The sequence below is a fragment of the Collimonas sp. NPDC087041 genome (genome assembly GCF_044745265.1).
In the GTDB taxonomy this organism is placed as follows: domain Bacteria; phylum Pseudomonadota; class Gammaproteobacteria; order Burkholderiales; family Burkholderiaceae_D; genus Collimonas.
In genome coordinates, this window is sequence record NZ_JBIUZX010000016.1 from 1 (window position 1) to 86346 (window position 86346).

At 57.0% G+C, this 86346-nt stretch carries 73 protein-coding genes and 1 pseudogene; 44 read left to right on the forward strand and 30 right to left on the reverse strand.

Translation table 11 applies throughout. The features are described 5' to 3' along the window. The 7 genes from ACIPF8_RS22285 to gcvT form a co-directional block, all read left to right on the forward strand. The coding region (locus tag ACIPF8_RS22285; protein ID WP_400425537.1) for a thiamine pyrophosphate-dependent enzyme at positions 1–825 on the forward strand (825 nt) is incomplete at its 5' end. Positions 826–867: 42 nt separating this feature from the next. Beyond that, the gene (gene frc / locus ACIPF8_RS22290) at positions 868–2136 is read left to right on the forward strand and encodes a formyl-CoA transferase (protein ID WP_400425540.1); all 1269 of its coding nucleotides are present in this window, start codon (positions 868–870) and stop codon (positions 2134–2136) included. Between the two features lie 91 nt (positions 2137–2227). Then, positions 2228–2674, forward strand: a complete 447-nt coding sequence (locus ACIPF8_RS22295; RefSeq protein WP_400425543.1) for a PAS domain-containing protein — start codon at positions 2228–2230, stop codon at positions 2672–2674. Positions 2675–2763: 89 nt separating this feature from the next. Then, positions 2764–4011, forward strand: coding sequence for a formyl-CoA transferase (gene frc / locus ACIPF8_RS22300; protein ID WP_400425546.1), 1248 nt, complete (start codon positions 2764–2766; stop codon positions 4009–4011). 374 nt (positions 4012–4385) lie between these two features. Continuing rightward, positions 4386–4766, forward strand: coding sequence for a glycine cleavage system protein GcvH (gcvH, locus tag ACIPF8_RS22305; protein ID WP_400425549.1), 381 nt, complete (start codon positions 4386–4388; stop codon positions 4764–4766). Positions 4767–4846: 80 nt separating this feature from the next. Further along, the gene (gene gcvP, locus ACIPF8_RS22310; RefSeq protein WP_400425551.1) at positions 4847–7711 is read left to right on the forward strand and encodes an aminomethyl-transferring glycine dehydrogenase; all 2865 of its coding nucleotides are present in this window, start codon (positions 4847–4849) and stop codon (positions 7709–7711) included. 184 nt (positions 7712–7895) lie between these two features. Further along, complete coding sequence (gene gcvT, locus ACIPF8_RS22315; RefSeq protein ID WP_400425554.1) at positions 7896–9026, forward strand: glycine cleavage system aminomethyltransferase GcvT; 1131 nt, start codon at positions 7896–7898, stop codon at positions 9024–9026. 114 nt (positions 9027–9140) lie between these two features. Here the strand turns inward: gcvT and ACIPF8_RS22320 are convergent, their stop codons facing one another. Continuing rightward, positions 9141–9995 carry a LysR substrate-binding domain-containing protein gene (locus ACIPF8_RS22320; protein WP_400425557.1) on the reverse strand — a complete coding sequence of 285 codons (855 nt, stop codon included), beginning with the start codon at positions 9993–9995 and terminating at the stop codon, positions 9141–9143. 119 nt (positions 9996–10114) lie between these two features. Between ACIPF8_RS22320 and ACIPF8_RS22325 the strand changes: the two genes are divergently transcribed. Both ACIPF8_RS22325 and ACIPF8_RS22330 read left to right on the forward strand, forming a co-directional pair. Next, the gene (locus tag ACIPF8_RS22325) at positions 10115–10528 is read left to right on the forward strand and encodes a VOC family protein (protein WP_400425560.1); all 414 of its coding nucleotides are present in this window, start codon (positions 10115–10117) and stop codon (positions 10526–10528) included. After that, positions 10525–11472, forward strand: coding sequence for a 2-hydroxyacid dehydrogenase (locus ACIPF8_RS22330; RefSeq protein WP_400425563.1), 948 nt, complete (start codon positions 10525–10527; stop codon positions 11470–11472). The genes ACIPF8_RS22325 and ACIPF8_RS22330 overlap by 4 nt, the downstream gene beginning before the upstream one ends. A 147-nt stretch (positions 11473–11619) precedes the next feature. Here ACIPF8_RS22330 and ACIPF8_RS22335 read toward each other — a convergent pair whose 3' ends face one another. Next, the gene (locus ACIPF8_RS22335) at positions 11620–13053 is read right to left on the reverse strand and encodes a PLP-dependent aminotransferase family protein (RefSeq protein WP_400425565.1); all 1434 of its coding nucleotides are present in this window, start codon (positions 13051–13053) and stop codon (positions 11620–11622) included. A gap of 319 nt (positions 13054–13372) precedes the next feature. Here ACIPF8_RS22335 and ACIPF8_RS22340 point away from each other — a divergent pair, with 319 nt between their 5' ends. The 9 genes and pseudogenes from ACIPF8_RS22340 to ACIPF8_RS22380 all read left to right on the forward strand — a co-directional run bounded on the left by ACIPF8_RS22340 (position 13373) and on the right by ACIPF8_RS22380 (position 22209). Continuing rightward, positions 13373–14596, forward strand: coding sequence for a trans-sulfuration enzyme family protein (locus ACIPF8_RS22340; protein WP_400425568.1), 1224 nt, complete (start codon positions 13373–13375; stop codon positions 14594–14596). 47 nt (positions 14597–14643) lie between these two features. Further along, positions 14644–15519, forward strand: coding sequence for a PhzF family phenazine biosynthesis protein (locus ACIPF8_RS22345; RefSeq protein ID WP_400425571.1), 876 nt, complete (start codon positions 14644–14646; stop codon positions 15517–15519). A 24-nt stretch (positions 15520–15543) separates the two neighbouring features. Next, positions 15544–16806: a pyridoxal phosphate-dependent aminotransferase gene (locus ACIPF8_RS22350; RefSeq protein WP_400425573.1), complete on the forward strand. Its 1263-nt coding sequence runs from the start codon at positions 15544–15546 to the stop codon at positions 16804–16806. A gap of 115 nt (positions 16807–16921) precedes the next feature. Next, complete coding sequence (locus tag ACIPF8_RS22355) at positions 16922–17644, forward strand: transporter substrate-binding domain-containing protein (protein WP_400425576.1); 723 nt, start codon at positions 16922–16924, stop codon at positions 17642–17644. 75 nt (positions 17645–17719) lie between these two features. Next, positions 17720–18106 carry a RidA family protein gene (locus ACIPF8_RS22360; protein ID WP_400425579.1) on the forward strand — a complete coding sequence of 129 codons (387 nt, stop codon included), beginning with the start codon at positions 17720–17722 and terminating at the stop codon, positions 18104–18106. Positions 18107–18142: 36 nt separating this feature from the next. Beyond that, positions 18143–18532 (forward strand): annotated as a pseudogene (locus ACIPF8_RS22365) (aminoacyl-tRNA deacylase); the annotation flags it as partial. A 109-nt stretch (positions 18533–18641) separates the two neighbouring features. Further along, positions 18642–19901: a 3-methyl-2-oxobutanoate dehydrogenase (2-methylpropanoyl-transferring) subunit alpha gene (locus ACIPF8_RS22370; protein ID WP_400425581.1), complete on the forward strand. Its 1260-nt coding sequence runs from the start codon at positions 18642–18644 to the stop codon at positions 19899–19901. A 2-nt stretch (positions 19902–19903) separates the two neighbouring features. Beyond that, entirely contained in the window at positions 19904–20950 is a 1047-nt protein-coding gene (locus ACIPF8_RS22375) for an alpha-ketoacid dehydrogenase subunit beta (protein WP_400425584.1), read from the forward strand. Then, complete coding sequence (locus tag ACIPF8_RS22380; protein ID WP_400425587.1) at positions 20947–22209, forward strand: dihydrolipoamide acetyltransferase family protein; 1263 nt, start codon at positions 20947–20949, stop codon at positions 22207–22209. The genes ACIPF8_RS22375 and ACIPF8_RS22380 overlap by 4 nt, the downstream gene beginning before the upstream one ends. A gap of 9 nt (positions 22210–22218) precedes the next feature. Here the strand turns inward: ACIPF8_RS22380 and ACIPF8_RS22385 are convergent, their stop codons facing one another. Both ACIPF8_RS22385 and ACIPF8_RS22390 read right to left on the reverse strand, forming a co-directional pair. Next, complete coding sequence (locus ACIPF8_RS22385; protein ID WP_400425590.1) at positions 22219–23640, reverse strand: cytochrome-c peroxidase; 1422 nt, start codon at positions 23638–23640, stop codon at positions 22219–22221. A gap of 118 nt (positions 23641–23758) precedes the next feature. After that, positions 23759–25414: a phospholipase C gene (locus ACIPF8_RS22390; RefSeq protein ID WP_400425593.1), complete on the reverse strand. Its 1656-nt coding sequence runs from the start codon at positions 25412–25414 to the stop codon at positions 23759–23761. 595 nt (positions 25415–26009) lie between these two features. Here ACIPF8_RS22390 and ACIPF8_RS22395 point away from each other — a divergent pair. Together ACIPF8_RS22395 and ACIPF8_RS22400 are read left to right on the forward strand one after the other, a co-directional pair. Next, positions 26010–26477 (forward strand): (2Fe-2S)-binding protein, encoded by a 468-nt coding sequence (locus tag ACIPF8_RS22395; RefSeq protein ID WP_400425596.1) that lies wholly within the window; start codon positions 26010–26012, stop codon positions 26475–26477. Between the two features lie 10 nt (positions 26478–26487). Further along, positions 26488–28617 (forward strand): molybdopterin cofactor-binding domain-containing protein, encoded by a 2130-nt coding sequence (locus ACIPF8_RS22400; RefSeq protein WP_400425599.1) that lies wholly within the window; start codon positions 26488–26490, stop codon positions 28615–28617. Between the two features lie 104 nt (positions 28618–28721). Here the strand turns inward: ACIPF8_RS22400 and ACIPF8_RS22405 are convergent, their stop codons facing one another. Beyond that, entirely contained in the window at positions 28722–29225 is a 504-nt protein-coding gene (locus ACIPF8_RS22405; RefSeq protein ID WP_400425602.1) for a PTS sugar transporter subunit IIA, read from the reverse strand. Between the two features lie 227 nt (positions 29226–29452). Here ACIPF8_RS22405 and mgtA point away from each other — a divergent pair, with 227 nt between their 5' ends. Continuing rightward, on the forward strand, positions 29453–32215 hold the full coding sequence (gene mgtA / locus ACIPF8_RS22410; RefSeq protein ID WP_400425605.1) for a magnesium-translocating P-type ATPase: 2763 nt from the start codon (positions 29453–29455) through the stop codon (positions 32213–32215). 8 nt (positions 32216–32223) lie between these two features. Here mgtA and ACIPF8_RS22415 read toward each other — a convergent pair whose 3' ends face one another. From ACIPF8_RS22415 to ACIPF8_RS22430, 4 genes are all read right to left on the reverse strand, one after another. After that, a complete protein-coding gene (locus ACIPF8_RS22415) occupies positions 32224–33171 on the reverse strand; it encodes an urea transporter (protein WP_400425608.1) in 948 nt (315 codons plus the stop codon). A gap of 7 nt (positions 33172–33178) precedes the next feature. Then, on the reverse strand, positions 33179–33817 hold the full coding sequence (locus tag ACIPF8_RS22420) for a hypothetical protein (RefSeq protein WP_400425611.1): 639 nt from the start codon (positions 33815–33817) through the stop codon (positions 33179–33181). Continuing rightward, complete coding sequence (locus ACIPF8_RS22425; protein WP_400425613.1) at positions 33807–36077, reverse strand: hypothetical protein; 2271 nt, start codon at positions 36075–36077, stop codon at positions 33807–33809. Before ACIPF8_RS22425 ends, ACIPF8_RS22420 begins: the two co-directional genes overlap by 11 nt. A 153-nt stretch (positions 36078–36230) precedes the next feature. Next, entirely contained in the window at positions 36231–36428 is a 198-nt protein-coding gene (locus ACIPF8_RS22430; protein ID WP_400425616.1) for a hypothetical protein, read from the reverse strand. 404 nt (positions 36429–36832) lie between these two features. On the opposite strand from ACIPF8_RS22430, the gene ACIPF8_RS22435 reads away from it, so the two are divergent. Further along, complete coding sequence (locus ACIPF8_RS22435) at positions 36833–37936, forward strand: ABC transporter substrate-binding protein (protein WP_400425618.1); 1104 nt, start codon at positions 36833–36835, stop codon at positions 37934–37936. A gap of 175 nt (positions 37937–38111) precedes the next feature. Here the strand turns inward: ACIPF8_RS22435 and ACIPF8_RS22440 are convergent, their stop codons facing one another. The 4 genes from ACIPF8_RS22440 to ACIPF8_RS22455 all read right to left on the reverse strand — a co-directional run bounded on the left by ACIPF8_RS22440 (position 38112) and on the right by ACIPF8_RS22455 (position 41544). Next, positions 38112–38672, reverse strand: coding sequence for a lipocalin family protein (locus ACIPF8_RS22440; RefSeq protein ID WP_400425621.1), 561 nt, complete (start codon positions 38670–38672; stop codon positions 38112–38114). Between the two features lie 48 nt (positions 38673–38720). Further along, positions 38721–39434, reverse strand: a complete 714-nt coding sequence (locus ACIPF8_RS22445) for an SDR family NAD(P)-dependent oxidoreductase (RefSeq protein ID WP_400425623.1) — start codon at positions 39432–39434, stop codon at positions 38721–38723. Further along, positions 39431–40423: a TIGR01777 family oxidoreductase gene (locus ACIPF8_RS22450; RefSeq protein WP_400425626.1), complete on the reverse strand. Its 993-nt coding sequence runs from the start codon at positions 40421–40423 to the stop codon at positions 39431–39433. The genes ACIPF8_RS22445 and ACIPF8_RS22450 overlap by 4 nt, the downstream gene beginning before the upstream one ends. Positions 40424–41115: 692 nt before the next feature. Beyond that, complete coding sequence (locus tag ACIPF8_RS22455) at positions 41116–41544, reverse strand: chaperone NapD (RefSeq protein ID WP_400425628.1); 429 nt, start codon at positions 41542–41544, stop codon at positions 41116–41118. 176 nt (positions 41545–41720) lie between these two features. On the opposite strand from ACIPF8_RS22455, the gene ACIPF8_RS22460 reads away from it, so the two are divergent. Beyond that, positions 41721–42821: a MerR family transcriptional regulator gene (locus tag ACIPF8_RS22460; RefSeq protein ID WP_400425630.1), complete on the forward strand. Its 1101-nt coding sequence runs from the start codon at positions 41721–41723 to the stop codon at positions 42819–42821. Between the two features lie 89 nt (positions 42822–42910). Here the strand turns inward: ACIPF8_RS22460 and ACIPF8_RS22465 are convergent, their stop codons facing one another. The 3 genes from ACIPF8_RS22465 to ACIPF8_RS22475 form a co-directional block, all read right to left on the reverse strand. Next, positions 42911–51667, reverse strand: coding sequence for a GH36-type glycosyl hydrolase domain-containing protein (locus ACIPF8_RS22465; protein WP_400425632.1), 8757 nt, complete (start codon positions 51665–51667; stop codon positions 42911–42913). Positions 51668–52058: 391 nt separating this feature from the next. Further along, positions 52059–52391: a hypothetical protein gene (locus tag ACIPF8_RS22470; protein ID WP_400425634.1), complete on the reverse strand. Its 333-nt coding sequence runs from the start codon at positions 52389–52391 to the stop codon at positions 52059–52061. 285 nt (positions 52392–52676) lie between these two features. After that, on the reverse strand, positions 52677–53969 hold the full coding sequence (locus ACIPF8_RS22475; RefSeq protein WP_400425636.1) for an NRAMP family divalent metal transporter: 1293 nt from the start codon (positions 53967–53969) through the stop codon (positions 52677–52679). A 403-nt stretch (positions 53970–54372) separates the two neighbouring features. On the opposite strand from ACIPF8_RS22475, the gene ACIPF8_RS22480 reads away from it, so the two are divergent. Next, positions 54373–54909 carry a ferritin-like domain-containing protein gene (locus ACIPF8_RS22480; protein WP_400425639.1) on the forward strand — a complete coding sequence of 179 codons (537 nt, stop codon included), beginning with the start codon at positions 54373–54375 and terminating at the stop codon, positions 54907–54909. A gap of 98 nt (positions 54910–55007) precedes the next feature. After that, positions 55008–55295, forward strand: a complete 288-nt coding sequence (locus tag ACIPF8_RS22485; RefSeq protein WP_400425640.1) for a YqjD family protein — start codon at positions 55008–55010, stop codon at positions 55293–55295. A gap of 91 nt (positions 55296–55386) precedes the next feature. On the opposite strand, the gene ACIPF8_RS22490 is transcribed toward ACIPF8_RS22485, so the two are convergent. Then, a complete protein-coding gene (locus tag ACIPF8_RS22490) occupies positions 55387–55539 on the reverse strand; it encodes a DUF3309 domain-containing protein (protein ID WP_400425643.1) in 153 nt (50 codons plus the stop codon). A 244-nt stretch (positions 55540–55783) separates the two neighbouring features. Between ACIPF8_RS22490 and ACIPF8_RS22495 the strand changes: the two genes are divergently transcribed. Then, on the forward strand, positions 55784–57091 hold the full coding sequence (locus ACIPF8_RS22495) for a glucoamylase family protein (RefSeq protein WP_400425646.1): 1308 nt from the start codon (positions 55784–55786) through the stop codon (positions 57089–57091). Here ACIPF8_RS22495 and tkt read toward each other — a convergent pair. From tkt to ACIPF8_RS22510, 3 genes are all read right to left on the reverse strand, one after another. Next, entirely contained in the window at positions 57077–59152 is a 2076-nt protein-coding gene (tkt, locus tag ACIPF8_RS22500) for a transketolase (protein ID WP_400425648.1), read from the reverse strand. The two genes, ACIPF8_RS22495 and tkt, sit on opposite strands and share 15 nt — an antisense overlap. Positions 59153–59733: 581 nt before the next feature. Further along, complete coding sequence (locus ACIPF8_RS22505) at positions 59734–59907, reverse strand: hypothetical protein (protein ID WP_400425651.1); 174 nt, start codon at positions 59905–59907, stop codon at positions 59734–59736. Next, the gene (locus ACIPF8_RS22510; protein WP_400425654.1) at positions 59892–60068 is read right to left on the reverse strand and encodes a hypothetical protein; all 177 of its coding nucleotides are present in this window, start codon (positions 60066–60068) and stop codon (positions 59892–59894) included. Before ACIPF8_RS22510 ends, ACIPF8_RS22505 begins: the two co-directional genes overlap by 16 nt. A 413-nt stretch (positions 60069–60481) precedes the next feature. Here ACIPF8_RS22510 and ACIPF8_RS22515 point away from each other — a divergent pair, with 413 nt between their 5' ends. Next, positions 60482–60667 carry a CsbD family protein gene (locus tag ACIPF8_RS22515; RefSeq protein WP_400425657.1) on the forward strand — a complete coding sequence of 62 codons (186 nt, stop codon included), beginning with the start codon at positions 60482–60484 and terminating at the stop codon, positions 60665–60667. A gap of 122 nt (positions 60668–60789) precedes the next feature. Here the strand turns inward: ACIPF8_RS22515 and ACIPF8_RS22520 are convergent, their stop codons facing one another. Further along, on the reverse strand, positions 60790–61509 hold the full coding sequence (locus tag ACIPF8_RS22520) for a Crp/Fnr family transcriptional regulator (RefSeq protein WP_400425660.1): 720 nt from the start codon (positions 61507–61509) through the stop codon (positions 60790–60792). 302 nt (positions 61510–61811) lie between these two features. Here ACIPF8_RS22520 and ACIPF8_RS22525 point away from each other — a divergent pair, with 302 nt between their 5' ends. Next, complete coding sequence (locus ACIPF8_RS22525; RefSeq protein ID WP_400425663.1) at positions 61812–61991, forward strand: hypothetical protein; 180 nt, start codon at positions 61812–61814, stop codon at positions 61989–61991. A gap of 114 nt (positions 61992–62105) precedes the next feature. Here the strand turns inward: ACIPF8_RS22525 and ACIPF8_RS22530 are convergent, their stop codons facing one another. The 6 genes from ACIPF8_RS22530 to ACIPF8_RS22555 form a co-directional block, all read right to left on the reverse strand. Then, positions 62106–62501 (reverse strand): hypothetical protein, encoded by a 396-nt coding sequence (locus ACIPF8_RS22530; protein WP_400425666.1) that lies wholly within the window; start codon positions 62499–62501, stop codon positions 62106–62108. A gap of 158 nt (positions 62502–62659) precedes the next feature. Beyond that, on the reverse strand, positions 62660–63349 hold the full coding sequence (locus tag ACIPF8_RS22535) for a Crp/Fnr family transcriptional regulator (protein WP_400425669.1): 690 nt from the start codon (positions 63347–63349) through the stop codon (positions 62660–62662). 187 nt (positions 63350–63536) lie between these two features. Then, the gene (locus tag ACIPF8_RS22540) at positions 63537–64757 is read right to left on the reverse strand and encodes an AI-2E family transporter (RefSeq protein WP_400425671.1); all 1221 of its coding nucleotides are present in this window, start codon (positions 64755–64757) and stop codon (positions 63537–63539) included. Beyond that, positions 64754–64906, reverse strand: coding sequence for a DUF3096 domain-containing protein (locus ACIPF8_RS22545; RefSeq protein WP_082797871.1), 153 nt, complete (start codon positions 64904–64906; stop codon positions 64754–64756). The genes ACIPF8_RS22540 and ACIPF8_RS22545 overlap by 4 nt, the downstream gene beginning before the upstream one ends. 630 nt (positions 64907–65536) lie before the next feature. Continuing rightward, the gene (locus ACIPF8_RS22550) at positions 65537–65725 is read right to left on the reverse strand and encodes a hypothetical protein (protein ID WP_400425674.1); all 189 of its coding nucleotides are present in this window, start codon (positions 65723–65725) and stop codon (positions 65537–65539) included. Positions 65726–65887: 162 nt separating this feature from the next. Beyond that, positions 65888–67099, reverse strand: coding sequence for an IscS subfamily cysteine desulfurase (locus ACIPF8_RS22555; protein WP_400425677.1), 1212 nt, complete (start codon positions 67097–67099; stop codon positions 65888–65890). Between the two features lie 261 nt (positions 67100–67360). On the opposite strand from ACIPF8_RS22555, the gene ACIPF8_RS22560 reads away from it, so the two are divergent. From ACIPF8_RS22560 to ACIPF8_RS22620, 13 genes are all read left to right on the forward strand, one after another. Then, on the forward strand, positions 67361–68290 hold the full coding sequence (locus ACIPF8_RS22560; protein ID WP_400425679.1) for a LysR family transcriptional regulator: 930 nt from the start codon (positions 67361–67363) through the stop codon (positions 68288–68290). A 79-nt stretch (positions 68291–68369) separates the two neighbouring features. Next, positions 68370–69830, forward strand: a complete 1461-nt coding sequence (locus tag ACIPF8_RS22565; protein ID WP_400425682.1) for an NAD(P)-binding domain-containing protein — start codon at positions 68370–68372, stop codon at positions 69828–69830. Then, complete coding sequence (locus ACIPF8_RS22570; protein WP_061533470.1) at positions 69827–70801, forward strand: ABC transporter permease; 975 nt, start codon at positions 69827–69829, stop codon at positions 70799–70801. The genes ACIPF8_RS22565 and ACIPF8_RS22570 overlap by 4 nt, the downstream gene beginning before the upstream one ends. Beyond that, on the forward strand, positions 70798–71745 hold the full coding sequence (locus ACIPF8_RS22575) for an ABC transporter permease (protein ID WP_400425686.1): 948 nt from the start codon (positions 70798–70800) through the stop codon (positions 71743–71745). Before ACIPF8_RS22570 ends, ACIPF8_RS22575 begins: the two co-directional genes overlap by 4 nt. Then, positions 71742–72761: an ABC transporter ATP-binding protein gene (locus ACIPF8_RS22580; protein ID WP_400425689.1), complete on the forward strand. Its 1020-nt coding sequence runs from the start codon at positions 71742–71744 to the stop codon at positions 72759–72761. Before ACIPF8_RS22575 ends, ACIPF8_RS22580 begins: the two co-directional genes overlap by 4 nt. Beyond that, a complete protein-coding gene (locus ACIPF8_RS22585) occupies positions 72754–73767 on the forward strand; it encodes an ABC transporter ATP-binding protein (RefSeq protein ID WP_400425692.1) in 1014 nt (337 codons plus the stop codon). Before ACIPF8_RS22580 ends, ACIPF8_RS22585 begins: the two co-directional genes overlap by 8 nt. A gap of 49 nt (positions 73768–73816) precedes the next feature. Beyond that, positions 73817–75397, forward strand: coding sequence for an ABC transporter substrate-binding protein (locus tag ACIPF8_RS22590; RefSeq protein WP_400425695.1), 1581 nt, complete (start codon positions 73817–73819; stop codon positions 75395–75397). Between the two features lie 41 nt (positions 75398–75438). Further along, positions 75439–76749 (forward strand): acyl-CoA thioester hydrolase/BAAT C-terminal domain-containing protein, encoded by a 1311-nt coding sequence (locus ACIPF8_RS22595; RefSeq protein WP_400425698.1) that lies wholly within the window; start codon positions 75439–75441, stop codon positions 76747–76749. Further along, the gene (locus ACIPF8_RS22600) at positions 76746–77339 is read left to right on the forward strand and encodes a CMD domain protein (RefSeq protein ID WP_400425701.1); all 594 of its coding nucleotides are present in this window, start codon (positions 76746–76748) and stop codon (positions 77337–77339) included. Before ACIPF8_RS22595 ends, ACIPF8_RS22600 begins: the two co-directional genes overlap by 4 nt. Further along, positions 77336–77938 (forward strand): peroxidase-related enzyme, encoded by a 603-nt coding sequence (locus tag ACIPF8_RS22605; protein WP_400425704.1) that lies wholly within the window; start codon positions 77336–77338, stop codon positions 77936–77938. Before ACIPF8_RS22600 ends, ACIPF8_RS22605 begins: the two co-directional genes overlap by 4 nt. A 99-nt stretch (positions 77939–78037) precedes the next feature. Further along, positions 78038–78928 (forward strand): LysR substrate-binding domain-containing protein, encoded by an 891-nt coding sequence (locus ACIPF8_RS22610; RefSeq protein ID WP_400425707.1) that lies wholly within the window; start codon positions 78038–78040, stop codon positions 78926–78928. Between the two features lie 137 nt (positions 78929–79065). Continuing rightward, positions 79066–79737, forward strand: a complete 672-nt coding sequence (locus tag ACIPF8_RS22615) for an epoxyqueuosine reductase QueH (RefSeq protein WP_400425709.1) — start codon at positions 79066–79068, stop codon at positions 79735–79737. Between the two features lie 23 nt (positions 79738–79760). Next, the gene (locus ACIPF8_RS22620) at positions 79761–81215 is read left to right on the forward strand and encodes a methylenetetrahydrofolate reductase C-terminal domain-containing protein (protein ID WP_400425712.1); all 1455 of its coding nucleotides are present in this window, start codon (positions 79761–79763) and stop codon (positions 81213–81215) included. A gap of 135 nt (positions 81216–81350) precedes the next feature. Here ACIPF8_RS22620 and ACIPF8_RS22625 read toward each other — a convergent pair whose 3' ends face one another. The 3 genes from ACIPF8_RS22625 to ACIPF8_RS22635 all read right to left on the reverse strand — a co-directional run bounded on the left by ACIPF8_RS22625 (position 81351) and on the right by ACIPF8_RS22635 (position 84091). Then, positions 81351–81860, reverse strand: coding sequence for a flavin reductase family protein (locus ACIPF8_RS22625; RefSeq protein WP_400425715.1), 510 nt, complete (start codon positions 81858–81860; stop codon positions 81351–81353). Positions 81861–82051: 191 nt separating this feature from the next. Then, complete coding sequence (locus ACIPF8_RS22630) at positions 82052–83080, reverse strand: methionine synthase (protein ID WP_400425718.1); 1029 nt, start codon at positions 83078–83080, stop codon at positions 82052–82054. Positions 83081–83107: 27 nt separating this feature from the next. After that, positions 83108–84091, reverse strand: a complete 984-nt coding sequence (locus tag ACIPF8_RS22635) for a DUF1852 domain-containing protein (RefSeq protein WP_400425721.1) — start codon at positions 84089–84091, stop codon at positions 83108–83110. A gap of 405 nt (positions 84092–84496) precedes the next feature. Between ACIPF8_RS22635 and arr the strand changes: the two genes are divergently transcribed. From arr to ACIPF8_RS22650, 3 genes are all read left to right on the forward strand, one after another. Beyond that, a complete protein-coding gene (gene arr / locus ACIPF8_RS22640; RefSeq protein WP_400425723.1) occupies positions 84497–84952 on the forward strand; it encodes an NAD(+)--rifampin ADP-ribosyltransferase in 456 nt (151 codons plus the stop codon). Positions 84953–85206: 254 nt separating this feature from the next. Then, positions 85207–85770 carry an RNA 2'-phosphotransferase gene (locus ACIPF8_RS22645; protein WP_400425725.1) on the forward strand — a complete coding sequence of 188 codons (564 nt, stop codon included), beginning with the start codon at positions 85207–85209 and terminating at the stop codon, positions 85768–85770. After that, entirely contained in the window at positions 85760–86167 is a 408-nt protein-coding gene (locus ACIPF8_RS22650; protein WP_400425727.1) for a hypothetical protein, read from the forward strand. The genes ACIPF8_RS22645 and ACIPF8_RS22650 overlap by 11 nt, the downstream gene beginning before the upstream one ends. The last annotated feature ends 179 nt before the right edge of the window (positions 86168–86346 follow it).

The window sequence follows — 86346 nt, forward strand, 5'->3', positions numbered from 1 at the left end:
CTGAATGCCAAAGTAATCCAGATCGACCAGGACTATCGCACTGTCGGCAAGAACCGCGACATCACGCTGGGTCTGGTCGGCGATCCCGGCACCATCCTCGGTGCGGTATTGCAAGCCGCTAGTGGCCGCATCAACAAGGGTGCGCATGCCAAACGGCGTGAATGGATGCAGCAACTGCAAAAATTGGAAGCGATTGCGACCGAGAAGTTGATGCCCTTGTTCAAATCGAACAGTTCACCGATCCATCCTTATCGGGTGGCGTACGAGATCAATGAATTCCTCAACGACGACACGATCTATATCGGCGACGGTGGCGATGTGGTGACGATTTCGGCGCAAGCAGTGCGTCCGCGCAATCCGGGTCAATGGATGGATCCGGGCGCCTTGGGCAGCCTGGGTGTCGGTACCGGCTTTGCGATTGCGGCAGGGCTGGCCAATCCGGAGAAAGAGGTGATGTGCTACTACGGTGATGGCGCCTTCAGCATGACCTCGTTCGACATGGAGACGGCGAATCGTTTTGGTGTGCCGTATATCGCGGTGATCGGCAACAATTCGGCGATGAACCAGATCCGTTACGGCCAGTTGGCCAAGTACGGCGAAGAGCGCGGCAATGTCGGCAACCTGTTGAGCGATATCCCGTACGGCAAGTTCGCTGAAATGTTGGGCGGGCACGGTGAGGAAGTGCGCGATCCGGCGCAGATTGCGGGCGCCTTGCAACGGGCACGGGAAGCGGTGCGCAAGACCCGTCGCTGTGCGGTGGTCAACATCTGGGTTGATCCGGCCGTGTATGCGCCTGGAACCATGGCGCAGACCATGTACAAATAATCCGGCAAAACAAATTCGATCAAACGAAACAGGAGATTTGAAATGACTACAGATACAAGCAAGGCAAAACCACTGGACGGCATCCGCATCATTGACTTCACCCATGTGCAGGCCGGCCCTGCATGTACGCAACTGCTGGCCTGGTTTGGTGCTGATGTGATCAAGGTCGAACGGCCAGGTTCCGGCGATGTCACGCGTTCGCAACTGCGCGACATCCCGGATGTCGACGCCCTGTATTTCACCATGTTGAACAGCAACAAGCGTTCGCTCACGCTGGATACCAAAAAACCGGAAGGCAAGCTGGTGCTGGAAAAACTGATCAGGGAATCCGATGTGCTGGTCGAGAATTTCGGCCCAGGCGCGCTGGATCGCATGGGCTTCTCCTGGGAACGCATCAACGAGCTGAACCCGAAGATGATCGTCGCTTCTGTCAAAGGCTTCAGCGATGGCCATCATTACGATGATCTGAAGGTCTACGAAAACGTCGCCCAATGCGCCGGCGGTGCGGCCTCCACGACCGGCTTTTGGGACGGCCCGCCAACAGTCAGCGCTGCCGCGCTGGGCGATAGCAACACCGGCATGCACCTGGCTATCGGCATCCTGACCGCATTGATCGGCCGCGACAGGAGCGGCAAGGGGCAACGGGTTGCGGTGTCGATGCAGGACAGCGTCTTGAATCTGTGCCGCGTCAAACTGCGCGACCAGCAACGCCTGGACCGCCTCGGCTACCTGGAGGAATATCCGCAATATCCGCATGGCACTTTCAGCGATGTCGTGCCACGCGGCGGCAATGCCGGCGGTGGCGGTCAGCCGGGCTGGGTGCTGAAATGCAAAGGCTGGGAAAACGATCCGAACGCGTATATCTATTTCACCATCCAGGGCCATGCCTGGGCGCCAATCTGCAAGGCCATCGGCAAGGATGAATGGATCGAAGATCCGGCCTACAACACACCTAAGGCACGGCAACCGCACATCACCGAGATTTTCGACACGATCGAAGTCTGGCTCAAGGACAAGACCAAGTTCGAAGCGGTCGATATCCTGCGCAAGTTCGACATTCCGTGCGCACCGGTGCTGACCATGAAGGAACTGGCCAACGATCCGTCGTTGCGCGCCAGCGGCACCATCACCGAAGTCGATCACAAGGAGCGCGGCAAATATCTCACAGTCGGCAGCCCAATCAAGTTCTCCGACCTGACGCCGGAAATCACCGGGTCGCCATTGCTCGGCGAGCATACCGACGAAGTTCTGGCCAGCCTGGGCTATAGCGCAGGCCAGATTGCCGAATTGCATAGTGCGCAAGCGGTCTGAGGACGATTGCTTGAGAGCCGGATGATTTCCGGCTTGCGATTGACGGCGTCCCCTGAGGGCGCCGTCTTTGTTTAAACAGAGGAGCGCCAGCATGTCTTCCGCAATCGATTTCGATCAACTGGTACAGGCGGTCGGCGACGCCATCGTGATTTCCGACGCCCAGGGCGCCATCACATTATGGAACCCGGCTGCCGAGCGCATGTTCGGCTTTACTCGCGCAGAAGCGCTCGGCAACTCGCTCGACCTGATCATCCCCGAACGCCAGCGGCAACGCCATTGGGACGGCTACCAGAAGACCATGGATACCGGCATCACCCGCTACGGCAACGATGTGCTGCGGGTGCCGGCGGTGCACAAGGATGGCCGCACCTTGTCGATTGCGTTCACGGTCGCCTTGCTGCATACGGCGGACAATAAAGTGGCGGCCATCGTGGCGGTTATCCGCGACGAAACCAGCCGCTTTGTCGAAGAGCGCAGCTTGCGCAAGCGCCTGGCGGAATTGGAGGCGAAGCTGGCATCCAGCAACCAGCCGGCATAACGTGAAATCCGGGTAAGATGATTGTTAAGCCGGAGACACGGCGCTGACGATGATCAGGTAACAGATAAAACTAAAAGAAGGAGACTGTCATGAGCAAAGCACTGGATGGAGTGCGTATTCTTGATTTCACCCATGTCCAGTCCGGGCCAACCTGCACGCAATTGCTGGCATGGTTCGGCGCCGACGTCATCAAGGTCGAGCGGGCCGGCGAGGGCGACGCCACGCGCGGGCAGTTGCGCGACATTCCCGGCGTCGACAGCCTGTATTTCACGATGTTGAACCATAACAAACGCTCGATCACGCTCGACACCAAGAATCCCAAAGGGAAAGAGGTGCTGGAAACGATGATCAAGGAGTGCGACGTGCTGGTCGAGAACTTCGCCCCTGGCGCGCTGGATCGGATGGGCTTCAGCTGGGCCCGCATCCAGGAATTGAATCCGCGCATGATCGTCGCTTCAGTCAAGGGTTTCGGTCCTGGCAAATACGAAGACTGCAAGGTCTACGAAAACGTCGCCCAGTGCGCCGGCGGCGCTGCTTCCACCACGGGCTTCGATGACGGTCCGCCGATGGTCACCGGCGCGCAGATCGGCGATAGCGGCACCGGCCTGCACCTGGCGCTCGGCATCGTCAGCGCACTCTACCAACGCAACAACACCGGCCGCGGACAAAAAGTTCTGGCGCCGATGCAGGATGCCGTGCTCAACCTGTGCCGGGTCAAACTGCGCGACCAGCAACGGCTGGAGCGCACCGGCACCATGCACGAATATCCGCAGTACCCGGACAGCAAATTCGGCGAGGCGGTGCCGCGTGCCGGCAATGCATCGGGTGGTGGCCAGCCAGGCTCTATCCTGAAATGCAAGGGCTGGGAAACTGACCCCAACGCCTATATCTATTTCATCACCCAGGGCGCGGTCTGGCCGGCAGTCTGCAAGGTGATCGGCGAGGAAAGCTGGATCGATGATGAAGCCTACGCAACGCCGGCGGCGCGTTTGCTGCACCTGAAACCGATCTTTGCCCGCATCGAGCAGTGGACCATGACCAAGACCAAGTTCGAGGCGATGGATATCCTCAACAAGTACGATATTCCGTGCGGGCCTATCCTGTCGATGAAGGAAATCGCCGAAGACGAATCGCTGCGCCAGAGCGGCACCATCGTCGAAGTCGATCATCCGAAGCGCGGCAAGTACCTGACGGTGGGCAATCCGATCAAGATGTCGGACAGCGCAACCGAAGTGACCCGTTCGCCTTTGCTGGGCGAGCATACCGAGGAAGTGCTGGGGCAATTCGGTTATAGCAAAGATGTCATCGCCGCGTTGCGCGAGCAGAAGGTCATTTAATCCGGCCCCGGCCAGCTCCTGTGAACAGCTTGTTTTCCTGTCCGCGGGAGTTTTTCATTGCCACAAACGCCGTTCCAGCACTCGCCGTAAAAAATAAATTATCCGGACTGCTTGGCTCAGGCGAAACATTCGGCAACGGCAGTTACGCCTATCGCCAAAAAAATCCTGATTAGAATCATGGGCTTGTGAAAGCCTGGCAATTTACTTCACGGCATTTGGCTGCGATTGGCGCATAAAATCGGCGTCTCAAATGCATTCGAACAGTCGGTCCAATGGTAGACAGCATAGGGGCTGTCCCCTTAACCTATCGGAATTCGCGGTTGGCACTTCGGGCCGACACGATCTTACCAACGGAACGTTAAGGAGATACAAGCATGAGTCAGGTGAAATATACGGTTGAGCATGAGTGGTTGCGGGTTGAGGCAGATGGCGTGGTAACAGTCGGCATCACCGACTTTGCCCAAGGACATCTGGGTGACTTGGTATTCGTGCAACTGCCTGAAGTCGGCGCCGAACTCGCCAAGGGCGACGAAGCTGCAGTGATCGAATCGGTCAAGGCCGCGAGTGAAATCAATATGCCGGTTGCCGGCACAGTCACTGAAATTAATGAGGCTTTGGCCGATGAACCAGGCAAGATCAACGAAGATCCGCTGGGCGCCGGCTGGTTCTTCAAGATGAAAGTCAGCGATGCAGCCGAGTTGAACGGTTTGATGGATGAAGCGGCTTATGCAGCCATGATCAAGGGCCAGGCTTAAGTAGCGGCAGCAGCACGCAAAGCCGCACGCAATCTACTGTCTTACTGTTTACACACGATACACACGAAGGAAAAGCATCCATGACACAATCACGGCCTGCTCTAGAAGATCTGGCGCAACACGCCGATTTCATTGAACGCCACATCGGCCCGGATACCACCCAACAAAAGGCCATGCTGACTGCACTCGGTTTCGATTCCATCGAAGCCTTGATCAAGAAGGTCGTACCTAGCGCTATCCTGGAAAAACAAGCGCTTGCTCTTGGCTCCCCGCGTAGCGAAGCCGAAACGCTGGCGGCGCTGCGCCAGATCGCCGGCAAGAACCAGATGTTCAAGTCGCATATCGGCATGGGTTATTACAACTGCCATACGCCGACCGTCATCCTGCGCAACCTGTTGGAGAATCCAGCCTGGTACACCGCCTACACGCCGTATCAACCTGAAATTTCACAAGGCCGGCTGGAAGCGTTGCTGAATTTCCAGACCATGGTGACTGACCTGACCGGCATGGAAATCGCCAATGCGTCGCTGTTGGATGAGGCGACTGCCGCGGCTGAAGCGATGGTGTTCTGCCAGCGCCTGTCGAAAAGCAAGAGCACCACATTCTTTGTATCGCAAGACTGCTATCCGCAAACCATCGACGTGTTGCGCACCCGCGCCGCGCCGACCGGGATCGAGGTCGTGGTCGGCGATCACCGCAAGGACCTGGAGCGGCTCGACTGCTTCGGCGTATTGCTGCAATACCCAACCTTGAACGGCGAAATCCACGATTACGCCGATACCGTGCGCCAGGCGCATGGCAAGCAGGCTCTGGTCGTCGTCGCGGCTGATTTGTTAGCGTTAACCCTGCTGACGCCGCCGGGCGAGTTCGGCGCCGACGTGGTGATCGGCAGCGCGCAGCGCTTCGGTGTGCCGCTCGGTTACGGCGGACCGCACGCCGCATACTTTGCCACCCGCGATGCGCACAAGCGCGTGATGCCGGGACGGCTGGTCGGCGTCTCCATCGACAGCCGCGGCGAACCCGCCTATCGCCTGGCGATGCAGACCCGCGAACAACATATCCGTCGCGAAAAAGCCACCAGTAACGTTTGTACAGCGCAGGTGCTGCTGGCCAATATCGCCAGCATGTATGCCGTCTACCACGGCCCGCAAGGCCTGAAGACCATCGCCCAGCGCGTGCACCGCCTGACAGCGATCCTGGCGGAAGGTATTCGCCGTCTGCATCACACTGTGCCGACAGCAGCATTCTTCGACACCATCACCGTGCATACCGGTGGCCATACCCAGGACATCCACGCCGCGGCACGCGGCCAGCAAGTCAACCTGCGCCTGATCGACGATGGCAGCATTGGCATTTCGCTGGACGAAACCACGACGCGCGCAGATGTTGAAGCGCTGTGGCAGATTTTTGCGGTCGGCAAGCCGCTGCCTTCGTTTGACCAGCTGGAAGCCGAGGCGGAAGAAAAGATTCCATCCGGACTGCAGCGCGGCAGCGCCTACCTGACCCATCCGGTGTTCAACAGCCACCACTCGGAAACCCAGATGCTGCGTTATCTGCGCGCGCTGGCCGACAAGGACCTGGCGCTGGATCGCAGCATGATTCCGCTCGGTTCCTGCACCATGAAGCTGAACGCCACCACCGAGATGATCCCGGTCACCTGGCCTGAGTTCGGTTCCATGCATCCGTTTGCACCGTTGAACCAGGCGCAGGGTTATCAGCAACTGGTGGCGGACCTGGAGCACATGCTGTGCGTGTGCACCGGCTACGATGCGGTGTCGCTGCAGCCGAACGCCGGTTCGCAGGGCGAGTATGCCGGCCTGCTGGCGATTCGCGCCTATCACCAGAGCCGCGGCGAAGGCAAACGCAACATCTGCCTGATCCCGAGCTCGGCGCACGGCACCAATCCTGCGACCGCCCACATGGCGGGCATGCAGGTCGTGGTAGTGCAATGCGATGCGCAGGGTAACGTCGATGTCGGCGACTTGCGGGCCAAGGCCGATCAGCATGCCGGCGACCTGGCGGCGCTGATGATCACTTATCCGTCGACCCACGGCGTGTTTGAAGAAGCGATCGGCGAAATCTGCGACATCGTGCATGCGCACGGCGGCCAGGTATATATCGACGGCGCCAACATGAACGCGATGGTCGGTCTGTGCGCACCGGGCAAGTTCGGTGGCGACGTCTCGCACCTGAACCTGCACAAGACATTCTGCATTCCACACGGCGGCGGCGGTCCTGGTGTCGGTCCGATCGGCGTCAAGAGCCATCTGGCGCCATTCCTGCCTGGGCACCGGATGATGGAAAGCGGCATCGCGCCGGTGTCTGCGGCTCCTTGGGGCAGCGCCAGCATCCTGCCGATCACCTGGGCTTACATCACGTTGATGGGCGCGCAAGGACTGAAGCAGGCCAGCGAAATCGCGATCCTGAACGCCAACTACATCGTGCACCGGCTGGCGCCGCATTATCCGATCCTGTACACCGGCAGCAATGGCCTGGTGGCGCATGAAGGCATCATCGACCTGCGGCCGCTGAAGGACAAGACTGGCGTTACGGTAGAGGACGTCGCCAAGCGTTTGATCGACTACGGTTTCCATGCGCCGACCATGTCGTTCCCGGTGGCCGGCACTTTGATGATCGAGCCGACCGAAAGCGAATCGAAGGAAGAGCTGGATCGTTTCTGCGACGCCATGATTGCCATCCGCGAAGAAATCCGCGCGGTAGAGAACGGCGATATCACGGCCGAGCAGACTGCATTGCGCCATGCGCCGCATACGACACAGGACCTGACCGACGAATGGCAGCGCAGCTACTCGCGCGAGCAAGCGGTGTTCCCGTTGAAGTCGCTGCGCCAGGACAAGTACTGGCCACCAGTCGGACGCATCGACAACGTCTACGGCGACCGCAACCTGGTCTGTTCCTGCCCGCCGATGTCGGATTACGAATAGGGCGGTAAGTCAGGTGGGCACGGGCGCCCACCCTACGGTTTTTTCGACGCTGGATTGCGAATGAAACACCAAGTAGGGTGGGCGCTTCGTGCTCACGTTTTGCCAAGACAACCGGTATACGTGAACCCGGAGCGCACCTGGCGACAGGCGCCGCCCGATCAAGCAATCAAAAGGATTTTCCGCCATGAGCGATACCAATACAGCCGCACCTACGGCCCGCACTGCGCTCCACCAACTGCACCTGGAACTCGGCGCCAAGATGGTGCCGTTTGCCGGCTACGACATGCCGCTGCAATACCCTAGCGGCATCCTCAAGGAACATAACCACACGCGCAGCCAGGCCGGCCTGTTCGATGTCTCCCACATGGGTCAGTTGCGCCTGAGCGGTCCGGACGCCGCAGCGGCGCTGGAATCGCTGGTGCCGGTCGATATCGTCGACCTGCCGCTGAATACCCAGCGCTACGCATTGTTTACCAATCCTGAAGGCGGCATCCTCGATGATCTGATGGTGGCCAACGGCGGCGATCATCTGTTCCTGGTGGTGAATGCAGCTTGCAAGCAGCAGGACACCGCGCACTTGCGCCAGCATCTGGCCGGCAAATGCCAGATCGAGGAATTGACTGACCGTTCCTTGCTCGCCTTGCAAGGCCCGGCAGCAGCGGCAGTCATGGCGCGCCTGGCGCCGTCGACTGCAAAAATGATCTTCATGCAGACTGCCAAGGTAACGCTGGCAGGCGCTGAATGCTTCATCAGCCGTTCCGGCTACACCGGTGAAGACGGTTTTGAAATATCGGTGCCGAATGAGCAGGCCGAAGCGCTGGCGCGCCTGCTGCTGGCGCAACCGGAAGTGGCTCCTATCGGTCTCGGTGCGCGCGATTCGTTGCGCCTGGAAGCCGGCTTGTGCCTGTATGGGCACGATATGGATACCACGACCACGCCGATTGAAGCCAGCCTCGGTTGGGCCTTGTCGAAAGCGCGTCGTAGCGGCGGCGCCCGTGCCGGCGGCTATCCCGGCGCGCAGGTGATTCAAGGGCAGCTGGATCAGGGCGTCGGCCGCAAACGCGTTGGTCTGTCGCTGAAGGACCGCATGCCCGCCCGCGAAGGTGCGGAACTGGTCGATGCCGACGGCAAGGTAATTGGACGCATCACCAGCGGCGGTTTCGGACCGACCGTCGGCGCACCGGTGGCGATGGGTTATGTCGAGAGCGCGCATGCTCAGATCGGCACATCGCTGCATGCCATCGTGCGCGGCAAGCCGGTACCGGTGGAAGTGGTCAAGATGCCGTTCACGCCAGCGCGCTACTTCCGCGGTTAAAGCATTGTTGATAACCAAGCCATGGCTTGGTTGTCAACAATATAGTCCGTCGGGATTCAATGCAAAAATGCATGCCAGAATTCGGCGCAAACCAACAATGACCTCGAACAGAGGTCAGGTTCTCAACGCTTGCAGCAAAGCAGCCATCATGTGAGGGCGTTCATTTTCCCTCGTCAATAGCACAATCTCACGCGTGAATTCATTACCGACTACAGGTGTGACGACGCAGTTTTCTGCAATGCGCTCAAGCCCTGACCAACGTGGTACGAGACTCACGCCGACTCCTTCGGCAACCAACATCGCTATGGCTTCCAACGCATCAAGATCGAATAGCGGATCAATCAATATTCCTTGATCGGCCAAATATTTTTCCGCGAAACGACCACCCCATGACTGTGGATCGTAACGAATATACGGATATTTTTGCAAAATTGTCGCGATATTTTCACGCGATTTCTTTTTTGACAGTAGTACAAGCGGCTCTTTTTTGAGGCTAACAACAGATAGCGATTTTGGTAATTCAAAAGCAGGAGCAACCAAAATTGCGGCATCGATCTCATTATGTAATAAAGATTTATATAAAGAATTCGATGTCCCAGGAATGACGCGCGGCTTGATTTTTGGTGCTTGCTCCATTAGCGCACGCAATGCCGACGGCAGCAACCCAGTCAATGCCGTAGAAATCGCACCCAATTTAATCGTACCTGTCAAACCGCTTGGGTCTGCATCGTCCGGCATCAAATCCACTTCACGAACGATACGCCGCGCTCGCGGCAAGATGCCGAGGCACGCTTCAGTCGCTTTGGCCGCATGGCCAATACGGGATAGTAGCTCGAACCCAAGTTCGCGTTCCAGTGCCTGTATCCGTTGGCTGATCGCAGCAGAGGTCAGATTCTCCGCGCGTGCAGCATCGGCAATAGAACCACGATCGACCACCGCAATCAGACTTTTCAAATAGCGGCTATCCATCACTTATTCTTTCGAAGGTATTAAAAATTATATACTATGTCTTTTGAATAGGAAAAGCTACGATTCCATTACTTCGACCAGGTCGCGCTATGCACCTGGCAGACAATTTGGAGAAAATCATGCAGGCCCTATTTCATCTGGCTTACCACGTACGCGATCTGGAACAGGCGCGCCAATTCTACGGCGCGATCCTGGGATGCAAGGAGGGACGCAGTACCGATACATGGGTAGATTTCGATTTCTACGGCCATCAAATCTCACTGCATTTGGGTGAGCCATTTGCCACCAGCAATACCGGAAAAGTCGGTGACCATATGGTGCCGATGCCGCATCTAGGCGTTATTTTGACGATGTCGGACTGGCGGCTATTGGCAGCACGCTTGATGGAGGAGAAAATTCAATTTGTGCTTGCGCCAAGTATTCGTTTTCCCGGGGAGCCGGGGGAGCAAGCCACGATGTTTTTCCTTGACCCATCTGGCAACCCAATCGAAATCAAGGGTTTCGCTACGTTGGATGGAGTCTATGCAAAATGAAAGACGTAGCCATTCCGTTCATCGCCGCCAACGGCTACGCTCAGACATCTGCCTGGGTCCATGCCTTGCAGCAGGCAATGCCTGACAAAAGAATCATTTCTTTCAATGAAATGGACAACGAAAGCAAGGCGAATTGTTCCGTTGCCATCGTCGCCAATCCCAATCCCGCAGATCTACAGGATTTACCGCGTCTGCAATGGGTACACAGCGTTTGGGCAGGCGTCGAACGCTTGGTCGCAGATATCGGTAACAAACATGTAAAAATCGTGCGGCTTGTCGATCCGCAACTTGCAGTAACAATGGCCGAAGCAGTGCTCGCGTGGACCATGTACCTGCATCGCGACATGCCTGCGTATGCGAGGCAACAGGCACTGCGACAATGGAAATCGCTTGATTACGTTCGTCCCGGGAATAAAACCGTCGGCTTGCTCGGGCTGGGCGCTTTGGGTGAGGCGGCGGCAACACGCCTTTTGGATGCTGGTTTCAACGTATGTGGTTGGAGCCGGGCTACCAAAAATATACCAGGCGTTGAGCACTTTTCCGGTGAGACTTCGCTAAAAGCCATGCTGGAGAAGGCTGATATTTTGATTTGTCTTTTACCACTTACCCCCGAAACAAATGGTCTGCTCAATGCCGAAAATTTGGCCTGTTTGCCGGACGGCGCATCGCTAATCAATTTTTCTCGCGGACCAATTATCAATGACAGCGATTTGCGTTCGGCTTTGGACAGCGGGCGCCTTAAGCATGCGGTACTGGACGTATTTGAGATTGAACCTTTGCCAATCAACCAATGGCATTGGACGCACCCGGGCATCACCGTACTGCCCCATTGTTCGGCCCCGACAGATAGGGAAACAGCTTCGGCGATCGTTGCCAGAAATATCCAACGATATACAGACGAAGGAGTGATACCTGTTTGTGTAGACATGTCGCGCGGGTATTAAGTGATTCGACAGCAACTGCGAGCAACGGACCATTTTTCTCCATGAACCGTATTCGAGAAAATCAATTGTATTCGACTTGATAAGGTAACCGGCCAGGCGCAGCTGTCTACAAGCTCGCGGCGCCCAGGTGGAGCATGTATCGCGCGTTCAGCGAGCGAGCAATTTCTGCGCAAGTTGACCCAGGCGTTGGATGCCGTCTTCGATGCGGTCGTTCCATGCAGATCCTACGCTCAAGCGTAGACAATTGCGGAAGCGCCGGCTCGCAGAGAAGACGTCGCCGGGGGCAAAGCAAATGCCTTGCTCGAGCGCGTCGTCGAAGAGTGAGCGCGAATCGAATCCCTTCGGTAGTTCGAGCCAGAGCACGAAGCCGCCTGCAGGCTGGCTCACTTTCGTCCCGGCCGGGAAGCTTGCTTCAATTGCACGCCTCATGCGCGCGAGGTTCTCTTCAAAGATACGACGGACGCGGCGCAAGTGCGCATCATATGCGCCGCTCGCCAGGAATTCCGCCAGCGCCACTTGTGGCAAGACAGGGCTACTGAGGCTGAACGCGAGCTTGCGCTCCATCACACGTTGCGCGTAGGCGCCCGCTACAATCCAGCCGACCCGGTATCCGGGCGCAAGGCTTTTCGAGAAGGAACTGCAGTAGATTGTATTGGAGCCACCTTCGAGCGCGATGAATGGCTTCGGCCGCTCGCGGCCAAAGTGGATATCGCCATATACATCGTCTTCGATCAGCGGAACGGCGTGCTGGGCGAGTAGCGCGAGGAGGGTCTTTTTGTCGGCTTCAGCCATCGTCGAGCCGAGCGGGTTACTGAAATTCGACGATAGCACGCAGGCCGCCACCGATTCCGTATCGAGCAGGCTTGCGAATGCACTGACGTCGACGCCCCGCGCCGGGTCGGTCGGCAGCTCCAAAGCCTTCAAACCGAGCACTTCGAGAGTGTGCAAGAGTCCGAAGTAGGTGGGCGATTCGATGGCGATCGTATCGCCTGGCTTGGCGACGGCGGTAAGCGCGAGCGTTAGCGCCTCGGTGCAGCCGCTCGTGATGAGCACATCGTCGGGCGATAGCACGTGGCCGACGCGCATCGCCCGCTTCGCGATTTCACGGCGCAAAAGCAGTTCGCCGCGCGGCGCGCAATAGACGTTGTAGTGTGCACCGTGCTGACGTGCGGCACGCGCAAGTGCGAGGTCGAGACGCTTCGATTGCAGCAGCATTGCGTTGGGCACGGCGCAGCCGAGTGGTACGAGTTTCGAATTCGATGCATGCTCAAGCAATGCCGCGACGGCTCCGCTAATCGATACGGTCGATGCGCGTGGGCGCGGACGCGAGGTCGACGGCAACGCGAGTCCACCGCGGTGTGTGACCGCGACATAATAGCCCGACTGCGGCCGCGCAACGAGGATGCCGCGATCCTCAAGCATACGGTATGCCTGTAGCGCCGTAGAGATACTAATGCGGTGTTGCACGCTGGCAGCGCGCACGGATGGCAGACGCGTGCCTGGCGCCAGCGCGCCGTTGTCGATCATGCCGACGATGAGTTCGGCCAACTGCTCATAGCGGAACGGAATATGCGTGTCCATGCGAATGTTCCTCTGGGCGAGGTCACGATTATCATTTTTGCGCGCGCGTCTTGTCAAGCACAACTGTTATGGTCAAATTGGCGCAAAATTGTGACTGTTATGATAGGTCTCAGGCTGCTACGATATGTTCATTCCACATCCCTGGGGATGTCCTGATGGCCGACTTCAGCAACACCCGTCGCAAGATTTTGACTGCGATGGACTCATCGAGCAGCTTCATCTCGGTAAGCAATCCGATCGATGGCGCCGAAGAGGGCGCTGTCATGAACAACGATTACCTGGGGTGCCAGGTCCCGTTTCCCATTGCGCGAGGTAGCATATGGCAACCAAAAATATTCAGCAACGACCCGACAAGGAAAGACCGGCGACTCTCTCATTCGACAGCCAGGCAGTACATGGCGGAAATCACATTGACGCTACGACGGGTGCAGTGCGCACGCCGATCGTCATGGCAAATTCTTACGAATTGCCTTTTGACCCATCGGCACTCGACTGGTCGGATTCCCAGACGCTGTTCTATACGCGTAACTCGGGTCACAACCAGCTTTGTCTTGAGCGCAAGTTGGCAGCGCTGGAGCGCGCTGAGGATGCTGCGGTTTTCAGCACCGGTGTTGCTGCGTTGCATTCGATATTCTTCACGCTTCTGAAAAGTGGCGATCACGTTGTTGTCAGCGATGTGACGTATGAGGCCGTTTGGCGACTTTTCAGTGAACTGTTTCCGGAACGGTACGGTATCGAGGCAACGTTCGTAGACATCAGCAATCTTTCCGCAGTACGGGAAGCTGTGCGCCCGAACACAAAGTTGATTCATGCAGAGACGATTGCCAATCCAACTACGAAGGTGGCAGATATTGAAACGCTTGCAAAGATCGCACACGATGCCGGCGCCATGTTGTCAATTGATGCAACGTTCACGCCTCCACCGATGTTTCGAGGACTCGAACATGGCGCGGATCTGGTTGTTCATTCGCTGACGAAGTACATCAACGGACATGGCGATGCGATGGGCGGAGCTGTTATCAGTCGCGCGGAGCTGATCCGTCGGCTGAAAGGCGATGCGCTCGTTGGTGTGGGTGGCTCGATTTCACCTTTCAATGCGTGGCTTATCATGCGAGGCTCAGTGACCCTTGCATTGCGTTTGCCTAGGCACATGTCAACAGCACAGAAGATCGCAGAATTCCTCGACAAGGATGCGCGAGTAGCCTTTGTGGCATACCCGGGATTGCCGTCTCACCCACAACATGAGCTGGCGTCACGCCAATTTGATGGCATGGGATATGGCGCCGTTATGGCTTTCGCGGTCAAAGGTGAGCCAGAAGTACAGAATCGCTTTGTAGCCAACCTTGGTCTCATTACTTCGGCGGTATCGCTCGGCCACGACGAGTCTCTGATCGTGCATGTAGGAAAGGCGGGAAGAGGTGGGGCGGAGCGCTATCCGGACACATTCCGCGAATATGGTCATCTGCGCCTGTCAGTCGGTCTGGAAGATCCGGCTGACCTGATTGCGGATATCGCGGCGGCACTAGACGAGACGTTCGCGTGACAGGAAATTCGCAGAGAGACTCTCTATCCAAGGCAACAGGCGCTAACATGAAACGATCCTATAAAGTGGTTGATGTTTTCACCCGCCGACCGCTTCTGGGCAATCCGGTGGCCGTAGTGCTGGACGCCGAGGGGTTGACGGCTGACACGATGCAAGCTATCGCGGGCTGGACCAACCTTTCTGAAACCACATTTGTCCTTCCGCCCACGACAGCCGAGGCCGACTATCGTTTGCGTATTTTTACTCCACGTAGTGAACTTCCCTTTGCTGGACATCCAACGCTTGGCAGCGCTCACGCCGTCCTGGAAGCTGGGCGCGTGACGCCTCGTCGGAACGGTCGATTGATTCAGGAATGCAGCATCGGCCTTGTTGAAGTGGCAGTCGATGAACAAGGTGGACAGCGCCAACTGACCTTCGGTCTGCCTCTTGCGAAATTGGCGCCGCTACACGCGCCAGACATGGCAGAACTGGAGCTCATCCTCCGGCGCAAAGTGGACATCAAGACTGCGCCAGCTATCGTGAACGTCGGACCCATTTGGGTGGTCGTGCAAATGAGCGACGCCACGGCCGTGCTCGATCTGCGGCCGGATTTTGCGAAGTTGGCGGAATTCGAACGTCGCCTTGGCGTTACAGGCCTGATCGTATTCGGTCATCACGAGCACGGAGATGCCGCAATCGAAGTGCGCGCCTTCGCGCCGTCCTGCGGCGTGGAGGAGGATCCTGTTTGCGGAAGCGGCAACGGCAGTGTGGCCGCCTTTCAGTGGGAGCGTGGCTTGTTGCCTACCGGTGGGGGAGATTACGTGGCAAGCCAAGGTCGCTGCGTCGGTCGGGATGGGCGAGTAAAGGTGAGTGTAGATGCAAACGGAAAGATACTTATCGGCGGTTCTTGCGTCACATGTGTGGAAGGAACGCTGACGCTCTAGCGGACAGCCCGAATTGGATGTTTGATGGATATTTGGCATAAAAATTATCAACAAATACAAGGAAAATACGTGATGGCTTTACAAGAGAATTGCGACGAGAAGCAGCGTTCTGGCGTCGATGAATCGAATTCCATTGAGTGGCGCGGGAGGTTTCCTTACAACGAGATAATTACACTCCTCGACGTGAATCGACCGTTCAACCTGGCGGAGAGCACGTCGCAAGACTTGACGGTCGGCGAACTTCTGGACTTGCCCGGCCTTGAAGATATCCGCGACCTGAAGCTTGGCTACGGAAAATCTGCTGGTGCGGACATGCTTCGTGAGGCCATTGCGGATGCTTGCAAAGTCCCGGTAGAGCAGATCATGACGACGCAAGGTACCGCGCTCGGACTCTTTCTTCTCGCTTTCGAAGTTTGCCGTCCCGGCGATGAGGCTGTGCTACTGACGCCATGTTTTCCAATGAGCCATGACAGTCTTCTTGGAGCCGGCGTCAATATTCGCGAGATCAAGTTGTCGTTCGAGAACGGATTTCGGCTGAATCTGGATCAAATTGACGCGAACCTGTCGCCAAAAACCAAGTTGGTAAGTATTGCCTCGCCACAGAATCCCAGCGGTATCCGGACGTCTCGCGTTGAAATCGAGAAGCTCCTTGCCTTGATGGATAAAAAATCTCCGGAAGCTTTGCTTTTCATCGATGAGACTTATCGAGAGGCCACCTACGGTGACGATGTGATGGTCGACAGTTTTGCAGGATTAGACTCACGTATCGTTACCGGTGCATCAGTATCAAAGGCGCTTGGCGCACCGGGCTTGCGGACAGGTTGGCTGACGGTGGCGGACCCCGACCTTCGGGCGCGCCTGGTTATCGCCAAGATGAACACCGTTATCTCGGGTTCGGTGCTGAATGAGACGCTTGCCGCAGCTTTGCTGCGCAACAAGGAAAGTGTGCTCGCACCTCGAAGGCGATTGCTGGCGGATGCCCTTGAGGAACTGGCGGCATGGTGCGAGGGCGAGCACAAACGTGTTGAGTGGATACGGCCGGATGCCGGTGCGTTGAGCTGTTTGCGCCTACGCTCTGATGTGTTCGACGACGCTGCAGTCTCGCGCTTCTGGGATCTGTTGCCCGGTCATGACTTGCAGTTGGCGTCTGGAACATGGTTTGGTGAAAGCAGTCGGGTATTCCGGCTGGGATTTGGTTATCTCCCGCCTTCACGTCTTGGACCTGCGTTGTCTGCTCTTTCGTTGGCTATGGACGCGGCACTACAACCATGTGATGGACGTGTTTGAGCTTGCTCATACATCATCGTTCATGATCTAAATTGCAAAAGCGATGTGTAGAGGAAATGCCGGGCTGTTGGGGCGGGGACCGGAACGTTAACTATTAAATATACTGAGTAAAATTATGAGAGTAAAAATTGCATATATAGAGGAACCGCCATTCTACTGGACTGGCGAGGATCATTCTGTGAAGGGTGCCGATATAGAACTGGCCGAAGTAGTGCTTCGCGCGATCGGCGTCTCGACTATCGAGTATCAATTGACCTCATTCGAAGAGCTTTTGCCCGGTGTGCAGAATGGCCGTTGGGACATGAATGTGCCAATTTTCGCGACAGAAGAACGCGCAAAGCACGTCGCATTCAGTGTACCGGTCTGGTCGTTAGGCGATGGCTTTGTGGTACATCGGACCAATCCGAAAGCGCTTACGAGTTACGAGGCAGTAGCGGCGCAGAGCGAAGTACGGCTGGGGATCATTCCGGGACAGATTCAGTTTGACTCCGCAAAATCTGCCGGTGTGAGCGATAGCCAGATCGTTATGTTCAAACACCAGCCCGATGCTGTTGCCGCGCTTCTCTCAGGGAAGATCGACGCGTTCGCAGCCACGGCGGTCGGTAATCGTGTCATTGCTGGCGCCAATAAGGAACTGGAAGCGGTTGCACACGATATAGGCAAGGACGGGAAAGCCCCCATTGGCGCTTTCTCGTTCAATAAAAGCAATCATGACCTTTTGCACGCCGTGAATGCGCAACTGCGTGAGTACCTTGGTTCAGCCGACCACCGTACTCGCATGGCAAAGTACGGGATTACGCAAACAGAGATCGACAGTGTAATTGTAGGAAAAAAATAGGCGATAGTGCAGGACGCCATTTGTGCTGGCACTGATTATCCTCCCGCCAAAAAAATGCAATTGAAGGAGTTCACTATGAGTATCAAGTTACACAATCCTGTGGGCATCGCACCGCCGTTTTCGTGCTACAGCCATGGTGCCTCGGCGTCGGGTGATGCGCGCTGGCTATATATTTCAGGTCAAGTGGGTGTTACAACCGATGGCATCGTTCCAGATGATCCAGAGAAGCAAATCGAACTTGCCTGGGACAACTTGTTAGCGGTGCTGGCCGACGCCGAAATGACTGTGAACGATCTGGTCAAGGTCGATGGCTTTATCACGCGGCCGGAGCTCGTGCCTTTTTACCGCAAGGAGCGCGAACGGCGATTTTCCGGCCACGCTGCCGCAACCACGATGGTCATCGTCGCAGGCTTGGCGGAACCCAATCTGCTGGTAGAGATCCAGGCGGTCGCAGCCCGTTAGGCGCAATGCACTCTCTATCTGTGCAACGCGTAGCGTACCAGCATGGACACGGCGGAAGTGGCGCATATTCCCGGCGACCGCCTGGCCAAGACCGTGGTCCTGGAAGATGCGCATGGCTACGTGGCTGCGGTATTGCCGTCTACCTATCATTTGCATCTGTCCGAATTGTGGGACAAGACCGGACGTCACCTGCTGCTGGCCAGCGAGAGCGAGTTGCGTGAGCTGTTCAAGGATTGCGATGTCGCTGCGCTCCATCCCGTATGCAGCGCCTATGGCTTGCGCACCTACCTTGACGAAAGCCTGACGCTGCAACCGGAAATCTATTTCGAGGCGGGCGATCATGAAGCGGTGATCCAGATGCAGATCGAACAATTTCTGGCATTGATGGATCAGGCCGAACGCGGTCGTTTCGCCCATCGCATGTAAGCGGACGTTGTTGCATTGTCGGCCGTCGGCACGGTGCGGAGAGCTTGAAGCACGCCAACCCGAAGTTTGCTAAACTCAACTCGACATGATCGAGCGCGAGGAAGCGGGTATGAGCCAAGGCAAACCTCTTACGTTGCACGTTCCGGAGCCGACTGGCCGCCCCGGTCACGAAACCGACTTTTCCTATTTGCATCTGGCCGCTGCCGGCGCAGTGCGGCGCCCGCCGCTGGATATCCTTCCGTCTGAGACCGCCGATCTGGCATACACCCTGGTGCGTGTGCTGGATGATGACGGCAACGCAGTCGGCCCATGGGCGCCTGGCATCGACCGTGAATTGTTGCGGCGCGGTATGCGGATCATGATGAAGACCCGAATTTTCGATGCGCGCATGGTGATCGCCCAGCGCCAGAAGAAAATGTCGTTCTACATGCAATGCCTGGGCGAAGAAGCCATCGGCAGTGCCCATGCGCTGGCGCTGCAGCAGGGCGACATGTGCTTTCCCACTTATCGCCAGCAAAGCCTGTTGATGGCGCGTGATGTGCCCTTGGTCGACCTGATCTGCCAGTTGTTTTCGAATCGGCGCGATCCATTGAAGGGGCGTCAGCTGCCGGTGCTGTATTCGGTGCGCTCGGCAGGATTCTTTACCATCTCCGGCAACCTGGCGACGCAGTTCATCCAGGCAGTAGGGTGGGCCATGGCCTCAGCGATCAAGGGCGACACCAAGATCGCTTCGGCCTGGATTGGCGACGGCTCCACTGCCGAATCCGATTTCCACACCGCGCTGACCTTCGCCCACGTGTACCGGGCGCCGGTGATTCTCAACGTGGTCAACAACCAGTGGGCCATCTCCAGCTTCCAGAGCCTGGCAGGCGGAGAAAGCACGACTTTTGCCGCGCGCGGCGTTGGTTGCGGCATCGCCTCGCTGCGGGTTGATGGCAACGATTTCCTGGCCGTGTATGCGGCATCCAGTTGGGCCGCCGAACGGGCCCGCAACAATCTGGGGCCGACCCTGATCGAATGGGTTACCTATCGCGCCGGCCCGCACTCGACCTCCGACGATCCATCCAAATACCGGCCAGCGGATGACTGGTCGCATTTTCCGCTGGGCGATCCGATTGCGCGCTTGAAGCAGCATCTGATCGGCATTGGCGCATGGTCTGAGCAGGAACATCTGGATACGGAAAAGGAACTGGAAGCGCAGGTCATCGCCGCCCAGAAAGAAGCGGAGCGCTACGGCACCTTGGCCAACGGCCAGAGCGCCGGCGCCGAAACCATGTTCGAGGACGTCTACAAGGAAATGCCGGCGCATTTACGTGAACAGTTGCGGCAATTGCAGCAACTGCAACAATCCCATCAATCGGGGGAATGACGATGTCCGCACAGCGAGAACCCGGGCCGGCCAGCACGCCGATGACGATGATCCAGGCGCTGCGTTCGGCGATGGATGTGATGCTGGAGCGGGATGACAACGTGGTGGTGTTCGGCGAAGATGTCGGCTTTTTCGGCGGCGTGTTTCGTTGCACCGAAGGTTTGCAGGCAAAGTTTGGCACATCGCGCGTGTTCGATGCGCCGATCTCCGAAGGCGGCATCGTCGGCGCTGCGGTCGGCATGGCGGCCTATGGCTTGCGGCCGGTGATCGAGATTCAGTTTGCCGATTACTTCTATCCTGCCTCGGACCAGATCGTCTCGGAAGCAGCACGCCTGCGCTACCGGTCGGCTGGTGAATTCACTGCCGCAATGACCATCCGCATGCCATGCGGCGGCGGTATCTACGGCGGCCAGACCCACAGCCAGAGTCCGGAGGCATTGTTCACCCACGTATGCGGCCTGCGCACGGTGATGCCATCCAATCCGTATGACGCCAAAGGCTTGTTGATCGCCGCTATTGAAAATGATGATCCGGTAATTTTCCTGGAGCCGAAGCGGCTCTACAACGGCCCGTTCGATGGCCATCATGACCGGCCGTTGGTGCCATGGTCGCAGCATCCGCTGGGGCTGGTGCCTGACGGATATTACACGGTGCCGCTGGAGTCGGCAGCGGTGTTTCGTCCAGGGTCGGAGTTGACCGTGATTACCTACGGCACCATGGTGTTTGTCTCGGCTGCGGCGGCGCAAGAGACTGGCATCGATGCCGAGATCATCGATCTGCGTAGCCTGTGGCCGCTCGACCTCGACACGATTGTCGCCTCGGTCAAGAAAACCGGGCGCTGCGTGGTGGTGCACGAGGCGACCCGTACCAGCGGTTTCGGCGCCGAATTGACGGCGCTGGCGCAGGAGCATTGTTTCTACCATCTGGAAGCGCCGATCGAGCGCGTCACCGGCTGGGATACACCTTACCCGCACGCCCAGGAGTGGGCCTATTTCCCCGGGCCGGCGCGGGTCGGTGCAGCTTTTAAACGTGTTCTGGAGGCACGATGAGCGTCCATGTCATCAAGATGCCGGATATCGGCGAAGGGATAGCTGAGGTTGAACTGGTGGCCTGGCGTGTCGCACTGGGCGAACGAGTGACCGAGGATCAGGTGTTGGCCGATGTGATGACCGACAAGGCGACCGTGGAAATTCCGTCGCCGGTGCATGGCACGGTGCTGGCGCTGGGTGGCGTGCCGGGGCAGGTGATGGCGGTTGGCGGTGAGCTGATACGGATTGATATGGATGACAGCGCCGCGGAAAGCAATTCAGCGCAAGCGCCGGTCATCTCGACAGAGGAAGCTGCGCCTCCGTCGCCGCCGACTTCGCCCAGCGGCCAAATCAAGGCGATGTCGGACGCAGCGGCCTTGCATGTGGTGAAGCACACCAACGTCGCTGTTACCGCTTCGCCGGCGGTCAGGCGGCGTGCACGGCAGCTTGGGATCGGCTTGCAGGATGTGCCGGCCAGCGGTATCGAAGGCCACGTTACGCATGAAGATCTGGATGCTTATGTTACGCGCAGCGGCAGTCCAACAACAGTGAGTTCCGGTGGTGGCCGCTACATCGAAAGGGAAGATGAAGAATCGCTGCCGTTGATCGGCCTGCGACGCAAGATTGCCGAGAAGATGCAGGAATCGAAGCGTCGCATTCCGCATTTCACTTACGTCGAGGAGTGTGACGTTACCGAATTCGAAACGCTGCGGGCGCAACTGAACACCAAGTGGGGCGCGACGCGCGGTCATCTGACCATGTTGCCGCTACTGGTGCGCGCGATAGTGCTGGCGTTGCGCGATTATCCCCAATGCAATGCGCGGTTCGATGATGAGAAGGGCGTGGTGACGCGTTACGGTGCAGCCCACGTTGGGATTGCCACCCAGACCGAGGCCGGCCTGATGGTGCCGGTGCTGCGCCATGCGGAGGCGCGAGATCCGTGGTCCTGTGCCGCCGAAATCGTGCGTTTGGCAGCCGCGGCGCGGGCCGGCCAAGCTGTGCGCGCCGAACTGTCCGGTTCGACCATCACAGTCACCAGCCTGGGCGCTTTGGGTGGATTGGTGTCGACACCGGTGATCAACTACCCTGAGGTGGCGATCGTTGGCGTCAACCGTATCATTGAGCGGCCGGTAATCCGTGATGGCGCGGTGGTGGCGCGCAAGATGATGAACCTGTCTTCGTCGTTCGATCACCGCATCATCGACGGTCAATATGCCGCCGGCTTCATCCAGGCGCTGCGCGGTTACCTGGAAGCGCCGGCCTTGCTGTTCGTCGAGTAGCGCTGGTGGTCAGTGTGCTGGCGCGTCTGGCGCCGGCTTGGCAGCAACCTGATAACCGTCGTTCAAGGTTTTAAGGAACTCCACCATATCCTTGATCTCGTCGGCGTTAAGCGCAGGCTGGTCACCTAGCTTGCGGTCGAACGGCGCATCGACTACATCGACGTTCTTCTTGTAGCGTGGCGGCAGGTCGTCGTATTTGTCGATGCTGCCGTCGGCGCGTTTTGGATACCATTTGCCGGGATCAGTCTCGCGCTCCACATAGAAATGCAGCAGATCTTCCAGGTTCTTGAACACGCCGTTGTGGAATAGTGCGCCGCGATTGGCGCTGTTGCGCAACGTCGGCGTCTTGAACAGGCCGCAATAAGCCGGCTGGCGGCGATCGGTGCGCATCGGTCCGCACAGGCCGAGATCGTAGTGGTTCGGATCGCGATTGGCGACCAGTTCCTTGTTACGCGGTCCCGCCAGCGCCTCAAATTGATAATCGGTAAAGGCAGGTGGAAACATGCCGTCGCGCGAGGGCTTGTCGATGTGGCAGGAAGAGCAGTTACCTTTTTTCGCGTCTTCAAACAGTTTCAGTCCGCGCGTTTCGGCCGGGCTCAAGGTAGCCTGACCGGCCAGATAGTAATCGTACTTGCTGTCATACGGATGGAAGCTTGGATCTTCGATCTGGAAGCGCGTCAGCGCGAACAAGGCTTCGCTCAACGCCAGGCCGGAGTTGTCGAAGACATTGGCGCCGAACAGCTTGCGCAAATCCTCCGCGTACGGTGCGCGCCGTAACTTTTCCAGTAGAGCAGCGGTGCTCTTGTTGTCCATCTCATTCGGATCGAGGAACGGTCCCTGGGCCTGGCTCTGCAAGGTATCGGCGCGGCCATCCCAATCCAGCCCACCCATCGGCACATTGGCTTCCGCGGCCAATAGCGCGGCGGATGGCTGCGTGCTCTTGGCGACTGTGGCGACCTTGGTGTCGGCAGTGACTACCGGCGCTGGCGCGGCCGTATCGCTATCGGGGATCGAACTGTTGGGGCCGATGGTAAAGATTGGCGTGTGTTCCAGGTAGCGCAGCGATGGCACCGCGCGCAGGCCCTGGCGATCCAGTTTGGGGCCGCCAAGCTGTACCGCCAGGTTGTTGGGCGGTCCGTAAGCGTGATCCGGGCTGTGGCACGAAGCGCAGGCAAGTTTGCCGGAGCCGGACAGCGTCGGATCGAAGAAAATCTTTTTGCCGAGTTGGGCCACGGCGCTCAATTCAACCGGATGGTCGGCGCCGGGCGCGGCATGATAGGTTGGGGCAGCTGCCGCCGATACAGGCGATGGAGCGGCAACAGTAGTGGGGGCCGAGGCAGGAGCGGGCGCTGCAGCCGGCTTGCGGTCGCAGGCGGACAATGTCATCAGCAGTGCGGGCAAGGTAAATAACAGGATCGAGGAGCGTTTCATCGAGACAATGGTGAACGGCGGCTTGTCGCCGCCGTCGTGAAAACGTATCGGCGGCCCGCGCAATATGCGCAGGCCGCCGGCTGAGATGACTGCGGATGGATTGCAGTCTATGAGTAGCTTACGACGACTGGCCGGTAGTCGGATCGAGGTTCAGCTTAGGCGTGGTGCCGCCACCAGTGAAATTGAACATACCCTGGATCGAACCGGCAACGGCATCGAATGAACCTTGGCCGATGCGCTGGCCGCTCAACCAGTTGTCTTCGACGAAACGCAGGATCGAGGATTGGTCGGTCAGGGTGTGGTCGACGAAGTTCGGCTTGGCGTAAGGAGATACCACGACCAATGGCAGGCGTGGACCGTAGCCGCAACGGCCTTGTACCGGTGTGCCGTTCAAGCCATTCAGCGGAGTGCCGCTGCCGCAAGTGGCGGCGCCATTCAGGGTGTCGGCAGTGGTGCTCGACGAGTTGATCACCTTGGTGACATGGTCGTACCAACCGTCGGAATCGTCATACGCCATGATCACGACAGTGTTCTGCCAATCCGGCTGTTGTTGCAGGAAGTTGATGACCTTGGTGATGAATGCCTGTTCGTCGAGCGGGTTCGAGTAACCGGCGTGGCCGTCCTGGACGCCAGGCGCTTTCAGGAAACTGACCGATGGGAAGTTGCCGGCGCTGACTGCTGTGAAGAAGTCATTGGTGTCGTACTGGTGGTTGGCGCCGCCGTCGTTGCTGGTGCCGATAGCAGCAACCGAGCTAGGACGCGTGTGCTTTGGATTGGCGGTCGAAGCGTAGTACTGGAATGGTTGATGATGCGGGATGTAGTCCGCAGTATAGCCGTTGAGTACCGACGAGAAGGTGGTGCGGGCGCAGCCGGTAGTGCCGTTGGGATTGGTCGCGGTCAGGTCGAAACCGCCTTCGAACCAGCCCCAGGTGACGTTCTGCGCGTTGAGCAGGTCGCCGATGTTCTTGCCGCTCATGGTGGCGGTGCTGGTGGTCGACGAGCAGGTGTCGCCGCTCGGATCGATATCGCTGATCAATGTTTTGCCACCTTGGCCGTCGGCTATCATTGCCGAGCTGCCGGTGCCGACGATCTGGGTCACGCCGTTGGTCTGGCCGGAGATCAGGTTAAGTGCGCCGGGAGTCGATGGGCCGAACACGGTGTCGAACGAATTGTCGCTCATGGCGAAATGCTGGGCGTAGTTCCACAATGCGGTCACGGTATTGCCGTCGTAGTAACCCATGACCAGACCCTTGGTGTAGAACGGGCCGGTACCGGTGCCACTGGAAGCATTGCCGGTGTTTTTCGGGAACAGGTCCATCGCACCGCCGTCGAAGGCGCTTTGCTCTGCTGTGTAGCCGTGGTTCTGGTCGGCGGTCAAGGCTTGCGAACGATCCAGGCGGAACGGATTGGCAGCGCCGGTGCCGTTGGCGGTGTTGGTGGAGTTCGGGTTGGCAGTCAGCAGGGCCGGTGTCAGGCCGGCAACAGCAGGTGTGCCGGCTGCTGCTGTAAATGCAGGCTCACCGCTTGGATTGGTAGCGTTCGGGTAGGTGCCGAAGTAATGGTCGAAAGAGTTGTTTTCACCAAAAATCACGACAACGTGTTTGATCGGTGTTGCGGTGGCCAGTGCATCCTGTGCGCTAACGGCGGCGGCTGGCGGGGTGCTTGGAGCACTCGGCGCGGTGGACGACAGGTCGCCGCTGCTGGAGCCGCTGCAAGCTGCCAAACCGGCTACAAGCAACGCCGCCGGAATGGCTTTCATCATGTTCTTCTTCATTTTTTCCTCTGTTGGACGATGAGTATTGGTACGAAACCGCGAGCGAAGATAGCGCAGATATATTTCACGTCCGTGACACGGAAAAGCGTGGTGCGGTGATTGCAACAGGTGTCGCGCATGCCATTTTGTGTGTCTCTTGCACAGACAAAAAACGCTTGCGGTCGGGCGGCCGCACAGGGCAACGCGCAGCGCCGCCAAGGTGCATAATTAATTGACTTTGGAGTAGCGCTTACGGGCTTGTTTACAGTAACAAATTGTTACACTAATGCGACCTGGATTTGCCGAAATCACAAGCCTGGCGAGGAGCGACGACTGACCAATTAATCGTATTCTTCCCATCTCGATCAATAAGCCGTGTTTATGACCTGCGCTGAGATGTGTCTATTAAAAGACTTGCAAAAGACAAAAAAAAAGATGCAGTATCAATAAAAATAAGCTATCAATATATCTGGTTCCGGCGCACATTATCGGAACGCATTCAACTGCGATTTTTGCTGCGGTGCAGCTAATGATTGTCTTCATTGGCGACGGTGTGTGTTCCGGAACGGATGAAGCAAGCAGATTCAGCCAGCCAGTCCAAACAGAGGGGATAAACATGTCAACAGTCTTTAACCTGAATGGCAAGAAGGTTTCTGTGGAAGCGGAACCCGATACGCCGCTGCTGTGGGTGATTCGCGATGAAATCGGCCTGACCGGGACCAAGTTCGGTTGCGGAGTGGCCTTGTGCGGCGCCTGTACCGTGCATCTGGACGGGCAGCCTATCCGCTCATGCCAGACGCCGGTGTCCGCTGTGGCGTCGAAGAAAGTCTCTACCATCGAATCGCTGTCCAACGACAATTCCCATCCGCTGCAAAAAGCCTGGATCGCGCATGACGTGCCGCAATGCGGTTACTGCCAATCCGGGCAGCTGATGAGCGCGGCGGCGCTGCTGGCCACCAACAAGAACCCGAGCGATACCGACATCGAAAATGCGATGAGCGGCAACATCTGCCGTTGCGGCACCTACAACCGCATCCGCGCTGCGATCAAGAGCGCCGCTGCGGAAATGCGCAACAAGGCTTGAGGAGACTCAGATGACCACCACACGACGCGATTTCCTGAAGACCTCCGCGCTGGCAGGCGGCGGACTGACGCTGGGCATCATGCTGCCCGGATTCATGGATGAAGCACTGGCAGCCGGGACTATCTACACGCCGAATGCCTGGGTGCATATTGCCGACAACAACACTATCACCTTGATCTCGGCGCGTTCCGAAATGGGGCAGGGCGTGTATACCGCGTTGCCGATGCTGATTGCCGAAGAACTTGGGGTTGATGTGCACAAAGTAAAAGTGGCGATTGCCCCGCCTAATGCGGTCTATACCAATGCGCTGCTAGGCGCGCAAATCACCGGCGGCTCGACTTCCGTGCGCGATGGCTGGGAAAAACTGCGCATCGGCGGCGCCCAGGTCAGGACCATGCTGATCAGTGCCGCCGCCAGCAAATGGCATGTCGATGCGGCCACACTGCGAGTCGAAAACGGCATGGTGCTCGGCCCCAATGGCAAGAAGGCCAGTTTTGGCGCATTGGCCGAAGCGGCCTCCAAGCTGCCTGTGCCGAAAGACGTGCAACTAAAAGATCCTAAGGATTTCAAGATCGTCGGCAAGGCCACAAAGCGTCTCGATACGCCGTCCAAAGTCAACGGCAGCGCAGTCTACGGTATCGATGTCAAGCTGCCTGGCATGGTCTACGCGTCGCTTGAGCAATGTCCGGTAATCGGCGGCAAGGTGCTCAGTTTCGATGCCACCAAAGCGCGCGCGATGCCTGGCGTGATTGATGTGGTGCAGATCGACGATGGCGTGGCGGTGGTCGCCAACAGCTATTGGCGCGCCAAGAAAGCGCGTGAGCAATTGAGCGTGCAATGGGACGAAGGGCCGGTGGCCAAGATCGACAATGCGACGATGATGGACGGCATCCGCGCTGCGGAAAAGAACGCCAAGATCATCAGCATCAAGAAAACCGGCGATGCGGACAAGGCCATGCAAGGTGCAGCCAAGGTTCTCAAGGTCGAATACCAGTCGCAATTACTGGCGCATGCGACGCTGGAGCCGCAAAATTTCACCGCGGACTTCAAGGACGGCAAGTGCCTGGTCATCGGTTCGACCCAATTCCAGCAAGGTGCTCAGGGCAATGTAGCGAAGGCGCTTGGGATCAAGCCGGAAGATGTCGATGTGCGGACTACCTTCCTTGGCGGCGGTTTCGGACGCCGGCTGGAAGTCGATTTCATTGTCCAGGCGGCGCAAATTTCAAAAGCGGTCGGCAAGCCGGTCAAGCTGGTGTGGACGCGCGAAGACGACACCACCCACGATTTCTACCGGCCGATGGCATTGCATCGGATGGCCGGCGGTCTCGATGCCGACGGCAAGCCGGTAGCGTTGACTTTCCAACTGACCTCGCAGTCGGTGACCCAGCGCGCTTTCGGGCTGCCGAAGGATACGCTCGATCCGTTCATGGCCGAAGCGTCGGTGGTCGGCTATGGCATTCCCAACATGACCCAGGACCTGGTGATTCACGACACCGGCTTGCGCGCCGGCTACTGGCGTTCGGTCAGCCATGCGCTGAACGCGTTCGCTAACGAGAGCTTCATCGACGAGATGGCCGCCGCTGCCGGCAAGGATCCATATGCATTTCGGCTGTCGCTGCTGGACCAGCAACCGCGCTTTGCCAATGTGCTGAAACAGGCGGCGCAAAATGCCGGCTGGGGCACACCGCTGCCAAGCGGCCATTTTCGCGGCATCGCGCTGATGGAAGGGTACGACACCTACATGGCGCAAGTGGCCGAGATTTCGATGCATGACGATAACGAGATCAAGGTACATCGCGTGGTCGTGGTGGCTGACCTGGGCCATATGGTCAATCCGGATACGGTCGAGGCGCAGCTGCAATCGAGCATCGCCTTCGGCATGTCGGCGGCGCTTGCCGGTCAGATCACACTGGAGAAAGGGCGTGTCCAGCAATCGAACTTCGGCGACTATCCAGTAGTGCGAATGAATGAGATGCCGAAAATCGACGTGACCCTGGTCGCCAGCACGGAAAAGCCAGGCGGCATCGGCGAGCCGGCCACCGCGTTGATCGGCCCGGCGTTGGCAAATGCGGTGTTTGCTGCAACCGGCAAGCGTGTCCGCAAGATGCCGCTGACGCCGGAAAACATCAAGATGGCCTGACTGCCGGCGGCGTCATTGTAGAGTCCCTGAGTGGGAACTGTGTACAGGAATAACAGGAGAGGCCCGCAGCGATGCGGGCTTTTTTTGGATTATTTGTAGGGATTTCAATGCGCGTACGCCGGCCGCCAACGCACAAAAAGCTCCCAGGCAGCGTACTGGTCGCTGGCAGCATGCAAATCGTCGCGAAATCTTTCGTCGCACAAGGCGTCGGCAATCTCGGCGAGGATCTGCAGATATTCCTGCGATCCCTTTGCCGGCACCAAAAGCACCAGCATGGCGGAAACCGGTTGTCCATCTGGCGCATCAAAATCGATCGGCGACCTGACGCGTACGAATCCCATCATGGGCGCACTCAGACCGGCGATTTGCGCATGAGGGAGTGCGACGCCGCAGCCAAGAGCTGTGGATTCCAACTTTTCGCGCGCCATTAGACCCTGGCAGATCTGCGCTGAATTCAACTGATGCTCGCGTTCGAACGTGGCGGCGATCAGTGAAAATACTTCCGCCTTGTTGGAGACGTGCACATCCAGCCGGATGTTTTCCGGGAACAGAAATTTGGCAAACGAACTCTTCAGGAAATCTTGCTGAACTAATTTTTCGGCACCCATTGCAACTACCTTCCTGCTTGAAAATCGACCAATAGCTGGCCCGTCTTTCAGCAAACAATATCTGTTTTCGTATAAAGATTTCGTAAATTTTCGTGAGTCGCTCTCGTCAAATCGACATTCTTTACGATTTTTTTATACGCGAATGTGTAATCTGGCATCTGATTTTTTCAACATCCATTTACCTTGGCGGCTGGCCATGCTGGTCGTCGATGCACAAGATTCGCCAGATGACTATTTCAATGCTTCAGGAAGCCTTCAGCACCTTCATCCGAACCCATGGCCTGGAGCGTCATTTCCAGCGGCTGGCCTTTTTCGATATCGGAAAACGTCCCGGAGCGGACAATGCACTGGCGTCGACCTTGGCCAAGCAACTCGTGTCGGCATCCAGTGCGCCAGCTGAGGCGCTGATAGACTCGCTCGGTACGCATGCCGGCGGCCTGACGGAAGCACAAGCTGACAAGATCCGCCAGGATGTCGGACTTAACGAGATTGGCCAGGGCAAGGCGCAGCGCTGGTGGACCCATCTGTGGCATTGCTACCGGAATCCGTTCAGCCTGCTGCTGAGCTTCCTGGCGACCGTCAGTTATTTCACCGACGATCCGATGGGCGCCGTTGTCATCGGCTCCATGGTCGCGCTCGGCACATTGATCCGATTCCTGCAGGAGACCCGCTCCAACAAGGCGGCGGAAAAACTCAAGTCGATGGTCAGCAACACCGCCACGGTACTTCGGCGCAGCATCACTGAAGCCGTACTGGGAAAGACCCGTGAATATTTCAATTTGCCGGAACAGCAGCATCAGGTCCATAAAGTCGAGATTCCAATCAGCCGATTGGTGCCCGGAGATATCATCGCGCTGTCCGCCGGCGACATGATTCCGGCCGACGTTCGGCTGCTGTCGGCCAAGCATTTGTTCGTCAGCCAGGCTGCGATGACCGGCGAATCGCTGCCGGTCGAGAAATTTGCGCAACAGATGAATCCGGCGACCTCGAATCCGCTGGACCTGGACAATCTGTGCTTCATGGGCACCAACGTCATCAGCGGCGCGGCGACCGCGGTGATCGTCAATACCGGCAAGAACACCTATTTCGGCATGCTGGCCGAACGGGTTCTGAAGACCGATCGTTCGCCCACCGCTTTCCAGCGCGGCGTCAATGAAGTCAGTTGGCTGCTGATCCGCTTCATGCTGGTGATGGTGCCGATTGTGCTGTTGATCAATGGCTTCACCAAGCATGACTGGTGGAGCGCGTCGCTGTTCGCGCTGTCGATTGCAGTCGGGCTGACGCCGGAAATGCTGTTGATGATCGTCACCGCAACGCTGGCAAAAGGCGCGATCTACCTGTCGCAGAAAAAAGTGATCGTCAAGCGGCTCGATGCGATCCAGAATTTCGGCGCCATGAACGTACTGTGCACCGACAAGACCGGCACGCTGACGCAGGACCGAATTTTCCTGGAGCGCCATACGGACATTTACGGTGCGCCATCGGACAAGGTGCTGGAGTATGCCTACCTCAACAGCTATCACCAGACTGGATTGAAGAATCTGCTGGACGTTGCCGTGCTGGAGCACGCCGAACTGCAGAGCAAATTGAACGTCGCCAGTCATTATCGGAAAATCGATGAAATTCCGTTTGATTTTCAACGGCGCCGGATGTCGGTGATCGTCGCCGAAAACGAAAATCGTCATCTTCTTATCTGCAAAGGGGCGGTCGACGAGATCCTGTCGGTGTGTAGTCACGTCCACACGCACGACGCCATTTCGCAACTGACGCCGGAATTGCTGGAGCGCATCCGCACGGTCACAACAGCACTCAATGAAGAAGGATTGCGTGTGGTAGCGGTTGCCGCCCGCGAGTGCATGCCAGACAAGGAGAGCTACGACGTTGTTGACGAGACAGGGTTGACCCTGTTCGGTTACATCGCCTTCCTGGATCCGCCGAAAGAATCGACGGCGCCGGCGATCGAAGCCTTGCAGAAGCATGGCGTCCGGGTCAAGGTGCTGACCGGCGATAATGACAAGGTTACGGCGAAGGTCTGCCGCGAAGTCGGCCTGGTATGCGACGCGATCCTGCTTGGTGCCCAGGTGGAGGCCATGTCGGACGCCGAACTAGCGGTCGCCGTCGAACACTATGACGTGTTTGCCAAACTCACACCCTTGCACAAGGAACGGATCGTCAGGGCGTTACGCAAGGGCGATCATATCGTCGGCTTTCTCGGCGACGGCATCAACGATGCACCCGCCTTGCGCGCTGCGGATATCGGCATCTCGGTCGATTCCGCCGTCGATATCGCCAAGGAGGCAGCCGATATCATCCTGTTGGAGAAAAGCCTGCTGGTGCTGGAACAAGGTGTCATGGAAGGGCGCAAGACCTTTGCCAACATGCTCAAGTACACGAAAATGTCGGCCAGCTCGAACTTCGGCAATGTGTTTTCAGTATTGCTGGCCAGCGTTTTCCTGCCGTTCTTGCCGATGCTGCCGCTGCAATTGCTGGTGCAGAACCTGCTTTACGATTTTTCCCAGGTGGCGATCCCGCTGGACAATGTCGACGCCGAATTGTTGGCCAAACCGCAACGCTGGAATTCCGGCGCAATTGGTCGCTTCATGATTTTTTTCGGGCCGATGAGTTCGGTGTTCGATATCGCGACATTCGCGCTGATGTGGTACGTGTTCCGCGCCAATACGCCAGAAACGCAGACGCTGTTCCAATCCGGCTGGTTTGTCGAAGGCTTGCTGACGCAAACGCTGATCGTGCACATGATACGTACCCGCAAAATCCCGTTCCTGCAAAGCCGGGCCTCCTGGCCGCTGCTGATCACTACCGCGACGATCATGGCTGTCGGTGTGTTCCTGCCAATGGGGCCGTTCGCCGAATATTTCAAGCTGCAGGCGTTGCCGCTCAGTTATTTCGGCTGGCTGCTGTTGATATTGTTCGGTTACATGCTGCTGACGCAGGCAATGAAAGGCTTTTACGCGCGGCGCTACGGTTGGTAGCGGCCAGATTAACCGGCCTGGCTGGCGCGCCGCTTCTGCAATGCCAACAGGAACATCCAGGCGGCCACACAGAACGGGGCGCTCAAGGCGGGTAGACCCGCTGATTGCGACAAGGGAATCATGACGCTGGTGGCGATCGCCGCGAAAGCCGCGCATAACAGTGCTATCCCGATGGCTTGCCAGCCTGGCTTCTGGCTCAGCGTTATCACGGCGAGGGCGCTGAGCACCGAGTTGAAGCCGTAGATTCCGTGCAAGATTGCCAGGTCGGGCGCACCGATGAGCAGGGCAGTCAATGCGCCTGTGAACGAAGCTATTGCCGCAACCGCCGCAGCGCGCATCGAACTCACCGACAGCCCCAGCAGGAAAATCAGGCCGGCCAGGACGTCGTCCTGATAGAAAATCTGGCTGACGCCACGCAGGGTTCCGTTCAGGAGCAGGCCGGCGATATCCTGCCGGTTCGTGAAACGGGCAGTCCAGGCCAACGCTGCATCCGACAGCAAATGACCGCTGACTCCTGAAACCGCGCCTTGTGCGTAAGCAAGGCGGCCCACATGCACGACGGCAAGCAGGACCAGCCACAGCACACAGACGAAAGGGGCGCTGAGCGCCGGCAGATGGAAGCGTCCCAACAGCCGGTGCAAGGCATGCATCAGGAGCGCCGACAAGGCGCCGGCGACGACGACAACCATCCACAGTTCCGCAGTCGGACTGAAGATGGACCCCAGCGCGACGCCGGCGAAAAAACCGTTGAAGCCGTAGACGCCGCCCAGGACAAGACTGCGCTCGGCGCCAATCGCCCAGCCGGTCGCGGTGCTGGCGAGTACGCCCAACAAGGCCGTCAGGCCAACCCACGGTGAACTGAGGAAGACTCCGAGCAGGAAAATCAGCCCGGTGTAGCCGTTCTGCTGGAACATGCTTTGACTGATCCCGAGGAACATCGCCCGCACAGCGTCCATGGCGATCTCATTCTGTGCAGATGTCGACCCAGGTTCCCGGCGCCAGCATTCGGTTGCCCCAGAACAGGATATCCTGCGGATCGGGGTGAAGCGGGCTCACTTTCACCTTGAGGACCGCGCCATAGCCGTCGGTTTGCATCGGTTGTATCCACCAGCCGTTGGTGGCGTCCCATATCTGGATCCGGACGCCGTCCAGGCTGACGGCCACGGCCTCGTGATAAATCTTGTCGTCGGCCAGCCAGTTGAGATAGCCGGGGCCGTCCCGCCATATTTTGCGCAACTGGCCGATGGCGTGGGTCGATAACCTCTGGATAAGCTGCACCGGTGCGCTCTTCACGCCGCGCGACAGGTAGACTTCGCGCGAAAATGCCGCCAGCGCTCCGCAATCGAGGCGGTACATCGCCACCGCGTCGCACCAGAACAATGGCCATGAGGTCGGACCCCATTCGTAGCGTTCGGGAATCCATCTTGGGGCTGACAGCAGTTGTCCGTCGCCGCTGACGGAATCGAGATTGTAGTCCTGGTTGATCAGCCAGTTTCGCGCGATATGGCAGCAATCTTGCCCATGATGCGAAAGGTAGGAGGCCGGGTAGGTGTGCCAGAAGTCGATCGTGACTTCGTCGGCAAGCGGTAGTTTAGAGTCCATTGCTTCTCCCTCGTCCAAAAGTGTAGGCCATGCTGCTTTCATAGGCGCCGGCATCGCAGATCGCCAGCAACTGGCCTTCCTCGATGTCGGACCGCAATTGGACGTTGGGGGCGACAATATCGTCTTCCATGCACAGCCGTCCCAGGATCCTGGCCGGACCGCGCGCCATTGGCTGCCATTCGCCGCTCTTGCGGTCTCTTTGCAGTATCCGGTGGGGGAATTGCCAGGCTAGCGGCAACTCGGCGATCGAGCCGTCGACAACGATGTCCTGCGGAACGCCCTGGAATTTCCGCACTTCGAGTACCCGCATGGCGACCGCCATCGAGTGCTGCACCATGGCGCGGCCAGGCTCCAGCACGAAGGTCCGCAGGCTCGGCAGTGCTTCGCGCGCTTGGCGGATGGCATCGCCCAGTTTCGGCATCAGGTCATTCTCGAAATCGTCGGGGAACCAGCCGCCGCCGATATCCACACATTCCACCGCGCGATCGGTGCAGGATTCGATCGCCTTGGCACAGCGTAATGAGGAATCGTAGAGTCGCCACCATTGGCCGATGCCGAAATTGCTGCTGGCGATGTGGAAATGGCAGCCAATCCGAAAATGCCGGGGGAGCGCCCGCAGGAGCCCGATCATGTCGTAGAAAATCTCGCGCGAAACCACCGGGATGCCGAAGCGCGAGATCAGTTGCGGGCCGCGCAGCCTGACGCCGATGATTTCCGCCAGCTCCTCGCCGCCCAACGCCCGCTGTACAACCTGGCGCAGTTCGTCGAGCGAATCGCAGAAAATCGCATGCACCGGCTGTGACCGGTCCTGGCTCGGCCATGCCTTTGCCGGGCCGTTCAGGATGACTTGTTCAGGAAGGAAGCCCACTTCCAGCGCCTTGCCGACTTCGAGTTCACTGATCGCTTCGGCCAGGAAGCCGGCATCGTAGGCCATCTTGATCAGGCGCTCATCGGGGTTGGTCTTGATGCTGTAGGCCGCCCTGACTTCGCAGGCCGGCGAAGACGCCGCGCGCGCAGCCTCGGCAAGCTGGGCGAAACTATGCGCTGCGGTGCTGGGGAGAAGAATGCGGGACGGTGTTTCGACGCGATCCAGGTCGGCGCCCAGGATGTCCTTGATGAAACTGGCAGGGACGGTGGCGGCCGTTGGGGTGGGAGGAATCGGCTCTGGTACGGAACGGCTACGCAAGGCTTGCAACCGGTGCGCCAGCATCGGCATTCCCGATGGGTATTTCCCCGAATGATGCTGGCTGCCGTTCATCGGTTCCTGCAGGGGCGGGATCGGGTAACCGGCGCGCACCGGCATTTCCAGTACGATCCGGGCGAATTCATTGGATTGCGGAACCGCCTCGGACATGGCAATCCCACTCGCTGCCTCAACCAGGCGGCCGGCCAGGTTCCGGCCGGCGATCGTCGCCCCGTGGATCCAGGCAGGAAACCGTGGGTTGATTTCCATCAGCCAGAGTTCGCCTGCCGGGTTGCGGATCATCTCCAGCTCGGCGCCGCCGCTCCAGTTCAGTTCCTTGACGATAGCGCGCAGCGGATTGAGGAATTCCGGAACCGGGTCGTCGATGCGCCCGCCCCAGGTTTTCCCCTCCGGCGTGATATCGCGCTTGACCATATGCACCGCGTCCAGCAGGCGCCCCTGGTAGGCGCTGAAACTCACCGACTCTTCGAGTCCGCGCACGTGCGCTTGCAGAAACAGTTTTTCGGTTCCCCAGGTAGTCTGAAATGCGGTCCGCAATGACAGGAAGGACGGCCACCAGTTGACCTGGACGGCGTCGTAATACGGCCCCTTGAGCCAGATCTTCCATCCGTGCCGGCGACAGAAAGAGTTAAGCGTCCAGTCTTCTTCGGTGGTGGAAATGAAAGGCGGAATGCCCACAGGAAGGCCGCGATGGGCCGGCACCGCCGGTTTGGCGATCTGGTCGAGCGCCTCGACGGATGGGATCAGCAGGCGAGGATGCGGCCCCAGGACTTGTGCCATCCACAATATTTCCAGGTCCAGACACGAAATCCAGTACGCATCTTCCTGCTCCAGGCGATCGCGGATGCTGGTTGCGTACGCGTCCAGGTTCAGCCTGGCCCACGGTTGCTGAATCCAGACATCGTCGAACACGGGTGCGTGGATGCCGCTGCTGCGGCTCGAATAATCTACGCCAATGAGCGTGGCGTCGGGATAGGCAAGTCGCAGGGAACTGGCCACGCCGACTCCGGAAGAGGGGTTCGGGCCGGAGTACAAGCCACTGATATAGATTTTCACGACTGGAGCCCCTTTAGCGTTGACAAGCTGTGGGAAAGGCGTGAATGCCTTGGGCTCTATCGATGACTTGGCTGTGCAATCAATCCGCTGCAGCCTGGCAGGCAAGCCGGTAGCGGCTTCCTGCCATGCGTAGTCCTGCAACCGTCTTTTTCTTCATGTACGAATCTCGTCGATCAACCTGCGGTTTTTCAGTCCCCTGGCATTCGGCGTGCGGTGCAGTCCGCAGTTTGCGTTCATTCTTGCCGAAGCCGTCAACGTCTCATGTCTTGTCGGTGCCGAACCGGTGTCGTCATAGTGCGTCAGATCAACATCGCCTCGGCTGCAAAAAAGCGAGCCGAGGCGATTTTCCATCAGGGTCTGGTTTATCGCTACATCGATCTGTAGAAATTTTTTACCGTTGAAATAAAGAATTTTCCGGTTGAAGGAACATCCATATTTCCCTCCCTACGAATGCAGATTAGGCGATGCCAAAATGTAAAACTAGGGTTGATAAAAAATATATGAATTCCATGTGGAAACTTCAATCTCTAAACCTCGCAGCAGGGTGATTTTGCGCATTGCGCCGGATACGTTGTTAATGATTTATACGAATAATTCGTGGTCCTTCGCACATGTCGTCAATTTTCCACAACGCTACATTTGTTTCGCCTGTGTTGCTCCAGGCACGATGAAATAGTCAAAAAAATGAAAGCTATTTGCAAGGTTCGACAGAGTATTGTCGAAAGAAAATAATCATAAACAGGGAGACATCAAACATGAGAATGCTTATCGCATTTCTTTTTCTGGCCTGCATGACAACAGTCCATGCGCAGGAAAAGATCGTTATCGGACAATCCGTGGAGTTATCCGGCGAGGCCACCGGCAAGGAAAACATGGAGGGTGCACAGGCTTACTTTGGCTGGGTCAATGCACAAGGCGGCGTCTATGGCCGCAAGATCGAACTGAAAACCTATGATGACAAGCGCAAGCCGGAAACCACCAGGCTCAACACCGAGAAATTGTTGAAGGAAGACAACGCGCTGGCGTTGTTCGGCTATCGCAGCACGCCGACGGTGGAAGCGGCGTTGCCATTGTTGTTGAGTGATAAGGTGCCGATGATCGCGCCGTTCTCTGGTGGCCAAAGCCTGCATAGCCCATTCAACCCATATCTGTTCAATTTGCGCGCCAGTTACCAGGACGAGACGGCGAAAATGATCGAACTGTTCGGTTCGCTGGGGATTCGCAAGGTGGCGATCCTGTTCCAGGACGACAGCTTTGGCAGGGACGGCCTGGCCGGTTTCGAGCGCAATCTGGCCGCGCATAAACTGAAAGCTGTGGTGACCGCCAGCTACGACCGCAAGGATCTGCAGATCACCAAGGCCGTTGGCGACATTGTCGCCGCCAATCCACAGGCAGTATTGATGGCTTGCACGCCGTCGGTCTGCGCCGACTTTGTCAAGCAGGTCCACCTGAAGGGATTCCACCCGGCGTTCATGATGCTATCGAATGTCAGTTCCGAGACCTTCTTCGAGTCGCTCGGCGATGATGGCCGTGGCGTCAGCGTAATGCAGGTGGTGCCGTATCCCAAAGACTTCAGCGCCGGCGCGGCGCGGGAATTTCAGGGCCTCCTGAAAGGCATGGCAAACCCACCGCCGCCTTCCTATGCGGCATTTGAAGGCTTTCTGGCGGCCAAACTGCTGACCGAAGGACTGCGCCGCGCCGGTCCGAATCCAACCCGGCAAAAACTGATGGCGGCAATGGAAACCATGCGAGATTTCGACCTGGGCGGAGTCAGGGTGTCATACACACCGACCAATCATGACGGATCGAAATTTGTCGAAATGATCATGATTGGCAAGCGTGGCGCAATTCTGCACTGAAATTGGCGATGTCTGCTGTCGGCAACATGGTCATGTTGAGCGTACCTGCGTGAGGATGGAGTGTCTTGCCAACCGTTTTACCCCTTCCGACAAGTGCGCCGGTTTCAAAGCAGGTAGGCAGACATTTTCAACGCTGCCAGCGCATTTGTTTGTGCAACCAGATCAGAAAATGACGTCATTTTTCGCACAAATCCTTGCTGTCATTATTGTCTCCGCAGAATCCTGTTTGCCTTGTGTAGTGCAATTTTGAAATGTCATATCCCTGCGCACTGGCTGACGACAATGCCGCTTTTAGCTGATCGGCGGGTATTTGGGGAGTGCGGGACAGTAGCCATAGGTATTTGCGATTTGGATTGCCGACGACCGCCCAACGATAATCCGGATCCAATCCTATGATCCAGTAGTCAGCCTTGAACGGCCAAAAGAACCATACCTTGAGCCGACTATTTCCCGAGCCGTCAACCACGCTGGCTTCGCCTTTGGCCTCGTCAAATCCGGATGTGGTTCGACAGCGATTATGTACGCGAATATTGCCGTCGGGGGCCGCACTGTATTCTGCCGTCGTATCAGCAATGCAATTACGTTGAAAGAACATCGGAAAGCTGGCTATCTCAAACCACTTGCCACTATATTTGGCAATATCTACTGATGACACGCTTGCCACGGGAGTGTCGGCTAGCGCCAAATGCGGCGATACTGCCAACAGCAAAATAGAAAGTAAGCCAGAAATTCGCACGATATCTCCTTCTTGATGTGACGCTCTACAATTTTCCAAGATTCCGAGTTACCACGGAAGTATTTTCCCGTTTTGATCGATAAAGTTTCCCGTATCGACCGTACTGACGCCATCGATCACCGTTAAAAGGCGGGTTGCTGCCTGCTGAGGCGATTGCAATTCCAGTCCGATTTTGCGAAAAGGTGAGGAGAGTCGTGTATCGACAGTTCCAGGATGAAGAGCGATACAGATCGCATTGGGCTGACGCCTGCGAAGCTCAATAGCGGCGGTACGCACGAGCTGGTTTAGTGCAGCCTTGGAGGCGCGGTAGCTATACCAGCCTCCCAAGTGGTTATCGCCGATGCTACCCACCTTTGCCGATAGTGTTGCAAACACGGCCTTGCCTTCTCGAGGCAGTAAAGGAAGAAAATGCTTCATCAGCAATGCCGGGCCAATGGAGTTGACGGCAAAAGCTTCCCCCATCTTTTTAGCGTCAAGCTCGCGCCAACTCTTCTCCGGCATTAACGTCGTGCTGTGCAGTAGACCAGTGGCGTCCAAGATCAAGCGCGGAACGCCTATCTTTTCGACATGGCGACAGCACGCAATTATTGAGTCCTCATCACCTAGGTCTATCCCTGGCGTGCTCCCGCGACTAAAACGAATTGTGTTTGAAAACCAGCCACCTGCTTGCAATGCATGAGCGACTGCCGCTCCAATACCGCCGCTTGCTCCGATCACAACAGCCAGGCCATCGTGTTGAAACGACTTCATATCGATAGTCATGACTTGGGCTTACTCAAGAGATTTTGCAGGGCGCTCCTGATATCCGGATAGAGAAAGTCAAATCCGATAGCCAGGAGGCGCCGCGGCACCACACGTTGCCCTTCCAGGAGCAAATCTGCTTGCTCCCCAAGCAGCAGGCGCAATGGTAAACCTGGCGTTGCCATAAAACAGGGGCGATGCAAAATGTCTGCCGCAATCCTACTGAACTGCAGTTGAGAAGTCGCCTCCGGCGCCACGAAATTGTAAGTGTCAACTGCTCTTAAATTGGCACCGTGTTGCTGCAGCTGACTCGCCAGATAGGCTATGCCGCGCAGCAGATCGTCTATGTGAATCCAGGAGAACCACTGCGCCCCGGATCCAAGCCTGCCTCCTAGTCCAAGTTTGATTGGCAAGGTCATCATCGGTAATGCACCCAGCCGCCCGAGAACCACGCCAAAGCGCATGCATCGCACGGCAACACCATGTTCGCTGGCTTTGTGTGCCGCAGCTTCCCAAGCTTGACATAGCTGCGACATAAATATTGGCTGGCTCTTGCCGTCTTCCCCAATTGATGCAACATCCCCTTGTCCTTGAATGCCATAGTAGCCGATGGCCGAGGCGGACAAAAACAAACGCGGCTTGGTTTGCGCGTGGGCGATCCATCCGACGATCGTTTCGGTAAGATTGACGCGACTTTGACGGAGGATTTCTTGTCGCTTTACTGTCCAGCGCCAACCAAGAATTCGCGCTCCCGCCAGATTGATAATCATATCAAGGCGGCAGGTCCTGGATAACTCCTGCATATTGCTGATACATTCGACCTTGCCATCGAAGATACGCCTCGCACTGCCAGGATTGCGGCTGAGGACCAGAACTTGGTGACCGTTTGAAATTAATGTGCGTACCAGGCGTTGACCGATGAAGCCCGTCGCTCCGGTAACAAGCACTCGCTGAACATTTTCACTGAAATGAATACGCGCGAAACTAGCTTCAACATCCAGGACGCTCATAATGCGTACCTTTTTTGCTGCCTTGCTGGCGCATTATTTAAGCAAGGATCGCTGGGCAGCGCTTTTGAGCGGGGTGTGCCGGCAACGAATATTTTGCAGGTTCGCGGTCCGGTAGAGTTGGACTCATCCGCATAAAAAAGATAGGTGTTCGCCATTACCAGCGGGGGCAGTCCAATATTCGTGGTGGATATTACGGACTGCTGCGCTCTTTCAAATTCACTTAATGCAATCATTGAATAAGAGCACAAAGCGTACAAAACGGTTTCTATGATTTTAGTGATGATTATCCGCTTCTGACTATACGCTGGCCGGCAATAGAGACATTCAAATATACGGACATATTGTGAATATCTAAATTTTACATAGAGTGCTGAAAAGGGCGAAAACAAAGCAGTTCCTGCGAACAGGACCGCTAACCCTGACGAAATGTTATACAACATGGACACTTACCTTTTGCAAAGAATAAATTCGCCGGATCGCATCTCTGCCATCGTCAAATACGCACAACGGCCAGCGATTCGTGTTTGGATATTCTGAGCATTAACAGTCCGTAGACTTGCCAAAATTTCAATGTGCGAAATTGTCTATGTTGTGTCGGGGAGACCAAAGGCTTACCTCAGGAGGGAAATGGCGAAACTACCCACAATGGAGTAATTGACTTTGTTGTTTGAATAATGATTTTGTGGTGCATTTTAGTGATACCGCCGTGTCTGCTTGACGGCAGAGGCGCCTCGGCTACAAAGAGATTCAAACTTCAAGGCCGGGATACAGGCATCTCTTTGCCTAATGAATTTCTTATATTCAGGTTCCTGCGATATCCACGTGTTGCGGAGCAATGCGCCATGTTCCGGGCATTGCCTAACGACTGCCGCATAAAACACTCCCTGCATTGCATAGAGCATCTTTACCTGTCTAATAACTTCGTATTCACTACGCCCTTTTAGAATCACGGCCAGTTTTCCCAGGTCGCTGGATGAGTGAATTTCTGCGTTTGGGATTAGGCTAAGCATGCGGCTGACGTCGATGAGACGATCATGTTGCGCATGTATGACCGCGCCTACGACATACCAACTGGAAACCGAATCAGTCTCGCCCTCGATTTTTCTATTGATGGCTCCCATGGCATTGGTACCTCGAGATATGCTAATCACTCAATTTCAAACAGTGGGCATGAGCAAAAGATCAGTTTGAACGACTGATAGTGGTTACGTCGACGCGCCAGGCCTTGGTAACCAAACCTTTAAAACGACAAATCAAAAGCTGCTCATCACACGCTACTAAGATATGCAAAGCGTGCTTGACTGTCCAGCTTATGTCCTGCAATCTATTGAAATTATCGGTTCACTATCGGTTCAACATGAAAAATCCTGGCTCAAACATGCAAAACGACGTACCGGTAGATGGTGATGACGCGTTATCCAACGCTACTTTTCGGAGTGGCGTTGCCGCGCGGTTGGCGGGCTTACCTGTAGAAACCTTACGCGTCTGGGAACGTCGTTACAGCATTTCAGATCCGCAACGCTCGCTACATGGCCAGCGCCTGTATACGACAGCGCAGATAAGACGCCTTGGAGTGATCAAGCGATTGGTCGATCAGGGGCATCCTGTTGGAACCCTGGCACAACTTCCGACAGAGCAGTTGCTGGATTTGCTGATGTCTGCATCTTCGGGTGATGTGATGGCACGAGCTCCTCGGGTAGCTTTGATTGGCGAGGCGCTTGTCAGGCGTTTTATTGGGTACGGGCAAATTTGCCCGGGACTTGAGGTACTTTTCGCTCACGGTGATCTAAATGACGCTACGCGCGCGTTGAGCGAGAGCGCAATAGATTTGTCGTTAATAGATGTGTTGGTCGTTGAGATTTGGGAGCTAGTCGAAAATATTGTGCCGGCCATTACCAAATTGCGCCATGCAACAGGTGCGCAAGCTGTGCTTGTAATGTACCGCTTCTGCTCAAGCTCAACGATTCGTCGTTTGCGCGAGGCAGGTTGCCTCGTCGCTCGGGTACCCTCCGACCCGAGTGAAATTTTAATACTGTGTAATGCGGCAATTGCGACGGAGTCCCTGGCTGCGCCATCTAATGTGAATACCGTCCAGTTATTAAATGGCGATGCTGTTGTCCAACCGCGTCGCCTGGATGAACAGGCTCTTGAAACACTAATTGCCGCAAGCAACCGAGTTGCTTGCGACTGTCCCCGACATTTGGCGGAGATTTTGCTTTCGATTGGAAGTTTTGAGCGCTATAGCGCTGATTGCGGGGTAAGCAATGAGGCAGACGCGGCATTGCACCAGGAGTTATATAGTGCTGCCTCCAGGGCTCGAACTATTCTGGAGGCAGCTATGGAAAAATTAGCACTTGCTGAAGGTTTGCCGCTGCCGACGATGCCCGTGAGTGCATGACGTTCGTCGGCATAGAAAAAACCTCATAGGCCCCAAGACGTGGAAAGCGGCTTCCAGGATATTTCTCCTGGGTCGCTATCGTTCCATATTCAAGCAGTTGACTGCACGCGCAGCAACATCTCAACTGCATGCTCGCGCTGGTCATCCACCAGTGGGATGAAGCCATCCGGCTGTTCCACCCCATCCACCGTCAAGTGATAGACCGCGCCGTCTTCGCGGCTCTGCCGGACGACGATCTTGTATGTCGTGTCGCGATAGCGGTAGTCCATCCGATAGCTATCCCAATCCTCGGGCAGGCAGGGCTTGATATACAGTTTGTCGCCGGCCAGTTGCAAGCCCAGCAGCGATTCGGTAATCAAACGGTACATCCAGCCGGCCGAGCCGGTGTACCAGGTCCAGCCGCCACGTCCGACATGCGGCGCAACGGCATAGACATCTGCCGCGACCACATACGGTTCGACTTTGTAGATGGCCATATTGTCGGATGTGATGCTATGGTTGACCGGGTTGATCAGTTGCAGCAGTTCCCAGGCGCGCCGGTTGTCGCCCAGCTGGGCGAACGCCATCACGGTCCAGATCGCGGCATGGGTGTACTGGCCGCCGTTTTCGCGGACGCCGGGCACATAACCCCGTATATAACCGGGATTCTGGTCGGATTTATCGAATGGCGGATCGAGCAGCTGGATGATGGCGTCCTGGCGTCGCACCAGCCGGCGGTCGACTGCAAGCATGGCGCTGCGCGCGCGCTGTGGATAGCCGCCACCCGACAGCACCGACCAGCTCTGTGAAATCGAATCGATCTGGCATTCGGCATTTTGGGCGGACCCCAGCGGCGTGCCGTCATCAAAGTAGGCGCGCCGATACCATTCGCCATCCCAACCGTTCTTGTCGATGTTTTTCTGGAGCTGAGCGGCTTCGGTCTGGCAGCGCACGGCAAAGGGCTGGTCGTCATGGATAGTGGCGACCTCGGCGAAGCGCATCAGCACATCGTAGAGGAAGAAGGCGAGCCAGATGCTTTCCCCTTTGCCATGCTCACCGACCTTGTCCATGCCGTCGTTCCAATCGCATGAACCCATCAGCGGCAAGCCGTGCACGCCGAATTGCAAACCTCTGTCGATGGCGCGCACGCAATGCTGGTAAAGCGTGGCGGACTGTGTGGAACGGCTTGGCAGGTCGTAGTAGGAGTCCTCGTCCGGATTGACTGCACGGCCTTCCAGGAACGGCGCGCTTTCCTCCAGCACGGTGTGGTCGCCGGTACAACTGACATAGCGATGCACCGCCAGCGGCAGCCAAAGGTAATCGTCTGAGCAATGGGTGCGCACTCCGCGGTCGGTCGGCGGATGCCACCAGTGTTGAACGTCTCCCTCAATGAATTGATGCGCGGCGCACAACAACAGATGCGCACGCACCAGTTGCGGCTGGCTATGCACCAGCGCCATGGCGTCCTGCAACTGGTCGCGGAAGCCGAATGCGCCGCCGGACTGGTAATAGCCGCTGCGTGCCCACATGCGGCAGGCGATGGTTTGATACATCAGCCAGCCGTTGGCGAGGACATTGAGGGCTGGATCCGGTGTATCGACTTGCACCGTGCCCAAAGTCTTCTCCCAAAATGCGTGCACGGCTTGCAGCGCTTCGCGTGCTGCAGATGCTCCGCGATAGCGTTGCACCAGGTTGCTGACATTGGTTTGGCGCGTATCGGCCATGCCGAGGATGAACACGATTTCACGCTGCTGACCCGGATTCAGTTCAAACTGGACCTGCATGGCCGCACATGGGTCCAGGCTCGCACCGACCTTGCCGGACAAGCGCACGCGCGCCATCGCGGCTGGCTGCTGCAACGATCCGTTGCGGCCGATGAATTCATTGCGGTCGCCGGTAATGCTACGCGTCGCGGTGTCGACATCGAAGAAGGCCGTGCGATCGGTGAATTCGGTGTTGTATGGGTTACGTGCAAATAGCGCACCGGTTGCCGGATCGCTTTCGGTGATGATATGCATGGTCGATTTAGGCCGCAGGTCGCCCAGCACCCATTCGACATAACCGGTCGCCGACAATTTGCGCAGCGTGTCCGATTCGTTGCTGACTTTCAGTATTGAATACTTGACCGATGCGTCCATTGCAACATACACGGTCAGTTCGGAAACAATGCCATCCTCGACGTGCTCGAAAACGCTGTAGCCGAATCCGTGCCGCGTCACATAGTCGCCGGCGCCGCGGCTGGGCAGCGGAGTAGGGGACCAGTAGTGCCCGCTCTCCTCATCGCGCAAGTAGAAGACCTCTCCGCCTTCGTCAGTGACCGGATCGTTGGCCCACGGCGTGAGCCGGAATTCATGGGCGTTTTCGCCCCAGGTGTAGGCTTGCCCGCTTTCGGAAATGACGGTGCCGAACTCTGCATTGGCAATCACATTGCCCCACGGCGCCGGCGTCAGCTGATTGGCTGAGGTGGTGATCACATATTCGCGCCCGTCCGGCGTGAAGCCGCCGACGCCGTTGGCAAGGATCAAGTCGCGCTGTGGCGTTTCCAAGGTCTGCGGCATCTCGGGCAACGCCGCGATGCGCGCCGGCGCCAGGCGTGGCACACGGATCTCCAACAGGTCGCGGCGGTTAAGCTGCTCGGCCAGCGTGCCACGGCTGTCGCTGAGCACCACGCGCGCTACCGATTGCAGCAGGACCCGGTCTTCGTCGGAAATCTGGTCGACCAAGCGCACGAAAATTCCTCCCGGCCGATCGATTTCGTGACTACCGGTGACGGATGAAATCAATCCCATGATCTGTTCTTGCAGCAGTTGCCGATAGCCGGCGTGGTCTTCGTTCCAGATCACCAGATCGACCGCCAATCCTTTCGAACGCCAATATGCGTGCGCCTGCACCAATTGACGCACCAGCTCGATGTTTTCCTGGCTCTTCAGCCGCACCAGCACGATCGGCAAGTCGCCGGAAATCGCGTAGCCCCACAAGCCGGACTGGCCGCGATGATTGCGAATCAGGACGCTGGCATCGGCGCGTAGCAGCGAGTTGACGTAAATGACTGAACTGGCCAGGCGTCCATACAGCTGGGCATCGGCTTCGCTGGCGTTGAGCTGGCGCAGCACCACCTGGCTGTGCGGCCAGGATAATTCGACCACGCGATCTGCCAGATGGCGGTCCTGGTATTTATCGATCAAGCCGAGGCAGACCTCGCGCGAATCGCCAATGCCGGTCACCATGTCGATGGTGGCGGTCTGTTCTGCCTCCAGCGTGATTTGATAGCGGATCGCGACGATCGGATCGAGTACCGACCCGGCATTGCAGGCCAGCGGTCCAGGCGAACGCATCGCCTGCGCGGTGGCGACCGTATTGCCGCGGCCGATGAACTGCATGCGATCGGTTTCATATGAGACCGTGCCGATATCGGCGCCGTGCACGGCCAGCAAATGGAACATCCACGGCATTTTTTCATTCATCGAACGGGGCCGGCGGGTGCACAGGATGGCGCGCTGCGAATGGACGATTTCGGTTTGCACAAACAGATTGCTGAATGCCGGATGGGTATCGTCGGCCGCCGCTGGCGCCAGCACCACTTCGGCATAGCTGGTGACGTCAATGGTGCGGCGCATGCGCGAGCGGTTGATGATGCGGGTGCGGCGCAACTCGATATCGTCCTCCTGCGACACCACGATTTCGGTGTGCATGTCGAAATTATTGTCGCGCCGGCGGAATTCGGCGCGGCCTTCGGAAAAGATGACTTCGTAATTATCAGGCTGCGCTCGTGTCGGCTGGTAGGCGGTCGACCAGAAAATGCCATCGTCGACGCCATCCAGTTCACGCACGTAGCAGAAGGTGCCCCAATTGTCGCGCGTGCTGTCTTCCCGCCAACGCGTGATCGAGAGGTCGTTCCAGCGGCTGCGGCTGCCACCGGCGCTGGTGATCATCACATGATAGTGACCGTTCGATAGTAATTGCACTTCGGGTGTACGTGGATCTGGCCGTTGTAGTACGCGCATTTGCATCCCCTGTTCGACCGATGTGGTGCGGATATCGGCCAGTTCGGTGGTGTTCGAGTAGGTGGCGCTGGCTTTCGGCACGCGTTCGTGCAACAGCGACATCGTGGCCTGGAACAACGGATCCGATTCAAAACGCTTTTGCATCGGACGATTAAGCAGCAGATAAGACAGCGCCAGGAATCCCATGCCCTGGTGATGCGCCATGAACGAACGAATCACTGCATTGGTTTGCCCGCGTGGCAGGCGCGACGGCGTGTAATCGATCGCCTCGAAGAAACCGTACTCACCCTCGAAACCTTCGGCAGACATTTGTTGCAGATTGCGGCATGCTTCCTCTGGCGCTACCATCAAGGCCATCATCGAGGCATAGGGAGCGATCACCAGGTCGTCGCCAAGGCCGCGCTTGAAGCCGAGACCTGGTACGCCGAAAGCGCGGTACTGGTAGTTGAGGCTGGCATCGAACGTGTTGTAGCCGGATTCTGAAATACCCCATGGCACGCCGCGTTGCATGCCGTACTCGATCTGGCGCTTGACGGCGGAAGTGTAGGTTTGGTCAAGCAAGGTGTTTTCGAAGGTCGGCATGATCAGCAGCGGCATCAGATATTCAAACATCGATCCGCTCCACGACAACAGGATCGGCTCGCTGCCGGCAATCGTTAGCTGGCGGCCCAGCGCGAACCAGCTTTCCTGCGGCAATTGCCCTTGGGCGATGGCGATGAAAGTGGTCAACCTGGCTTCGGAAGCCAGCAGGTCGTAATAACTGACGTCACGGCGACGTTCGCTGACGTTATAGCCGATTGCCAACAGATGCGTGGCAGGATCGTACAAGAACCCGTATTCCATGCGCGCAAAGTCGACTGCCTGGGTCATCAATTGCTCAATGATCAACATGCGTTCAACGGCCTGACGGCTGCCGTCGGCAATCGCGGTGTCCAGCGCCGACAGGTAATTCGCACTTTGAGGCTCTTTGTGAGCGGCCAGTCTTTGCGACAACGCAGGCATCATGTTGGTGTGCAGTTGCGCCAACTGGCGCAAGGTCGGAATCTGATCGAGCTGAGGAAAATCATCGATCCATTCGGCCGACGTCAGTGCACGAATCCATGGCGTCAGAACATCCAGTTCGTTCAACGCTTCGCGACACTGGCTGGCTAATGCCCGCGCCCATACATTGATCTGCGTATCGGGCACCGGTTCCAGCCCGCCAACAAAGCCGGTGGCGCAGCGGCTCAGGCGCGCCAGGCAGTCATGGGCGACTGTCAGCGTAGCAGGTGCGGACTGGCAGGCGGATTCCAGGTCCTTTTCAAATTGGACAAGCTTGGCCAGCGGACCGCCACCGGCCGTATCGCGCAGGATTTCATACGTGTCGCGGATGCCGCTGAATACCCTTGGATTGAATATCGGCGTGTCGAGCAGTTCGTTCAGGCCTGGGCGTAAGGTGAGCAGATGGCCGGCCAGGTTGCCGCTATCCACCGTAGAGACATAGATCGGATGCAGCGGCTTCAGGTATTGGGTGTCGTACCAGTTATAGAAATGTCCCTGGTATCGTTCCAGCGAACCCATGGTCTGGAAGGTATTTTGAGTGCGCTCGATCAGTTGCCCGGGAGGTATGTAGCCGAAATCGTAAGCAGTGAGGTTGGCCAGCAGCGACAGGCCGATGTTGGTCGGCGAGGTGCGCCGCGCAACCACGGTAACCGGGTGCTCCTGGACATTATCCAGCGGTAGCCAGTTGTCCTCGGGCCCGACATAGGTTTCGAAGAAATGCCAGGTCTTGCGCGACAGCGATTTGAGGAACAGTGTCTGTTCGCCCGATAATTGGGCCTGACGGCGCGCAATCGGCTGGCTGATCCAGTAGGCAACGACCGGCGAGAGCCACCAAAGCAGCAGGATTGGCGCCGCAGCGCTCAGGGCAAGCGGATTCTTGATGACGAGATAGGCGGCAGTCGCGAAGGCAATCGTCGGTGCTATCCACATCAATCGGTAGTAAGACGCCAAACTATTGCTGGACTGCCGGCTTGCCTCGCTAGACGGATTCCATGCGAGCAATTTCTTGTGTGAGACCAGGATGCGCCACTGGGTGCGAATGATGGCATCCAGGTTGACCGCCGCTTCATACGGCAGAAAGATCAAGGTCAATACCGCATGAACGAAGTGCTGGGTAGTGGCGCGCAGCGATGCGGACAGGTGCTGGCGCAGCAAGACATCGTCTGGTTTGCGCAGCAGGCTCAACAGGCTGGTGCAGATGGACGGGAGTAGCAGTATGCCCAGCGTGACGCAGGTCCAGAACCAGGCTGCCGGCAGTGCGGTCCAGCCGATTAGCAGTAACGCCGTCAGCCCGAATGGGACGACGCTGCGGCGCAGGTTGTCGAACAATTTCCAACGCGATAATGCTGAGAGCGGATTGCGATAAGTAATGATTTTGCCGGTAGCTGCATCGCGCGGGCCTGGCACTCTTGGCAGCAACCAGGAGGCGATCTGCCAGTCGCCGCGTATCCAGCGATGGCGGCGCGTGATGTCTGCGCTGTAGCGCGACGGGTATTGTTCGTACAGCTGGACATCGCTCAACAGGCCGGCACGGGCGTAGCATCCTTCCAGCAAATCATGGCTGAGCACGCGGTTTTCCGGCATGCGGTTCTTCAACGCCTGTTCGAAGGCATCGACATCGTAGATGCCCTTGCCGACGAACGAGCCTTCGCCGAATACATCCTGGTAGACATCGGACACGGTGCGGGTATATGGATCAATACCGGTTTCGCCGCCGCACAGCAATTCATAGCGCGACGCCTCGGCGCTAGCCAGGCTGACCGCCACGCGTGGTTGCAGGATGCCGTAGCCTTGGACCACGCGCTGGCGTTGGGCATCGAATACGGCGCAGTTCAGCGGATGCGCCAGGGTGGCCACGAATTGGCGCGCTGTATCGCGCGGCAGTTCGGTATCGGTGTCGAGCGTGATGACATATTTGATATTGTTCAGGCCGAGTATATTGCCGACGATGAGGGAGAAACTGTCGGTCACGCCGCCGCGCAACAGGGCGTTCAGGTCAGCCAGTTTGCCGCGCTTGCGCTCGTAACCCATCCAGGTTTTCTCTTGTGGATTCCAGCGGCGCGGGCGATGCAATAGCAGGAAATTATTATGGCTTGAGCGGTTGTATTTTTTGTTCAGATCGTCGATGTGCTGCTTGGCGTGTTCCAGCAAGGCGTCGTCGTCTGGTATCGTTTCGGTGCTGGCATCGGCAAAATCCGTCAGCAGGCAGAAGCGCAGATTGTCGTCGCGATTGGCGAGATAGCGCACTTCCAGCGATTCGCTCAGGCTATCGATGTTTTGTTTGGTAAATAACATCGTTGGGACTACCACCAAGGTACAGGATTCAACCGGAATGCCATCGGAAAAATCCATGCGCGGCAGCGGATGCGGCGTAGCAACCAAGGTAATCAGCCAATTGACCATGGAGTGGGCAAGCTGGCTGGCGCCAATCAGCGCCATCAGCGCGATCAGCGCCACCATCCAATGAGCTGCACCGTCGGCATAAGCCTTGGCAGCGATGCCGACCGCAACCAGCAAAGTGATGACAAGCATGCTGGCAAGATAGGCCGATAGCGGCGCGATTTTACCGGCGCGCTGCAGTGCTTGCAGGGGCGGTGAGCGGTAACCTGCTGTTTGTTCCAGTTCCGGCAGACCTTCTCCAACCAGGTAATACCCGACATGCGCCTGGCGTGTCGCAAGGTTGTCTTGCGCTGCATGGTCGCCGGCCAGGCGCACGGCGCTATCGGCCACTTCAAATTCCGACAGGCGGCCGTGCTTGGCGATTTTCTCAATCACATGCCGGTAACGATCGCGGGTGGCGAAATCCATCCGTGCATAGACATCGACCGGGTCCTTGCGCAATGTATGGTCGACCACGCTCATGGTTTCGACGAATTCGCGCCAGTCCATGGCACTGAGAAAACGCAGGCTGCCGATGCTGTTGCTGATCGATACCTGGTCAGCCGCTTGTTGCTGGGTTTCCAGTTGCACCAGTTGCTCGATGGTTTGGCCGGATTCAGCCAGGCGCTGCGACAGCCAGGTCATCGGCAGCGTGAGCGCCGGGCTTTGGCCTTGTACGCGGCGCACCAGTTCGGCCACGAATGAGCTGTCCAGCGGCGGCTCGGAGCGCGCCATGTCGGCAACCAGCAGGATCAGATTGCTGGGATCGTTTTCGGCGCATTCCGCCATCGCGTCGGCCCAGGAATCGGCCAGGTTGCGGTTGAGGCGGGTGAGTGCCAGATTGGCGGCGACGCGCCGCAGATTTTCAATCAATGCCAGCCGCAGCATGATCGGAATCGCCCATAGCTCGCCCAGTTTGAGCGGCGTCACTTGCTGATAGGCGGCGACGAAGCGGCTCAGGCTTTCGGGGTCAACCCGGCCATCGCCATGGGAAATGGTTTCCAGCGCGATATCGTAGACCCGTGGCCTGCCGGCGGAGCTGCCACGCAGCAGGCGCGGCAATTCCCGGCTGTAGTTTTTTGGAAGATGGCGCTTGGCGGTGCGGATCTGCTCTTCGATCAGGTAGAAATTGTCGAGTAGCCACTCCGCCGCCGGTGTGACTTGGCGGCCGGCCTTGATGGCTTCGGTGAGCTGGCTGCAGGCATCGATGATGACGTTTTCGTTGTCCGCCAGACGTGATAACAACTGGTCGCGCCCGCGTTCGGTACTCAGTTTGTGCGCGTTGGCCAGAATACGGCCGTGTTGTTCCATCTGCAAGGCGCTGAATAATTCAGCGCGGAGCGGTAACTCGTCATTTGGCGATTGGCCATTGGCGCTGCCGGGCAGCAACGCATTCTTGATGACGAGGAAATTATTGCGTAGTGACCTGTTGTCTGATTTCAATTCAGCCGTTTCTATATTCTCAACGAATCTGGGAAGAACCGGATTACCGACAGGACTTGCATGTCAGTGATCGGATTCTGGCCCTATCGGATATCGCCGCTGGCAACCGGAAGTGCTGCGTGTCAGTAGAAGACGTTCGGTAGGGGACGGTAGAGATGTGGGCCGTAGAGGTGCGGACTGACGCACTGCGGACCGTCCTGTGATTTACAGGGTAGCAGATTCTGGAGCGAACCTCTAAATACCCGTAAACCAGTCGGAATTGAAGCATTTTTTAAAAAAACTGAACGAGGCGCAGCTTTGCCGTATTTCTAGTCCGCAGTTTGTTGATGACTCTGCAAGCTCGGAAAAATCTGTCCTCGTTCAGCCATTTCTTTACTCTATTGCGGCGTTGTTAGCGTGCCGGCACTACCACTACAGTCTCAGGTGTTGTGCTGCCTCTGGCTCCGGCGCTGCCTCTTGCACCGGTATTGCCGGTCGCGCCGGTGTAACCGGTGGCGCCGGTATCCCCGGTTGCGCCAGTGCTGCCTGTGTCGCCGGTTGCCCCGGTGCCGCCGGTCGCGCCGGTATGGCCTGTACTACCAGTGGCGCCGGTGTATCCTGTCGCCCCGGTGTAACCAGTGGCTCCGGTAGCGCCTTGCGGCCCGGCAGGGCCGGTTGGCAGTGTAAAACAGCCCGCCAACGAGAATGCTGCCGCAGCGACAACGAATTGTGTTGAATATTTCATGATGATTCCTTTTGTGTGGCCTACGTGAACCGCTCACGTTATTGTGAGCAGCTCCCAGATTTGATCAGTCTCTGGCGACAATGATCGCGTTGGCGGATCAAGCCAGCGCTACTGGTAAGAGTCGTCTCCTACGCCGACCAGCGCGCATAGTTCCGGAAGGCTCCAACCGGTGCACTATGATTGAAGGTCAGATTACGGGGTTTTCCTGGGTATTTCGGTGCGCTGACACACATAGGAAAAATTCGGGTGGATGGCGTGGATTTATTGCTTTCACCGGCTCCTCGACTACCTTAGCGTCCAGAACATTGCGAGCACCGCAATCGCCATCACGCCGGTGCAGACCCAGCCCAGTGCCTTCAGCCTGGTACTGATGACAAATTGGCCCATGATGTCGCGCCGTGCCGCCATCAGCATCATGACGGCCATGATCGGCACCGAAATGACTCCGTTCAATACCGCACTCCAATACAACGCCTTGATCGGATCGATCGGGGTGAAACAGAGTGCCGCGCCGAGCAGGGTCGAGACGGCGATGATGCCGTAGAACTTTTTGGCCATCAGCGGTTTCAGTTCCAGGCCGTTCTGCCAATGAAAGGCGCCAGCCATCGCATAGGCGGCGGAGCCGGCCAGCACCGGAACGGCAAGCAGGCCAGTGCCGATGATGCCGGCGCTGAACAGCCAGAAGGCGAACTCGCCGGCAATCGGGCGCAGTGCCGACGCGGCTTGTGCCGAGGTCTGAATATCCGTGATGCCGTGCAGGCCTAGCGTGACTGCGGTCGTCAGCATGATGAAATAGGCCACGATATTGGAAAACCCCATGCCGATCAGCGTATCGATCTTGATCCGTCGGAAATTTGTGTTTGCCTGTTCTGGCGCCTCTATCAGTGGCTTCGACTGCGGGTTGGCCTGTTGATCCTCCACTTCCTGCGAAGCCTGCCAGAAGAATAGGTAGGGGCTGATGGTGGTGCCGAATACGGCAACGACCGTGGTGATGAATTCCGGCTTCCAGGAAAGTTGCGGCCAAACGGTCTTGCTCAGCACCTGCGCCCACGGCATGTGTATGACGAATACCGTGGCGACATACGCCAGCAGGCCGAGCGTCAACCATTTCAATATGCGGACATACCGATTGTAGGGGATGAAAATCTGCAGCATCAGCGATAGCAGTCCAAAGCCCAAGGCGTAAAGGTGGCTGGGGCCGCCGCTCAGCAGCGTCAATGCTTCGCCCATGGCGGCGACGTCCGCCGCGATATTGATGGTATTGGCGATCAACAAAAGCCCGACGATCGAATATAAGAGCCACGCCGGATAATGCCTGCCGATATTGGTTGCCAGGCCGTGGCCGCTGACTCTTCCTATCTTGGCGCTGATGACTTGAATGCCGACCATCAATGGATAGGTCAGGAACAAGGTCCATAGCATGTTGAAGCCAAACTGCGCGCCTGCCTGCGAATAGGTGGCGATACCGCTTGGATCATCGTCGGCGGCGCCTGTGATCAACCCCGGACCGAGTTTTTTCAGCCATGAATTATTGGAAGGCGAAGTTGGCATCGATACACCGCTGTTCTGGAGAATCATTCGGCCAGACCTGGTTGCCGATGGCACCATCAACGCGCAACTGGACCATTGGCCGGATATACCTGGCAGGCGATGTCAAGGTGCTACATGTTGATTCAGACAGGATGCTACATAGCATGCTTTACGTCAGTGCGGCAACGCACATAGATGACGCCTATGGCGACAGAGACTGCAATGGCTGCTGGAGGTGATATCTCCATTGATCGGCCGCATGCGCTGGAGATTTTCCGTGCAAAGAGCCGAACTATGTGCGGCAGCGTACCGATATTGTTGGCATTGCGGTCCAGAATGAACGCTTCAATCGTTGCGTCGAGATCGGCATTTACGAAATGAGTTCTAGTTGCAAAGCAACTGCGCGATCACCATGGCGTGTTCTTATAAGCATCCCTACCGAAAGATCATCATGCATGAAGTGAAAAAAGCAATCCCTGAGGGGATCGATACGGCTGCCATTCGGGAGGCTGCCAAGCATCTCGAGGACGGCCCTGTAACTGTCGGCTACCAGGCAGATCGCAAACAGATAATCGATATGTTAAACGGTGCGTTGGCGACCGAGCTGGTCTGCGTGTTGCGCTATAAGCGGCATCATTACACGATCAGCGGAGTGCAGAACGGCCCGATCAAGGCCGAGTTCTTGCAGCATGCGCTGGAAGAACAGGAACACGCAGACCAGTTGGCCGAGCGGATAGTGCAGCTGAATGGCCAGCCCGATTTCAATCCCGCCACATTGGCCGAGCGCAGCCATGCCGAGTACGACGATTCCAGCAGCATCCAGTCGATGGTCAAGGCAAATTTGATTGCCGAACGGGTCGCCATCGAGGCTTATCGCCAGATGATAGAAAAAATCGGCGAAACCGATCCAACTACCCGGCACATGTTGATCGGCATCATGGCCAAGGAAGAAGAGCATGCGGACGACATGCGCGATCTGCTTGCATAGCGACAGGCAGCAGCGCAGACCGCTTGCGGCTGTCTGCAGATATGCATTGAAGTCACTCTATTGTTTATTTTAAGGAGATTATCTTGTTGAAAACTAATTTGGAAGCGGTCAATAACGATGTGAAAGTCTTGCTAAGAGACTCGCAAGCATTATTCCAGGCTGCCGCCGCCCTGACCGGCGACAAGGCAGAAGAAATGCGCAACCGCGCCATGTTGCTGCTCGATACCGCAATATCAAAAGCGCGGGAGGCACAGGCCGATGCAGTTGTCGCGGGCAAGGAAATGGTTAGCTCGGCAGAAGACTACGTGACCGAAAATCCATGGTGCACGATTGCCGCCGCGGCCGGCATTGGATTTTTACTTGGGATGGTATTGTCACGCAAATAAATGCGCGGGCTGGCGCCGAACTGATCTGATGTGTTTGTCGAACGAAAAATGTGCCTCCAAATGGAGGCACATTTTTTTTGGGGCTTAGAGTTTATAGTCGCCCGGTCAGCAGCATCACAATCAGGATAATCACGATCACGCCAGTGATGCCGCTCGGGCCGTAACCCCAGCTACGGCTGTGTGGCCAGGCCGGAAAGGCGCCGATTAGCAAGAGGATGAGAATGACGAGTAAGATGGTGCCCATGGTTTTCTCCTGGAGGGTATAGGGTTTTATTTCGCAACCAACGGAATTTGGCTTGCAGATGCCACACGAATTCATCGCCCGAATGGTATATGTGCAAACGATAGGCTTTAACTGCCGCAAGGTCTGTGCGCTACCGCACTGAGTCTGTCGTCCTGAATGACGGAAATGCGAGCAAAAAATGGCACTCATTGATCACTAAAAATTGCGGGGACCTCGAAATCGTGCTTCTTATCCGGACATCACCATGAACTTAAAATCGCTGGCGACTGAGGTCGAGCTGAACATGCTGCAGCGCGAATCATTCAGCTATTTCATGCACGAGACCAATGAGGTAAATGGCCTGGTAGTGGACAAGAGTGCGCCGGATTGGCCCGCCAGCATCGCCGCTGTAGGTCTGGCACTTGCCGCATATCCGATTGCCGTCGAGCGCGATTTCATCGGGCGTGAAGCTGCGGTCAAACGCGTCCTGACGACCTTGCGATTTTTCTGGAACAGCCCGCAAGGGCAGGAAGCCGATGCCACCGGATATCGCGGCTTCTACTATCATTTCCTGGATATGCAGACTGGGCGACGCGCCTGGCAATGCGAGTTGTCGACTATCGACACCGCTTTCTTCCTGGCTGGTGCGCTGACCGCGAGCCAGTATTTTGATGCTGACACAGCCGACGAGAATGAAATCCGTACGCTCGCCGATGCGCTGTACCGCCGCGTCGACTGGCCTTGGGCACAAGCTGGCGGCGTTGCGCTGTCGATGGGGTGGACCCCGGAAAACGGGTTTCTGCCTTCCCGCTGGAAGGGGTACGACGAAGCCCTGCTGCTATATATCCTGGGCTTGGGTTCGCCTTCGCACCCATTGCCGGAGAGTTGCTATGCAGGCTGGACGTCCGGCTATCATTGGCAGAAAAGTTACGGCTACGATTATCTCTACGCCGGCTCCCTGTTTACGCATCAGCTGTCGCACATCTGGGTGGATTTTCGCAGCATCCAGGACGCACCAATGCGCGCCAAAGGCATGGATTACTTTGAGAACAGCCGTCGTGCAACGCTGGTGCAACAGCAATATGCAATCGACAATCCCAATGGATTTGCCGGTTATAGCGAGTATTGCTGGGGATTCACCGCAAGCGATGGCCCGGGGCCGGCAATACTCTACGTCAATGGCGTCAAGCGTGAATTTTTCGATTATGTCGCGCGTGGCGCACCACATGGACCGGATGACGGCACCATCGCACCTTGGGTAGTTGTCGCGTCGTTGCCGTTTGCACCGGAGATTGTATTACCTACCATCGACTATCTGGTGCACCAGGTCACCCTGAAAGTGGGTAATCCATACGGTTTCAAGGCATCCTTCAATCCGAGCTTTCCGTGCAATTGCGATAACCCGCATGGTTGGGTATCGCCCTGGCACTTCGGTATTGATCAAGGGCCGATCATTCTGATGATCGAGAACTATCGCAGCGGATTGCCGTGGAGCCTGATGCGCGATTGCCCCTATATCGTCAATGGCTTACGGCGCGCCGGCTTCCAGGGTGGATGGCTAGCGGCCGAGTAGCGCCAGAGCGCGTTCGCAAACGTGATCGACGGTGAAGCCATATTCGCGCATCAAGACATCGCCCGGTGCGGATGCACCGAAGCCATCGATCGCCAGCACATCGCCGTGATCGCCGACATAGCGATGCCAACCCTGTGCCACACCGGCCTCAACCGCAAGCCTGGCGCCGATTGTCGGCGGCAGCACGGTGTCGCGATATCCATCCGGCTGTTCGTCGAACAGGCTCCAGCATGGCATGGAAACGATACGTACCTGGATATCCTGCGCCAGTAATTTCTGCCGCGCCGCCATCACGAGGGTTACTTCCGAACCGCTGGCGATCAGGATCAAATCGGGCTTGCCGCTGGGTGCTTCGGCCAGGATGTAGGCGCCGCGTTGTAATCCGTCAGCGGCGGCAAACTGCGTACGGTCGATGGTCGGGAGATTTTGCCGGGTCAGCACCAACGCCACCGGCCGTTCTTGGGATTGCACCGCGACGCGCCAGGCGACCGCGGTTTCATTGGCGTCGGCAGGGCGGATCAGCAGCAGCTTGGGCAGCGCTCGCAAGCTGGCCAGATGCTCGATCGGTTGATGGGTCGGACCATCCTCGCCCAGCGCAATGCTGTCGTGGGTGAACACGTAGACCACATGCAGGCCCATCAGCGCCGCCAGACGGATGGCAGGGCGCATGTAATCGGAAAACACCAGGAAGGTTGCGCCGAACGGCAACGCGCCGCCGTGCGCCGCCATGCCATTCATGATGGCTCCCATGGCGTGTTCGCGCACGCCAAAGTGCAGGTTGCGTCCCGCATAGCTCCAGCCGCCTCCATCGGAGCCTTGACGGTCCGTCGAATCGGCGCCGGGGGCCTCGAAATCGCCAAATCCCTTCAGTGCGGTATAAGTTGATGGGTCCAGATCCGCCGAGCCGCCGATCAAGGCCGGCAGGTGAACAGCAATGGCGTTCATGACCTGGCCCGAAGCGACGCGGGTGGCGATGCCTTTGGCGTCTGCAGGGAACTCAGGAATCGTTTTATCCCAGTTGCCGGGCGGGGTGGCGCCGCTGCCGCGCATGCGCTGCTGGAATTCCTGCGCAAGCTCCGGGAATTGTTGTTCGTAGGCAGAGAATTTTTTTTGCCACGCCGCTTCGCTGCGCTCGCCTTCCTGCAACGCGCGCAGAAAATGCGTGCGCGCCGGATCAGGAATATGAAAAGCCGGTTCTTCAGGCCAGCCGAGGTTGCGTTTGGTCAGCCTCAATTCTTCCTCGCCTAATGGCGAACCGTGCGCCTCGAACGTGTCTTGTTTATTCGGCGATCCGTAACCGAGATGGGTTCTGACCAGAATCAGTGAGGGGCGCCCGGTTTCGGCGCGGGCAGCCTGCAAAGCCTTCTCAATCGCCGCCAGGTCATTGCCATCGGCGATCGATTGTGTATGCCAGCCGTAGGCCTTGAAGCGTTGTTCGCGGTCCTCTGTGAAGCTGATGTCGGTGCCGGCAGACAGCGTGACTCGATTGTCGTCGTACAGATAAATCAGTTTGCCAAGTTGCAGATGGCCGGCCAGTGATGCCGCCTCCGAGGCAATCCCCTCCATCAGGTCACCATCGCTCACCAGCCCGTAGGTGAAATGATTGACGATGTCGTAGCCGTCCCGGTTATAGGTGGCAGCCAGGTGTGCCTCAGCCATCGCCATGCCAACGCCGTTGGCGAAACCTTGTCCCAGCGGTCCTGTCGAGACCTCTACCCCTGGCGTCAAGCCGCGCTCAGGATGGCCTGGGGTGATGCTGCCCCATTGGCGAAATTGTTTGAGCTGCTCCAGCGGCAGATCGTAGCCGGTCAGGTGCAGCAGGCTGTACAGCAAGGCCGAACCATGTCCGGCAGACAGAACAAAACGGTCGCGGTCGGACCAATGCGGATTGGCCGGATGATGTTTGAGGAAGTGGGTCCACAGCACATAGACCATAGGCGCCGCGCCGAGCGGCAATCCGGGATGGCCGCTGTTGGCCTTTTGCACAGCGTCGACAGAAAGGAAGCGCAGGGTATTGACGCAAGAATCGTCCAGTGCGGCGGCGGAAAGCGTTGAGCTCATTCGACAACTCCTTGAACTTGATGAGTTTCGGTATCGGAAACAATGTCGCGGAAGAGTGGGAGAGACAACAATAACATCTTCTTCCTGGGATATCGCCAGTGGCGTGCATGCCAAGCAGAACGACGGCATTCGTAGGCCGAGTTGTTTTGCTTTCCAGCCGCTATTCCTGTCGCTCTGCTCGTAGTATTGGTGCTGGTATATTTCCCGACCGCCAGCCCCGGTAGTCCGATATTTACACTTGGGGAAGCGCGTAAAACCTTAGCGAACGCTGTTCTGCCGGCAGGAGAAACGCAGCCGTACGAGAGTACGGTGAGCATCGCAATGTCGAGATGGCGGCGTGCAGTAGGTTTTTCGAATTTCCCTTTACTTCCTCCGATAAAATTACGTATAGCGCAATTTTTTCTTCAAAGCGCGCGCAGTGCAAATATCGTCAGGCTTTAACCACCCGGCTTCGGAGGCCTGGCGGGAAGGTGAAACAACTGTAATCAAATTTTAAACACTCATCTGTACGTTACGCCACATAGCCAAATTTAACTTTGTGTCGCGTTCCGCTGCAATAGCGGCTCATCGAACAGCCGCATTCACGAAATTTTCAATGGCTTGCCGTTACAGCGTACTCGAATCGCCTTGGCGCACCAGTACAGTGATTTCTTCTGGTCAGGTTCGCTATTGGTAAGCATGCACATGGCTGTCACGCCAAAGATGTATACCTTGAACCACCAGGCAGTTCTGAATTCGATTAATTCGGTGGACATGGCGATTTCTCTATGGTGATGGCGATCGGGTCGCTTGCCGGAAAACTTTCTTCCAACGCTTCGTCCAATGCGTTTTCAGTACTCTTTTCGTCAGCTGGGACGGTATCGTGTTTCGGTTGCGAAGGAGGCGTCTCAAGCCGAGCGGCTGTGATGGAGTTCATTTTTTTCCTTGGCGGAATTGAAATTGACTAGCTGGTATTGCTCGCGTTTTTCCTATTATTGCAAGCGCCATGAAATTCATCCGTGCGTTATCGAACGTAAGGCCCCGGTCTCAGGATGCGATGTCGTCTTTGTCGGTGTGTGCGCAGGCGCAGGAAAAAGAGTTCCTAATGTTGGGCAGCGCACGGACCGCGAAAAAAATATGTCTTATAACGTCAGTCATTGAGTGAAGTAAACGGAATCTCTTCCTCCAATATCGCTATTCCACCTCATTCAATAGCTGAAAGAGAACGATCATGGATAAATATGTGCTGGGCTGGATTGTGGGTGCGCCGATGGTGTTGCTGGTTGCGCTCTATGTCTTTGTGCATTGATCAATTTTTAAATTAATCAATTATCATCAGGAGAGTAATGTATGAACAAGGATCAAGTGAAGGGTGTTTCCAAAGACATCGCCGGGAAAATTCAAGAGGGCGCCGGAAAACTCGTTGGCAGCAAGGAGCAGCAGGCAAAGGGGCTGACGAAGCAAGTCGAGGGGAAATTTGAAAAGTCTCTTGGCGATGTTAAAGAGGTCATCAAGGACACAGCAGCTAAAAAATAATATTGATAAGCCGCTTGCCGACTATCCGCGTGGCATCGTTTATTCGATGACTCTGGCGATACAGCAACGTTGATTTGGACCGCCTAGTGCGGTCTTTTTTTTGTTTTTTACGTTGTTGATGTTTAAGTAGCCAATTTATCTGGAAGCAATCGGTCGGATTCCTTCTTGACCACTGCGTAGCATTCGCAGGTGCGTTTTTCCAGGCCGCTCCGGTCGAGCACTGTGATATGTCCGCGCGCATAGCGGATCAACCCCGCAGCCTGCAAACCTAGCGCGGCTTCGGTGACGCCTTCGCGGCGCACGCCGAGCATGTTCGCTATCAACTCCTGGGTCATCACGAGATCGTTGCCTTGCAGGCGATCCAGGCTCAATAACAGCCAGCGGCAAAGTTGCTGATCCAGCGTATGGTGCCGGTTGCAGACCGCAGTCTGAGCCATTTGCGTAATCAAGGATTGTGTATAGCGAAGCAGCAGATGCAATACCGGGCCGGCGCGGTTGAACTCATCTTTCATCGAACGCGCGCGAAGTCGATATCCTTGTCCTGCGCTTTGCACTACAGCGCGGCTGGGCGTGGTTTCGCCGCCCATGAAAAGCGACACGCCGACCACCCCTTCATTGCCGACGACCGCTATTTCGGCAGAGGCACCATTTTCCAGGACGTACAGCAGCGAGACGATTGAGGTTGTTGGGAAGTACACATATTGCAGCGTGCTCCCCGATTCATAGAGCACCTGGCCCAGCGGCATATCGATTGCCTCGAGTTGTGGCAACCAGCGTTGCCATTCAGCCTCCGGAAGCGCTGCGAGCAGGTGATTTTTTCTTGGATCTGGGGAGGTGGCCATGTGGGGCTCCAAGAACGGTATGACTTCTGAAACAAGGTTTTAAGTGCGATGCGCAGCATTGATACAGGCACTTCTACCGTGTTGGCATAGTACATCGTAGCAGAAGCCCGCTCGCCATGACCAAGGAGGGAATGGCAAAATTGCGTCTTTAGCAGCACATGAATTTTAGGAAAGAGCTGGGTTCTTGTCTACGTGTGCCGGCGCACAGACGGGTTAAAGCGCTGTACCTATTCTTCTCATTACACTGGATGCCCAGGCAAGGCATTTTATTTTGGCGTTGAGCAGGTTTTCGGGAGATAGCGATGAACAAGCAAGGCATGAAGGGTAAAACCAAAGAAACCAATGAAATCAAAGGCGAGATCGCCAGCAAAAAAATTACCGGATACAAGATTGCGGATTACAGCGGATTTATTGGAAAGAAAATCGTCCGGATTCAAGGCGACTATCGGGATAGCACGCATGAGTCGCGGAAGCGGCATTAGGCATACATCAATAGGCGGAGATGATTGATTAGAAAGCATGCGATAGCAGTCGCATGTACAGGCAAAGGCCCGATCAAGATCGGGCCTTTGCCTTTCTGACGGCTCAGTAAATATCTATTTACGATCCGGAACGGTCAGCTCGCGCAATATTCCGCCTTGCTGCGCACTGCCGCTACTGGTGCCTTCGCCTTCTATCCGGCGCCGGCATGCATCCTGTTCGTCCGGCGGCAAGGGTTGGCATCGCGCCATGGCGTTTTGCGCATAAGTGCTTGAGTTATTGGTGAGGCCGCCGCTTCTGGCCGCCTGCAGCGCCGCGCCGGCCTCTTTCAGGCAAGTCGCGCGCGCCTCATTCGATTGGCCGTTGTAACAGGTCGCGCGCTCTGCCTGGTAGCGGGCTACAGCGTCTGACGGATTGCCTGCAGCCATGACGGCGGACGAGGCGCCGCATACCAGAAGCGTCAACAGGATTTGACGCGTTGCTCTTGTAATGCGGAATTGATTGATTTGCATGATGATCTCCGATCGGGAATATTGCGGTTTTCGCGGCCCCGTATGTTTGAAGTTATCAGGAAGCCGACTCGGTCGTATGTGCGTTGACGCACATTTGATTACTGGTTCATTGTTTGAAAAGCAATGGCCAAGGGCGATAGCGTCATCTTCCTGTGGTCTCAAAGAAACTCGGCGTAAGAAAGTTCATCGGCGGCATAGCAATCGCACGCCGCAGCTTCCAGGCCGCTGCGATCAAGCACTGTGAGCTCGCCGCGGCTATACGCGATCAATCCGCCACGCTGCAAGGCGCTGGCGGCATTGGTGATGCCTTCGCGGCGTACACCCAGCAGACGGGCGAGGGATTCGTGTGTGACATGGAAATTGTCGGAATGTGCGCGGTCCTGCGTCATCAGCAGCCAACGCGCCAGACGAGGGCCGATCAGATGGAAGTGCAGGCAGACAGCCGATGTGGCCATTTGCGTCATGCGTATGTAGAGATAGTGGTTCATGCTGCGTTGCAGCGCTACACTACGCAGCAGTTCGCTGCGAAATGCACTGACATCAATCCGATGCGCCAACCCTGGCCCCTGCACAACGGCGTGCACCGGGGCTGTTAGGATATTGATAGTCAGCTGTGATCCGAGCATGCCTTCGCGTCCGACCAGGCCGACTTCCACTCCCGGAGTGCCATTGACCAACGCTAACAGCGCGATCGCACCATGGATCGGGAAGTAGGCATAGCGGATGGGTTTTCCTGGTTCGCACAGTACTTCCTGCGGTTTCAGTTCTATCGACTCGCAGTGCGCCAGCAGGTGGGTACGGTCCTTGCGTGGAAGTCGCGCGATCAGATGATTCTCGACGGTGGACAAACCAGTTCTCCTGTGTTGCGGTCTCCTGCGGGCGAAAGAGGCAATCCAGAGACCTTGTCGCAAAAAGACGAATCGGGTCTATGTCTGGAGTCTGCTGGATGTACGGTCTGATGACCGTCTGCTAGCGTACATAAGAGCAATTATTGCAAGCCTGCTTCAGGTTGCGATGAGTTTTCGGCCTCGATGGTCATTCGCCCAGCAGTTCGGCAATCGCACTCATGCTATCGACATGCTTGGCGATAACCTTGACGATGACGACAATCGGAATGCCGAGCAGCATTCCCCAGATTCCCCAAAGCCAGCCGCCGAACAGCAGCACGATAAATACAGCTGCAGCATTCATCTTGGCGATTCTTCCGGTCATCCATGTCGTCACGAAGGTTCCGACCAGCGCCGAGATTGCCAGCGTTGTTGCTGCAACCAGGAACATCATCGAGAAGGATTCGAACTGCATGAATGCGGTAAGGCCGGTCGCAACGGCAATCAGCATCGGCCCGAAATAGGGAATGAGATGCAGGAATCCTCCCGCCAAGGCCCAGGCGCCGGCGTTTTCCAGGCCGATCCAGCGAAATGCGATCCACATCAGGACCGCTAGCAAGGCGTTCGTCACCAGCAGCATGAACATGTAGCTTTGAATCGATGTATTGATTTCAAACAGAATGTGGACCGCGATCTTCTTGCTCGATAGCGAAGGGCCGGTCAACTTGACCAGCTTGCGTTTGAACTTGTCGCCGGACAGCAGCAGGAAAAACACCAGGAAAGTGACCATGATCACCTGGCCGATGAACAACATCGCACCCATCGAACCGGCGAAGATCCATTCGTTCAATTGAAACGCGGGCGCCGCAGGCGCTGCATTGTTGGCACGGCGGGCATCTGGCTTGAGGCCGGCAACCTGTCCGGCCGCAGTTTCTATTTCGGCAGCCGCCGCCTGCATTTTCTGGATGGTGCTGGGTTCTCCCGATTGAGCGCCATTTTTCACCTTGACGATCGCCCGCGACAATTGATGCGCCGCGGCAGGCAGGCGTTCAACGATGGATTCGAATTCGCCGCGCAGCGAATAGCCCACCTGGCCCAGGCCGAGCAACAGCGTCGCCATTACTATGCAAGTGCCAATCACGCGCGGGATGCGGATGCGCTCCAGCCACACAACCAGCGGATTCAAGGTATAGGCAATGAAGATGCCGAAAATCAACGGGATCAGGAATTTCTGGGCCCATTGCAAGGCAAAGACAAAAGCCACAATGGCCAGTATCGTCAGGCAAAGGCCGCGCACGTTGGTTTGCGTATGCGGGGCAAGTGCGGCCAGCGGCCCGGTTATCGGGATATCTGCTGGGACAGCAGCCGGATCAGCATCGTTCTTGGTCGGATTCTCTGCCGGGCTTGGGTTGGCGGCAGGCGCGCTCATCGCAGGAAATGTCCGGTGCCAAACAAGCCGATTGCACCGATGATGATCAGGTAAATCGCCACAATGAAATTCAAAAGGCGTGGAATCACCAGGATAAGAATGCCGGAAATTAATGAAATTAGCGGGGTCAGCATCAAGTTGATATTCATGGCAGCGGCTCCTTCGCCTGGCTGATTGGATTACGTGAAATCATCGGCAGCGGCGAGGCTGCCTAACGACTCGGGAGAAAGAGATAAAAGTAATGAATGCCTGCAAATCTTCCTACCAAGCCAGATTACGTAAATTTGAAAGAACTTTATGTACGCCATCGCACAAAGCAGGCATTATTTTTAGGTACGGCTCGCCACGCAAGCGTGCGCAATCCAGATCCATCCAGGCGCGAACACGATATTGATTGGAGAAGCGTTGTTGATCTGAAGGGGAAATACGTTACAGATTGATGATGCAACCGCTGTTTTGGCCCGCCTTGGGGAAAGGTGGGCCTCCTGCGATGTCCACGGCTATCGGCGGTGATAATGCCTTACCGGATGATGGTGGTGATGATGGTGGCGATGCACCCCGGGCCTATAATTTTGGGCTTGTGCAAATGGTGTGAGTATCAACAGCATTGCAAAAATACCAAGTAGCTTTTTCATTTTTATTCCTTCCATTGGTTGGAATCCATTAGCCGCGTTGGTGACGCGGCGTTATCTTATAACGTCGGCAACGGTATTCGGTTGACAGGGCGCCAAGCAGTAGCGGGTGCACTACTAGTCAACTACAGGTCAGCTACAGGCGAATTACATCCCATGGCCGATGACGCCGCCGACCACCGCGCCGCCTACAGTGCCGACGGCACTGCCGCCCGTCAGCACGGCGCCACCCACCGCACCGACACCAGCGCCGACAGCGGTCGAGGAACAGCCAGTCATGGCGGGTAGCATGAGCGCAGCGAAAGCGATCAGCATGAATTTTTTAGCGATGTGCATGGAGCGTCTCCCATTGAGCGTGACGGCAATGCAGTCAGCATACAAGCGGGATGAAGGCGAGATCTGTGCGGTAGCTAACATACCGCCCGTCAATGCAAGGCACGCGGTTGACGGGCAAAATGTCAGCAGGGCGCCCAGACGCTGGGGTCTGGGCGGAGAGGGTCAGGCAGCTGCAACCGCCTGCGGAAGCAGCAATTGCTTCAGTGTCGCGACCGTATAGTCGACTTCCTGTGCACTGGTGTAGCGCCCCAATGAAAAGCGGATCGCGCTGCGCGCCAGCGCATCCGTGCGTCCCAGGCTTGACAGCACATAGGATGGCGCAGCATTGGCCGAATTGCAGGCGGAACCGGCCGAGACTGCGATATCGAACAACTGCGCTGCAATCGGCGTGTTGCCGCCGATGTCGAAACTGAGATTCAGGTTGTGTGGCACGCGCTGTTGCGGGTCGCCATTCAAGACAACCCCTGGACAATCGCGCAAACCATTCCACAAGCGATCGCGCAGCTCGCGGATGCGGAGGCTTTCGCTATCCATCAGTTGCGCTGCCAGGTCAAACGCTTCACCCATACCGACGATCTGGTGTGTAGCCAGGGTGCCCGAGCGCATGCCGTTTTCATGGCCGCCGCCGTCGATCTGCGCTTCCAGCTTGAGTGCCGGATCGCGGCGTACGAAGAGGGCGCCTATGCCTTTCGGGCCGTAGATCTTGTGCGCGCTGAACGACATCAGGTTGACCTTCAATGCCTTCAGGTCGATGGCCACCTTGCCGGCGGCCTGTGCGGCGTCGACGTGAAATACGATATCGCGCTCGGCGCAGATTTCACCCAGCTCGGCAATCGGCTGGATCACGCCGATTTCGTTATTGACCATCATCACGGAAGCGATGATGGTGTCGGCGCGTAAGGCTGCCTTGAATACCGCCAGATCGACCAGGCCATTGGGCTGCGGCTGCAGGTAAGTCACTTCAAAACCTTCTCGCTCCAGGGTGTGCATGGTGTCGAGCACGGCCTTGTGTTCAGTGCTCATGGTCACCAGGTGACGCCCGCGGCCGCGTTCACGCAAGACGTGGGCGGCGCCTTTCAGTGCCAGGTTGTTCGATTCGGTGGCGCCGGAAGTCCAGACGATTTCGTTGGCTTGCGCGCCGACCAGTGCCGCTACCTGCCGCCTTGCCTTTTCCACTGCTGCCTTGGCTTCCCAGCCGAATGCATGCGAGCTGCTGGCTGGATTGCCGAATTTCTCTGTCAGGTATTCGCACATCTTGACGGCAACCGCCGGATCGACCGGCGTGGTCGCCGAATAGTCGAGATAGATAGGCAATTGCAACGCTGTGGATTGGGTGTCGGGAACTACGCTGGTACAGGCACTTGATGCATTCATGGCAGGAAATCCGGATGGGGAAATGTGTTTAGCTTACGATAAAACCGATATTTGGAAAGCGAATGATATTTCATTTCTATATGCATTTATTGACAGTTTCTCGGCTGGTCGCCTGCAAAGTGACAGGGTCGGCCATTGTGACAATAAACGTAACTTCTGGTTTCACCGCCGATTTTTTTTGCATTAGCTTATGCGAAATGATTATACTTAAATCGAATACATGCAGTCATATAATTCGATAAACGTATATAACAAGCACTCATGGATATCAACCAACTGGAAGCCTTCTCGGCCGTCATGACCATCGGCAGCGTCACTGGCGCCGGACGCAGCCTGGGGCGTTCGCAGCCGGCCGTCAGCAAGGCGATCCAGGATCTGGAAAGCGAGCTCGGCTACGCACTGTTCGACCGCAACGGTCCACGTGTCACGCCGACTGACAAAGCCTTCTTGCTGTATGAAGAAGTGGAGCGCTCGCTGGTCGGTTTGCGCACGATACGCGAGCGAGCGGCGGAGATTGGCCGCGATGAACAGCAGCCGATCCATCTGGTGGCAACGCCGGCGCTGGCCTCGACCATTGCGCCCATGGCCTTGAAATTGGTGGAAGCCCAAGGCTTGCCCGAACACATCCATCTGCGCAGCGCTTCTGCCGAACAGGTTGTCCATTCGGTGCTACACCGCACCGTCAGCCTCGGCCTGACCAGCTTGCCGATCGCCCATCGCGGGCTGGATCTGCACTGGATCGGCGAGGCGCCTTGCGTTGCCGTGGTGCGCGCCGACAGCCGGTTGGCTGACTGCGACGTTGTGACAGCCGACATGCTCCACGGTCAACGCATCATCACCATGTCGAATCGCTACCGGTTGCGCCAACGCATCGACAGCGCGCTCGGCAACGGTAGCGCATTGGATGTGGCGATAGAAACCAACACCTCGTTCAACGCCATCATGGCGGCCCATGCTGGCCTCGGTGTGGCGCTGGTGGAGCCGATGACCGCACTCGGCATGCCGATCGCCGGCCTGGCGGTGAAGCCGCTGGCAGTGAATATCCCATTCTATTTCGGCGTCGTCACGCCGTACGGCAAGCCTATCGATGGCGTGACACAGGCCATGATCGCGGCGCTGGAAAGTGCCGCCAGGAATATCCTGCACGGTTTCGTCAAGCGCGACGCCGAGCAGCATGATGATTTGCTATGAGCTGCCCCGATCAACCTGTACCAATCGATGTCATGCGTACCCACCGATTACTTCAGTCAGCTAATAACGGAGCACCGCAGTGAGCCAACCTACATTTTCTTCAGCCGCCGGACTGGCGGCATTGGAAGCCCGGCTGCAGCAGGATCTGGCCTGGCTGGACCTGCCGGCCAAATCCTGGGTGCCGCCGCTGACGCTGGATGGCCAGCTGGTGCTGGATGTCGCCGTCATCGGCGGTGGCCAGGCGGGCATGGCTGCGGCAGTCTCGCTGAATCATATCGGCATCGGCGCGGTGATTTTCGATCAGTCGCCGGCCGGTTTCGAGGGGCCTTGGGCCACCACGGCGCGCATGGAAACGCTGCGTTCGCCGAAAAAACTCACCGGCCCGGCGCTGGGCTTTGGCGCGCTGACTTTCCGCGCCTGGTTTGAAGCGCAGTTCGGATTGGAGGCATGGGAGGCGCTGGACAAGATCCCGCGCCTGCAATGGATGGATTATTTGCGCTGGTACCGGCGCGTGCTGGCGTTGGATGTCCGCAACGAACATCGCGTTGAAGCGATACTGCCGCGCGCCGATGGCGTGGTTGAGCTGCGCGTCGCCACACCTGCCGGCGTAACAACGGTCTTGGCGCGGCGGGTTGTGCTGGCCACCGGCCGCGATGGCCTGGGCGGCGCCTATCTGCCATCGTTCGCTGCGGACTTGCCGCGCCAGCGCTGGGCGCATTCTGCCGACGACCTGGATTACAGCAGCTTGGCCGGTCTGCGGGTCGGCGTCATCGGCGCCGGGGCGTCGGCGATGGACAGTGCGGCGACGGCGCTGGAAGCGGGCGCAGCCAAGGTCGATCTGCTGATCCGCCGCAAGGAACTGCCGCGCGTCAACAAGGGCAAGGGCGCTGGCAATCCGGGCCTGACCAATGGCCATCTGTATTTGCCGGACGAATGGAAATGGCGCATCCGTCACTACATCAACGTCCAACAAACGCCGCCGCCAAGCGCCAGCGTGCAACGGGTATCGAAATTCCCGAATGCGCGTTTCATCCTCGGCGCGGCAATCAACGATATCGCTGTCGGCGAGCAGGGCATGCGGGTGAGCACCACACGTGGCGTGTTTGATCTCGATTTCCTGATTTTTTCCACCGGCTTTCGCATCGACTGGACCATCCGTCCCGAGTTTGCCGCCATCGCGCCGCATATCCGCAACTGGAGCGACCGTTATACGCCGCCAGCAGGCGACGAAGATGCCGAGTTGGCAGACTCGCCCGATTTGGGAATGGCGTTCGAATTCCAGCAAAAGCAGGCGGGTGGCTTGCCAGGCCTGGAGCGCGTGCATTGCTTCTGCTATCCGGCTGCGCTCAGCCACGGCAGCCTGTCCGGCGATATTCCGGCAATCAGCGATGGCGCGCAAAGGCTGGCGCAAGGCATCGCGGCATTGCTGTATCGAGAAAACATCGACACGCATTACCTGAATATGCAGAATTACAACGAGCCTGAATTGCTGGGCGACGAATGGCTGCCAGCCGAGCCGACGCCGGAGGAACAACGATGAGCGGCGCCATCCTGCGCAGCGTGCTGCAGGCGCTGATGGTCGTGCTGCTGATGACGGTGATCGTCTTTTTCGGCTTGCACATGATCGGCAATCCGGTCGATATCCTGATCGGCCAGGATGTCGACCAGGTCGACCGCGTGCGTATCATTCACCAGCTTGGCCTGGATCAGCCGATCTGGCGCCAGTACCTGAGTTTCCTGAACGGCGCGGTGCACGGCAATCTTGGCAACAGTTTCGTCTACAACGAACCGGCAATCATGCTGATTTTCCAGCGCTTGCCGGCGACCCTGGAACTGGCTTTCGCGGCGTTGATCCTGGCGGTGCTGATCGGCATTCCACTTGGTTTGCTGGCAGGGCTGTTCCCGGACAATTGGTTCTCCAAGCTGGTCATGACCGGCAGCATCCTTGGATTTTCGCTGCCGACTTTCTGGATCGGCCTGATGCTGATCATGGCGTTCAGCGTATCGTTGGGCTGGCTGCCATCCGGCGGGCGCGGCGCAACGGCGTCATTGTTCGGCATCCAATGGTCGTGGTTGACGGCCGACGGCCTGCGCCACCTGATCCTGCCGGCGCTGAACCTGTCGCTATTCAAGATTTCGCTGGTGATCCGGCTGACGCGCGCCAACGTGCGCGAAGTGTTGCCGATGGATTTCGTCAAATTCGCCCGCGCCAAAGGCTTGTCGCCGCTGCGCGTGGTGCTGATGTACGTGCTGCGCAACACCATGATCCCGCTGGTGACGGTGCTTGGGCTGGAGCTGGGATCGACCATCGCCTTCGCCGTCGTCACTGAAAGCATCTTCGCCTGGCCCGGCGCCGGCAAGCTGATCCTGGACAGCATCAATGCGCTCGACCGGCCGGTCATCGTGGCCTACATGATGGTGATTGTCTGCCTGTTCGTCACGCTCAACCTGCTGGTGGACGTGTTGTACAAGCTATTGGATCCGCGCGTGCGGGTGGAGATCAAGGCATGAACACGCCAGTCAAACAGGCATTGCCGGAAGCACTGGCCAAGATCAAGGTGCAAGCTGTGGCGCCACGCCGCGAATCGCCATGGCGTCGCATCGTACGCGATTTCCTGTCGTCGAAATCGGCCATGCTGGGCCTGGCGGTGGCGTTGGCATTGATGATTGCGGCATTGGCCGCACCGTGGCTGACGCCGCAAAATCCCTACGACCTGATGCAGTTGGACGTGCTGGATGCGCGCCTTCCGCCCGGCACCATCAATGGCCTCGGCACTTATACCTATTGGCTGGGCACCGACGGCCAGGGCCGTGACCTGTATTCCGGCATCCTCTACGGCTTGCGCATCAGCGTCGGCATCGGCGTCGGTTCGGCGCTGATCGCAGGTGTAATTGGTACCTTGATTGGTTTGCTGGCAGCGTATGCCGGCGGCAAGGTTGACGCCTTGCTGATGCGGCTGGCCGACCTGGTGCTGTCGTTTCCATCGATATTGGTGTCGATGCTGATCCTGGCCTATCTCGGCAAGGGCATCTTCAACGTGATGGCGACGCTGGTGGTGCTGGAGTGGGCCTATTACGCTCGCACCGCGCGTGGCCAGGCGCTGGTCGAGCGGCAGAAGGAATATGTCGAAGCGGCGCGTGGCCTGGATATATCGGGCTGGCGCATCATGGTTCACCATATCCTGCCGAACTGTCTGCCGCCGCTGATCGTGGTCGGCACCTTGCAGATTGCGCGCGCCATCATGCTGGAAGCGACCCTTAGTTTCCTCGGACTGGGCGTGCCGATTACCCAACCGTCGCTGGGGCTGCTGATTGCCAACGGCTATCAATACATGCTTTCCGGCGAATACTGGATCAGTTTTTATCCGGGCATTGCCTTGTTGATCGTAATTGTCGCCATCAACCTGGTTGGCGACCGCCTGCGTGACGTGATGAATCCGAGGTGGCAGAAATGACTGCGCCACAGAACACTCCGCCAACGCTGGAAGTGCGCAACCTGCGCACCCATTTCTTTACCCGCGAAGGCGTCCTGCCGGCGGTCGACGATGTCTCGCTGCGCCTGGAACGCGGCCGCATTCTTGGCCTGGTGGGCGAATCGGGTTCGGGCAAGACCGTTACCGGCTTCTCGATCCTTGGCCTGCTCGATCCACCCGGACGAGTGGTCGGCGGCCAGATACTGTTTCAGGGGCAGGATTTGCTGACGCTGGATAAGCGCGCATTGCGTCAGTTGCAAGGCAACCGCATCGCGATGATTTTCCAGGATCCGATGATGACCCTCAACCCGGTATTGAACGTCGAGGCGCAAATGGTTGACGCGGTGCTGGCGCACAGCAAGGTCAGTCGCGCGCAGGCTCGTGAGTTGGCGCGCGAAACCCTGGGCATGATGGGCATCGCCAGCCCGGAAGAACGGTTACGCGCCTATCCGCACCAATTGTCGGGCGGCATGCGCCAGCGCGTGGCGATCGCCATTGCGATGCTGCACAAGCCGGACCTGATCATCGCCGACGAGCCGACCACCGCATTGGATGTCACCATCCAGGCGCAGATCTTGTCGGAAGTGCAAAACCTGGCCCGCCTGCACGGCACCGCGTTGATCTGGATCACCCACGATCTATCGGTGGTGGCTGGGCTGGCCGATGAAATTGCGGTCATGTATTCGGGCCGTATTGTCGAGCAAGGCAGCGTCTCCGAGGTGCTCGACCAACCGCTGCACCCTTACACGCAAGGTTTGATTGGCAGCCTTCCCAGCAATAACCGGCGCGGACAGCGGCTGCGCCAGATTCCCGGCATGACGCCGAATCTGCTGGATTTGCCGGATGCCTGCGCATTCGCCGCGCGTTGCGAACGCGCCAGCGAACGTTGCCTGCAACGGCCGGAAATCAGCGAACCGGTTAGCGCGCATTTTGTCCGTTGCTTCCATCCGGCACTGTCCTCGGCGTCGAGCGGCACAAGCGAGGTGAATCATGGATAACAACACACCGCTGATAGAAACCCGCAGCGTCAGCAAGCGTTTCGGCGAGCGCAAGCCGCGGCCGTTTGAAAACCTGTTGCAGGCGCGCGGCTGGCTCAAGCCGGCTGCCGTTACCCAGGCGCTGGATGGCATCGACTTGCGAGTCATGCCGGGTGAAGTGGTCGGCCTGGTCGGTGAATCAGGCTGCGGCAAATCGACCTTGGGCCGCATCGTCAGCGGCTTGCTACAGCCGTCGGCTGGGCAGGTGCTGGTTGATGGCGAGGATCGTCGGGAGTTGAATGCGCGCGGCGAACACGCTGCCCGACTCAAGATACAGATGATCTTCCAGAATCCGTACGCCAGCCTGAACCCGCGCTTGCGGGTCGACCAGATCGTCGGCGAAGCGGCACTGATCCACGGCAAGGTCGATAAGGCCGGGCTGGACGATTATGTGTGCGCGCAAATGCTGCAAGCTGGGCTCGATCCGCAATTGCGCGATCGTTATCCGCATCAGTTCAGCGGCGGCCAGCGTCAGCGCATCGGCATCGCCCGTGCGCTGGCGGTGCAGCCGCAGATGCTGGTGTGCGATGAGGCTGTTGCCGCGCTGGATGTGTCGATCCAGGCGCAGATATTGAATTTGTTCATGGATTTGCGCGAGCAGTTGGGGTTGACGTATCTGTTCATCAGCCACGATCTCGGCGCGGTCGAACATGTCTCGGACCGTGTGGTGATCATGTATCTCGGCCGGATTGTCGAGACGGCGACTGTCGATGACTTGTTCGCGCGCGCCAATCATCCCTACACGCAAGCGCTGCTGGCGGAAGTGCCGCGGCTGCAGGCGCGCAACAAGCTGTTCACGGCGATCAAGGGCGAGATTCCAAGTCCATTGCATCCGCCAGCCGGTTGCCATTTCAACCCGCGCTGTCCACATGCAATGCAGCGCTGCCGGGAAGAAGTGCCGGTGCTGAAAGAAATAGCCCCCGGGCACCGCAGCGCCTGCCATTTGAACGATGTTTGCGATGTTTGATACAGCAATGATGCACTTCAATAATGAACACTAACCGAGGATGATGCAGATGAAAAAAACGCTCCTTTCCAGCCTGCTGGCTGTCGCTTTGCTGGGCGCCGCCGCCAGCGCGCAGATCCAGGCCCAGACGCTGAATATCGCCTTTGCCGATCCATTGTCGTCGCTCGATCCGCAACTGAACAATCATGCCGGCGACCGCTCGGTCGACCTGCATTTCTGGGATCTGCTGGTTGAAAACAACTACAACAAGCTGCAACCCGGCCTGGCCGTGAGCTGGAAGAATATCGATCCCAAGACCTGGGAGTTCAAGCTGCGCAACAACGTCAAATGGCAGGACGGTACGCCGTTTACTGCCGCCGACGTGATTTTTTCGTACCAGCGCGCCCGCAATGTGCCCGGCAGCGTGGCGACTTTTGCCGGTTATCTGCGCACGGTTGAATCGGTGACCGCCAAGGATCCGCTGACATTGGTCATCAAGACCAACATCCCGAATCCCGATCTGCCGCTGAACCTGGCGTCGGTGCACATCGTCAGCAAGCATGTCGGTGAAAAATCGGCCACGGAGAATTACAACAGCGGCGCTGCCGTGGTCGGCACCGGCCCTTACAAATTCGTTGCCTATACGCCGGGTGACCGGGTTGTGATGGAGCGCAACAGCAGCTACTGGGGCGAAAAGCCGATATGGGAAAAGGTCAATTACCGCTACATCAATAACGCCGCGGCGCGCACTGCAGCCTTGCTGTCCGGCGATGTCGACGTGATCGACAAGGTGTCGGTATCGGATCTGAGCCGGTTGAAGCAGTCGCCGAACGTCAAGGTGTTCCCATACAACGGCTTGCGCGTGTTGTTGCTGCAGCCGAGCTTCCATCCGGGGCCGAACCCTTATATCACCGACAACAACGGCAAGCCGCTGGAAAAGAATCCATTGCTCGACGTGCGCGTGCGCCAGGCCTTGTCGCTGGCAATCAACCGCAAGGCGCTGGTCGACCGTATCCTGCAAGGCGCCGCCACTGAAGCCAATCAATGGATGCCGGCCGATACCTTCGGCTACAACCCGGACATCAAGAATATTCCGAACGATGTCGTCCAGGCCAAGAAACTGCTGGCTGAGGCCGGCTTCCCGCAAGGCTTCAAGCTGACGATCCATGCGCCAAATGATCGCTATCCGCAAGCGCCGGAAACCGCGCAAGCCATCGCGCAATTCTGGACCCGCATCGGCATCAAGACCCAGGTGGAAGTCGTGCCATGGGCTTCCTACTCGACGCGCGCCAACAAGAATGAATTCGCGGTCAGCATGCTGGCCTGGGGCAATGGCACCGGTGAAGCCAGTTACGCGCTGGTGAACGTATTGGCGACCGTCGATGCGAAAAAGGGGCTGGGCGCTTCGAACTGGGGCCATTACAGCAATCCGGCGGTCGACAAGGCGCTTGCCGATTCCACTGCCGAATTCGATGTGGCGAAACGTGAAGCCATCCTGCGCCAATCGGCCAAGATCGTTTCCGACGATGCCGGCATCATCCCGCTGTATCACTACCAGAATATCTGGGCGGCAAAAAAAGGCTTGAAGGTCACGCCGGTCAGCAGCGACCGCACCACAGCCATGATGGTGACCCAGGATGGGAAGAAATAAGATGTCCGGCCAGTGTTTGCGGCAGGCAAAGGAGGGCGGCGATGTCGAAGCTTGAAATCAGCGTCAGCCCGGCCGACGACCTGATTGACGTCCCGCGCCGCATAGTCGTTCGTGGCGCTGCGGCGGGCGAGCGGGTGGAAATCGGCAGTAGCACCTTGCGCGCCGGTGTCCCGTGGCATAGCCGCGCCTGCTTTGTGGCCGATGCACAGGGGCAGGTGGACCTGACGCTGGCCGAGGCGGTGGAGGGTGATTATTCGGGCGTCTTGGCGATGGGACTGTTGTGGTCGCAAACGCCGCAGCAGCCTGGTCGGCGCGAGGTGTTCCATGCGGATGTACAGGAACCGCTCGTGACCACCTTGACCGCCAAAGCCGGCGAGCGCAGCGCCGATGCCGAACTGGTGCAGCGCCTGTGTGCCGCAGGCGTGACACGCCGTCCATTGCGCGAGCAAGGTCTGGTCGGCACACTGTTCCTGCCGGCCGGCGACGGTCCGCATCCGGCCATCATGATACTCAACGGCTCAGGCGGCGGCATCAACGAGGCGCGTGCCGCGTTGTATGCCTCACGCGGTTACGCGGCGTTGGCGCTGGCGTATTTCAAGGCGCCGGGCTTGTCGGATTACATCTCCAACACGCCGCTGGAGTATTTCCAGTCTGGCCTGGATTGGATCAGGCACAACCTGAAGCCGCAATCGGATTTCGTCGCCATCAGCGGCCAGTCGCGTGGCGGTGAGTTAGTGCTGTTGCTCGGCGCAACCTTTCCGGAGCAGGTATCGGCAGTGCTGGCCTACGTGCCGAGCGCACTGGTGCATAGCGGCCAGAACGCCGCCGATCCGGCGATAGGACGGGAAGGGCCGACCTGGCTCTTGAACGGCCAACCCTTGCCGCACCAATGGCAAAACAATCGCACCGCCAGTTGGCAGCCGTTCGATGAAGGACCACCGCCACACCGGCATGCGCTGGCAATGTTGACCGCTTTGCAGGATGAAGAGGCAGTAGCGCGGGCGCGCATCCCGGTAGAAAAAATCCAGGCGCCGGTAATGCTGTTCTCCGCCGGCGACGACGGTTCCTGGCCATCCAGCCTGTATTCAAAAATGGTCAGCGACAAGCTCAAAGAGGCCGGCCATCCGTATCCGGTCGAGTGGCAGGATTACCAGGATGCCGGGCATTCGATCCTGTTTCCCTATGTTCCGACCACCCAGCTCAGTTACGCCCATCCGGTATCCGGACGCATCAGCACCGGCGGCGGCCAGCCGGCGCCAAATGCTGAAGCCGACCGGCATTCCTGGCAACAGGCGCTGGCGTTCCTGCAGCATGCGCTTGCTGCACATACTTCTAAAAAGGAAACCTCATGACGACGCACACCTACAAAATAGACAAAGACGTCATCGACAAAGACGTCATCGACAAAGACGTCATCGACAAAGACGTCATCGACAAGCTGGTCGGCCTGCAGCCCGGTAGCGCGACCCACGCGCTGCGCCATCAGCGCGAGAAAGTTGCCGCTGCAACCCAAGGCAGCTATGACACCTTGTTCGATCCAGCCCTGGCAGACATCGGCCTGGACGAACGCTTGCTGGTGGCGCTGTATGCATGCCGGCTCAGCGGCGCGAGCGACCTGGTGGCGCATTACCGTGCGCGCTTGGCGACGGTGACGGTGGATGCAGAGCAGTTGGCCGCAGCAGCAGAAGGGCAACCGGAGCAACTGCCAGCCGGCCGCCTGCGCGCCATGCTGAATTTTGCCCGCGCCTTGACGCAGCGCCCGGTCGAGGGCGATAAAGAAGTCCTGCAGAGCCTGCCCGCCGCCGGCATCAGCACACCTGCCGTGGTGGCGCTGTCGCAGCTGATCGCCTTCATTTCGTATCAAGTGCGCGTGGTAGCCGGCCTGAAAGCGCTCGAATTGGCCGCACGATCCGCACCGTCATCCCACAAGGAGCAAGCATGAGCAGCATCATCAAATCGCACGGCTTCACCAATGAAGTGCTGGAATGGGATGCATGGCTGGACGTGATCGATCTCGGCAGCGCCACCGAAGACCAGGTCAAGGTGCTGGAAGAAAGCCATCCCAAGGCCAAGACCTCAGACTATTATCTGTTCCTGGGTCACCAGCCGGATATCCTGCGCCAACGTTCGGCTGCCTTCAACGCCATCATGTACGCTCCGGGCGGCATGTCGCGCGCCGAACGCGAGTTGGGTGCGATGGTGGTGTCGCGCATCAACGGCTGCGTCTACTGCGCATCGGTCCACGCCCAGCGTTTCGAACAACTCGCCAAGCGCAACGACACCGTGCAGCAGGTGTTCGACGATCCGTACCAGGCCGGCATCAATGCGCGCGAACAGGCAATCTCCAAATTCTCCGCCGAACTCACCGATGCCCCGGGCGAACTGAACGCCGCCAGCATCGAGGCGTTGAAAGAAGTCGGCTTGAATGAACTGGAAATCCTCGACCTGATCCACTCGGTGGCGATCTTTGCCTGGGCCAACCGGCTGATGCTGAATCTGGGAGAGCCGGTGTTTCCTGCGGGTGATGCAACAACCGCATAAGGATCCATGCCGGCGCAACTTGGATATCAGGCTGGCAATGACTAAATGATGAAGTAAAATGACTTTATCTTAAAAAAATATGAATTTTACTCATCTATTATGCTTGATCGTATTCATTTATCCATCGTCCAAGAGGTGGAAAAGCAAGGTTCGCTGACCGCGGCTGCGGGCGTCCTGCACGTGACGCAGTCGGCATTAAGCCACAGCATGAAGAAGCTGGAGCAGCAGCTGGGCACCGATATCTGGCTGCGCGAAGGCCGCAGCCTGCGCTTGACCCAGGCCGGGCAATACCTGCTGGCCGTGGCCAACCGGGTGCTACCGCAGTTGGCATTGGCGGAAGAACGCTTACGCCAGTTCGCTCAGGGCGAGCGTGGCGCGCTGCGCATTGGCATGGAGTGCCACCCTTGTTACCAGTGGTTGCTGAAGGTGGTGTCGCCTTACCTGGCGGCGTGGCCGGATGTTGACGTGGATGTGAAGCAGAAATTCCAGTTTGGCGGCATCGGTGCCTTGTTCGGTTATGAAATCGATTTGCTGGTCACGCCCGATCCGCTGGACAAGCCCGGCCTGGTGTTCGAGCCAGTGTTCGACTACGAGCAAGTGTTGGTCGTAGCCGGCAGCCACAAGCTCGCCAAGGAGGAGTACGTCAAGCCCAAACAGTTGACCAACGAGGTGCTGGTGACTTACCCAGTGCCGGTGGATCGTCTTGACATCTACAGTATGTTCCTCACGCCGGCCGGTATCACGCCCAAGCGCCATAAAGCCATCGAGACCACCGACATCATGTTGCAGATGGTGGCCAGCGGACGCGGCGTGGCAGCTCTACCGCGCTGGCTGGTGCAGGAATACGCGGACACGATGGATGTGGTTCCGGTTCGGCTCGGCAAGAACGGTATTGCCAAGAACATCTACCTGGGCGCACGCGAGGCTGATGTGAGCATCGATTATCTGCGGGCTTTCATCGAGCAGGCGAAGAGGCCCGTCGTCGCTTGATCCGTCCTGGTGACAAGTCCTATGAATATTATTCATAAAACCATGAAAACATATCCATGTTCATGAGGCCAGGCCGAGGGCGATAATGCCGGGTTACCCAGTCCGGCGAGTGCGGGCGCATTTCATGGAGAGTTCTCATGGCATCCACAACCGAACGCAAGCGGCTGGCCTTGCCCGGCGGGCACAACAAGGTGCTGCTGCATTCCTGCTGCGCTCCCTGTTCGGGCGAAGTGATGGAAGCCATTCAGGCGTCCGGCATCGACTTCGCGATCTTCTTTTACAACCCCAACATCCATCCACTAAAAGAATACGAACTGCGCAAGCAGGAAAACATCCGCTTTGCTGAAGAATTTGGCATTCCCTTCATCGACGCCGATTATGATCGCGACAATTGGTTTGAACGCGCCAAAGGCATGGAAAATGAACCGGAGCGCGGTATCCGCTGCACCATGTGTTTCGACATGCGTTTTGAGCGCACGGCGCTGTATGCCCATGAACATGGTTTCCCGGTCATCACCAGCTCGCTGGGTATCTCGCGCTGGAAGGACATGCAGCAGATCAATGATTGCGGCGTGCGTGCAACTTCGCACTATCCGGACATGCTGTATTGGGAGTACAACTGGCGCAAAGGCGGCGGGTCGGCGCGCATGATCGAGATCAGCAAGCGCGAGAACTTCTATCAACAGGAGTATTGCGGTTGCGTCTATTCTTTGCGCGACACAAATCGGCACCGTCAGGAAAGCGGCCGCGAACGCATCCAGCTTGGCGTCAAGTTTTACGGCGATGAAGATGCTGCGGCCGAGGACTGAGTTTTGGTCATACCTGTGCTGCCTTGAGTAAATTAAAACAGGCGCTGAACGAAAGACGCTTCGTCTGCGTGTTAGAGATCGTTCCTCAACAGTCTCCTTCGCGTTTGGCTGCGCTTGAACAAATCCTGCAACGCGGGCACCTGGCAGGCTGGCCGTTACTGCCAGCCTTCGCCGATCGTGTCGGCCTGCACTCGGACCTAAGCCCCCTGGAAGGTGCCGGGGCATTAGGGGATCCGGCCTCATCCTTGCTGCACTTTTCAGGCAAGGATCGTGAGCGTGCAGACTTGCTGCTTCAGATGGCGTCGATGAAGGCCCGTGGTCTGGAGCAGTTGTTGCTGCTCAGTGGTGATCGCTTGCCGGGCCACCATCCTGATCAGGCGGCAGTGCGCTATCTGGAGTCGGTACCCGCGCTGCAGATAGCCCGTGAGCATTGCCCGGACTGGTTTTTGGGCGCGGCATTGAATCCGTTCAAATACCGCGAAGAAGAAGGCGGCGCACAGTATCTGAAAGGGCAGAAAAAGCTTCTGGCTGGCGCTGATTTTTTTACCTTGCAACTGGGTTTCGACGCCGCCAAGCATATGGAAGCCCAGACCTGGATGCGCACTCAGCTGCAGATGAAACCCATGCTGGCCTGTGTGATGCGCCTGACCGACAAGCGCGCGGCCGTTCTGCAAGCCGTGCCCGGCATCGTCATCACCGAATCCATGCGCGAGCTGTTGGGCAGGGAGCAGCAGGTATCCCAGGCCTATGCCAGCGCACGCAGCCTTGAGCGCCTGGCCCTGCAGATAGTCGGCCTGCAATTGATGGGTTATGCCGGTGTTCATGTGTCCGGGGTGCATACGCTGGACGAACTACTGTCGTTGGAGCAGGCGATCACCGAGCAGCGCGACAGCATGACTTCACTGGCCGATTGGATCAACCGATGGCATGCAAGTTGGCAGATGCCTGGGGCGCCCCAGGTATGCTTCGTCCCCGAAAACGCTGCCTGGGAAATGGGGCAATCCGATGTCACCGCCACGCGGCGGGAGCGCCTGCGATACCTGCTGCTTTCTACGGTACATGGCCAGTTTTTCAGTCGCACGGGATGGCTCAGCAGAGCTATGGGCTGGAGCATGACGCGCCCTATCTGGAAGGTCGGCGTGGCTGCGAATGCGCTACACGCTGTCGAACGGACAGTCAAACGGCCGCTGGTCGGCTGCGATACCTGCGGCAGCTGCCGCTTGCAACAGACCCTCTACGTGTGCCCCGAGACATGCCCGAAAGGCCTGGCGAACGGTCCCTGCGGCGGTACCCGGCTCAATCGCTGCGAATTTGGCGATCGGGAGTGCGTGCACAGTGTCAAATACCGGATTGCCAAATCTGCCAATCAGCTACCTGTACTGGCGCAGACGTTAATTCCTTGTATCGGAGCGGGCAACAGGCACCGCAGTTCCTGGCCTGAATGGTTCGAGCCGGAAGATTCGACGGCAGGGCGCTGAATCGAACCCCAGGGAATGATCGCCACCTCGTCCCGCCTAGGTAGTGGTATTTCGGCTCCGGCGGCAAGAGTAATCACGGAGATGGTAAGGCTCCCGATTGATTGAAGCGGAAAAGATGGCGGCAGAGGTAAGCGCTCAAACCGTGCTATGCGCGGCGAGGTTGCAATATTGTCCTTTGTAATACAGTAATGGCTGCGTAGCAGCAGCTTCTTGCAGGTTTAACGCTTTCACTTCACCAATCACGATCAGGTGATCACCCGCGGCGTGTTCGGCGTGAATTTCGCAATCAAGCCAGTGCAGGCTGCCGACAATGATCGGATTCCCCAGCGGCGATTCCCGCCATTCGACTTCGTGCCACTTGTCCGCGCCTCGCCGAGCGAATTGGTTGGAAATCTTGACTTGCTCATCTGACAGGATATTCACTGCGAATCGACCTGCCTGGCGAATTTTGGGATAGCTGGCCGAACTGGACATGACGCTGAATGAAACCAGCGGCGGATTCATCGACACACTATGGAACGATTGGCAAGTGAAGCCAATCGGCTCGTCATCGATGTGTGATGTAATCACCGTGATACCGGATGCGTAGTGCCCGAGCGCTTCGCGAAAGCTCAATGGCTCGATAGCAGAACTAGAAAGTGACATAGTAGGTACTAGATACTGGGTGCAGATCGAAAGTGTTAAGGACGGCCTGGAGTAGTCCGGTTATGTTGGCTGACTTCAGCCTTTGCCAATGTTGCAAGCGACCCATCGATCAAAACCGACCAAATCGCCCACTCCATTCTTCGCGTTTGGCCGTCGCGAGCAGCTCACGACGGCCATTTTCCGCCTCAGAATCAGTTTGAGAGTTCTCTGCGGACGATTTCTGCGCCTGCACTCAAAGCATTTAGCTTGCCTCTTGCCACTTCGCGAGATAAGGGAGCCATGCCGCAGTTGGTGCAAGGGTAGAGCTTGTCGGCATCTACAAATTGAAGTGCTTTTCGTAGGGTATTGGCTACTTCCTCGGGTGTTTCAATGGTGTTGGCTGCCACATCAATGGCGCCGACCATCACTTTTTTACCTCGAATGAGTTCAATCAGATCCATTGGAACATGAGAGTTGTGACATTCCAGTGAGACTATATCGATACTGGATTTTTGCAGCTTGGGAAAAGCTTCTTCATATTGTCGCCACTCTGAGCCCAGCGTCTTTTTCCAATCTGTATTGGCTTTGATGCCATAGCCATAGCAAATATGGACAGCAGTTTCACACTTAAGTCCTTCAATCGCCTTTTCTAATGTGGCAACTCCCCAATCATTCACCTCATCAAAGAAGACATTGAATGCTGGCTCATCAAATTGGATGATATCGACACCAGCTGCCTCTAACTCCCTGGCTTCTTGATTGAGGATTTTGGCGAATTCCCAAGCCAGTTTTTCACGACTTTTATAATGGTTATCATAAAGCGTATCGATCATGGTCATGGGACCCGGCAAAGCCCATTTGATGGGTTGCTTGGTTTGCTGACGTAAAAACTTGGCATCCTCAACAAAGACCGGCTTCTGGCGAGCGACGGCACCAACGACCGTCGGCACGCTCGCATCATAGCGATCACGAATTCTAACGGTCTTACGGTTTTCAAAATCAACGCCGCTGAGGTGTTCAATAAACGTGGTAACAAAATGTTGGCGTGTTTGTTCGCCATCACTGACGATATCAATACCCGCGTGTTGCTGTTCCTGCAGTGACAAACGCAAAGCATCTTGTTTGCCCTCGATCAAGCCCTCATCTTGCAATTTCCAAGGTGACCAAAGTGTTTCGGGTTGTGCAAGCCAAGAGGGTTTAGGTAAGCTGCCAGCAGTTGATGTGGGTAACAATTTTTTCACAATAGATGACCTTATGTTTTTGATTCGTCAAAGAGCGTAATTAGCGGACCATTGCGTAAGAACAGCTTGGTATGGCTTGATGAAATTCTCTTCAACAAACCTTCCTTGCTCAATAGCCAGCCGGCTGCGCTCTTCTCGGTCATAGACAATTCGAGTTAATGAATAATCCTGGTGCTTCAAATTTGGTTGATAGGATTTTCCTGCCGGAGAATTGGCGTTGTAAATCTCAGGCCGGTAAATCTTTTGGAAGGTATCCATCGTGCTGATGGTGCTGATCAGCTCAAGATTGGTGTAATCACCAAGCAAATCGCCGGAAAAATAAAAAGCCAAAGGCGCAGCACTATTCGGAGGCATGAAGTAGCGAACCTTCAGCCCCATTTTTTTGAAATATTCGTCCGTTAGAGAATATTCATCTTGTTGGTATTCGACGCCCAATACAGGATGCTGATTTTCAGTCCGATGATAGGTCTTGCTACTCGAAACGCTCAGGCATATAACGGGCGGCTTATTGAAATGATCTTTGTAAGCGTCTGAATTCACGAAGCACTTAAACAGCTTTCCATGCAGACTTCCAAAATTGTCTGGAGTGCTGAATTCGGGCTGATTCTTGGAGTGCTCCAGCAGTAGCACGCTAAAGTCATAATCTCGCACGTAAGAGGAGAAATTATTTCCTACGATGCCCTCAATGCGTTCGTTGGTTTTTCGATCAACAATATTCGTCTTCAATATTTCAATCAAGGGGAGGGCATTGCCACTGCTTTCGCCATCAATATTCATTTCAACGGAAATGATCTCAAGTTTGACGGTATAACGATCACCTTTGGGATTATCCCAATGCGCCAAGGCATTGAACCGATTGTCAATCATCCTGAAGGTGTTGCACAAGTTCTCTTGGCGACTCTCCCCCCTGGCCAAATTAGCAAAGTTGGTTGTGATACGCGTATTGTCTGAAGGACGATAATCCTCATCGAAACAAATGCTCTTGATGGCAAATGTAAACTCTTTACTCATTGTGATCTGGCGCCCTAATTTCTGAGATAAAACCTGCGGTTACTTCTTGCTTTTTTCCGTACTTCCCGATGTTCTTTTCTGGTTTTTTGATTCAGCAGTCTTGACATTGTCGATATCGGAGACGAATTTTATGCTGCGCCATCGATGAATAAAAATGATTTGATCTCATGGAATCATTAGTTGTGCTCATAATGCGGCGTGCACTGAGTTGCAGAAGTCACTGTCCCGAAGGGTTCTTTGAATCGTCCTGACTTTCGTGGGGCTGCTTCATTTAAGAGCAACTGACGGCGGCCACTTTGGAATGCGCATGGGTGGCTACGTTGAGAGGCGAAACTGTGGCTGTATTGATGCAGTTATGCAAAAATCGGCGTTGCGCCAAAAATGACACTTTCAGGAGATGCGCGTATGAGCAATCAAGATTGGAGCCCAGTCACCCATGAGAGCTGTAGTAACGTGACGGGGCCCTTTTACCATGGGACTAAATACCATCTCGAAATAGGTGAGCTGTTAGTGCCAGGTTTCGCATCCAACTTCGAGGAGGGGCGGGTCTCAAACAACGTATATTTCACGGCCCTCTTAGAGCCGGCTGTCTGGGGCGCGGAATTGTCTACCTCGCTTGCCGGCATGGAGGAGCGTGGCAACATTTATATCGTCGAACCCACAGGTACCTTTGAAGATGACCCAAACCTGACAAATAAGCGATTTGTCGGTAACCCTACACAATCCTACCGTACACGGCACCCCGTGCGAATCGTCGGTAAGGTGAATGATTGGACTGGACACCCGCCGGAAGTGCTTCAGCAGATGCTCGACGGTCTCAAAGAAAAAATGCGTAACGGCTTAGCCGCGATAGAAGACTAATGAATTGTAGTGCGCGATCCAAATCATTCAGCCTTGAATTGTCTACGGTCGGAAATCGGCCAGAAGCGGTCGGATGAGCGTTTTCCCCATAGCGGCTATTGATTCATTATGGATACTATTTTTCTTCGGCAGCGGTAACCTATATATATGCAGACAGGGGCGTCAACAATTGAGTTGGCCAGCTACTACGATTTATGACGGTCTGGAATCGTGGCAGGAACGATGTATGATTCCGGAGAACAGAGAACGAAACGATGAATAGCGGTCAGAAGAAATTTGAATCGGGCAGTAAGTTTCTCAGTCTGGTGCTTCGCCACAAACCTGAACAAATCGGCCTTGCCCTGGATGGGGAAGGCTGGGCGTCAATAGATGAATTGGTCAAATTGGCCAATGCTAACGGCCAAAGCTTTGACCGACAAACAATTGAAGCCATCGTCGCCGAAAGCGACAAGCAACGTTTTGCGTTGAGTCGTGATGGTTTGCGGATTCGGGCCAACCAAGGCCATTCAGTAAGCGTTTCTCTGGGCTTGGAACCGATAGTGCCGCCAGATACGCTATACCATGGCACAGCAAGTCGTTTTCTACCTTCCATCGAATTGAGCGGCCTGCATTCAGCACAGCGGCAGCAAGTACATCTATCAAGCGACGCAAGTGTCGCGGAACATGTTGGTGTGCGCCATGGCAAGCCTATCGTGCTGATTATAGATGCAAAGGCAATGAGCGCGGATGGTCACCTATTTTATCTATCTCAGAATGGCGTTTGGCTCACAGATGCCGTCCCAGTCAACTATATTCGCGGTCCGTGGAATGAACAATAATTATTTTCCTCTTTCGTATCGCTGGTTCCTAGCCAAAGGTTTGACGAAATGGCAGCCTTGGTACTTCATTGACACCGATTTTTCGGTGAAAGAAGCGCCGAACTGTGTTGAAAACCAATTCGCGACGCGAGCTTTTAAGGTCGAAACTGGCGCCGATTTCGACGTATATTTATTTGCCCGGCGTCAGGACATGGATGACTATGCATTCTTTGTCGTACGAGATGGAAAAATTGAGGACAAGGTTGTTAGCATGCACCTGTCTTTTGCAAAAAAGCTAGAACTCAATGAGCCGCTCCGATATTCCGAAATCAAGCAAAGTTTTGTTCAATGGCTCCGAGAAATCGTTATCGCAGATGTTGAATACTGGATAAGCGAAGAAGATATGTATGATGAATAGCGCCACTATTTATCTGCGATGGCAGTGTACTTAGGTAGGAGGGCGACAGTCGCAAAGCGGCCAGTAGCGGCTCTTCACCAAGTGGGGCGGTGGCAATAAGTCAGTGCGAAGTAGCGCAGTGACTCGGCATCAACCACGAAAAAATTGCGGAAGCCATTTAAAAAAGTGAGCTGAAAAAT

Coding starts and splice junctions, on each gene's coding strand:
- ACIPF8_RS22510 (WP_400425654.1), bottom strand. CDS start 60,068: ATGAACTCCATCACAGCCGCTCGGCTTGAGACGCCTCCTTCGCAACCG.
- ACIPF8_RS22330 (WP_400425563.1), top strand. CDS start 10,525: ATGAAAGACGTAGCCATTCCGTTCATCGCCGCCAACGGCTACGCTCAG.
- ACIPF8_RS22580 (WP_400425689.1), top strand. CDS start 71,742: ATGACTGCGCCACAGAACACTCCGCCAACGCTGGAAGTGCGCAACCTG.
- tkt (WP_400425648.1), bottom strand. CDS start 59,152: ATGAGCTCAACGCTTTCCGCCGCCGCACTGGACGATTCTTGCGTCAAT.
- ACIPF8_RS22405 (WP_400425602.1), bottom strand. CDS start 29,225: ATGGGTGCCGAAAAATTAGTTCAGCAAGATTTCCTGAAGAGTTCGTTT.
- ACIPF8_RS22585 (WP_400425692.1), top strand. CDS start 72,754: ATGGATAACAACACACCGCTGATAGAAACCCGCAGCGTCAGCAAGCGT.
- ACIPF8_RS22370 (WP_400425581.1), top strand. CDS start 18,642: ATGAGCCAAGGCAAACCTCTTACGTTGCACGTTCCGGAGCCGACTGGC.
- ACIPF8_RS22610 (WP_400425707.1), top strand. CDS start 78,038: ATGCTTGATCGTATTCATTTATCCATCGTCCAAGAGGTGGAAAAGCAA.
- ACIPF8_RS22490 (WP_400425643.1), bottom strand. CDS start 55,539: ATGGGCACCATCTTACTCGTCATTCTCATCCTCTTGCTAATCGGCGCC.
- ACIPF8_RS22325 (WP_400425560.1), top strand. CDS start 10,115: ATGCAGGCCCTATTTCATCTGGCTTACCACGTACGCGATCTGGAACAG.
- ACIPF8_RS22475 (WP_400425636.1), bottom strand. CDS start 53,969: ATGATTCTCCAGAACAGCGGTGTATCGATGCCAACTTCGCCTTCCAAT.
- ACIPF8_RS22390 (WP_400425593.1), bottom strand. CDS start 25,414: ATGAAGAAGAACATGATGAAAGCCATTCCGGCGGCGTTGCTTGTAGCC.
- gcvP (WP_400425551.1), top strand. CDS start 4,847: ATGACACAATCACGGCCTGCTCTAGAAGATCTGGCGCAACACGCCGAT.
- gcvT (WP_400425554.1), top strand. CDS start 7,896: ATGAGCGATACCAATACAGCCGCACCTACGGCCCGCACTGCGCTCCAC.
- ACIPF8_RS22550 (WP_400425674.1), bottom strand. CDS start 65,725: ATGCACATCGCTAAAAAATTCATGCTGATCGCTTTCGCTGCGCTCATG.
- ACIPF8_RS22605 (WP_400425704.1), top strand. CDS start 77,336: ATGAGCAGCATCATCAAATCGCACGGCTTCACCAATGAAGTGCTGGAA.
- frc (WP_400425546.1), top strand. CDS start 2,764: ATGAGCAAAGCACTGGATGGAGTGCGTATTCTTGATTTCACCCATGTC.
- ACIPF8_RS22350 (WP_400425573.1), top strand. CDS start 15,544: ATGGATATTTGGCATAAAAATTATCAACAAATACAAGGAAAATACGTG.
- ACIPF8_RS22635 (WP_400425721.1), bottom strand. CDS start 84,091: ATGAGTAAAGAGTTTACATTTGCCATCAAGAGCATTTGTTTCGATGAG.
- ACIPF8_RS22375 (WP_400425584.1), top strand. CDS start 19,904: ATGTCCGCACAGCGAGAACCCGGGCCGGCCAGCACGCCGATGACGATG.
- ACIPF8_RS22530 (WP_400425666.1), bottom strand. CDS start 62,501: ATGCAAATCAATCAATTCCGCATTACAAGAGCAACGCGTCAAATCCTG.
- ACIPF8_RS22380 (WP_400425587.1), top strand. CDS start 20,947: ATGAGCGTCCATGTCATCAAGATGCCGGATATCGGCGAAGGGATAGCT.
- ACIPF8_RS22555 (WP_400425677.1), bottom strand. CDS start 67,099: ATGAATGCATCAAGTGCCTGTACCAGCGTAGTTCCCGACACCCAATCC.
- ACIPF8_RS22545 (WP_082797871.1), bottom strand. CDS start 64,906: ATGAATATCAACTTGATGCTGACCCCGCTAATTTCATTAATTTCCGGC.
- ACIPF8_RS22360 (WP_400425579.1), top strand. CDS start 17,720: ATGAGTATCAAGTTACACAATCCTGTGGGCATCGCACCGCCGTTTTCG.
- ACIPF8_RS22355 (WP_400425576.1), top strand. CDS start 16,922: ATGAGAGTAAAAATTGCATATATAGAGGAACCGCCATTCTACTGGACT.
- ACIPF8_RS22445 (WP_400425623.1), bottom strand. CDS start 39,434: ATGACTATCGATATGAAGTCGTTTCAACACGATGGCCTGGCTGTTGTG.
- ACIPF8_RS22515 (WP_400425657.1), top strand. CDS start 60,482: ATGAACAAGGATCAAGTGAAGGGTGTTTCCAAAGACATCGCCGGGAAA.
- ACIPF8_RS22480 (WP_400425639.1), top strand. CDS start 54,373: ATGCATGAAGTGAAAAAAGCAATCCCTGAGGGGATCGATACGGCTGCC.
- mgtA (WP_400425605.1), top strand. CDS start 29,453: ATGACTATTTCAATGCTTCAGGAAGCCTTCAGCACCTTCATCCGAACC.
- ACIPF8_RS22520 (WP_400425660.1), bottom strand. CDS start 61,509: ATGGCCACCTCCCCAGATCCAAGAAAAAATCACCTGCTCGCAGCGCTT.
- ACIPF8_RS22400 (WP_400425599.1), top strand. CDS start 26,488: ATGACCACCACACGACGCGATTTCCTGAAGACCTCCGCGCTGGCAGGC.
- arr (WP_400425723.1), top strand. CDS start 84,497: ATGAGCAATCAAGATTGGAGCCCAGTCACCCATGAGAGCTGTAGTAAC.
- ACIPF8_RS22430 (WP_400425616.1), bottom strand. CDS start 36,428: ATGGAAAATCGCCTCGGCTCGCTTTTTTGCAGCCGAGGCGATGTTGAT.
- ACIPF8_RS22420 (WP_400425611.1), bottom strand. CDS start 33,817: ATGGACTCTAAACTACCGCTTGCCGACGAAGTCACGATCGACTTCTGG.
- ACIPF8_RS22455 (WP_400425628.1), bottom strand. CDS start 41,544: ATGGGAGCCATCAATAGAAAAATCGAGGGCGAGACTGATTCGGTTTCC.
- frc (WP_400425540.1), top strand. CDS start 868: ATGACTACAGATACAAGCAAGGCAAAACCACTGGACGGCATCCGCATC.
- ACIPF8_RS22385 (WP_400425590.1), bottom strand. CDS start 23,640: ATGAAACGCTCCTCGATCCTGTTATTTACCTTGCCCGCACTGCTGATG.
- ACIPF8_RS22615 (WP_400425709.1), top strand. CDS start 79,066: ATGGCATCCACAACCGAACGCAAGCGGCTGGCCTTGCCCGGCGGGCAC.
- ACIPF8_RS22450 (WP_400425626.1), bottom strand. CDS start 40,423: ATGAGCGTCCTGGATGTTGAAGCTAGTTTCGCGCGTATTCATTTCAGT.
- ACIPF8_RS22595 (WP_400425698.1), top strand. CDS start 75,439: ATGTCGAAGCTTGAAATCAGCGTCAGCCCGGCCGACGACCTGATTGAC.
- ACIPF8_RS22335 (WP_400425565.1), bottom strand. CDS start 13,053: ATGGACACGCATATTCCGTTCCGCTATGAGCAGTTGGCCGAACTCATC.
- ACIPF8_RS22560 (WP_400425679.1), top strand. CDS start 67,361: ATGGATATCAACCAACTGGAAGCCTTCTCGGCCGTCATGACCATCGGC.
- ACIPF8_RS22320 (WP_400425557.1), bottom strand. CDS start 9,995: ATGGATAGCCGCTATTTGAAAAGTCTGATTGCGGTGGTCGATCGTGGT.
- ACIPF8_RS22650 (WP_400425727.1), top strand. CDS start 85,760: ATGAACAATAATTATTTTCCTCTTTCGTATCGCTGGTTCCTAGCCAAA.
- ACIPF8_RS22645 (WP_400425725.1), top strand. CDS start 85,207: ATGAATAGCGGTCAGAAGAAATTTGAATCGGGCAGTAAGTTTCTCAGT.
- ACIPF8_RS22570 (WP_061533470.1), top strand. CDS start 69,827: ATGAGCGGCGCCATCCTGCGCAGCGTGCTGCAGGCGCTGATGGTCGTG.
- ACIPF8_RS22470 (WP_400425634.1), bottom strand. CDS start 52,391: ATGAAATATTCAACACAATTCGTTGTCGCTGCGGCAGCATTCTCGTTG.
- ACIPF8_RS22345 (WP_400425571.1), top strand. CDS start 14,644: ATGAAACGATCCTATAAAGTGGTTGATGTTTTCACCCGCCGACCGCTT.
- ACIPF8_RS22505 (WP_400425651.1), bottom strand. CDS start 59,907: ATGTCCACCGAATTAATCGAATTCAGAACTGCCTGGTGGTTCAAGGTA.
- ACIPF8_RS22415 (WP_400425608.1), bottom strand. CDS start 33,171: ATGGACGCTGTGCGGGCGATGTTCCTCGGGATCAGTCAAAGCATGTTC.
- ACIPF8_RS22600 (WP_400425701.1), top strand. CDS start 76,746: ATGACGACGCACACCTACAAAATAGACAAAGACGTCATCGACAAAGAC.
- ACIPF8_RS22590 (WP_400425695.1), top strand. CDS start 73,817: ATGAAAAAAACGCTCCTTTCCAGCCTGCTGGCTGTCGCTTTGCTGGGC.
- ACIPF8_RS22575 (WP_400425686.1), top strand. CDS start 70,798: ATGAACACGCCAGTCAAACAGGCATTGCCGGAAGCACTGGCCAAGATC.
- ACIPF8_RS22435 (WP_400425618.1), top strand. CDS start 36,833: ATGAGAATGCTTATCGCATTTCTTTTTCTGGCCTGCATGACAACAGTC.
- ACIPF8_RS22625 (WP_400425715.1), bottom strand. CDS start 81,860: ATGTCACTTTCTAGTTCTGCTATCGAGCCATTGAGCTTTCGCGAAGCG.
- ACIPF8_RS22395 (WP_400425596.1), top strand. CDS start 26,010: ATGTCAACAGTCTTTAACCTGAATGGCAAGAAGGTTTCTGTGGAAGCG.
- ACIPF8_RS22495 (WP_400425646.1), top strand. CDS start 55,784: ATGAACTTAAAATCGCTGGCGACTGAGGTCGAGCTGAACATGCTGCAG.
- ACIPF8_RS22525 (WP_400425663.1), top strand. CDS start 61,812: ATGAACAAGCAAGGCATGAAGGGTAAAACCAAAGAAACCAATGAAATC.
- gcvH (WP_400425549.1), top strand. CDS start 4,386: ATGAGTCAGGTGAAATATACGGTTGAGCATGAGTGGTTGCGGGTTGAG.
- ACIPF8_RS22295 (WP_400425543.1), top strand. CDS start 2,228: ATGTCTTCCGCAATCGATTTCGATCAACTGGTACAGGCGGTCGGCGAC.
- ACIPF8_RS22340 (WP_400425568.1), top strand. CDS start 13,373: ATGGCAACCAAAAATATTCAGCAACGACCCGACAAGGAAAGACCGGCG.
- ACIPF8_RS22540 (WP_400425671.1), bottom strand. CDS start 64,757: ATGAGCGCGCCTGCCGCCAACCCAAGCCCGGCAGAGAATCCGACCAAG.